This window comes from Stagnimonas sp. FW305-C-60 (assembly GCF_058782965.1).
This window is the reverse complement of sequence record NZ_JBYSYF010000002.1, coordinates 961,153-1,073,161: the sequence shown is the minus strand read 5'-3', so window position 1 is coordinate 1,073,161 and position 112,009 is coordinate 961,153. Positions and strand designations below refer to the sequence as shown.

General features: G+C 68.6%; 95 protein-coding genes and 1 pseudogene (2 of these 96 running past the window's edge). 56 read left to right on the top strand and 40 right to left on the bottom strand.

The window, feature by feature from the left end; all coding sequences use genetic code 11:
• Positions 1–728, top strand: partial view of a heme o synthase gene (gene cyoE / locus AC3WT6_RS11755; RefSeq protein ID WP_492653760.1) — the 3' portion only. The gene continues 166 nt to the left of window position 1, outside the view; only the last 728 of its 894 coding nucleotides appear in the window; its start codon lies beyond the left edge, outside the window; the stop codon is at positions 726–728.
• A 10-nt stretch (positions 729–738) separates the two neighbouring features.
• Here the strand turns inward: cyoE and AC3WT6_RS11750 are convergent.
• Positions 739–1,211 (bottom strand): annotated as a pseudogene (locus AC3WT6_RS11750) (GDP-mannose mannosyl hydrolase).
• Positions 1,208–2,179 (bottom strand): lipoyl synthase, encoded by a 972-nt coding sequence (lipA, locus tag AC3WT6_RS11745; RefSeq protein ID WP_492653759.1) that lies wholly within the window; start codon positions 2,177–2,179, stop codon positions 1,208–1,210. The pseudogene AC3WT6_RS11750 and the gene lipA overlap by 4 nt, the downstream one beginning before the upstream one ends.
• 1,166 nt (positions 2,180–3,345) lie before the next feature.
• Between lipA and AC3WT6_RS11740 the strand changes: the two genes are divergently transcribed.
• The gene (locus AC3WT6_RS11740; protein WP_492653758.1) at positions 3,346–4,395 is read left to right on the top strand and encodes a Glu/Leu/Phe/Val dehydrogenase dimerization domain-containing protein; all 1,050 of its coding nucleotides are present in this window, start codon (positions 3,346–3,348) and stop codon (positions 4,393–4,395) included.
• Positions 4,392–4,865, top strand: coding sequence for a CinA family protein (locus AC3WT6_RS11735; RefSeq protein WP_492653757.1), 474 nt, complete (start codon positions 4,392–4,394; stop codon positions 4,863–4,865). Before AC3WT6_RS11740 ends, AC3WT6_RS11735 begins: the two co-directional genes overlap by 4 nt.
• A gap of 16 nt (positions 4,866–4,881) precedes the next feature.
• On the opposite strand, the gene AC3WT6_RS11730 is transcribed toward AC3WT6_RS11735, so the two are convergent.
• Entirely contained in the window at positions 4,882–5,385 is a 504-nt protein-coding gene (locus tag AC3WT6_RS11730; protein ID WP_492653756.1) for a hypothetical protein, read from the bottom strand.
• Between the two features lie 118 nt (positions 5,386–5,503).
• Between AC3WT6_RS11730 and AC3WT6_RS11725 the strand changes: the two genes are divergently transcribed.
• From AC3WT6_RS11725 to glmU, 19 genes are all read left to right on the top strand, one after another.
• Positions 5,504–10,321: an NAD-glutamate dehydrogenase gene (locus AC3WT6_RS11725; RefSeq protein ID WP_492653755.1), complete on the top strand. Its 4,818-nt coding sequence runs from the start codon at positions 5,504–5,506 to the stop codon at positions 10,319–10,321.
• Positions 10,322–10,409: 88 nt separating this feature from the next.
• Positions 10,410–11,222, top strand: coding sequence for a MipA/OmpV family protein (locus AC3WT6_RS11720; protein WP_492653754.1), 813 nt, complete (start codon positions 10,410–10,412; stop codon positions 11,220–11,222).
• A 77-nt stretch (positions 11,223–11,299) separates the two neighbouring features.
• Positions 11,300–12,004, top strand: coding sequence for a Bax inhibitor-1/YccA family protein (locus tag AC3WT6_RS11715; protein WP_492653753.1), 705 nt, complete (start codon positions 11,300–11,302; stop codon positions 12,002–12,004).
• Positions 12,005–12,107: 103 nt separating this feature from the next.
• A complete protein-coding gene (gene rsmG, locus AC3WT6_RS11710) occupies positions 12,108–12,785 on the top strand; it encodes a 16S rRNA (guanine(527)-N(7))-methyltransferase RsmG (protein WP_492653752.1) in 678 nt (225 codons plus the stop codon).
• Entirely contained in the window at positions 12,782–13,570 is a 789-nt protein-coding gene (locus tag AC3WT6_RS11705) for a ParA family protein (RefSeq protein ID WP_492653751.1), read from the top strand. Before rsmG ends, AC3WT6_RS11705 begins: the two co-directional genes overlap by 4 nt.
• A gap of 62 nt (positions 13,571–13,632) precedes the next feature.
• Positions 13,633–14,493 (top strand): ParB/RepB/Spo0J family partition protein, encoded by an 861-nt coding sequence (locus AC3WT6_RS11700; protein ID WP_492653750.1) that lies wholly within the window; start codon positions 13,633–13,635, stop codon positions 14,491–14,493.
• Between the two features lie 21 nt (positions 14,494–14,514).
• Positions 14,515–15,294, top strand: a complete 780-nt coding sequence (locus tag AC3WT6_RS11695) for an SDR family NAD(P)-dependent oxidoreductase (protein ID WP_492653749.1) — start codon at positions 14,515–14,517, stop codon at positions 15,292–15,294.
• 157 nt (positions 15,295–15,451) lie between these two features.
• A complete protein-coding gene (locus AC3WT6_RS11690; RefSeq protein ID WP_492653748.1) occupies positions 15,452–15,805 on the top strand; it encodes an ATP synthase subunit I in 354 nt (117 codons plus the stop codon).
• Positions 15,798–16,610, top strand: coding sequence for a F0F1 ATP synthase subunit A (gene atpB, locus AC3WT6_RS11685; protein ID WP_492653747.1), 813 nt, complete (start codon positions 15,798–15,800; stop codon positions 16,608–16,610). The genes AC3WT6_RS11690 and atpB overlap by 8 nt, the downstream gene beginning before the upstream one ends.
• An 84-nt stretch (positions 16,611–16,694) precedes the next feature.
• Positions 16,695–16,958, top strand: a complete 264-nt coding sequence (gene atpE / locus AC3WT6_RS11680) for a F0F1 ATP synthase subunit C (protein ID WP_123212379.1) — start codon at positions 16,695–16,697, stop codon at positions 16,956–16,958.
• Between the two features lie 27 nt (positions 16,959–16,985).
• The gene (locus AC3WT6_RS11675) at positions 16,986–17,459 is read left to right on the top strand and encodes a F0F1 ATP synthase subunit B (RefSeq protein WP_492653746.1); all 474 of its coding nucleotides are present in this window, start codon (positions 16,986–16,988) and stop codon (positions 17,457–17,459) included.
• Positions 17,460–17,474: 15 nt separating this feature from the next.
• On the top strand, positions 17,475–18,014 hold the full coding sequence (locus tag AC3WT6_RS11670; RefSeq protein WP_492653745.1) for a F0F1 ATP synthase subunit delta: 540 nt from the start codon (positions 17,475–17,477) through the stop codon (positions 18,012–18,014).
• Between the two features lie 49 nt (positions 18,015–18,063).
• Entirely contained in the window at positions 18,064–19,602 is a 1,539-nt protein-coding gene (atpA, locus tag AC3WT6_RS11665; RefSeq protein ID WP_492653744.1) for a F0F1 ATP synthase subunit alpha, read from the top strand.
• Positions 19,603–19,624: 22 nt separating this feature from the next.
• Positions 19,625–20,485: a F0F1 ATP synthase subunit gamma gene (atpG, locus tag AC3WT6_RS11660; RefSeq protein WP_492653743.1), complete on the top strand. Its 861-nt coding sequence runs from the start codon at positions 19,625–19,627 to the stop codon at positions 20,483–20,485.
• A gap of 32 nt (positions 20,486–20,517) precedes the next feature.
• On the top strand, positions 20,518–21,915 hold the full coding sequence (atpD, locus tag AC3WT6_RS11655; protein WP_492653742.1) for a F0F1 ATP synthase subunit beta: 1,398 nt from the start codon (positions 20,518–20,520) through the stop codon (positions 21,913–21,915).
• A gap of 21 nt (positions 21,916–21,936) precedes the next feature.
• Positions 21,937–22,353 carry a F0F1 ATP synthase subunit epsilon gene (locus AC3WT6_RS11650; protein ID WP_492653741.1) on the top strand — a complete coding sequence of 139 codons (417 nt, stop codon included), beginning with the start codon at positions 21,937–21,939 and terminating at the stop codon, positions 22,351–22,353.
• A 155-nt stretch (positions 22,354–22,508) separates the two neighbouring features.
• Positions 22,509–24,131: a DUF1800 domain-containing protein gene (locus AC3WT6_RS11645; protein ID WP_492653740.1), complete on the top strand. Its 1,623-nt coding sequence runs from the start codon at positions 22,509–22,511 to the stop codon at positions 24,129–24,131.
• A 17-nt stretch (positions 24,132–24,148) separates the two neighbouring features.
• The gene (locus tag AC3WT6_RS11640) at positions 24,149–25,522 is read left to right on the top strand and encodes a DUF1501 domain-containing protein (protein ID WP_492653739.1); all 1,374 of its coding nucleotides are present in this window, start codon (positions 24,149–24,151) and stop codon (positions 25,520–25,522) included.
• Positions 25,523–25,664: 142 nt separating this feature from the next.
• Positions 25,665–27,053 carry a bifunctional UDP-N-acetylglucosamine diphosphorylase/glucosamine-1-phosphate N-acetyltransferase GlmU gene (gene glmU, locus AC3WT6_RS11635; protein ID WP_492653738.1) on the top strand — a complete coding sequence of 463 codons (1,389 nt, stop codon included), beginning with the start codon at positions 25,665–25,667 and terminating at the stop codon, positions 27,051–27,053.
• A gap of 180 nt (positions 27,054–27,233) precedes the next feature.
• Here glmU and AC3WT6_RS11630 read toward each other — a convergent pair whose 3' ends face one another.
• Both AC3WT6_RS11630 and AC3WT6_RS11625 read right to left on the bottom strand, forming a co-directional pair.
• Positions 27,234–27,788, bottom strand: a complete 555-nt coding sequence (locus AC3WT6_RS11630) for a hypothetical protein (protein ID WP_492653737.1) — start codon at positions 27,786–27,788, stop codon at positions 27,234–27,236.
• Positions 27,778–28,116 (bottom strand): hypothetical protein, encoded by a 339-nt coding sequence (locus AC3WT6_RS11625; protein WP_492653736.1) that lies wholly within the window; start codon positions 28,114–28,116, stop codon positions 27,778–27,780. Before AC3WT6_RS11625 ends, AC3WT6_RS11630 begins: the two co-directional genes overlap by 11 nt.
• An 82-nt stretch (positions 28,117–28,198) precedes the next feature.
• Here AC3WT6_RS11625 and glmS point away from each other — a divergent pair, with 82 nt between their 5' ends.
• Both glmS and AC3WT6_RS11615 read left to right on the top strand, forming a co-directional pair.
• Positions 28,199–30,025, top strand: coding sequence for a glutamine--fructose-6-phosphate transaminase (isomerizing) (gene glmS / locus AC3WT6_RS11620; RefSeq protein WP_492653735.1), 1,827 nt, complete (start codon positions 28,199–28,201; stop codon positions 30,023–30,025).
• Between the two features lie 29 nt (positions 30,026–30,054).
• Positions 30,055–30,417 (top strand): DUF167 domain-containing protein, encoded by a 363-nt coding sequence (locus AC3WT6_RS11615; RefSeq protein WP_492653734.1) that lies wholly within the window; start codon positions 30,055–30,057, stop codon positions 30,415–30,417.
• A gap of 161 nt (positions 30,418–30,578) precedes the next feature.
• Here AC3WT6_RS11615 and AC3WT6_RS11610 read toward each other — a convergent pair whose 3' ends face one another.
• The 3 genes from AC3WT6_RS11610 to AC3WT6_RS11600 all read right to left on the bottom strand — a co-directional run bounded on the left by AC3WT6_RS11610 (position 30,579) and on the right by AC3WT6_RS11600 (position 34,079).
• Positions 30,579–30,947, bottom strand: coding sequence for a hypothetical protein (locus AC3WT6_RS11610; RefSeq protein WP_492653733.1), 369 nt, complete (start codon positions 30,945–30,947; stop codon positions 30,579–30,581).
• 107 nt (positions 30,948–31,054) lie between these two features.
• Positions 31,055–33,334, bottom strand: a complete 2,280-nt coding sequence (locus AC3WT6_RS11605) for a heavy metal translocating P-type ATPase (RefSeq protein WP_492653732.1) — start codon at positions 33,332–33,334, stop codon at positions 31,055–31,057.
• Entirely contained in the window at positions 33,312–34,079 is a 768-nt protein-coding gene (locus AC3WT6_RS11600; RefSeq protein ID WP_492653731.1) for an SDR family NAD(P)-dependent oxidoreductase, read from the bottom strand. Before AC3WT6_RS11600 ends, AC3WT6_RS11605 begins: the two co-directional genes overlap by 23 nt.
• Positions 34,080–34,246: 167 nt before the next feature.
• Between AC3WT6_RS11600 and AC3WT6_RS11595 the strand changes: the two genes are divergently transcribed.
• The gene (locus AC3WT6_RS11595) at positions 34,247–35,719 is read left to right on the top strand and encodes a WS/DGAT domain-containing protein (protein WP_492653730.1); all 1,473 of its coding nucleotides are present in this window, start codon (positions 34,247–34,249) and stop codon (positions 35,717–35,719) included.
• Here the strand turns inward: AC3WT6_RS11595 and AC3WT6_RS11590 are convergent.
• From AC3WT6_RS11590 to AC3WT6_RS11575, 4 genes are read right to left on the bottom strand one after another with little or no spacing between them, the layout of a single operon-like run.
• Entirely contained in the window at positions 35,670–36,545 is an 876-nt protein-coding gene (locus AC3WT6_RS11590; RefSeq protein WP_492653729.1) for a CHAD domain-containing protein, read from the bottom strand. The genes AC3WT6_RS11595 and AC3WT6_RS11590 overlap by 50 nt on opposite strands.
• Positions 36,532–37,629, bottom strand: coding sequence for an AI-2E family transporter (locus tag AC3WT6_RS11585; protein ID WP_492653728.1), 1,098 nt, complete (start codon positions 37,627–37,629; stop codon positions 36,532–36,534). The genes AC3WT6_RS11590 and AC3WT6_RS11585 overlap by 14 nt, the downstream gene beginning before the upstream one ends.
• A 55-nt stretch (positions 37,630–37,684) precedes the next feature.
• Entirely contained in the window at positions 37,685–38,635 is a 951-nt protein-coding gene (locus tag AC3WT6_RS11580) for a L,D-transpeptidase (protein WP_492653727.1), read from the bottom strand.
• 21 nt (positions 38,636–38,656) lie between these two features.
• Positions 38,657–39,124 carry a host attachment protein gene (locus tag AC3WT6_RS11575; RefSeq protein ID WP_492653726.1) on the bottom strand — a complete coding sequence of 156 codons (468 nt, stop codon included), beginning with the start codon at positions 39,122–39,124 and terminating at the stop codon, positions 38,657–38,659.
• 152 nt (positions 39,125–39,276) lie between these two features.
• Here AC3WT6_RS11575 and AC3WT6_RS11570 point away from each other — a divergent pair, with 152 nt between their 5' ends.
• Positions 39,277–42,045, top strand: a complete 2,769-nt coding sequence (locus tag AC3WT6_RS11570) for a cation-translocating P-type ATPase (protein ID WP_492653725.1) — start codon at positions 39,277–39,279, stop codon at positions 42,043–42,045.
• Positions 42,042–43,028 (top strand): sodium:calcium antiporter, encoded by a 987-nt coding sequence (locus tag AC3WT6_RS11565; RefSeq protein WP_492653724.1) that lies wholly within the window; start codon positions 42,042–42,044, stop codon positions 43,026–43,028. The genes AC3WT6_RS11570 and AC3WT6_RS11565 overlap by 4 nt, the downstream gene beginning before the upstream one ends.
• 11 nt (positions 43,029–43,039) lie before the next feature.
• On the opposite strand, the gene AC3WT6_RS11560 is transcribed toward AC3WT6_RS11565, so the two are convergent.
• Positions 43,040–44,047 (bottom strand): zinc-dependent alcohol dehydrogenase family protein, encoded by a 1,008-nt coding sequence (locus AC3WT6_RS11560; protein ID WP_492653723.1) that lies wholly within the window; start codon positions 44,045–44,047, stop codon positions 43,040–43,042.
• A gap of 13 nt (positions 44,048–44,060) precedes the next feature.
• Positions 44,061–45,497 carry a phospholipase D-like domain-containing protein gene (locus AC3WT6_RS11555; protein WP_492653722.1) on the bottom strand — a complete coding sequence of 479 codons (1,437 nt, stop codon included), beginning with the start codon at positions 45,495–45,497 and terminating at the stop codon, positions 44,061–44,063.
• 141 nt (positions 45,498–45,638) lie between these two features.
• On the opposite strand from AC3WT6_RS11555, the gene AC3WT6_RS11550 reads away from it, so the two are divergent.
• Together AC3WT6_RS11550 and AC3WT6_RS11545 are read left to right on the top strand one after the other, a co-directional pair.
• The gene (locus AC3WT6_RS11550) at positions 45,639–48,197 is read left to right on the top strand and encodes a cation-translocating P-type ATPase (protein WP_492653721.1); all 2,559 of its coding nucleotides are present in this window, start codon (positions 45,639–45,641) and stop codon (positions 48,195–48,197) included.
• 65 nt (positions 48,198–48,262) lie between these two features.
• Positions 48,263–48,826 carry an NAD(P)H-dependent oxidoreductase gene (locus AC3WT6_RS11545; RefSeq protein ID WP_492653720.1) on the top strand — a complete coding sequence of 188 codons (564 nt, stop codon included), beginning with the start codon at positions 48,263–48,265 and terminating at the stop codon, positions 48,824–48,826.
• On the opposite strand, the gene AC3WT6_RS11540 is transcribed toward AC3WT6_RS11545, so the two are convergent.
• The 10 genes from AC3WT6_RS11540 to AC3WT6_RS11495 all read right to left on the bottom strand — a co-directional run bounded on the left by AC3WT6_RS11540 (position 48,823) and on the right by AC3WT6_RS11495 (position 65,380).
• Entirely contained in the window at positions 48,823–49,755 is a 933-nt protein-coding gene (locus AC3WT6_RS11540; RefSeq protein ID WP_492653719.1) for a universal stress protein, read from the bottom strand. The genes AC3WT6_RS11545 and AC3WT6_RS11540 overlap by 4 nt on opposite strands.
• A 69-nt stretch (positions 49,756–49,824) precedes the next feature.
• Positions 49,825–51,162: a tetratricopeptide repeat protein gene (locus tag AC3WT6_RS11535; protein ID WP_492653718.1), complete on the bottom strand. Its 1,338-nt coding sequence runs from the start codon at positions 51,160–51,162 to the stop codon at positions 49,825–49,827.
• On the bottom strand, positions 51,159–51,797 hold the full coding sequence (locus tag AC3WT6_RS11530; protein WP_492653717.1) for a hypothetical protein: 639 nt from the start codon (positions 51,795–51,797) through the stop codon (positions 51,159–51,161). The genes AC3WT6_RS11535 and AC3WT6_RS11530 overlap by 4 nt, the downstream gene beginning before the upstream one ends.
• Positions 51,794–52,465 (bottom strand): hypothetical protein, encoded by a 672-nt coding sequence (locus AC3WT6_RS11525; protein WP_492653716.1) that lies wholly within the window; start codon positions 52,463–52,465, stop codon positions 51,794–51,796. The genes AC3WT6_RS11530 and AC3WT6_RS11525 overlap by 4 nt, the downstream gene beginning before the upstream one ends.
• A 32-nt stretch (positions 52,466–52,497) precedes the next feature.
• Positions 52,498–56,541, bottom strand: coding sequence for an LVIVD repeat-containing protein (locus tag AC3WT6_RS11520; RefSeq protein WP_492653715.1), 4,044 nt, complete (start codon positions 56,539–56,541; stop codon positions 52,498–52,500).
• Between the two features lie 14 nt (positions 56,542–56,555).
• Entirely contained in the window at positions 56,556–58,391 is a 1,836-nt protein-coding gene (locus AC3WT6_RS11515) for a hypothetical protein (RefSeq protein WP_492653714.1), read from the bottom strand.
• On the bottom strand, positions 58,376–60,325 hold the full coding sequence (locus AC3WT6_RS11510; protein WP_492653713.1) for a heme-binding protein: 1,950 nt from the start codon (positions 60,323–60,325) through the stop codon (positions 58,376–58,378). Before AC3WT6_RS11510 ends, AC3WT6_RS11515 begins: the two co-directional genes overlap by 16 nt.
• On the bottom strand, positions 60,322–62,028 hold the full coding sequence (locus AC3WT6_RS11505; protein ID WP_492653712.1) for a cytochrome c3 family protein: 1,707 nt from the start codon (positions 62,026–62,028) through the stop codon (positions 60,322–60,324). The genes AC3WT6_RS11510 and AC3WT6_RS11505 overlap by 4 nt, the downstream gene beginning before the upstream one ends.
• 8 nt (positions 62,029–62,036) lie before the next feature.
• Positions 62,037–62,984 (bottom strand): hypothetical protein, encoded by a 948-nt coding sequence (locus AC3WT6_RS11500; protein ID WP_492653711.1) that lies wholly within the window; start codon positions 62,982–62,984, stop codon positions 62,037–62,039.
• Positions 62,984–65,380 (bottom strand): cyclic nucleotide-binding domain-containing protein, encoded by a 2,397-nt coding sequence (locus tag AC3WT6_RS11495; protein WP_492653710.1) that lies wholly within the window; start codon positions 65,378–65,380, stop codon positions 62,984–62,986. Before AC3WT6_RS11495 ends, AC3WT6_RS11500 begins: the two co-directional genes overlap by 1 nt.
• A gap of 212 nt (positions 65,381–65,592) precedes the next feature.
• Between AC3WT6_RS11495 and AC3WT6_RS11490 the strand changes: the two genes are divergently transcribed.
• A complete protein-coding gene (locus AC3WT6_RS11490; protein ID WP_492653709.1) occupies positions 65,593–66,900 on the top strand; it encodes a multiheme c-type cytochrome in 1,308 nt (435 codons plus the stop codon).
• Positions 66,901–66,922: 22 nt separating this feature from the next.
• On the opposite strand, the gene AC3WT6_RS11485 is transcribed toward AC3WT6_RS11490, so the two are convergent.
• Together AC3WT6_RS11485 and AC3WT6_RS11480 are read right to left on the bottom strand one after the other, a co-directional pair.
• Complete coding sequence (locus tag AC3WT6_RS11485) at positions 66,923–67,126, bottom strand: hypothetical protein (RefSeq protein ID WP_492653708.1); 204 nt, start codon at positions 67,124–67,126, stop codon at positions 66,923–66,925.
• Positions 67,127–67,182: 56 nt separating this feature from the next.
• On the bottom strand, positions 67,183–67,848 hold the full coding sequence (locus AC3WT6_RS11480; RefSeq protein ID WP_492653707.1) for a TolB family protein: 666 nt from the start codon (positions 67,846–67,848) through the stop codon (positions 67,183–67,185).
• Positions 67,849–68,509: 661 nt separating this feature from the next.
• Here AC3WT6_RS11480 and thiD point away from each other — a divergent pair.
• The 8 genes from thiD to rpoH all read left to right on the top strand — a co-directional run bounded on the left by thiD (position 68,510) and on the right by rpoH (position 76,939).
• Positions 68,510–69,283, top strand: a complete 774-nt coding sequence (gene thiD, locus AC3WT6_RS11475; RefSeq protein ID WP_492653706.1) for a bifunctional hydroxymethylpyrimidine kinase/phosphomethylpyrimidine kinase — start codon at positions 68,510–68,512, stop codon at positions 69,281–69,283.
• Entirely contained in the window at positions 69,280–69,918 is a 639-nt protein-coding gene (gene thiE, locus AC3WT6_RS11470; protein WP_492653705.1) for a thiamine phosphate synthase, read from the top strand. The genes thiD and thiE overlap by 4 nt, the downstream gene beginning before the upstream one ends.
• A gap of 81 nt (positions 69,919–69,999) precedes the next feature.
• The gene (hemL, locus tag AC3WT6_RS11465) at positions 70,000–71,283 is read left to right on the top strand and encodes a glutamate-1-semialdehyde 2,1-aminomutase (RefSeq protein WP_492653704.1); all 1,284 of its coding nucleotides are present in this window, start codon (positions 70,000–70,002) and stop codon (positions 71,281–71,283) included.
• The gene (locus tag AC3WT6_RS11460; protein ID WP_492653703.1) at positions 71,280–73,283 is read left to right on the top strand and encodes a VTT domain-containing protein; all 2,004 of its coding nucleotides are present in this window, start codon (positions 71,280–71,282) and stop codon (positions 73,281–73,283) included. Before hemL ends, AC3WT6_RS11460 begins: the two co-directional genes overlap by 4 nt.
• A gap of 3 nt (positions 73,284–73,286) precedes the next feature.
• Positions 73,287–74,231, top strand: coding sequence for a signal recognition particle-docking protein FtsY (gene ftsY / locus AC3WT6_RS11455; protein ID WP_492653702.1), 945 nt, complete (start codon positions 73,287–73,289; stop codon positions 74,229–74,231).
• A gap of 76 nt (positions 74,232–74,307) precedes the next feature.
• Positions 74,308–75,003 (top strand): cell division ATP-binding protein FtsE, encoded by a 696-nt coding sequence (gene ftsE, locus AC3WT6_RS11450; RefSeq protein ID WP_492653839.1) that lies wholly within the window; start codon positions 74,308–74,310, stop codon positions 75,001–75,003.
• Positions 74,990–75,949 (top strand): permease-like cell division protein FtsX, encoded by a 960-nt coding sequence (gene ftsX, locus AC3WT6_RS11445; protein WP_492653701.1) that lies wholly within the window; start codon positions 74,990–74,992, stop codon positions 75,947–75,949. The genes ftsE and ftsX overlap by 14 nt, the downstream gene beginning before the upstream one ends.
• Before the next feature lie 129 nt (positions 75,950–76,078).
• Positions 76,079–76,939 (top strand): RNA polymerase sigma factor RpoH, encoded by an 861-nt coding sequence (rpoH, locus tag AC3WT6_RS11440; RefSeq protein WP_492653700.1) that lies wholly within the window; start codon positions 76,079–76,081, stop codon positions 76,937–76,939.
• Between the two features lie 190 nt (positions 76,940–77,129).
• Here rpoH and AC3WT6_RS11435 read toward each other — a convergent pair whose 3' ends face one another.
• On the bottom strand, positions 77,130–77,609 hold the full coding sequence (locus AC3WT6_RS11435; RefSeq protein WP_492653699.1) for a biopolymer transporter ExbD: 480 nt from the start codon (positions 77,607–77,609) through the stop codon (positions 77,130–77,132).
• A 197-nt stretch (positions 77,610–77,806) separates the two neighbouring features.
• On the opposite strand from AC3WT6_RS11435, the gene AC3WT6_RS11430 reads away from it, so the two are divergent.
• The 6 genes from AC3WT6_RS11430 to AC3WT6_RS11405 all read left to right on the top strand — a co-directional run bounded on the left by AC3WT6_RS11430 (position 77,807) and on the right by AC3WT6_RS11405 (position 84,973).
• Positions 77,807–78,184: a hypothetical protein gene (locus AC3WT6_RS11430; RefSeq protein WP_492653698.1), complete on the top strand. Its 378-nt coding sequence runs from the start codon at positions 77,807–77,809 to the stop codon at positions 78,182–78,184.
• A gap of 67 nt (positions 78,185–78,251) precedes the next feature.
• Positions 78,252–78,707: a copper chaperone PCu(A)C gene (locus AC3WT6_RS11425; protein WP_492653697.1), complete on the top strand. Its 456-nt coding sequence runs from the start codon at positions 78,252–78,254 to the stop codon at positions 78,705–78,707.
• Between the two features lie 22 nt (positions 78,708–78,729).
• Entirely contained in the window at positions 78,730–79,116 is a 387-nt protein-coding gene (locus tag AC3WT6_RS11420; protein WP_492653696.1) for a DUF2946 family protein, read from the top strand.
• A gap of 70 nt (positions 79,117–79,186) precedes the next feature.
• Positions 79,187–81,265, top strand: coding sequence for a TonB-dependent receptor family protein (locus AC3WT6_RS11415; protein WP_492653695.1), 2,079 nt, complete (start codon positions 79,187–79,189; stop codon positions 81,263–81,265).
• Positions 81,266–81,316: 51 nt separating this feature from the next.
• A complete protein-coding gene (locus AC3WT6_RS11410; protein ID WP_492653694.1) occupies positions 81,317–82,768 on the top strand; it encodes a hypothetical protein in 1,452 nt (483 codons plus the stop codon).
• A gap of 159 nt (positions 82,769–82,927) precedes the next feature.
• Positions 82,928–84,973 (top strand): TonB-dependent receptor, encoded by a 2,046-nt coding sequence (locus AC3WT6_RS11405; RefSeq protein WP_492653693.1) that lies wholly within the window; start codon positions 82,928–82,930, stop codon positions 84,971–84,973.
• Positions 84,974–85,038: 65 nt separating this feature from the next.
• On the opposite strand, the gene AC3WT6_RS11400 is transcribed toward AC3WT6_RS11405, so the two are convergent.
• Positions 85,039–86,238 (bottom strand): acyl-CoA dehydrogenase family protein, encoded by a 1,200-nt coding sequence (locus AC3WT6_RS11400; protein WP_492653692.1) that lies wholly within the window; start codon positions 86,236–86,238, stop codon positions 85,039–85,041.
• A 123-nt stretch (positions 86,239–86,361) separates the two neighbouring features.
• The gene (locus AC3WT6_RS11395; RefSeq protein WP_492653691.1) at positions 86,362–87,168 is read right to left on the bottom strand and encodes a glutaminyl-peptide cyclotransferase; all 807 of its coding nucleotides are present in this window, start codon (positions 87,166–87,168) and stop codon (positions 86,362–86,364) included.
• 46 nt (positions 87,169–87,214) lie between these two features.
• Between AC3WT6_RS11395 and AC3WT6_RS11390 the strand changes: the two genes are divergently transcribed.
• A complete protein-coding gene (locus tag AC3WT6_RS11390) occupies positions 87,215–88,069 on the top strand; it encodes a YicC/YloC family endoribonuclease (protein ID WP_492653690.1) in 855 nt (284 codons plus the stop codon).
• Between the two features lie 18 nt (positions 88,070–88,087).
• On the opposite strand, the gene AC3WT6_RS11385 is transcribed toward AC3WT6_RS11390, so the two are convergent.
• Complete coding sequence (locus AC3WT6_RS11385; protein ID WP_492653689.1) at positions 88,088–88,240, bottom strand: hypothetical protein; 153 nt, start codon at positions 88,238–88,240, stop codon at positions 88,088–88,090.
• A gap of 156 nt (positions 88,241–88,396) precedes the next feature.
• Here AC3WT6_RS11385 and AC3WT6_RS11380 point away from each other — a divergent pair, with 156 nt between their 5' ends.
• From AC3WT6_RS11380 to fghA, 3 genes are read left to right on the top strand one after another with little or no spacing between them, the layout of a single operon-like run.
• Positions 88,397–89,506 (top strand): S-(hydroxymethyl)glutathione dehydrogenase/class III alcohol dehydrogenase, encoded by a 1,110-nt coding sequence (locus AC3WT6_RS11380; protein ID WP_492653688.1) that lies wholly within the window; start codon positions 88,397–88,399, stop codon positions 89,504–89,506.
• 10 nt (positions 89,507–89,516) lie between these two features.
• Complete coding sequence (locus tag AC3WT6_RS11375) at positions 89,517–90,269, top strand: SDR family NAD(P)-dependent oxidoreductase (RefSeq protein WP_492653687.1); 753 nt, start codon at positions 89,517–89,519, stop codon at positions 90,267–90,269.
• A 34-nt stretch (positions 90,270–90,303) separates the two neighbouring features.
• Complete coding sequence (gene fghA, locus AC3WT6_RS11370; RefSeq protein ID WP_492653686.1) at positions 90,304–91,152, top strand: S-formylglutathione hydrolase; 849 nt, start codon at positions 90,304–90,306, stop codon at positions 91,150–91,152.
• A 20-nt stretch (positions 91,153–91,172) separates the two neighbouring features.
• On the opposite strand, the gene AC3WT6_RS11365 is transcribed toward fghA, so the two are convergent.
• Complete coding sequence (locus tag AC3WT6_RS11365) at positions 91,173–93,815, bottom strand: phosphocholine-specific phospholipase C (protein WP_492653685.1); 2,643 nt, start codon at positions 93,813–93,815, stop codon at positions 91,173–91,175.
• Between the two features lie 103 nt (positions 93,816–93,918).
• Between AC3WT6_RS11365 and gmk the strand changes: the two genes are divergently transcribed.
• Positions 93,919–94,557: a guanylate kinase gene (gmk, locus tag AC3WT6_RS11360; protein ID WP_492653684.1), complete on the top strand. Its 639-nt coding sequence runs from the start codon at positions 93,919–93,921 to the stop codon at positions 94,555–94,557.
• Between the two features lie 81 nt (positions 94,558–94,638).
• A complete protein-coding gene (gene rpoZ / locus AC3WT6_RS11355; RefSeq protein ID WP_123210744.1) occupies positions 94,639–94,902 on the top strand; it encodes a DNA-directed RNA polymerase subunit omega in 264 nt (87 codons plus the stop codon).
• A 59-nt stretch (positions 94,903–94,961) separates the two neighbouring features.
• Here rpoZ and AC3WT6_RS11350 read toward each other — a convergent pair whose 3' ends face one another.
• Genes AC3WT6_RS11350 through AC3WT6_RS11340 form a run of 3 tightly spaced genes read right to left on the bottom strand, consistent with a single transcriptional unit; the run spans position 94,962 to position 97,876 of the window.
• Positions 94,962–95,303 carry a zinc ribbon domain-containing protein YjdM gene (locus tag AC3WT6_RS11350; protein WP_492653683.1) on the bottom strand — a complete coding sequence of 114 codons (342 nt, stop codon included), beginning with the start codon at positions 95,301–95,303 and terminating at the stop codon, positions 94,962–94,964.
• Between the two features lie 57 nt (positions 95,304–95,360).
• The gene (gene recG, locus AC3WT6_RS11345) at positions 95,361–97,472 is read right to left on the bottom strand and encodes an ATP-dependent DNA helicase RecG (RefSeq protein ID WP_492653682.1); all 2,112 of its coding nucleotides are present in this window, start codon (positions 97,470–97,472) and stop codon (positions 95,361–95,363) included.
• Between the two features lie 20 nt (positions 97,473–97,492).
• Positions 97,493–97,876, bottom strand: coding sequence for a RidA family protein (locus AC3WT6_RS11340; protein ID WP_492653681.1), 384 nt, complete (start codon positions 97,874–97,876; stop codon positions 97,493–97,495).
• A gap of 142 nt (positions 97,877–98,018) precedes the next feature.
• Here AC3WT6_RS11340 and AC3WT6_RS11335 point away from each other — a divergent pair, with 142 nt between their 5' ends.
• Positions 98,019–100,760, top strand: coding sequence for a M4 family metallopeptidase (locus AC3WT6_RS11335; protein WP_492653680.1), 2,742 nt, complete (start codon positions 98,019–98,021; stop codon positions 100,758–100,760).
• 88 nt (positions 100,761–100,848) lie between these two features.
• Here AC3WT6_RS11335 and AC3WT6_RS11330 read toward each other — a convergent pair whose 3' ends face one another.
• Entirely contained in the window at positions 100,849–101,742 is an 894-nt protein-coding gene (locus tag AC3WT6_RS11330; RefSeq protein ID WP_492653679.1) for a spermine/spermidine synthase domain-containing protein, read from the bottom strand.
• A 172-nt stretch (positions 101,743–101,914) separates the two neighbouring features.
• Here AC3WT6_RS11330 and AC3WT6_RS11325 point away from each other — a divergent pair, with 172 nt between their 5' ends.
• Entirely contained in the window at positions 101,915–102,091 is a 177-nt protein-coding gene (locus tag AC3WT6_RS11325) for a ribbon-helix-helix protein, CopG family (protein WP_492653678.1), read from the top strand.
• 47 nt (positions 102,092–102,138) lie between these two features.
• A complete protein-coding gene (locus AC3WT6_RS11320; protein ID WP_492653677.1) occupies positions 102,139–102,579 on the top strand; it encodes a GNAT family N-acetyltransferase in 441 nt (146 codons plus the stop codon).
• Here AC3WT6_RS11320 and AC3WT6_RS11315 read toward each other — a convergent pair.
• The gene (locus tag AC3WT6_RS11315) at positions 102,576–104,768 is read right to left on the bottom strand and encodes a RelA/SpoT family protein (RefSeq protein ID WP_492653676.1); all 2,193 of its coding nucleotides are present in this window, start codon (positions 104,766–104,768) and stop codon (positions 102,576–102,578) included. The genes AC3WT6_RS11320 and AC3WT6_RS11315 overlap by 4 nt on opposite strands.
• Positions 104,769–104,921: 153 nt before the next feature.
• Here AC3WT6_RS11315 and AC3WT6_RS11310 point away from each other — a divergent pair, with 153 nt between their 5' ends.
• The 3 genes from AC3WT6_RS11310 to AC3WT6_RS11300 are packed head-to-tail and all read left to right on the top strand — an operon-like array spanning position 104,922 to position 106,819.
• Entirely contained in the window at positions 104,922–105,575 is a 654-nt protein-coding gene (locus AC3WT6_RS11310) for a hypothetical protein (RefSeq protein ID WP_492653675.1), read from the top strand.
• Positions 105,572–106,621: a hypothetical protein gene (locus AC3WT6_RS11305; protein ID WP_492653674.1), complete on the top strand. Its 1,050-nt coding sequence runs from the start codon at positions 105,572–105,574 to the stop codon at positions 106,619–106,621. The genes AC3WT6_RS11310 and AC3WT6_RS11305 overlap by 4 nt, the downstream gene beginning before the upstream one ends.
• 15 nt (positions 106,622–106,636) lie before the next feature.
• Positions 106,637–106,819 carry a hypothetical protein gene (locus AC3WT6_RS11300; protein WP_492653673.1) on the top strand — a complete coding sequence of 61 codons (183 nt, stop codon included), beginning with the start codon at positions 106,637–106,639 and terminating at the stop codon, positions 106,817–106,819.
• Positions 106,820–106,840: 21 nt separating this feature from the next.
• Here the strand turns inward: AC3WT6_RS11300 and AC3WT6_RS11295 are convergent, their stop codons facing one another.
• From AC3WT6_RS11295 to AC3WT6_RS11280, 4 genes are all read right to left on the bottom strand, one after another.
• Positions 106,841–107,344: a cupin domain-containing protein gene (locus AC3WT6_RS11295; protein ID WP_492653672.1), complete on the bottom strand. Its 504-nt coding sequence runs from the start codon at positions 107,342–107,344 to the stop codon at positions 106,841–106,843.
• Between the two features lie 30 nt (positions 107,345–107,374).
• Entirely contained in the window at positions 107,375–109,258 is a 1,884-nt protein-coding gene (gene recQ, locus AC3WT6_RS11290) for a DNA helicase RecQ (RefSeq protein WP_492653671.1), read from the bottom strand.
• Between the two features lie 131 nt (positions 109,259–109,389).
• Complete coding sequence (gene acs / locus AC3WT6_RS11285) at positions 109,390–111,447, bottom strand: acetate--CoA ligase (RefSeq protein WP_492653670.1); 2,058 nt, start codon at positions 111,445–111,447, stop codon at positions 109,390–109,392.
• Between the two features lie 51 nt (positions 111,448–111,498).
• Positions 111,499–112,009 carry the final stretch of a cation acetate symporter gene (locus AC3WT6_RS11280; RefSeq protein ID WP_492653669.1) on the bottom strand. 1,136 nt of this gene lie beyond the right edge of the window, so only the last 511 of its 1,647 coding nucleotides appear in the window; the start codon falls outside the window, past its right edge; the stop codon is at positions 111,499–111,501.

Sequence of the window (112,009 nt, the reverse complement as noted above, 5' to 3'; positions counted from 1 at the left end):
TGGGCATCACCCTGCAGCAGTCGGCTGCCGCCGCGATCAACCAGATCATCGACCGCGAGGTCGATGCCCGCATGGCCCGCACCTGCGGCCGGCCGCTGGTCACTGGCCGCATCGGCGTCACCGCCGGCATCGCCTTCGCCACCGCGCTGGGCCTGGCCGGCTTCGTGATCCTCTGGTTCCTGGTCAATCCGCTGACCGCCCTGCTGACCCAGTTGGGCCTGGTTGGCTATGCCGGTATCTACACCCTGTATCTGAAGCGGGCGACACCGCAGAACATCGTCATCGGCGGTGCCGCCGGCGCCATCCCACCGGTGATCGGCTGGGCGGCGATGACCGGCGAGGTGCATCCGTACAGCCTGATCCTGTTCGCGATCATCTTCGCCTGGACTCCGCCGCACTACTGGCCGCTGGCCATCGCCCGCAAGGACGAATACGCCGAGGCCGGCATCCCGATGCTGCCGGTGACCCATGGCGTCGAGTACACCCGCACCCAGGTGCTGCTCTACACGCTGATCCTGTTCGCCATCACCCTGCTGCCCTTCGCCAGCGGCATGAGCGGCTTCCTGTATCTGTTTGGCGCGGTGGCGCTGGGGCTGATCTTCATCGGCTATGCCTGGCGGCTGAAGTTCCGGCCGGTGCCGGGGCTGGAGATGCGCACCTTCGGCTATTCCATCGTCTATCTGATGGGCCTGTTCATGCTGCTGCTGGCCGACCACTACCTGCGCTAGGCAGAAGCCTTCAGGGGAAGTAGGCCTTCACGTTGGCGTGCACGGCGGGGCTGGCCATCAGCTCCGCCAGCGGCCACCAGCGCAGTTCGCGGTGCTGACGGTCGGCGGGAGCGTATTCCCCGTCCAGTTCCAGGCTGTGCCCGAGCACCACGTAGTGGGTGCTGACGCCCGGCTCCAGCGCGAAATTGGTCGTGTAGTGATGCTCGTAGACGCCCAGCAGGCTCGCCAGGCGGCGCTCCAGGGCCACGCCCAGTTCGCTGCGGGCGATGCGGCTAAAGGCGGCGTCCAGGGTCTCATCCTTGCGGATCACGCCACCCGGCACGAACCACAACCCGCGCGCCGGCTCGTTCTCGCGTGCCCCAGCAGCACGCGGCCCTGGGCATCGCGCAGGATCAGGTCAATGGACACCAGCGGCGCGTGGCGCACCACCTGCAACCAGTCGGCGCGCGGCAGCAGCGGCGCCTCCAGCGGCGGCAAGCTCATGCCAGAACGCCATGCGCCTGCTGGTCAGCGTGATAGCTGCTGCGCACCATCGGCCCGCTGGCGACATGGGCAAAGCCCATCTCTTCTCCGAGCACCCGCAGGCGCTCGAACTCGTCGGGGTGCACGAAGCGGGCGACCGGTAGGTGGTGCTTGCTCGGTTGCAGGTACTGGCCCAGGGTGAGCATGTTGACGCCGTGGGCGCGCAGGTCGCGCATCACCTGCTCGATCTCCTCGATCTCCTCGCCCAGGCCCAGCATCAGGCCGGACTTGGTTGGCACCTCCGGGTGCAGGCCCTTGAAGCGCTCCAGCAGGTCCAGCGACCACTCGTAGTCCGAGCCCGGGCGCGCCTGCTTGTAGAGGCGCGGCACGGTCTCCAGGTTGTGGTTGAAGACATCCGGTGGCGCGTCCTTGAAGATCGCCAGCGCCGGGTCCATGCGACCACGGAAGTCCGGCACCAGCACCTCGATCTGCAACTTCGGCGAAGCCGCGCGGGCCTCGCGGATGCAGGCGGCGAAATGCGCCGCACCGCCGTCGAGCAGATCGTCGCGATCGACGCTGGTGATCACCACATAGCGCAGCCGCATCTGGGCGATGGTGCGCGCCAGCTTCGCCGGCTCCTCGGTGTCGAGCGGCTTCGGGCGGCCGTGGGCGACGTCGCAGAAGGGGCAGCGACGGGTGCAGATGTCGCCCATGATCATGAAGGTGGCGGTGCCCTTGCCGAAGCACTCGCCGAGATTCGGGCAGCTGGCCTCCTCGCAGACCGTGTGCAGATCGTTGCCGCGCAGGATCTCCTTGATGCGTTCCACTTCCGGGCTGGTGCCGAGCTTGGCGCGGATCCACTGCGGCTTGCGCAGCGGCGCGGTGGTGGCCTCGATCTTCACCGGAATGCGCGCCATCTTGTCGGCGGCGCGCAGTTTCACTCCTGGGACCAGGGGGGCGGGCTTGGGCGGCAGGGTGGGAGTGGACACGAAGGGCTTTCCAGACGCGAGCAGGCGGGCATTTTACGGCCAACGGCCGGGGCATACCTGTTCCTTTCCTCCTTGCGGGCGTGAGGCAGGAATTGGCGAAGCCTGACTTCGCCTTGCCGAGCGCCATTGCCCATGCATTCCCCTCCCCCTTGCGGGGGTGAGGCGGAAATGGGCGAAGCATGGCTTCGTCCCGCCGAGCGCCATCGGCCATGCATGGGCCGATGGCCGGCCAGGTTAGGGGAGGGGGAATGCCGTGGCGGAGTGCGGTGCTTTCGCTTGAGCTTTCTGGTGTGCGGCGGTTTGCGTTCGCGCGTTCGCGCTCTGCTGAGTCTGCTGTTGGTGCGAGCATTTTTTCGCCTCTTGGCGACTCACTTTTCTTTGCTTGTGCAAAGAAAAGTAAGCAAAAGAAAGCACACCCCTGCGTCGCGCCCCTACGGGGTGCCCTGCGATGCTCGTGGCCGGGGGGACGCGCCCGAACTCGGCGCCCTATAGGCGCCTCGAACATGCGGGCGCTTCCATACCCCCCGACCACTGCGCTTCTCGGCGCTTACGAAGGGGAGGGCAAGTCAAATGCCACATCAACGGCACTCAGGCTCGTCGGCTGCGCCGACGTCGCGCGAGCGAAGCAAGCGCCTGCGGTTGCTTCTGTCTTTGCGGCGGGCGAAGACCGCCGTGCTGTAGATGTTCCGGTCCCCTTCGTAGCGCCGAGAAGCGGAGGTCTCCGGGGGTATGGAAGCCGGCGCATGTCTGAGGCGCCTATAGGGCGCCGAGTTCGGGCGCGTCCCCCCGGCCGCGAGCATCGCAGGGCACCCCGCAGGGGCGCGACGCAGGGGTGTGCTTTCTTTTGCTTACTTTTCTTTGCACAAGCAAAGAAAAGTGAGTAGCCAGGGGGCGAAAAAAAGACATCAAACCCTGCACAGCCAAAAAAGCGCGAACGCGCGAACCACACACACGCAGACCAAGGCGAAACACAGTACTCCGCCACGGCTTTCCCCCTCTCCCTAGCCCCTCCCCGCAAGGGGGGGGGGAACTCTGTCCATGAAGGTTGTCCTGCAACAAAGGAGCAAGCGCCCCGCGGCGCGCATCCGTTGGCACTGAAGGCTAGGCCGGAGCCCCGGAACGCCGGCGCGTAAAATAGCCAGCAATCCCGATTTCCAAAGCCCTCCATGTCCGTTTTCTCCCACCCCGAGTACGACGCCCACGAACACGTCGCGTTCCATCAGGACCCGGTCACCGGCCTGAAAGCCATCATCGCCGTGCATTCCACCCGCCTCGGCCCCGGCCTCGGCGGCTGCCGCATGTGGCCCTATGGCAGCGATGCCGAGGCACTTACCGACGTGCTGCGGCTGTCTCGCGGCATGACCTACAAGGCGGCCCTCGCGGGTCTGCCGCAGGGTGGCGGCAAGAGCGTGATCCTCGGCGATCCGCGCAGGCACAAGACGCCGGAGCTGATGCGCGCCATGGGCCGCTTCGTCAACAACCTGGGCGGCGCCTACATCGCCGCCGAGGATTCCGGCACCAGCGTCGCCGACGTGCGGCTGATGGCGGAAACCACCGCCCATGTCGGCGGTCTCGCCGACGCCCAGGCGCAGGCCCAGGGCCGCAGCGGCGATCCCTCGCCGGCGACGGCTTACGGAACCTTCGTCGGCCTGAAGGCGGCAGTGAAGTTCCAGCTCGGCCGCGAAGACTTAAAAGGCCTCAAGGTCGCCATCCAGGGCCTGGGCAATGTCGGCTATCGGCTTGCCAAGTACCTGCACGAGGCTGGCGCGCAGCTCTGGGTGACCGACATCCACTACCCGGCGGTGGAGCGCTGCGTGCAGGAGTTCGGCGCCACGGCGGTGAGCATGGAGCGCATCTTCGGCCTCGAGGTCGATGTCTTCGCACCCTGCGCGCTAGGGGCGATCCTCAATGACCTCACCATCCCCGAACTCAAGGCAACGGTGATCGCCGGTGCCGCCAACAACCAGCTGCTGCAGGCCCGACATGGCGAGGAGCTGCTGGAGCGCGGCATCCTCTATGCGCCGGACTACGCGATCAACGCCGGCGGCATCATCGAAATCTTCCACGAGACCCACGGCTACGACGAGGCCAAGGCGAAGGCGCATCTCGACCGCATCGGCGACACGCTGACCGCGATCTTTCAGCGCGCGCGCGACGAGCACCGTCCCACCGGGGCGATCGCCGACCGCATGGCCGAGGAAATCTTCCGCCGGTGAGCGACAGCCGCCTGGTTGAGCAGATCGCCGAGTGCCTGCTGGCGCGCGGCGAGTGGCTGGCGACCGCCGAGTCCTGTACCGGCGGGCTGCTCGCCAAGCGCTGCACCGATCTCGCCGGCAGTTCCGGCTGGTTCGAGCGTGGTCTGGTGAGCTACAGCAACCGCGCCAAGCAGGAGCTGCTGGGGGTGCCGGCGGCCGTGCTGGATGCCTACGGCGCGGTTAGCCGGGAGACGGTGCTGGCGATGGCGGGCGGACTGATCGCCAGGGCGCCGGTGCAGCACGCCATTGCGGTTTCCGGTATCGCCGGGCCGGGTGGCGGTAGCGCCGACAAGCCGGTAGGCCTGGTGTGGATCGCCTGGGCCAGCACGGCCGGCAACGATGCCCGCGTGTTCCAATTCGCCGGCCCTCGCGAGGCAGTGCGCGAGCAGGCGGCCGAGGCGGCGCTGGCCGGCCTGCTGGCGCGGCTGTAAGCCCTGCTGAAAATCGCTAGTTGATACGCGGCTTGGCGCCGGAAATGGCGCGGCCGCTGGCGCGCAGGATCGGCCACAGCAATACCGGAATCAGGAACAGCGTCACCGAGACCACTTTGGGGCCGTCACCCAGCACTGCCCAGGAGCGGCAGGGCAGCTCGAAGTCCAGGCGAGGCAGTTCACGGCGCACGCCAGCGGCGCAGAACTCATTGGTCTGCGACAGCTGTTCGCCGGTGACCAGCACGCAATCCAGGCAAGAGTCCTTGTACTCCGGCGGCGCCAGCTCGGGAAAAATCTCCCGCGCGCGGCCGTCGCCGTTGACGTGATAGAGCACGCCCTCGGTATCGCGCATCACCATGCCGGCACCGGGAATCTGCGAGAGGTCGTTGACCCGGAACTTCATGTTTGCCGACAGCCGCTCGCCGAGTACCACCGAGGCAAAACCCCAGACCAGCACGCACAGCCAGTAGATGCGACTTGAGGTCAGACGGCTGGGCGGGGTGCTGCGGCGTTCGGTCATGTCGGGGGTGGCTGGGTGGGCAGGCGGATTATAGCCAGAGGGGGACGGCGCCTCCGGGCGGCGCTGGCATACTGGCCGCATCGATAAGAATGCCCAGCATGGGCACCTGGAGTGAGAAATGACCAGCACCGCGGAAGGCGTGCGCCAGACCACTGCGTCGGAGCCGCTGACCACCCCCGAACTGATCCAGTCACTGGAATCCCTGGCGGCCAAAGCCGGCGCCGAAGCGCCACCGCTGAGCTTCCTGCGCCGCTACTTCGACACCGCCTCCGGCGATGCCCTGCGCGCACGCACGCCCGAGGCCCTGTACGCCCTGGCCAGCAGCCACTGGCGACTGGCCGAGCAGCGCGCCCCCGGCGAGATCGACGTGCGGGTGCAGCCCCCCAGCGAGGGCCGTGGCCTGGCCTGGGTGCAGACGGTGATCGAGGACATGCCCTTCCTGGTCGACAGCGTGATGCTCTGCGTGCGCGAGGCCGGCGGCGTCATCGACTGGGCGGTGCATCCCATCCTGTATCTGGTGCGCGACGCCGAGGGGCGGCTCGATGTCCCCGCCTCGCTGGCGGCGCACCAGGGGCCGGCGGAATCCTTGATCCATATCGAGTTCGAGCCGCTGGCCGACGCCGCTGCCTACGCGCGCCTGGAGGCCAGCCTGCGCAGCACGCTGGCCGAGGTGCGCACCGCGGTCGCCGACTATCCGGCAATGCGTCAGCGGCTGGCGTGCTTGCAAGCCGAACTGGACCGGCCGCCTACCGCCGCCAATGCCGCTGAGTTCGAGGAGGCGCGCGCCTTTCTCGACTGGCTGGACGAGCGCCATTTCACCTTCCTCGGTGTCGCCGAGAGTCGCAGCGAGGCTGGCGCCGACGGTCGCCCCAGCCTGCGCACCCTGCACGAGGCCGGCCTCGGCCTGCTGCGCGCCGGCGCCCGGCTGGCCACTTCCGACGAGCTGATCGCGCCGCAGGAGGAACTCGACAAGTACGCCGGCTCGGCGCGCCTGCTGGTCATCACCAAGGCCAATGTCCGCTCCAGCGTGCACCACGCCGAATATCTCGACGTGATTTCGGTGAAGCAGTTCGCCGCCGATGGCAGCGTCGCCGGCACCGTGCGGTTGATCGGCCTGTTCACCGGCGATGCCTATGCCGAGCGGCCCAGCGAGATCCCGGTGGTGCGCCGCAAGGTCGCCCAGGTGATGGCGCGCGCCCAGTTGCCGGCCGAATCGCACTCGGCCAAGAACCTGCACGAGATCCTGCAGGCCTGGCCGCGCGACGAGCTGTTCCAGAGTGGCGAAGACGAGCTGTTTGCCGCGGCGATGAGCGTGCGCGCGCTACGTGACCGGCACCAGCTGCGCTTCCTGATGCGTCGCGACCGCTACGGCCGCTTCTATTCCTGCTTGGTGTTCGTGCCGCGCGAGCGCTACTCGCGGGAGCTGCGCGAACAGTTGGCGCGCGAACTGCTGGGCCTGTTTGGCGGCTATGCGGTGGAGCGCAATGTGGACTTTTTGCGCGGTGGCTTCACCCGTCTGCACTTCATCGTCCGCACGCCGCCGGGCACCCGCAGCGGCCACAGTGCCGACGACATCGAGGCGCGCCTGGTGGCAGTGACCCGCTCCTGGCGCGATCAGCTGCGCGAGATCCTGCAGGCGGCCGGCGACCCCGAAGGCCGACTGAGCGCGCGCTTTCTCGACGCCTATCCGCTGTCGGCTCAGGAGGCGACCACGCCGCAAGAGGCGGCCGCCGACATCGCTCTGCTGGCGGGCTTGAGCGCCAGCCAGCCGCTGGGCGTGCGCCTGCTGCTGGATGCCCATCAGCAGGTCGCGGGCCTGAAGCTCTACCGCGAAGCCGGTCCGGTGGCGCTCTCCGATGCGCTGCCGGTGCTGGAGAACTTCGGCCTGCGGGTACTCAATCAGGATCCGGTGGAGCTGAAACCGGCAACCGGCGACAGCCTCTGGGTGCAGAGCTTCGTGCTGCAGGCGCAGGTCAGCGGCGAGCTGACGCCGGAGGCCTTGCGGCGGTTGTTCGAACAGGCCTTCCTCGCCACCTGGCGCGGCGAGGCCGAGAACGACGGTCTCAACCGTCTGGTGCTGGCCGCTGGCCTCTCCGCCCGGCAGGTGACGGCGCTGCGCACGCTCGCCACCTATCTGGTGCAGACCGCGCTGCCGTATGGACCGGTCTACATCCAGACCACCCTGGCCGCGCATCCGGCGATCTGCGCGCAGATCGTGCGCCTGTTCGAGGCACGCTTCGATCCGCAGCTGAGCGAGAGCCAGCGCCGCGACCAGCAGCTGGAGATCGGCCAGTCGCTCGACGACGCGCTCGACAAGGTCGCCAGCCTCGATGCCGACCGCATCCTGCGCGCCGCGGTCAACGTGGTGCGCGCCGGCCTGCGCAGCAATTACTTCCAGACCCTGCCGGACGGCGGCTACAAGCACTACGTCAGCCTCAAGCTCGACCCGGCCAAGGTGCCGGACCTGCCGCTGCCCAGGCCGATGTTCGAGATCTGGGTCTACGCGCCGGAAGTGGAAGGCGTGCACCTGCGCGGCGGCAAGGTGGCGCGCGGCGGTCTGCGCTGGTCGGATCGCCGCCAGGATTTCCGCACCGAGGTGCTGGGCCTGATGAAGGCGCAGATGGTGAAGAACACGGTGATCGTTCCGGTTGGCGCCAAGGGCGGCTTCGTGCTGAAGACCGGCAACCCGGCCGAGCGCGAGAGCTGGGCGAAGCTGGGCGTGGAAGGCTACAAGACTTTCCTGCGCGGTCTGCTAGACATCACCGACAACCGCCAGGGAGCCCAGGTCATTCCGCCCAAGGACGTGGTGCGCTACGACGAGGACGATCCCTATCTGGTGGTCGCCGCCGACAAGGGCACCGCCACCTTCAGCGACATCGCCAACGGCATCTCCGCCGACTACGGCCACTGGCTGGGCGATGCCTTTGCCTCCGGCGGCTCGGTGGGCTACGACCACAAGAAGATGGGCATCACCGCCAAGGGCGCCTGGGAGAGCGTCAAGCGCCACTTCCGTGAGCTTGGCAAGGACATCCAGAACGAAGCCTTCACCGTGGTCGGTATCGGCGACATGTCCGGCGACGTGTTCGGCAACGGCATGCTGCTGTCGCCGCACATCCATCTGCTGGCGGCTTTCGATCACCGCCACATCTTCCTTGACCCGCAGCCGGATGCCGCCGCCAGCTTCGCCGAGCGCGCGCGGCTGTTTGCGCTGCCGCGTTCGTCCTGGGACGACTACGACAAAACGCTGATCTCCAAGGGCGGCGGCGTGTATCCGCGTAGCGCCAAGTCCATCGAGCTGTCGGAGGAGCTGCGCCAGGCGCTGGCCATCGAGGCGCGGCGGCTGACGCCCAACGAGCTGATGAACGCGATCCTGAAGGCACCGGTGGACCTGCTTTGGAACGGCGGCATCGGCACCTATGTGAAGGCCTCGACCCAGGCCCACCCGGAAGTCGGGGACCGCGCCAATGACGGCCTGCGTGTCAATGGCCGCGAGCTGCGCTGCAAGGTGGTGGGCGAGGGCGGCAACCTGGGCTTTACCCAGCTGGGTCGCATCGAGGCGGCGCTCAAGGGCGTCAAGCTCAACACCGACGCCATCGACAACGCCGGCGGCGTGCACAGCTCCGACCGCGAGGTCAACATCAAGATCCCGCTCAACCAGTTGATGGCCGAGGGCAAGCTCGACCGCGCCAGTCGCGATCCGCTGCTGATGTCGATGACCGAGGATCTCGCCCGCGCGGTGCTGCGCGACAACACCGTGCAGTCGGGCGCGGTCTCGCTGCTGGAGGCGCAGTCGGCCGCGCGTCTGGACGAACACCGCGAGCTGATCCGCACGCTGGAGCGCGAGGGCCTGCTCAACCGCGCGGTGGAGTTCCTGCCCGACGACGAGGCACTCAAGGAGCGCCAGCGCCAGGGCCTGGGCCTGACCCGGCCGGAACTGTCGGTGCTGCTGGCCTACGCCAAGATGTCGCTCTACACCGCGACGCTGGCCAGCGAAATGCCGGACGATCCCTTCTTCGTCCGCGATCTGTTGGCCTACTTCCCGCCGGCCCTGGTCGAGCGCCACGGCGAGGCGCTGCGCAAGCACCAGCTGCGTCGCGAGATCATTGCCACCATCCTGAGCAATGCGGTGGCCAACCGCATGGGGGTGAGCTTTGCGCACCGGCTTGCCGACGATCACGGTCATGCCCGTGGCGAGGTGCTCAAGGCCTACGCCATCGCCCACGAGGTCTACGAGGCCGACCGCTACTGGAGTGCCATCGAAGCGCTCGACAACCGGGTGCCGGCGGCCCTGCAGACGCGGCTGATGACCCAGGCCAGCGGCCTGCTCAAGCACGCCACGTCCTGGTTGGTGATGGCGGGCTATGCGCGGCGGCCGGTCTTGCAGGCGGTGGACCGCTTCAGTGCCGCCATCCGTGAAATCGAAGCCCTGCTGCCGGAGGCTCTGCCGCCCGGTTATCGCGAGGATTGGCAGCGCACCCTGAGCCAGCTGCAAGCCGAGGGCGTGCCGGATGCGCTGGCGGCGCGGCTGGCGGCCACCCGGGTGCTCGGCAATGCGCCGGACATCACCGAGCTGGCGCTGGAGGCGAATGTCACCCTGCACGAGGCCGCTGCCGCCTATTTCGCGGTGGGCGAGCGCTTCCGCCTGCTGAGCCTGTATGCGGCGATCAATGGCTTGCAGGTACACGGCAAATGGCATGCGCTGGCGCGCAGCAATCTGCGCGACGACCTCTACCGCATCCATCGGCTGCTCACCGGCCGGGTGCTGCGCATGGCCGGCAAGAGCGCCGACGAGCGACTGGAGCACTGGGCGGAGCGACATCGCGACAAGCTGGGCTTCGCCGAAGCCCGCATCGCCGAGCTGCGCGCCGCCGGGGTCAGCGACTTCGAGGGCTTGGTGGTGGCGGTACGCGAGTTGCGGCGTCTTCGCAGTTTGTAGCCATCTTCATCCGCGCTTCAGTCGTGGCGCTCAGACTGAAGCCCGGATGAAGAACCGTGAATCATGCGAAGACAGCCAGGAGATACGGATGCGCTTGGCCTGCCTGTTGATGCTGCTGGGCCTAGTTTTTTCGGGGCCGGCGCGAGCCGACATGCCGATTGCCGAGTGGCAGTACTCGGCCGGCCAGGTGTTGCAGGGCTATTTCCAGCAGCCGGTGCCGAAGTGGCAGCGTCTGGTCAGCGCCGGCCCGGCGCTGTTGCCGCGCTACGAGGGTGCCAGCGCCTACCGGGCGATGCCGGGGCTCACTCTGGAAATGCGCTATCGCGACCTGGCGTTCGCTTCCACCGCCGAGGGCCTGGGCCTGAACCTGCTGCGCGGCAAGCGCTACCGGGCCGGCGTCGCGGCCGGATTCGATCTCGGGCGCGACGAGGACGATGACCCGCGCCTGCGCGGCCTGGGCGATCTCGACCCCGCCGCGGAGCTGAAGCTGTTCGGCGAGTACGTGTTGTTTCCGGTGGTACTGCGCGCCGATTTGCGGCGCAATCTGGGTTCCGGCGGCGGCTGGAGCGCCGACCTGGCTGCCTATCTGCCGGTGGTCGGCAGCGAGCGCTACTTCGTGTTCCTGGGCCCGTCGATGACGCTTTCCGATGGTGAGGCGATGCGTCGCGGCTTCGGGATCAGTCCACAGCAGGCGGCGCGGTCGCAGTTTCCGGCCTACCAGGCGGGTGGCGGCTTGCGCAGCGCCGGCCTTGGGGTGAGCGCAACCTGGTTCCTCGACGAGCGCTGGTTCCTCAATGGGACCGGTGGCCTGCAATACCTCCTGGGCGCCGCCGCAGACAGCCCGCTGAGCCGCAACGACCAGCAGTACGCGCTGAGTCTGATGCTCGGATACCGCTGGTGAGCAAGGGTCGGGGAACTTGAGCAAGTCCGCGGTGGTCGTTATGGTGCCTCTCACCAATCTATTGATGGAAACTCGACATGGCTTTCGAACCCTCCCCGGTCCGCGTTGGCGGTTATGCCGCCAATCAAGGCTCGCTGCTGGCCACCCACAAAGTTCTGCGCAATACCTATCTGCTGCTGTCCATGACGCTGCTGTTCAGCGCCGTCATGGCGGGTGTTTCGATGGCGGTGCAGGCGCCCTACGGGCTTAGTCTGGTTGCCTCGCTGGTTTCCATGGGCCTGATCTGGTTCGTGCTGCCGCGCACTGCCAACACCGAGAAGGGCATCTATGTGGTGTTCGCGGTCACCGGCCTCCTGGGTTTTGGCCTGGGGCCGGTGCTCAATCATTACCTCAAGGCCTTCCCCAACGGCGGCCAGCTGATCATGACCGCGCTCGGTGGCACCGGCGTGATCTTCGCGGCGCTGTCCGGCTATGTGCTGACCACCAAGAAGGACTTCTCCTTCATGGGCGGCTTCCTGATGGCGGGCGTCATGGTGCTGCTGATCTGCAGCCTGGGCGCACTGGCGGCCAGCTTCTTCGGCGTTGCGGTCAGCGGGGTATTCGTGGCGCTGTCGGCGGTGTCGATGCTGCTGTTCTCCGGCCTCCTGCTGTACGACACCAGCCGCATCATCCACGGTGGCGAGACCAACTACATCATGGCCACCATCGCCCTGTATCTGGACATCTACAACATCTTCACCAGCCTGCTGCACCTGCTGGGTTTCGCCAGCAACGACGACTAAGGCCGCAGGGCCTGTGGAATAGAGCCCCGCCCCGGCGGGGCTTTTTCTTGCCTGCGGCCGGTGGCCCGGCATCGCCTCGCCCGGCCCCTATAATCCCGCTCCCATGGCCCAGACCCACACCCAGCCCCCGCCGATCCAACGTCTGACCGACGGCATCGCCCGCCTGGGTCTGCGCCTGCCGCCGGAAGCGCCGACCCGGCTGCTGGCCTACCAGGCCGAGCTGCAGAAGTGGAACCTGGCCTACAACCTCACGGCGGTGCGCGACCCCGACGAGATGCTGATCCGGCATCTTTTGGATTCGCTGTCGCTGCTACCTCTGCTGGACGAGCTGGCCGCGGCCCGCCAGGGCGCCAGTCTGCGCATCCTCGACGTCGGCGCCGGCGCCGGCCTGCCCTGCATTCCGCTCGCCATCGCCCGCCCGGCCTGGTCGCTGACCGGGCTGGACAGCAATGGCAAGAAGGCGCGCTTCATGCGCCACGCCCAGCGCAGCCTGGGCCTGGACAATTTCTCGGTGATCGAGGGGCGGGTCGAGGCGGCGTCGGTGGGCGAGGGCTATGACTGCATCACCAGCCGGGCTTTCGCCAGCCTGAGCGATTTCTTCCGGCTGACCGCCGGCCTGCTGGCGGCCGATGGCATCTGGCTTGCGATGAAAGGCAAACTAGAAAGCGACGAGCTGGCGGCGCTGCCGGCCGGCGTCGACATCCTCGAGACGCGCCGCCTGCGCGTGCCCGGCCTAAATGAAGAGCGACACGCGGTGATCGCGAAACCGAAGAAGAAATGACTCGAATTATTGCGGTTGCCAATCAGAAGGGCGGGGTGGGCAAGACCACCACCTCGGTCAATCTCGCCGCCAGCCTGGCCGCCGCCAAGCGCCGGGTGCTGCTGGTCGATCTCGACTCCCAGGGCAATGCCACCATGGGCGTGGGCATCGACAAGAACAACACCGAGCTGACCGCCCGCGACGTGCTGCTCGACGCCGCCAAGCCTGCCGAGGCGATCCAGTACCTGCCCGCGCTCAATCTCTGGGTGCTGCCGGCCAACCTCGATATGACCGAAGCCGAGATCAAGTTGCGCGAGCAGCCGGTGGGCGATTTCGCGCTCAAGGGCGCGCTCGCCGAGATCGCCGACCAGTACGACTACATCCTGCTCGACTGCCCGCCGGCCCTGTCCAAGCTCACCGTCAACGCGCTGGTCGCGGCCGACGGCGTGCTGATTCCCATGCAGTGCGAGTACTACGCGCTGGAAGGCCTGGCCGCGCTCACCGACACGGTGGGCAAGATCCGCAAGGTGATCAATCCCAAGCTGGACATCGACGGCCTGCTGCGGACCATGTTCGACCCGCGCAACAACCTCGCCAACGACGTCTCGGCGCAGCTCACCCAGCACTACGGCGACAAGGTCTATCGCACGGTGATTCCGCGCAATGTGCGGCTGGCGGAAGCGCCCAGCCACGGCCTGCCGATCATCGCCTACGACCCGCAGTCGGCGGGCGCGAAGGCCTACTTGGCGCTGGCGGGCGAAGTGTTGCGCCGCCACGACGGCGGCCAGCTGCGGCTGCCGGCCTAGAAAAGCCTTCGAAGCGGCCGCGCGGCATACTGGCGGCCTTCGCAACCGGGAAATTGCAACCGATGTCGGTCAAGAAACGCGGATTGGGTCGCGGCCTCGACGCCCTGCTGGGCACCATGAATACCGCTGGCGTGGCGGTCGCACCGGAGCAGTCCGAGGGCGAGGCCCTGCGCGAACTGCCGCTCAAGCAGCTCGCTCCCGGCAAGCACCAGCCACGCCGGCATTTCGACGAGGCGGCGCTCTCCGAGCTCACCGAGTCGATCCGCGCCCAGGGCGTGGTGCAGCCCATCGTGGTGCGGCCACTGGGGCCGGACAGCTACGAGATCGTCGCCGGCGAGCGCCGCTGGCGGGCGGCGCAGCGCGCCGGCTTGAGCCTGATTCCGGTGGTGGTGCGGGTGCTCGATGAGCGCGCGGCGATGGCCATCGCGCTGGTCGAGAACATCCAGCGTGCCGACCTCAACGCCCTGGAAGAGGCCGAAGCCCTGCACCGGCTGATCCAGGAATGCGGACTCACCCACGAGGCCTGCGCGGAGGCGGTGGGCAAGTCGCGCGCCGCGGTCAGCAACCTGCTGCGGCTGATGGAGCTGGAGCCGGAGGTGCAGGCCTTGCTGCGCGCCGGCAATCTCAGCTTTGGCCATGCCAAGGTGTTGCTGGCGCTGTCCGGCGGCCGCCAGACCCAGCTTGCCAAGCAGGTGGTGGAAAAGCAGCTTTCGGTGCGCCAGACCGAGGCGCTGGTGCATGACGAGCCCAAGCCCGCCGCCGCGCGCAAGGCCGCGCCTGCCGCCTTGCCGCTGGAAGCCGAGCTGAGCAAGAAGTGGGGTTCCGGCGTGAAGCTGCAGCAGAGCGCCAAGGGGCGCGGCAAGCTCACCATCGCCTTCAAGTCGGCGGCGGAGCTCGACCGCCTGCTCGCCGTGCTGCGCTAACCAGCGGGGAAGCAAATCGCGATGGCCCAGACTGCTCTCATCACCGGTGCCTCCTCGGGCATCGGCGCCGCGTTTGCCCGCGCCCTGGCGAAAGCCGGTAGGCAGCTGATTCTGGTGGCTCGCTCCGAGGACAAGCTGGAGGCGCTGGCCGCCAGCCTGCGCGCCGAGCAGGGCGCGACGGTGACTGTGATCGTCGCCGATCTCAGCCTGCCCGAATGCGGACGTCGTCTGGCCGCCGAAGTGGCGCGGCAGGGCTTGGTCGTGGATCTGCTCATCAACAACGCCGGCTTCGGCGCGGCGGGCGCCTTCGCCACGCAAAATCCGGCACGCGACGCCGAGATGATCCAGCTCAACGTCTTGGCGGTGGCCGATCTCGCTCACGCCTTCCTGCCGGCGATGCTGGAGCGCGGGCGCGGCGGCATCCTCAATGTTGCCTCGGTGGCCGGTTTCCAGCCCTTGCCGCAGATGGCGATCTACGCCGCCACCAAGGCCTTCGTGCTGTCGTTCAGCGAGGCCTTGTGGGCGGAGACGCGTGGGCGCGGCGTGCAGGTGACCGCGCTCTGTCCGGGGCCGGTCGATACGCCATTCTTCGAGGCCACCGGCACACCCGAGTTGCGCAAGGCGGTACCCAAGGGGCTCATGATGACGGCCGAGAAAGTCGCCGCCGAAGCGCTGGCGGCCCTGGCCGCCGGACGCCCCGTGGTGGTGCCTGGGGCTGGCAACAAGCTGCTCAGCACAGTGCCGCGTCTACTGCCGCGGCGCTGGATGACCTTGGCCTCGGGCCTGGCGATGGCGCGTTGATTTCCTTAAAAGATCAAGTCGAAAGCCTTTGTCAACAGCGACTTGCCGACAAAATTTCAGTCTTCACCGAAAGTTTACGTTGCTGGCAGGCAGACGAACCCGCTATACTTTTTTGGCTTGATGCAGTGCACCAAGATGTGCCGCGCAGGACGCTGAAATGAAAACGGCTACGCACATCGCTCTGTATCAGCTGGCAATCGCTCTGGTCTTCGCCCTGGTTTGGGGCGCGGTCGAGAATGTCGAGTCGGGCCTTGCGGCTCTGGCGGGTGGTGGCATCAGTGCACTGCTGACGTTCTACGCGGGCATCGTCAACTTCGGACGCGTCTCGGACGATCCGAAACAGCAGGTGATGAATTTCTATCGGGCCGAAGCCCGCAAGTGGGCACTTGCGGTGGTGTTGTTCGGATTCTCGGCGAAGTTCATGGCAGAAAATTTCGCGCCGTTGATCGTTACGTTTTCGGCGACTTTGACGGTTTACTGGTTCGCGTTGCTCTGGAAGGACAATGGCTGAAGGTCACTCCCCGGCGGAATACGTCACGCACCATCTGAAGCACTGGGCCTCGTCCGAGGACGCCGGCTTCATCACGATGGATGCCTGGCACATCGACACGCTGATCTTTTCCACCGTGCTGGGTCTGATCTTCCTGACCCTGTTCCGCATCGCCGCAGTGCGCGCCACCTCCGGCGTGCCGGGCAAGCTGCAGAACTTCGTCGAGATCATGGTCGACTTCGTCGACAACTCGGTGAAAGACAGCTTCGACGGCGCCCGCACCTTCATTGGCCCGCTCGCGCTCACCATTTTCTGCTGGGTGTTCCTCTGGAACTGCATGGACCTGCTGCCGGTCGACCTGATCCCGCAGATTTGGGCGCAGATCTACGGCGCCATGGGTCACGACCCCGCCCATGCCTATATCCGCGTGGTGCCATCCGCCGACATGAGCGCCACCTTCGCGCTGTCGCTGTCGGTGTTCATCCTGATCTTCGTGTACAGCTTCAAGGGCAAGGGTGTTGGTGGCTTCGCCCGCGAATTCCTGTTCCACCCCTTCGGGGCGAAGCTGCTGCCGTTCAACATCATCCTCAACACCGTCGAGTACCTGGCCAAGCCGCTGTCGCTGGCGCTGCGACTGTTCGGCAACCTCTACGCCGGTGAGCTGATCTTCATCCTGATCGCGCTGCTGCCCTGGTGGGCGCAGATCATCCCCGGCCTGGGCTGGGCGATCTTCCACATCCTGGTCGTGACTCTGCAGGCCTTCATCATGATGACGCTGACCATCGTCTATCTGAGCATGGCCCACGCCCACGAAGAGCATCACTGATTTAGCGGCACCGCTGTCCTAAAGCTGCACCCTCATTCTTCACCGCTGTTTTCAACCCCAACCTAAGACGCACCGGAGCTACAAATGGAATTCGTCGCCGCCATCCAGGCCAACACCGCGCTGACCATCGGCATCATCTTCGGCCTCGCCGCCCTCGGCACCGCCATCGGCTTCGGCCTGCTCGGCGGCAAGTTCCTGGAAGGCGCTGCCCGCCAGCCGGAACTCGCCAACCAGCTGCAGACCAAGATGTTCATCATCGCCGGCCTGCTGGACGCCGTGTCCATCATCGGCGTGGCCATGGGTCTGCTGATGATGTTCGCGAACCCGCTGCTGTCGGTCGTCAAGTAAGCCTCTTAGCCTCTCGGAGCCCACGCCATGCAGGCGAGCATTCCGTCCATCGTCGGCCAGATGATCGTGTTCGCGATCTTCGTCTGGTTCACGATGAAGTTCGTATGGCCGCCGATCACCAAGGCGATGGAAGAACGCCGCGCCAAGATCGCCGACGGCCTCGCCGCCGCCGAGAAAGGTGCGCAGGCCCTCAAGGCCGCGTCCTCCAAGGCCGATGACGAGCTGAAGGTCGCGCGTACCCAGGCTCAGGACATCCTGAGCACGGCGAACAAGCAGGCCACCCAGCTGATCGAGCAGGCCAAGGCCGCGGCCACCGCCGAAGCGGACCGCATCAAGGCCAACGCCGCTGCCGATGTCGAGCGTCAGGTGAGCCAGGCCAAGGACGCGCTGCGCAAGCAGGTCGGCGAACTGGCCGTGCTCGGCGCCGCCAAGATCCTCAAGCGCGAGATCGACGCCAAGGCGCACGCCGAAGTGCTCGGCGACCTCGCCGCCCGCGTTTAAGGACAGGCTAAAGCCATGGCTGAACTCAGCACGCTGGCCCGCCCTTACGCCAAGGCCGTGTTCGAGATGGCGCGCGACGGCAATGCCTTCGCCGCCTGGTCCCGGCAGCTTGCCGCGCTGGCCGAAGCGGTGGCCCAGCCGCAGGTCGCCGCAGTGCTCGGCCATCCGGCGCTGACGCGCGCCGCGCTGGCTGGTCTGGTGACCTCGGTTGCTGGCAGTGCTCTCGACGCCCAGGGCGTGGCCCTGGTTCGTCTGCTTGCCGACAACGGCAAGCTGGCGGCGGTGCCGGAACTGCGTCAGCAGTTCGAGCAGCTGCGCGCCGAGTGCGAGAGCCGCGCCGCGGTGGCGATCACCACCGCCGTGCCGGTCGCCGATGCCCAGCAGCAGGCCTTGTCGCAGGCGGTGGCCAAGCGCTTGCAGCGCGCGGTCGAGATCACCTGGGACATCGACGAAACCCTGATTGCCGGCGCCCTGATCCGCGCCGGCGATCTGGTCATCGACGGTTCCGCACGCGGCGAACTTGAGCGTCTGTCCATCCAGCTGTCGCGCCCCTGACTAATTCCTGTCTGATCCGTCGTGTTGTCTTGTTGACGAGAAGAATCCCATGCAACTGAACCCCTCCGAAATCAGCGACCTCATCAAGGCCCGCATCCAGAATTACGATGCGAACGCCGAGGCCCGCAACACCGGCACGATCGTCTCGCTGCAGGACGGCATCGTGCGCGTGCACGGCCTGTCCGACGCCATGCAGGGCGAAATGCTGGAGTTCCCCGGCAACACCTTCGGCCTCGCGCTGAACCTCGAGCGTGACTCGGTGGGCGCGGTGATCCTGGGTGACTACAAGCACCTCGCCGAAGGCGATACCGTCAAGACCACCGGCCGCATCCTCGAAGTGCCGGTCGGCAAGGCGCTGCTCGGTCGCGTCGTCGACGCGCTCGGCAACCCGATCGACGGCAAGGGCCCGATTGCCGCCACCGAGACCTCGCCGGTCGAGAAGGTCGCGCCGGGCGTGATCTGGCGCAAGTCGGTGGACCAGCCGGTGCAGACCGGCCTGAAGTCGATCGACTCGATGATCCCGGTCGGCCGTGGCCAGCGCGAGCTGATCATCGGCGACCGCCAGACCGGCAAGACCGCCGTCGCCATCGACGCCATCATCAACCAGAAGGGCACCGGCGTTTACTGCGTCTACGTCGCCATCGGCCAGAAGGCCAGCTCGATCGCCAACGTGGTGCGCAAGCTCGAAGAGTACGGTGCCATGGACCACACCATCGTGGTCGCCGCCTCCGCCTCCGAAGCCGCCGCGCTGCAGTTCATCGCCCCGTACTCCGGCTGCGCGATGGGCGAGTACTTCCGCGACAACGGCATGGACGCGCTGATCGTCTATGACGATCTGTCCAAGCAGGCCGTTGCCTACCGCCAGGTGTCGCTGCTGCTGAAGCGCCCTCCGGGCCGCGAAGCCTACCCCGGCGACGTGTTCTATCTCCACAGCCGTCTGCTGGAGCGCGCCGCGCGCGTCAACGCCGAGTACGTCGAGAAGTACACCAACGGCGCGGTCAAGGGTAAGACCGGCTCGCTCACCGCGCTGCCGATCATCGAAACCCAGGGCGGTGACGTTTCCGCCTTCGTGCCGACCAACGTGATCTCGATCACCGACGGCCAGATCTTCCTGGAAACCGATCTGTTCAACGCCGGTGTCCGCCCCGCCATCAACGCCGGTATCTCGGTGTCGCGCGTCGGTGGTGCCGCCCAGACCAAGATCATCAAGAAGCTCGGCGGCGGTGTCCGTCTGGCGCTGGCGCAGTACCGTGAACTCGCGGCCTTCGCCCAGTTTGCCTCCGACCTCGACGAAGCCACCCGCAAGCAGCTCGAACGCGGCACCCGCGTGATGGAGCTGATGAAGCAGAAGCAGTACTCGCCGCTGTCGGTGGCCGAGATGGGCTTCTCGCTGTACGCGGCGGAAAAGGGCTTCCTCGACGATGTGCCGGTGGCCAAGATCGGTGCCTTCGAGTCCGGTCTGCACCAGTACGCGGCGGCCAACCACAAGGCGCTGCTCGACAAGATCAACGAGAAGGGCGACTTCAGCGACGAGATCGAGGCCGGCATCAAGGCGGCGATCATCGCGTTCAAGAAGACCTTCGCCTAAGGCCTACCAGGACTAAGACCCCGTGGCCGGCCTAAAAGAAATCCGCACCAAGATCAAAAGCGTTAAGAGCACGCAGAAGATCACGCGGGCGATGGAAAAGGTGGCGACCAGCAAGATGCGCAAAGCGCAGAACCGCATGGCCGCGGCCCGCCCCTACGCCGAAAAGCTGCGTCGCACCATCGGTCACTTAGCGCTCGCCAACACGGACTACAAGCATCCGTTCATGGTCGAGCGCCCGGTGAAGAAGGTCGCGATCCTGGTGGTGTCGACCGACCGCGGCCTTTGCGGCGGCCTCAACATCAACCTGTTCCGCGCCGTCGTCCGCGCCACCAAGGAGTGGAAGGACAAGGGTGCGACGGTCAGCTACGCGGTGGTTGGCGCCAAGGGCATCGGCTTCTTCAAGCGGGTCGGCGGCGAAGTGCTGGCGGAAACCAGCAAGCTCGGCGAAACCCCGCATCTGGAGCAGCTGATCGGCACCATCAAGGTGCTGCTCGACGCCTACCAGGCCGGTGAGGTGGATCGCGTGATCCTCGCCACCAACCTGTTCGTCAACACGATGAGCCAAAAGCCGACGCTGAGCCAGCTGCTGCCGCTGGAAGCGCACAAGAGCGAAGGCCTGCTGGACAGCTGGGACTACATCTACGAGCCCAGTGCCGAAGGTCTGATGGAATACGTGCTGACCCGCTATGTCGAGTCGCAGGTGTACCAGGGCGTGATCGAGAACTGCGCATCCGAGCAGGCCTCGCGCATGGTGGCCATGAAGGCGGCCACCGACAACGCCGGCAAGATCATCAACAGCCTGCAGCTGGCCTACAACAAGGCGCGGCAGGCGGCGATCACCAAAGAAATCTCCGAAATCGTCGGCGGCGCCGCGGCGGTCTAAACAGACAGTATCTGAGCATCAAGGAATACAAGATGAGCACCGGCAAAATCGTCCAAATCATCGGCTCGGTCGTCGACGTGGAGTTCCCGCGCGACTCGATCCCGAAAATCTATGACGCGCTCACCATCGACGGTGTGGCGCTGGTGCTGGAAGTGCAGCAGCAGCTGGGCGACGGCGTGGTCCGCACCATCGCCATGGGCGCCTCCGAAGGCCTGCGCCGCGGCACCGCCGTGAACAACACCGGCGCGCCGCTGTCGGTGCCGGTCGGCAAGGGCACCCTGGGCCGCATCATGAACGTGCTCGGCGAGCCGATCGACGAGGCCGGCCCGGTTAAGTCCGACGTGCAGTGGCCGATCCACCGCAAGGCCCCGAGCTACGAAGACCAGTCAGGCTCCACCGAGCTCTTGGAAACCGGCATCAAGGTTATCGACCTGCTCTGCCCGTTCGCCAAGGGCGGCAAGGTCGGCCTGTTCGGCGGTGCCGGCGTCGGCAAGACCGTCAACATGCTCGAGCTGATCAACAACATCGCCAAGGAGCACTCGGGTTTGTCGGTGTTCGCCGGCGTCGGTGAGCGTACCCGCGAAGGCAACGACTTCTACCACGAAATGGCCGATTCCAAGGTCATCGACCTGGAGAACCTGCCGGAGTCGAAGGTGGCCCTGGTGTATGGCCAGATGAACGAACCGCCGGGCAACCGTCTGCGCGTCGCGCTGACCGGCCTGACCATGGCCGAGTACTTCCGTGACGAAGGCCGCGACGTGCTGTTCTTCGTCGACAACATCTACCGCTACACCCTTGCCGGTACCGAGGTGTCCGCGCTGCTCGGCCGTATGCCGTCGGCGGTGGGCTACCAGCCGACCCTGGCTGAGGAAATGGGCGTGCTGCAGGAGCGCATCACCTCCACCAAGGCCGGCTCGATCACCTCCGTGCAGGCCGTCTACGTGCCCGCGGACGACCTCACCGACCCCTCGCCGGCCACCACCTTCGCGCACTTGGACGCGACTGTCGTGCTCTCGCGTGACATCGCCTCGCTCGGTATCTACCCGGCCGTCGACCCGCTCGACTCCACCAGCCGCCAGCTCGATCCCAACGTGATCGGTGCCGAGCACTACCAGACCGCCCGCGATGTGCAGGGCGTGCTGCAGCGCTACAAGGAGCTGAAGGACATCATCGCCATCCTCGGCATGGACGAGCTCTCGGAAGAAGACAAGAAGGTCGTCTACCGCGCCCGCAAGATCCAGCGCTTCCTGTCGCAGCCCTTCCACGTTGCCGAAGTGTTCACCGGCTCGCCCGGCAAGTACGTCTCGCTCAAGGAGACCATCCGCGGCTTCCGCGGCATCGTCGCCGGCGAGTACGACCACCTGCCCGAGCAGGCCTTCTACATGGTTGGCTCCATCGACGAAGCCGTCGAAAAAGCCAAGAAGATCTAAGGCCCAAGCCGCACTCCCGCCATGTCCAACATCCACGTCGACATCGTCTCTGCCGAAGGCAACATCTACTCCGGCGAAGCGACCATGGTGTTCGCGCCGGCGGAGATGGGCGAGGTGGGCATCGCCCCCCGCCACGCTCCGCTGATCACCCGCATCAAGCCCGGCACCGTGCGGGTGAAGACTGCTGACGAGGAGCTACCGTTCTTCGTTGGCGGCGGCATCCTGGAAGTGCAGCCGCATCTGGTGACGGTGATGGCCGACACCGCGCTGCGTGCCAAGGACGCCGACGAGGCCGCGGCGCTGGCTGCCAAGACCTCCGCCGAGGAGCGTCTGGCCGGTGCCAAGACCGACATCGACATCGCCCGCGTGCAGGCGGAGCTGATCGAGGCGGCGGCGCGTCTGAAGTTTGTGCAGGACCTCAAGAAGACCTCCCGCTAAACCGGAGTTGGTCCCTGAAAGCCGCGCTCAGCGCGGCTTTTTTGTGCCCGGCCGTTGGCGCCGTCCACTGCCGCCGCCGGTCGCAGGCGCGCGGGACGGCATGAGGCCTGCGGTAGCGTTCAGTGCATTGACGGCGGTGCGGAATCGGGGGGCAAATGTTTGCAGCAGCTAGCAGGTGGATTTCCGGCGCGGCCGCGGTCCCCGCCGTGGGAGCGGAAGCCGCCGGCCTCATCGGAACCGGCCTTTTGGATCGCGGTGAGTCAGCGCGCTTTCTGACCCAGACCACCTTTGGCCCCACCCGGGCCGAGATTGACCGGGTAGCACTGATCGGTCGTGACCTCTGGCTACTGGAACAGCTCGGCAAGACGCCGACCCTGCATCTGCCTCGATTCCAGGCACTGCAGGCGAGTTTTAGTGATGACCGGGATGCCCGTCACGCTGCTTGGTGGGAAATATCCCTCACCGCACCGGACCAACTGCGGCAGCGCATCGCCTTCGCGCTCTCGGAGATTCTGGTGGTGTCCGAGGATGATGGTCAGCTGACCAACCGACCGATGCAGTTGGCAGCCTACTATGACCTGCTGCTGCGCAATGCCTTTGGAAACTATCGCAGCTTGATGGAAGAGGTCGCGCTATCGCCGGCCATGGGGCTGTTCCTCAGTCACCTTGGCAACGACAAATCGGATTCGGTCTCTGGCCGTCGACCCGACGAGAACTTTGCCCGCGAAATGATGCAGCTGTTTTGCCTGGGCCTCTGGCAACTCAATCGTGATGGCAGTGCCAAACTCGACGCCCGCGGCGAGCAGATTCCCACCTATGACCAGGCGCTGATCGAGGAGTACGCCCGGGTCTACACCGGCTGGACCTGGGCACATCGAGCGCAGTTCGGTCGCAGCTCGCGGCAGGAAGATGAAACCGACGCGCCAATGAAGGCGTTCGCAGAGCATCATGACTCCGGCACCAAGACCCTGATCAATGGCACCGTGCTGCCCGCTGGGCAGACTCCCGAGCAGGACTTGAAGATGGCGCTGGACAGCCTATTCCAGCACGCCAATCTGCCGCCCTTCATCGCCCGTCAGTTGATCATCAAGCTGGTCACCAGCAACCCCTCGCCAGCTTTCATCGATCGGATTGCCCGGGTGTTCGAGAACAACGGCTTGGGTGTGCGCGGCGACCTCGGCAGCGTGGTTGCCGCCATCTTCCTGGATCCAGAGGCAAGGCTGGGCTTCCTTTCCGACGCAACGGTCTATGGCAAGCTCAAAGAGCCTCTGCTGCGTCTGTCGCAGTTGCTGCGCGCCTTCGACGCGCGCAGTCGCAGCGGCCTCTATGGGGTTGGGCGCACTCAGGCCGCGCTGGGCCAGCAGCCCTTGGCCGCGCCTAGCGTATTCAATTTCTTCAGCCCAAATTTTCAGCAGCCTGGGGCGATTCATGATGGTGGCTACTACTCGCCCGAGTTCCAGCTGCAGACCGAAACTCAGGGCATCCTCATCATCGATTTCCTGGCCAAGAGAATCCAGTTGTCGTCCGGCAACGCGACCGACAACGCCCCGGTGCTGGACCTGAGCTCATTGGTTGCTCTGGCCGCCGATGCCGATGCCCTGCTCGATGACCTCAATGTGCTGTTGCTGGGTGGTCGCATGAGTACAGGGCTGCGCGAACTGGCACGCACAGCCATCGAGCTGACGCCGGATGGCGGCGATGAAAGCTCGCGTCTGCGGCGTGCCCGGAGTGGCCTGACCTTCATTGTGGTTTCACCCGAATACGCGGTGCAGCGTTAAGGCCGCCCGGAGCCACCATGAGCAAACAAACGCGCAGGGATTTCCTCACCATTACCTTACCCGCCGCAGCAACGCTGGCCGGTGGGCTCGCCGCCTGTGGCGGCGATTCTGGTGGCGCCGAGGTTGTGGTGCCACCGGCGACCCCACCTGACCCGGTCCCGCCAACCCCCGAGGACTACAAGGCCTTGGTCGCAATATTTCTGCTTGGCGGCAACGATGCCTACAACACCTTTGTGCCTTCCGAGGGCAGCCCCTACAACGAATACTCCAAGGTTCGCCAGGAACTGGCGCTGCCGCAGACTCAGTTGCTGGAGTTGGGGCTTGCCAACAATGGTGTGCGCTTCGGTGCGCATCCGGCACTGACCGAGATACAGGCCCTGTATCGCCGGAACCGAGTGGCCATGCTGGCCAATACTGGTCCGCTGGTGGCACCGCTGGCCGATGCCCAGGTCCATACCGGGCTCGTCCCGCCACGGCTGTTTTCCCACAATGACCAAAGGGACCAATGGCAGAAGACAGCCGCCGGATCGCTTGAATCCTTGGGCTGGGCTGGCCGCGCTGCCGACCTGTTGGCGCAAACCCTGCCGGGGCAGCAGCTGCCAATCGGCATAAGCTACAACGGCGCCAATCTGCTGCAGGTTGGTCGCAGCCAAGTGGGATTTTCACTCAACACCGGTGGCCCGGTTGAGGCTGACTTCCTGCGCGCCAGCCTTGCTACTCGCTCGCTCTATGACCAACTGCTCGCGGCGCCGCAGGCGCATCTGTTTGCCCGCGAGTACGCCAGCGGCCAACAGCGTGGCCAAATCTACAACGCCCGCATGGCTGGCGCGCTCGCCGGTGCACCCGTCAGCACGGTGAGCTTCGCCAACGACCGCCTGGGGCAGCAGTTAGCTGCGGTTGCCAAGCTGATCTCGGTACGCGCCAACCTGGGTGTTAAGCGGCAGATTTTCTACGTCGGCATGGGGGGCTTCGACACCCATGCCGACCAGCTTGATCGACACCACGGCCTACTGCGCTCGCTCAGCCAGAACCTCGACAGTTTCTATCGCGCCACTGAGGCTCTGGGCTTGGCCGGCAACGTCACAACTTTCACCGTATCCGACTTTGGGCGCAGCCTGACAATCAACGGCGACGGCACTGATCATGGCTGGGGCAGCCACCACCTGATTATGGGGGGCGCGGTGCGCGGTGGCCGCTTCTACGGCCAGATGCCGGATCTGGCGCTGGGCGCCAGCCGCGACTATGCCGGCGGCCGCTTCGCGCCCACGACCTCGGTCGATGAGTACGGCTCCACGCTGCTGCGCTGGTTCGGCATCCCGGCCAGCGAGATGGCGGCGGTGTTCCCCAATATCGGTCGCTTCGCCACCCCCGATCTCGGCTTTTTAAGCTGAGTTTCCATGAGTACGGGGCGAAGGATGCGAAAAGCCCGGTGCTATCCTTGCGCGCCCGTCGGTTGGGAGTGCGCTATGTGAAGGTCACGCGCGCCGCGTCCGGTCGCCGGGGACATCCGCAAACCCGATCTGGAGCCTTCCGATGAGCGCAGCACTGCATTGCATCGTCCTTGCCGCAGGGCAGGGCACGCGAATGAAAAGTGCGCTGCCCAAGGTGCTGCATCCGGTCGGCGGCAAGCCCATGCTTGCCCATGTGCTGGACGCGGTGCATGGCGCCGGTGCCGTGGGCTGCCATGTCGTCTACGGTCACGGCGGCGAGCAGGTGCAGGCCTGGTGCGCCAAGACCTATCCGCGTGACCGCAGCCTGCACTGGGCGCTGCAAGCGCAGCAGCTGGGCACCGGGCACGCGGTTTCACAGGCCATCCCGCAGGTGCCGGACACCGCGACCGTGCTGATCGCCTATGGCGACGTGCCGCTGATCCGCAGCGAGACCCTGGCGAGGCTGGCCGCCGCTGGCGCCGAAGGTCTCGCCATCGCCACGGTCGAACTGGCCGAGCCCAGAGGTTATGGTCGCATCCTGCGCGACGCCCAGGGCCAGGTGAGCGGTATCGTCGAAGAGAACGACGCCAGTGAGGCGCAGCGCGCCATCCGCGAGGTCAACACCGGCCTGATGGCGGCGCCAGCGCGGCTGCTCAAGCCTTGGTTGGCGGCGCTGCGCAACGACAACGCCAAGGGCGAGTACTACCTCACCGACGTGGTCGGCTTCGCGGTCGCCGCTGGCCTGCCGGTACGGGTGGTGGGTGTCGCCGATGCCGAGGAGGTGGAAGGCGTCAACGACCGCCTGCAGCTGGCCCGCCAGGAGCGCGTCTACCAGCGTCGCCAGGCCGAGGCCTTGATGCGCGAGGGTGTCGCCTTCGCCGACCCCGCGCGCTTCGACCTGCGCGGCTCGCTGCGGGTGGGTCGCGATGTGCACATCGACGTCGGGGTGGTGATCGAGGGCGACTGCCAGTTCGCCGATGGCGTCAGCATCGGCCCCTACTGCGTGCTCAAGAACGTGCGGCTCGGCGCCGGCAGCCAGGTGCTCGCGCACTCGGTGCTGGAAGGCCTCGACGCCGGCCAGCATTGCCGCATCGGCCCGTTCTCGCGGGTGCGGCCCGAGACGCGCTTCGCCGACGAGGTGCACATCGGCAATTTCGTCGAGGTGAAGAAGGGCGAGCTGGGGTCCGGCACCAAGGCCGGGCATCTCGCCTACATCGGCGACGCCATGGTCGGCGCGCGGGTCAACATCTCGGCCGGCGTCATCACCTGCAACTACGACGGCACCAACAAGCACACCACGGTGATCGGCGACGACGCCTTCATCGGCACCGACAGCCAGCTGGTGGCGCCGGTCACCATCGAGCGCGGCGCCTATGTCGCCGCCGGCTCCACCATCACCAAGACCGCGCCGGCCGACAGCCTCACCATCTGCCGCGCGCGCGAGCAGAAGAGCATTGCCGGGTGGAAGAAGCCGGTGAAGAGCAAGAAGTAGGTAGCTGCGTTCTGGTTGCGCGACGGACGGCCTTGCAGGCGATTCGGCGGGGCCGCGGCGCGCGCTTCTACAGGCGGCCGGGAATCAGAGTGGTTGATCGGCCGCGCAGTTGATTCCGAGGGGCTGCGTCGGGGGCGCTGCTGCGCGGCGCTCGCATCGATCTCGCTGCCGCAGGCGGCCTTACCCCCAGTTCTTCCAAGGCTTGTCCGGTAGCGGCTTGTCTTCTGGTTCGGGCTCCGGTGCCACCGTCGGCTCGTCGGGAGGCAGAGGAGTGGAGGTTTCGGACTTGGGCTCGGCGCCCGATACGGGCGGGCTGCCCGCAGCCGGCGCTTGCAGGCCCTTGCGCAGCTCGCGGCCCACCGCCTTGTTGAGGCCGGCGATGGCGCCGTAGATGCCCTCACTGATCGCGTCGTGCAAGCCACGCACCGCCTTGACCGGCTGGCGCGCGCCGGGGATGGCCTCCAGCACACTGAACGGAATGTCGGCGATGCCCTTGTGGACTTCGCGGACCAAGGCGGTGCCGGTGGCCACCGCATGCTCGGTGAGCTGCTGGCTTTCGCGCAATTGCTCCAGTCCGGCGATGCGCGCCGCCTGTTCCTGGCCGGCGGCCTCGGCGCGGTGCAGGGCGGCTTTCAGGCTGAGCAGGGTCTTGCGCAACTGCCAGGCGTAATAGGCGGTGGCGACCAGCAGCAGGGCCAGCACCGCCAGCAGCGACAGCAGGCCTTCAATCGACATAGTGGGTCACCTGCGCGCGCACGCCCTGCTCTTCGAGTTGCCGAGCCACTTCCTCGGCGGCCTTCGCGTAGACGATGCGCTCGATCATCTTCGGCGCCAGCTTCGCCACCGCGCCGGCCCAGGGCGACTCCCTGGCCGCCAGCTCATAGGTGTTGAGGATCTCGATGGCGATGCGCGCGCCCGAGGCGGCTTCCGCCACGGTCACCGGCTCGCCGTCCAGTTCCGCGCGCAGCGCCAGCAGCTGGCGGTTGAGCCGTACCAGGGCAAACAGCAGCAGCGCCGCCAGCAGCAAGGCGGCGGAGAGGACGATCCCTACCCAAAGTGACATACCTACTCCCGGCGAGCCTGGCGTTGGCTGCCTATAAAATAGCGCCTTGAGCCTGCAGGCAGGCGCCCTAAAGGATTACCCCATGTGCGGCATCGTCGGCGCGGTTGCGCAGCGCAATGTCACTCCAGTTCTCATCGAGGGCCTAAAGCGCCTGGAATACCGTGGCTACGACTCCGCCGGCGTGGCAGTGATCGCCGACGGCCGCCTGCAGCTGGCGCGTGCGGTGGGCAAGGTAGCGGAACTCGAAGCGATGCTGGCGAGAGCGCCCAAGCCGGGAACCACCGGCATCTGCCACACCCGCTGGGCCACCCACGGCGTGCCGGCCGAGCGCAACTCGCATCCGCATGTCTCCACCGACGTCGCGGTGGTGCACAACGGCATCATCGAAAACCACGAGGAACTGCGCGAGGAGTTGGCCGCGCTCGGTTACCAGTTCCAGTCCGAGACCGACACCGAGGTGGTCGCGCACCTGGTGCAACACTACATCGACGGCGGCATGAGCCTGCGCGAGGCCATGCTCGCTACCGTCAGGCGCATCACCGGCGCCTACGCGCTGGCGGTGATTTCGGCCAAGGAGCCGGGCCGCATGCTGCTGGCGCGGCGCGGCAGTCCGCTGTGCATCGGCATCGGTGTGGGCGAGAACTTCGCCGCCTCCGATGCCACCGCCCTGGTGTCGGTGACCAGCCGCATCGTCTACCTCGACGAAGGCGACCTCGGCGAGATCACCACCGAGGGCTACGCGGTGTTCGACCGCGAGGGCCGCGCGGTGATCCGCAAGGAGCATCTCTCCAACCTGAGTGCCGGCGCCGTCGACAAGGGCGAGTACCGGCACTTCATGGCCAAGGAGATCTTCGAGCAGCCCACCGCGCTCGCCAACACGCTGGAAGGCCGCATCAGCGGCGGCCGCGTGCTCGAAGCCTGCCTGGGACCGCGCGCCGGCGAGCTGCTGGCGCGGGTCAAGCGCGTGCGCCTGGTTGCCTGCGGCACTTCCGCGCACGCCGGCCTGGTAGCCCAGTACTGGATCGAGCAGATCGCCAAGCTGCCCTGCCGCGTCGAGCTGGCCAGCGAGTTCCGCTACCGCGATCCGGTGATCGAGCCGGATACCCTGTTCATCAGCATCAGCCAGTCCGGCGAGACCGCCGACACCCTGGAGGCGCTGCGCCACGCCAAAACCAAGCAGCTCGCCGCCAGCCTGGTGATCTGCAACGCGCCGGAATCCAGCCTGGTGCGCGAGAGCGACATCGCGCTGATGACCCACGCCGGGCCTGAGCGCAGCGTCGCCAGCACCAAGGCCTTCACCACCCAGTTGATGGCGCTGGCGCTGGTGATGCTGCTGCTGGCGCGCCGCAACGGCCTCTCCGAAGAGCAGGAACGCCGCTACGTGAAGAGCCTGGAAGCCGCCGCCCGCCAGGTCGGCGAGGTGCTCAAGGAAGACGCCGTGCTGCAGAAGCTCGCCGAGCGCCTGATGCACCAGCAGAACGCCTTGTTCCTCGGCCGCGGCCCGATGTGCGCGGTGGCGATGGAAGGCGCGCTCAAGCTCAAGGAAATCTCCTACATCCACGCCGAGGCCTACGCCGCCGGCGAACTCAAGCACGGCCCGCTGGCGCTGGTTGACGAGCACATGCCGGTGATCGCCGTCGCACCTGACGGCCACCTGCTGGAAAAGGTGAAGAGCAATCTGCAGGAAGTGAAGGCGCGCGGCGGCGAGCTCTACGTGTTCGCCGACCGCGAGGCCGGCTTCAAGAGCGAGCCCGGCGTCACTGTCATCGGCATGCCGCACGCCGACGAGCTGACCGACCCCATCGTCTACACCGTGCCGCTACAGCTCTTGGCCTACCACGTTGCCGTGCTCAAGGGCACCGACGTCGATCAGCCACGCAACCTCGCCAAGTCGGTGACGGTGGAATAGGGCGGGGCTGCACGCCGCCGCTGCATCCCATGAAGAAGGCAAGAGCAGCGAAGCCCAAGTCCGCTTCCGGCCGCGGGCTGGACCTGCCCCTGTTCTGCGGCTGGGACGGGGAAACTCTGGTCGTGAACATACTCGGGACGCCGAGCGCCAAGCAGGATGCCATCGGCAAGGTGAAGGGGAATCAGCTCCGGGTGAGCGTCACCGCCGCACCGGTCGCCGGCAAGGCGACCGACCACATGGTCAAATTCCTCGCCGAGGAGTTCGAAACCCAGGCTGCCGACATCACCGTGGTGTTCGGTCGCTACAACGTCAACAAGCAATTGCGGATCAGAGCGCCGCGGAGATTGCCGCCGGTGGTGGCAAACGCGCTTTCAGAGCCCAAGAAAGCCTGAGAGCTAGCGCCAAGGGGGCGGTGGCTCTCAAGAGCCGCGAAATGCGCGCAGGCGTCGCGCGTTCTGGCGTTGCCCCAAAGGCGAGGCGCAGGGCGTTGACGGCGATCCAAGCTGAGGATCGCCGTGGGCTTGCAGCTGGCCGGATGCCGGGCCTCGCGAACTTACTCGCCGCCCGGGGTGGGCTCGGTCGGAGCGGGGTCGCTGTTGGCGCCCATACCCATACCCATGCCCTTACCTCTGCCCATGCCTTGGCACTTCATGTCCATCATCTTCATCATCATGCCCATGTGCTGATCCATCTGCTCCATGTGCTCCTGCATCAGCCGCAGACGCTCCTTGTCGGTTTTCGCGGCCTTCATCTTCCGCATGTGTTCCTGCATCTGCGATTGATGCTCCTTCATCATCGGCATGTTCATCATGCCCATCTCGTCTTGCCCCATTTCGCCCTTGCCCATGTCGGCAGCTTGTGCGGAAAGGGATAGCAGCAGGCCCGTAGTCAGGGCCAGGCACAGCTTCTGGGTGGTTTTCATCTTTGGGTCCTCCGTTGTGTACTGGGTTCTGCAGGCGCGTGTGGCTACTGCTTGCGAGCGATCGGCTCTAGCTGTCGACGCGCAAACGCCAGCCGGAGCCATGGTCTTCATCGTTGCCGCGTCAGCCTCAGGCCGTTGACCACCACCAGCAGGCTGGCGCCCATGTCGGCGAACACCGCCATCCACATCGAGGCGTTGTCGAACAGGGCGAGCAGCAGAAACAGCAGCTTGATGCCCAGCGCCAGGCCGATGTTCTGCCAGAGCACGGTATGTGTGCGTTGCGACAGCCGGATGGTCTCGGGCAGACGGCGCAGATCGTCGTTCATCACCAAGACGTCGGCCGCTTCCATCGCGGCATGGGTGCCGGCGGCGCCCATGGCAAAGCCGATATCGGCCTTGGCCAGGGCCGGCGCATCGTTGATGCCGTCGCCAGCCATGGCGGTCATGCCGTAGCGCTGTTGCAGCTCGGCGATGGCGTCGAGCTTGTCTTCGGGCAGCAGATTGGCGCGCAGCTCGGTGATGCCGGCCTGCGCTGCCACCGTGCGCGCGGTGGCGAGGTTGTCGCCGGTCAGCATCACCGGCGTCACCCGCAGCGACTGGAGTTCGGTCACCGCCAGCTGCGAGGAGGGCTTGATGGTGTCGGCCACCGCGCAGATCGCGAGCACCTGCTGGCCATCGGCAAGCAGGCTGACCGTGCGGCCCGCCTCCTCGTGGATTTTCAGCCGGGCTTCCAGCGCAGTGGAGCATTGCCCGCGATCCTCGATCCAGCGGTGGTTGGCGAGCGCGTAGTCATGGCCGGCGATACGCCCGGCGACGCCGCGTCCGGCCAGCGCCTGAAAGCCGTCGACCGCGAGGGTTGGCTCCGGCAGGCCGGCGGCGATGGCAGCGGACACCGGATGATCGGAACGCGCCGCCAGGCTCTTGGCCAGCTGCCGCAAGGCGGTGGCGTCGGCCCCGGTGGCGAAGACTTCAAACGCCACCAGACGCGGCTTGCCCTCGGTGATGGTGCCGGTCTTGTCGAGCGCGACCGCCCGGATGTTGCGTGCGTTTTCCAGATACACGCCGCCCTTGATGAGTATGCCGCGGCGCGCCGCCGTCGCCAGGCCGCTGACCACCGTGACCGGAGTGGAGATCACCAGCGCGCAAGGACAGGCGATCACCAGCAGCACCAGCGCCTTGTACAGCGCCTGCGGCCAGCTCCAGCCGATCAGCCAGGGCGCGAGCAGCGCCACCGCCAGGGCCAGCGCGAACACCGTCGGCGTATAGACCGTCGCGAAGCGATCGACGAAACGCTGCGTCGGTGCTCTCATCGCCTGCGCCTCTTCGACGGCGTGGATGATGCGTGCCAGGCTGCTCTCCGAAGCCGTCGCCGTCACCCGGATTTCCAGGGCGGCGGTCTGGTTGATGCTGCCGGCGTAGACGGCGTCGCCCGGTGATTTTTCCACCGACAGGCTCTCGCCGGTGACCGGCGACTGGTCGACCGCGCTCTGGCCCCGGAGCACCGCGCCGTCCAGCGGCAGCCGCTCACCGGGCCTGACCCGCACCACGCCACCCACCGTCACCGCATGCACCGGCAGCCGCAGCCAGCTGCCGTCCGCCTGTGCCAGCTCGGCGACTTCCGGCGCCAGCGCCATGAGGCTCTTGATGGCATTGCGCGCCCGGTCGACGGCGCGCGCTTCTATGGTCTCGGCAAGGGCGTAGAGCGCCATCACCATGGCCGCCTCCGGCCACTGGCCGATCAGGAAGGCGCCGGTGACGGCAACGGTCATCAGCGCATTGATGTTCAACCGACCATGGCGCAAGGCCGCCAGGCCCTTGCCGTAGACCGAGTGGCCGGCGAGCACGATGGCCAGCGCGGCGAGCGCCATGCCGGGCAGTTGCAGCAGTAGTTCGCTGGCCGGATTCAGCACCGACAGCAGTTCGGCGACGGCCGCCAAGGCCAGGGCGGCGAGCAATCGGCCCCAGTGCTCCCAATGGCTGGCCGCGGTCGCTGTCGGCGCCTCGGCGGGCAGCACCTCCGGCTGGAAGCCGGCCTTGCGGATCGCCGCCAACGCCGCCACCCGCGTCGGCTCGTCGGCCTCGATGCTCAGCTGCCGGGCGCGCAGGTCAAAGTCCAGATGGCGGACGCCGGGCAGCTTATCCAGAGCCAGACGTATCTCGGCCACCTCGGCGGCGCAGTCCAGGTTGGCGATGCGGTAGCGCACGGCGCCCGGCGCTATCGCTACAGGCGGTGCCGGCGGTTCGGCGTCGTCGGCGCAGGCGCAGCCGGGTGCCAAGGCGGTGAGCTGCGCGCCAGTGAGTAGCGTCGTCGTCAGGCGCGGCTGATCCAGGGCGGCCCGTGCGGGTCGCCGCGTCGCAAGGCAGTCAGCGGGCGGTATAGCCGCCATCGATCACCAACTCGGTGCCGGTGACGAACTTCGCCTCGTCGCTCGCCAGGTACACCGCGCCCCAGGCGATGTCGTCGGGCTCGCCCATATGGCCCAGCGGGTGCAGGGCGGCGGTGGCCTGGCGCGCGGCCTCGGCGTCTTCGGCGCCTTTCAGAAGGCCCTCCACCATCGGCGTCCAGATGAAGCCGGGGTGGATGGAGTTCACCCGGATGCGGTCGGGCGCATAGAGCAGGGCGTCGGTCTTGGTCATCATCCGCACCGCGCCCTTGGAGGCGTGGTAGGGCGGCACATCGGGCGCGCTGATCAGCCCGTAGATCGACGACAGATTGATGATGCTGCCGCCGCCGGCCTTCTGCAGATGCGGGATGGCGTGTTTGGTGCAGAAGAACACGCCCTTCACGTTGATGCCCATCACCCGGTCCCACTCCGCCTCGCTGATCTCGTGCGTGGGTTTGTTGATGCCGGCGATGCCGGCATTGTTGACCAGCACGTCGAGCCGGCCGAAGTGCTTGGTCGCCTGGTGGATGACCTTCTGCACCTCGGCCTCGCTGGCGACATCGCAATGCCAGTAGCGGGCGCGCAGGCCACGCGCCACCAGTTCCGCGACGAACTGCCGGCCGGGCTTGTCGAGCACATCGAGCACCGCCACCGAGGCGCCTTCCTCGCACATGCGCAGCACCGTGGCGCGGCCCAGGCCAACGGCGCCGCCGGTGACCACCGCCACCTTGTTGCTCAATCGGCCCATCGCGGTTCTCCGTTTTGTCTGACTCAAGGGGGCGGGCAGGGCGCCGGTGCCTGTGGGCAGACTGCGGGCCAGCGCTCGGGTGGGCATTGACCTGGGTCAAGACCGCCGGCGCCGGTGCGTGCGCTACTGTCCCGGCCAGCCAGCAGCGCCGTGGGAGACGGATCGACATGGACCACCAGCAGCAGATCGAGGTGATGAGCGGCGTGGATCGCGCCTGGCTGGAGATGGACTCGCCGAACAATCCCATGGTGGTCAACGCCCTGATCGACTTCGCGCCGCCGCTCAACCCGGAGGCGCTGCGCGCCGAGCTGCTCACCCGGCTGCTGCGCTACCCGCGCTTTCGCCAGCGCGCCGACGATCAGCATTCGCCGCCGCGCTGGGTGGAAGACCCCGAGCTGCTCAGCGACTACCACGCCCATGTCGAGCCGCCCGAGCGCTGGCGGCCGGACGGCGATCTGGCGGCGGCGGTGGCGCAGCAGATCAACCAGCCGCTGGACCGCGCCCTGCCGCTGTGGCGGCTGTTCCTCTACCCGCGCGCCGATGGCGGCCTCACCGTACTGGTGCGTGTGCATCACGCCATCGCCGACGGCATCGCCCTGGTGCAGATGCTGATAGCGCTCACCGACTCCGGCCAGCGCGCCGCCGCCAAGACGCCGCTGGTGCAGCTGGAGCACGGCCGGCACGGACCGCTGGCCGGGCTGATCGCGCGTCTGGATGCGCTCAACCGCACCGCCGAAAAGCTGATCGACTTCGGCCGCGAGGATCTGCACCACCCCGGCCGCATCCCCGCCCAGTTGCGCGAACTGCGCGGACTCGTCACCAGCACCGGCCGGGTGCTGATGCTGCCGCAGGACAATCCCCAAGCCCTGCGCCGGCCGCTCAGCGGCCGGCGGGCGGTTGCCTGGACCAGCGCCATCGCCCTGGCACCGGTGCGCCGTTACGCGCGCGCCCAGGGAGTGAAAGTCAACGACGTGTTCCTGGCCGCAGTGACCACTGCGTTCGCGCGGTACCTGGACGAAGCGGGCGCGCCGCCGAGGGCGCGGCAGAACCTGCGGGTGTCGGTGCCGGTGAACCTGCGGCCGGCCACGGCCGGTGATCTCGGCAACTGCTTCGGCCTGGTGCTGGTCGATCTGCCGCTGGGCCAGAGCGACCGCCGCAAGCGTCTGGCCCTGGTCGCCGAGCGCATGGCCGAACTCAAGCATTCCCCCACCGCGCGCAGCGTGCTGCTGGCGCTGGCGGCGGCCGGGCATCTGCCGGTGCCGCTGGAGAAGCGTCTGGTTGCCAGCGTCGCCGGCAAGTCGGTGGCGGTGGTGTCGAACCTGCGCGGGCCGGAGCAGCCGCTGCGGATCGCCGGGGTGCCGCTGCGCGAGCTGGTGTTCTGGCCGCCGCAGGCAGGCGGCATCGGCGTCGGTGTGAGCCTGTTCAGCTACCGGCGGCGGGTCAGCGTCGGCATTTCCGCCGACCAGGCCTTGCTGGCGCAGCCGGCGCGCTGGCTGGAGCTGTTCCAGGACGAACTGGCGGCGATGCTGTCGCCACTGCCGCGCAAGCCGGTAGCGGCCAAGGCCAAGCCGCGTCGCGCCGCCGCCGGAGTCAGTCCCAGAACCGCCGCAAGCCGGCGCCGTGCAGGCGCAGGCCCTTGATCTCCGCCAGCTGCTGCTCGGCGGCGGCGGCACAGCGCCGGCCCAGTTGCAGGCGCAGGGTCCGTGTCGCCGGCGCGGTCGGCCGCAGCGCACGCAGGCGCTGTTCGGCGACGTGCAGATCGTGCAGCCGCCCGAGTTGATCCTGTAGCTGCTTGAGCCGCGCCAGATAGCGCGCCGCCGCCTTGCCCGAGTAGTAGGGCGCCAGCAGCTCCACCCGGTAGCGCTGCGCCTTGAGCCGCAGCCGCAGCTGGTGCAGGGCTTCCGGATCATCGCGCTCCAGCCGGCGGGCGCGGCGCCGCAGCCGCCGGTGCTGACGGCCCAACACCGCAGCCGCCGCCGGCCGCAGATCGCTGTCCTCGGCCGCCGCGCAGGCCAGCAGGTAGCGCTCCAGCGCCAGCAGCAGCGGCAGATGGCCGTGGCCGCGCAGCGCGTCGGCGCCGTGGCGGCGGGCGACGGCCTCCTGCTGGCGGGCTTCGGCCAGCAGCGCCTGGCAGGCCGCATCTTCGCTGCCGACGAGCAGCGTCGGCAGGGTCTCGGCGAGCAGCACCTGCCAGTCACGCGCCGGCCCGGTGGCGCGCAGCAGGGCGCGCAGGGCGCGCTGCAGCGGCCGCCATTCCGGCTCCGGCAGGCGCTCGTGGCCGAGCGAGATCAGCGCGCGCAGCCGCCGGCAGGCGATCCGCAGGCGGTGCAGACCCTTGGCGGCGTCAGCCGCGTCTGGCGCGCGCGCCGCCTGCGTCGCCGCCAGCAGTTCTTCCGCTGCGCTGGCGGCCAGCGCCGACAGCTTCGGCACCACCGACTGCGAGTGTTCCGGCTTACTTTTGCTCATCGCTAGCGACTCCCTCGGGGCGTATCAGCACCAGCCAATGCGAGCTCAGGTTGATCGCCAGGGCCAGGATCGCCGGCCCCAGGAACAGGCCGATCAAACCGAATGCCGCCAGCCCGCCGAGCACCCCCAGCAGGGTGACCACGAAGGGCAGGTGCGAGCCGCGGCTGATCAGGAACGGCTTCACCACGTTGTCGACGGTGCTGATACAGAGCATGCCGTAGATCACCATGAACACCGCCCAGCCGGTGTCGCCCTGGCGGAACAGCCAGAGCGAGGCACCGCCCCAGATCAGCGGCGGGCCGATCGGCACCATCGACAGCAGGAAGGTGGCCGCGCCCAGCAGCAGCGGCGCCGGCACCCCGGCGATGCTGAAGCCGAGCACCGCCACCATCGCCTGCGCCATGGCGGTGCCGGCGATGGCGACCATCACGCTGACCACGGTGTTGCGGGCGGTGGCGAGCAGCTCCGGCCCCAGGCTGCCGCCGATGCGGCTGGACAGCCGGTACAGGCGCTCGGCCAGGCGATCGCCCTCGACGTAGAGGTAGTACAGCACCAGAAGCGCCAGGGCGATCTGCAAGAGGCCGTTGCCGGCGGCGCGGCCGGAATTCAGCGCCAGACCGCGCAGGGTCTCGGCGAGATAGCCGGCGGTGCCGCTGGCGAGCAGCTCGCCGCGCCCGAACTGCTGCCAGGTGTCGAGTAGCCAGGGGCCGAGCAGGGGGGTGGTTGCCAGCCAGTCCGGCAGTGGCGGCAGGCCGCCGCTGCTCCAGTCATCGTAGAGCGCCAGGAGCCAGGCCAGGGCGTCGCCGATAGAGGCGGCGATCAGGGCCGCCGGCACCATCACCAGGGCGGTCACCACCACGCAGGCGAGCAGGGCGCTGCTGCGCTCGCGGCCAGCCAGGCGTCGGCGCAGCCAGTGGTACTGCGGCCGGGTGGAGACCGCGATCACCGCCGCGAACAGGATCGCCGAGAAGAACGGCCGCAGCACCAGCCAGCAGCCGACCGCCAGCAGCAGCGCCACCGCCAGCCGCAGCAGCGATTCAAACTGCAATAGCGGCGGCGCGGACGGCGGTTCGGCAGCGGACATGCACACTCCCTGATGACGAGCGGGGCCGGCGGCGTGCCGCGACGGCTGCGTTGGACTATGGGCGCGAACCCGGTGGCCTACATTGACCGGGCGCGGAAGCCGGAGCAAGCCGGGCCGCCGGTGGCGGGCAGGGCGGATGCGCGTCGGCTGCCGCCGGTTCCGCCGCCGCCTTGCTGGCGGTGCGGGCCGTGCCATTGCCGGCCGGCTTAGGCGACCAGGCGGGTCGCTCTGGCAAGCCGGAATCGATCACCACCAGCAGCCGCCCCGGCCAGGGCGTGGGTTCGCGGTCGGGGCGCAGCAGCCAGCGCGGCTTGGGCTCCTCGGCGCGCGGCTCGTAGTCGGCGTCGAGCAGGCCGTAGTGGTCGAGAAAGCGGTTGAGCGTGGCGGGGATGCGCACGCAGCCCTTGGACTGCGCCGTGCCCAGCCGCGGCTCCAGATAGCGCGGGTCGGTGGCGTGCAGAACCAGCCGCATGAGGCTGCTGCCGCCGGCGCCCCAGCCGCGTTGCGCCAGCTGCCAGCCAAAGTCGTAGACGCGCAGCCCCTGCTCGCCATAGCCCAAGATGCCGAGCTTGTTCTCGGTGCCCTCGGAGCGGTGGTCGAAATTGGCGGGGCTGTGCACGAACACGCCGGTGGGGGTGAGGAAGTGCTCGTACTCGCCGGGCTTGCCGGTGGACACCGGCGCGGCGCCGATCAGTGCCGGCTCGCCCAGTTCGGAGAGCCACCACAGCATTGCCGCCTGCACCTCTGGATCGCGGTCCACCAGCAGCAGGTACTGCGCGCGCAAATCTGCGTAGCCGGCCTGATCCAGGGCCGCGCGCAGGCTCAGCGCGTAGCGCGCCTGTGCCTCGGCCGGCAGTTCCAGCCGGCGATCCACCTCGGCCTGGTAGCGCTCGCGCAACCACAGGCCGGAGTCGCCCTGCGGCTCGGCGGCGTGGCTGGCAGCGTTACCGGCGAGCAGCGCGGCGAGCCCGGCCCAGCGCAGGCCGCGCCGCAGTCTGCCGCCCATATGCCGGACCGGGCTTGAGGTTCAGAGCGCGTCGGGCAGCAGGCTGCGCAGTTCCTCCACTGTGTGTTCGGTGACGTCCTTGTCGACGCTGCCGGCGATCAGCGCGCTGGTGGCTTCGTCCAGGTGCTGGCGCAGCAGGCCGAGAAAGCCGGGTTCGGCGATCAGATACAGCTTGTTGAGCGCGCCGCCCTGACGGGCCTGGCGCAGCCGCTGGCTGATCACTTCGGCGAAGCGCTCGGCGGCGTGCTCCTTGGGGGTCTCGTGCTGGCCCAACGCACGCGAAGAGCCGCCGCGGCCCTTGACCACGCGGCCGGGGCGGTCGCTGGCCAGGGCCTGCTCGGGCTGGCGCGCGGCCGGGTTGAGAAAGGCCTGCACCTCCTGCAACGGCGCGCCGGGTACCGGGGCGCAGAACAGGCGGGCACGGCCGTGATCGGCGGCCACCACCCAGGTGGCGCCACGGTTCAGGGGATGGGCGGTGGGGCGGGTCATGGCGGTTTACTCCGTAGGGCCTAGCAACCAGCCTCGCAGCCCCGGCCGCGCCCGACACTGACCCTGGTCAATCCGCCCGCCGCCGCGACCACGGCCGGCCCGGCGATACTCTTGCCCCGGACCCGCTCCCCACCGTCACCCCAAAAGCCGTCATGCGCCCAGGCCAGACCCGCAAGCAGACGCCGCCCTCGGCCACCGACGGGCAGCGGCACTGGCATGCGCTGCCGGCCCACGAGGCGCTGGACGCGGTGCAGTCCGACGCCGATGGCGGCCTGAGCCCCGAAGCGGTGCGTGAGCGCTTGCAGCGCTACGGCGCCAACGCCCTGCCGGAGACCGCGCCACGCTCGCTGCTGGCGGTGTTCTTCGGGCAGTTCCGCAATCCGCTGATCTATCTGCTGCTGGCGGCGGCGGCGCTGGCCCTGGGGCTGGGGCATGGCAGCGATGCGGCGGTGATCGTCGCCGTGGTGCTGCTCAATGCCCTGATCGGCGCTTTTCAGGAAGGCCGCGCCGCCCGCGCGCTGGCGGCCCTGCGCAAGCTCGCCGGGCGCCAGGCGCGGGTTCTGCGTGGCGGCGTCGAGCAGCGCATCGCCGCGCAGGAGCTGGTGCCCGGCGACATCCTGGTGCTGGATGCCGGCGACGCGGTTGCCGCCGACGCCCGCCTGCTCGACGGCGCCGCCATCCAGATCGCCGAGGCGGCGCTCACCGGCGAGTCGCTGCCGGTGGCCAAGCACCTGCTGCCGCTGGCGCCCGACACCCCGCTCGCCGACCGCCGCAACATGGTCTACGCCGGCACCCATGTCACCGCCGGCCGGGCGCGCGCGGTGGTGGTCGCCACCGGCGGCGCTACCGAGATCGGCCACATCGCCGCGCTGGCCGAGGCCGCGGTGCGGCCGAAGACGCCGCTGGAGCAGCGCATCGCCGAATTCGGCCGCGCGCTGATCGGCGTCGCGGTGCTGCTGTTCCTGGTCATCAACCTGATCGGCTACTGGCAGGGCCTGCCGTTCGACCAGATCCTGATGATCGCCATCAGCCAGGTGGTGGGCATGATCCCCGAGGGTCTGCCGGTGGCGATGACCATCGCCCTGGCGGTGGGCGTGCAGCGCATGGCGCGCCGCCAGGTGGTGGTGCGGCGGCTGGCGGCGGTGGAATCGCTGGGCTCGACCACGGTGATCTGCAGCGACAAGACCGGCACCCTCACCCGCAACGAGATGACGGTCACCGCCATCCTGCTCGCCGATGGCCGCGCGCTGAGCGTGAGCGGCGCCGGCTATGCCCCGGAGGGCGCGTTCAGCAACGGCGAGGGCCTGCTCGACCCCGCCAGCCACGCCGACCTCCAGCGGCTGCTGGAAGCCGGCCTGCTCTGCAACGACGCCAATCTGCAGGGGCCGGCCGATGGCGAGACCCGCTGGCTGCCGGTCGGCGATCCCACCGAGGTGGCGCTGGTCACGCTCGCCATCAAGGGCGGCCTGGTGCCTGCGGAGCTGCGTCGGCAGCGGCCAAGGCGTGCGGAGATTCCCTTCGACGCCGCCGTGCAGATGATGGCCACCCAGCACCAGACTCCGAGCGGCAGCCAGGTGCTGCTCAAGGGCGCGCCGGAAGTGCTGCTCGCGCTCTGCGCCAGCATCCAGTGCGAGGGCCACGAAACTGCGCTCGACGCGGCGCACCGTCAGGCCCTGCTCGACGCCGCGCAAGGCCTGGCCGCGCGCGGCCTGCGCCTGCTTGCCTTCGGGGTGGTCGAGGGCGGCGAGATCGAGGGCGGCCGGGGCTACGGCGCGTTCGCGGGTCGCGTCCGCCTGCTCGGCCTCACCGGCCAGACCGACCCGCCGCGGCCGGAGGTGAAAGAGGCGGTGGCGCTATGCCGCGCGGCCGGCATCCGGCCGGTGATGGTTACCGGCGATCACCGCGCCACCGCGCTGGCGGTGGCGCAAGAGCTGGGCATCGCCAGGCCCAGCGACGCGGTGATCGAGGGCCGCGAGCTGGAGCAGTGGAGCGAGGCCGAGCTGGCCGAGCGCATCGATGGCGTGGCGGTGTTCGCGCGCGTGCATCCGGCGCAGAAGCTGCGCATCGTCGGCGCCTACCAGCGCCGCCAGGAGGTGGTGGCGATGACCGGCGACGGCGTCAACGACGCGCCGGCCCTGGTGCAGGCCGATGTCGGCGTGGCCATGGGCATCACCGGCACCGAGGTCGCCAAGGAGGCGGCGAAGATCGTCATCAGCGACGACAACTTCGCCAGCATCGTCGCCGCGGTGGAAGAAGGCCGCGTCGTCTACCGCAACATCAAGAAGGTGGTGCTGCACCAGTTCTCCACCTCGGTGGCGGAGGTGCTGATCCTGCTGCTGGCGACCCTGCTCGGGTATCCGCCGCCGTTCGTGGCGGTGCAGATCCTCTGGAACAACCTGGTGACCGAGGGCATCGTCACCATCAATCTGATCATGGAACCGGCCGAGGGCGACGAGATGCGCCAACGGCCGATCGCGCGCGACGAGCCCTTGCTGTCGCGCCTGCTGCTGACCCGCATCGCCTTCATGGTGCCGGCGATGGTGCTGTCCACCCTGGGCTGGTTCATCTGGCGGACGGCGGCGGGCATCCCGGCCGAGCAGGTGCGCACCGAGGCTTTCACCCTGCTGGTGATCTGCGAGTGGTTCAACGTGCTCAACTGCCGCTCGGAGACGCGCTCGGCGCTGCACTTCGACCGGCTGCGCAATCCCTGGCTGCTTGGCGGCCTGCTCGCCGGCGCGGCGCTACAGGGCCTGGTGGTGTACTGGCCGCCGCTGGGCCAGTTTTTCTACACCGTGCCCTTCGGCCTCGCCGACCTGGCGATGCTGGTCGCGGTCGGCAGCCTGGTGCTGTGGGTGGAGGAGCTGCGCAAGCTGGTGCTGCGCTCTCGCGAGCGCCGCCGTGACGGCGGAGTAAGGGCGTGATCTATCTGCTGGTGTTTCTGCTCAGCGGCGCGGTGGTGGTGGCCGCCGGCACCGCGCTGGCCCGGCACGCCGATGCCATCGCCGAGGCGACCCGCATCGGCCGGCTGTGGGTGGGCTCGGTGCTTCTCGCCGGCGCGACCTCCTTGCCGGAGCTGACCACCGACCTCGCCGCCGTGCGGCTGGGCGCGCCCGATCTCGCGGTTGGCGATCTGTTCGGCTCCAGCCTCGCCAACATGCTGATCCTGGCGCTGCTCGACTTGATGCCGCCGCGTGGTCAGGTGCTGCGCAATGCCGGTGCCGGCCACGTGCTCGCCGCCAGCCTGGCGATCAGCCTCAACGCGCTGGCGGCGGTACTGGTGCTGGTGGGGCTGGAATCCTCGTTCCTGTGGATAGGCCCTGGCTCGCTGCTGCTGTTCTGCGCCTACCTGGCGGGCACCCGTGCGACTTATCTGCAAGCCGTCAACGGTCATGGCGTGGTCGCGGCCGAGACCGCTGCTCCACGGTCGAGACTGCGGCCGGCCTTGTACGGTTTTGCCGCCGCGGCGTTGTGGGTGCTGCTGGCGGCGCCGGCCTTCGCCTGGTCGGCCAAGGGCATCGCCGAGATCAGCGGGCTGGGCAATACCTTTGTCGGCACCTGGCTGGTCGGTCTGGCCACTTCGCTGCCGGAACTCGCCGCCTCGCTGGCAGCGGTGCGACTCGGCGCGCTGGATCTTGCGGTGGGCAATCTGTTTGGCTCCAACGCCTTCAACATGGCGATCTTCCTGCCGCTGGATCTGGCGCAGCCGGGCAATCTGTTCGCGGCGATCGACCGTGGTCATGCGCTGACCGGGCTGTTCGCGGTGCTGCTGACCAGCCTGGGCCTCGCCGCCATCGTCTATCGCGTCAAGGGGCGCTACCAGATGCTGGAGCCGGGCAGTGTGCTGATGGTGCTGGCCTATTTCGGCGCGCTCTGGACGCTCTACCGGCACACCGCCGGCGGTTGATCGTCAGGCGCTCAGCCGGGGCGCTTGCAGTCCAGCACCGCCGCGCCCAGCAGGCGGCCAGCGCGCAGGTCGGCGAGCGCCTGGTTGGCCGCCTCCAGCGGATAGACCTGCACCTGGGTGCGCACCGGCACCTGCGGCGCCAGCGCCAGGAACTCGCGGGCGTCGTCGCGGGTGAGATTGGCGACGCTCATAAGCTGCCGCTCGCCCCACAGCCAGGCGTAGGGAAAGGCCGGAATCTCGCTCATGTGGATGCCGCCGCAGACCACGCGGCCACCCTTGCGCACCGCCTGCAACGCGATGGGCACCAGGGCGCCGTCGGCGGCAAAGATGATCGCCGCGTCCAGCGCCACCGGCGCGCGCTCATCGGAGCCGCCGGCCCAGACCGCGCCCAGCTCGCGGGCGAAGTCCTGCGCGGCGACATCGCCGGGGCGGGTGTAGGCGTAGACCTCGCGACCCTGCCAGCGCGCCAGCTGGGCGATCACATGCGCGGCGGCGCCGAAGCCGTACAGGCCCAGGCGCTTGGGCTCGCCGCAGAGGCGCAGCGCGCGGTAGCCGATCAGGCCGCCGCAGAGCAGCGGGGCGACTTCCAGATCGCCATAGCCCTCGGGCAGCGGGAACACGTAGTCGGCCTCGGCCAGGCAGTGCGTGGCATAGCCGCCGTCGAGCTGGTAACCGGTGAACAGCGCGGCGTCGCAGAGGTTCTCGCGGCCTTCCAGGCAATAGCCGCAGTGGCCGCAGGTGTGGCCCAGCCAGGGCAGACCGACGCGGCTGCCGGCGACCAGGCCCTGCACCGCGCGGCCCGAGGCCAGCACCCGGCCGACCACCTGGTGGCCGGGGATGCGCGGGTAGCGGATCTCCGGCAGCTCGCCGTCGAGCAGGTGCAGGTCGGTGCGGCAGACGCCGCAGGCGGCGACCTCGATCAGTACCTGGTTGGCGGCCGGCGTGGGCAGCGGCAACTCGCGCCTGTGTAGTGGGCCGCCCGGCTGCTCCAGCACCATCGCGATTACCGTCTGCGTCATCGGCGGTTCCCTCTTAGAGATACGGCGACATCAGCCAGAACAGCGCGTCGCGCAGGCGCTGCGGCAGCGGGCGGGCGTCGAGTTCGGCACGGCTGATCGGCCGCGAGACCGCCTGCAACTCCTCGAAGTGCGCCGCCGCCCAGGCGGCGAGTTCGCGGTCGTAGCTTTCCACCACCAGCTCGAAGTTGAGGCGCAGGCTGCGCTGGTCGAGATTGGCGGAGCCGAACTGCAGGTAGTAGTCGTCCACCAGCATCAGCTTGCTGTGCGCGAAGGGGCCGGGCCGTTCCAGCACCCGCACCTGGCAGTCGAGCAGCTGCCAGAGCACGTTGCGGGTGGCCCAGTTCATCCAGGGCTGGTCGCTCTTCTTCGGCAGCAGCAGGCAGACGTCGACGCCGCGCAGCGCCGCCGATTGCAGGGCGCCGATCAGCGGCGGCGTCGGCAGAAAGTACGGAGTCATGATCCACACCCGCTGGTGGGCATTGGCGAGCGCGCCCAGCAGCAGCATCAGCAGACGGTCCAGCTCTTCGTTGGGGCCGTCGGTGACGGTGCGCGCCAGGGCCTGGCCGTCGGCGACGGGGGCAGGCACCGGCGCCGCCGGCGCGGTTTCGCCGGTGGCGAAGTGCCAGTCGGCGAGGAACACTTCTTCCAGCTGCGCCACCAGCGGGCCGGTGACGCGGAACTGCAGATCGGTGACCTCCGCGGGCTGCCCGGCCTTGCCACGGTGATAGCCGGCGATGTTCATGCCGCCGGTGAAAGCGATCTCGCCGTCGGCGATCAAGAGCTTGCGGTGGTTGCGCAGGTTCAGGTGCAGCAGCGGCGGAAACCAGCGCGGCGGCAAAAACAGCGCCGCCGCCACGCCATGGCGCGCCAACAGGCGGCTGGCGCGCGGCCGATACCAGGCATCGGCGGCGCCATCGAGCAACACCCGCAGGCGCACGCCGCGCGCCTGGGCGGCGGCCAGAGCGCGGGCGAACTCCTCGCCACAGGCATCGTCGAGATAGATATAGCTGGCCAGATGCAGCGTGTGCCTGGCCTCGGCGATGGCGCGCAGCATCGCCGGATAGGCCTCGTCGCCATCGCGCAGCGGGCTGATGTGGTTGCCGGCGGTGAGCGGCCGGCCGGTGAGCGCGCTGCCCAGCCGCACCAGCTCGCGCAGCTCCAGGCTCTCGGCGGCCGGCAACGCGCCGAACAGATGACTCTGCGCCTGGGTCTGGGCGTGGACGATCGCCTCGGCACCGAGCAGCCGCCGCGCCCGCTGCTCGATGCGGTTGACGCCGAACAGCCAGTACAGCGCCGGCCCGGCCAGCGGGAATAGCGCGCAGACCGCGATCCAGCCCCAGGCCGAGCGCGGATCGCGCTTGTGCAGCAGCACATGCGCCACCGTCGGCAGCACCAGCAAGAGGTCCAGCGCCAGCAGCCAATGGCTGCCCGCGGGCAGGGCCAGGTTCATCGGCGTGGTTTGGTGGGCAGGTTCACCCCGCCAGTATGTACAAGATCAGCGCCGGTTCGTGCCGGCGCTTGATCGCGGTCAAGCCGGGCCACCGCCTGGCCGTCTAAGCTGACTGCCATCACCCCTGCCGGATTTCTTTTCGTGGACGCAGAACAGAACGGCGGTCTCAGCTGTGCCGAAGCCGCCGAGCGCCTGGCGCGCTTGGGACCCAACGAGCAGGCCCGCGACCGCCCGCGCAGTTGGACCTGGGTTGCCTACGAGATGCTGCGCGAGCCGATGTTCCTGCTGCTGAGTGCCTGCGGCGCGGTGTATCTGCTGCTGGGCGAGCCGGGCGAGACGGCGCTGCTGCTGGTGGCGCTGGCCTTCATCATCGGCATCACCTTCGTGCAGAAGCAGCGCACCCAGCGGGCGCTGGAGGCCTTGCGCGAACTCAGCAGCCCGCGCGCCCTGGTGATCCGCGACGGTCAGCGCCAGCGCATCGCCGGCCGCGAGGTGGTGCCCGGTGATCTGCTGGTGCTCGCCGAGGGCGACCGGGTGGCGGCCGACGCGTTGCTGCTGGATGCCCGCAACCTGCGCGTCGACGAGTCCCTGCTCACCGGCGAGGCGCTGGCGGTGCTCAAGCGCGCCGACCCCGCCGCGTCGCTGTGCGCGCCGGGCGGCGAGGGCTCGGCCTCGGTCTACAGCGGCAGCCTGGTGGTCAGCGGCACCGGCGTGGCACGGGTGGTCGCCACCGGTGCCAAGACCGCGCTGGGCGGTATCGGCCAGGCCCTGCGCGGCATCGAGGAGCAGCCCACCCGCCTGCAGCAGGAGACCAATGGCGTGGTGCGCCGGCTGGCGCCGCTGGCGCTGCTGCTGAGCCTGGGGGTGGCGCTGGTGCTGGGCTATAGCCGCGGCACCTGGCTGCAAGGCCTGCTCGCCGGTCTGGCGCTGGCGATGTCGCTGCTGCCGGAGGAATTCCCGGTGGTGCTGACGGTGTTTCTGGCGCTGGGCGCCTGGCGGATGTCGCGGCGGCAGGTGCTGACCCGCCGCACCGCCGCCATCGAGGCCCTGGGTGCCGCCACCGTGCTCTGTGTCGACAAGACCGGCACGCTCACCGAAAACCGCATGACCGTGCGCGCCCTGGTGCCGGCCGGTGGCGCGCAGTTCGCGGTCGGCAGCGAGCCCCTGCCGGAGGCGGCGCATGCCCTGGTCGAGTTCGCGATACTCGCCACCCGCCGCGATCCTTTCGACCCCATGGAGCGCGCCATCCATGCCCTGGGCCTGGGCGGGCTGGTGGAGGCCGAGCATCTGCACGCCGACTGGCAGCTGGCGCGCGAATACCCGCTGGCGGCGGCGCTACCGGCGATGTCGCAGGTCTGGGAAGCGCGGCGCGGCGGCGAGCGCACGGTGGCGGCCAAGGGTGCGCCGGAGGCCATCGTCGAACTCTGCCACCTCGACGCCGCGCAGGCCGAGTCGGTGTACGCGCAGGCGCGGACGCTGGCGGCCTCGGGGCTAAGGGTCCTGGCGGTGGCCCGCGCCCGGCTCACCCATGGCGAGCAGGATGTGTCGCTGGCGGCCACGCCGCTGCCGCCCAGCCTGCACGACTTCGCCTTCGAGTTTCTCGGCCTGCTGGGACTGAGCGATCCGCTACGCGCTGGCGTGCCGACCTCGGTGGCGGCCTTTCGCGAGGCCGGCATCCGGGTGCTGATGGTCACCGGCGACTACGCCGAGACCGCCAGCCACATCGCCGCCGAAGCCGGCCTCGCCGACCCGAGCAGGGTGCTGGGCGGCGCCGAGATCGAAACCCTGGACGAGGCCGGCCTGGCCGCCGCGCTGGCGCGTTGCAGCGTCATCGCCCGCGCCCGCCCCGAGCACAAGCTGCGTATCGTGCGCGCCCTGCAACAGGCCGGCGAAGTGGTGGCGATGACCGGCGACGGCGTCAACGATGCCCCGGCGCTAAGGGCCGCCGACATCGGCATCGCCATGGGCGGGCGCGGCACCGATGTCGCCCGCGAGGCCGCACATCTGGTCCTGGCCGACGACGACTTCAGCTCCATCGTCCACGCCGTGCGCCTGGGCCGGCGCATCTTCGACAATCTGCGCCGGGCGGTGGCCTACATCATCGCCGTGCACATTCCCATCGCCGGTCTGTCGCTGCTGCCGATCCTGCTTGGCTGGCCCCTGTTGCTGCTGCCGGCGCACATCGCCTTTCTGCAGCTGATCATCGACCCCGCCTGCTCGCTGGCCTTCGAGGCCGAGCCCGGTGACCCGGCGGCGATGCGCCGGCCACCGCGCCGGCGCGACACCCGGCTGTTCGATGTCCGCACCCTCTGGACCAGCCTGTTGCGCGGCTCTCTGGTGCTGCTGCTGGTCTGGCTGACGGTGCTCGCGGTGCGCGCGCAGGGCGGCTCCATCGAGCTGTTGCGCAGCGCCGGCTTCATCGTGCTGGTGCTGGGCAATCTCGCCCTGCTCGGTGGCAACCGCGCCGCGCTCGGCGGCTTGCGGGCGCGGCTGCGGCAGCCCAACTGGCTGCTGGCCGGCATCAGCCTGGGTGCGCTGCTGGCGCTGGCGGTGGTGCTGTATGTGCCGGTGGCAAGGCAGCTATTCCGCCTCGAGGCGCCGAGCCTGCCGGTTTTGCTGGCCTGCCTGGCCAGCGCCGCACTGATCCCGCTGCTGCTGGCCTTGGCGAGGCGCTGGCGCCGCTCTGATCCAGATCAATGAGGCCCCGGCGGCGGGCGGTGAAGCTCGAAGCCACTCAACAGCCGCGCGGGAGGTCGTAGCGACCAATGGGCAAGCGCATCCTCATTCTTCAGGGCCATCCCGACGCCAGCCGGCACCACTACGGCCATGCGCTCGCCGAGGCCTATGCCGCCGGTGCCCGCGAGGCCGGCCACGAGCTGCGGCAGATCGAGGTGGCGCAGCTGGACTTCCCGCTACTGCGTACGCAAGAAGATTGGCAGCACGGCGAGCCGGTGCCGGCGATCCGCGAGGCGCAGCAGGCGCTGGCCTGGGCCGAGCATGTGCTGATCATCTACCCGCTCTGGCTGGGCGCCATGCCGGCCCTGCTCAAGGGCTTTCTCGAACAGCTGGCGCGGCCGGGCTTTGCGGTGGCCGCGCCCGGCGAGGCGCAGGGCTGGCAGAAGAAGCTGAAAGGCCGCTCGGCGCGGCTGGTGGTGACCATGGGCATGCCGGCGCTGATGTACCGCTGGTACTACCGCGCCCATAGCCTGAAGAACCTGGAACGCAACATCCTCGGCTTTGTCGGCATCAGCCCGGTGCGCGCCAGCCTGATCGGCCTGGTCGAGGGCAATGCCGGCCGCAGCGATCCCGCAATTGGTGACAGGCCCTAGACCGGACCCGCGGCCGGCTCCGGCTGCACCGCCAGCACATCGCAGCCGGCGGCGGCCAGGATGCGCTCGGCGGTGCTGCCGAACAGGCTGTGTTCCAGGCTTTCGCGGCGGGCGGTGCCGAGCACCAGGAGGTCGGTCCGGGTGTTGTTGGCGAGGCCGGCCAGCGCCTCGGCCGGCGCGCCCTGCAAGAGATGGCAATGGTCTTCGGCGATGCCCTGTTCCCGGGCAAAGGCTTGAAAACGGGCGACGGCGTCTACACGCAGCTCGGTGTAGAGCTGCGCGATGGTTTCCTGCGCCAGGCTGGCCTGGCCGAGCTGGCCGGGCCGCAGACCTTCGTAGACATAGGCGAGATGCAGGCTGGCGCCGCTCTGCTCGGAGAGCTGGCGCGCCGCCTGCACCACCCGCTGGTTGAGCTGGCCGGCGCGGTGCTCGGGCGCCACCGGCTCCACTGCCGCGATCACCCGCCGCAGCTCGGGGCTGGCGGCGTGATTGACCAGCATCAGCGGCACCGGGCAGAGCCGCAGCAGTTTCCAGTCCAGAGGGTCGGGCAGCAGGCGTTGCAGCAGCGGCTCGTAGTGCACGTCCTTGATGACCAGCAGCGGCTGCAATTTCTCGATCTGGTTGAGTATCTGCCGGTGCAGGGGCTCGCCCCAGACCAGCTGGGTGCCGATTTGCAGCGGCGCCTGATTGAGGCTGGCGACCGCCGCCTGCAGCCATTGCTCACCCTGATGCCGGTAGTGCTCCAGCGCCGTGTGTTCCAGCGCCGCGCTGACCCGCCCCAGTGCGGTGACTGCGGCGTGGTAGTCGAAGAGCTGCACCTGCAGGCTGACGCCGCCGTGTCGCGCCAGCAGTGCCGCCCGCTGCAAGGCCGGCGAGGGCTGGGGCAGGCTGCGGTCGGCGATGACCAGAATGAGGGGGGTGGACGACATGGGCTGCACTCCGGGTTCAAGACCGCGGGCCAGTCTCGGTGACGGCCAGCGGCTGGGCATTGATCGGGATCATTCGCCGCCTCGTTGCGTGGCGAGGGCTGCCGTGGACGCCGGCGCCGGCAGCTCCGGTAGCCCGTACTGACGCCCTGACTTGGGGTTGAGCGCCTTGGCCAGACGCGCCTGCTCGCGGGCCTCGGCCAACTCGCCGTTGGCGGCGGCGGCGCGGGCGGCGGTGGCGTGCAGCTCGGCGCTGCGCCAGCCGCTGTCCAGCGTCTGCCGCAGCCAGCGCAGCGCCTCGGCCGGCTGCCCGGCGTTCAGCAGGGCGGCGGCGAGCTTGATGCTGGCCTCGCCGTTGGGGCGCAGCGCCTGGTTGCGGCGCGCCAGCGCCAGCGCCTCAGCCGGGCTGCCGAATTGCAGATAGTGGTCGAGGCCGTGGCCGTAAGTGGCCTCCGGCAGCTGCGCCAGCCTCTCCTCGTACAAGGCCCGGGCGCGGGCGATCCAGGGAGCGGCGGCGGCCGCGTCGCCGCGCTCGCGCAGCAGCCGGGCGCTGGCGTCCATGAACTCGGGGCTGCCGGTGTCGCCGATCACCGCCGCGTATTCCTGCAAGGCGAGCTCGGTCTGGCCCTGGAGCGCGTGGATCTCGGCGACATGCTCGCGCGCCAGCCACCAGCCGGGCAGCAGGCGCAGGGCGTGCTGGTAATGCGCCAGCGCCAGATCCCAGCGGCCACGGTGCAGCGCCAGCAGGCCGCGTTGCAGCGCCAGCCAGGCACGCGGATGCGGGGAGTCGCCATGGTCGATGCGTTCGGCGCGATCCATCAGCGCCAGGGCCTCGCTGAGATGCCCCATATGGCCCTGCCAGAGCGCCAGCCGCACCAGGCCCTGGACGTCTTCGCGCAACTCCAGCGCGGCGCGATAGCCGGTGAGCGCCGCCGGGTAGTCACCGCGCTGGAAGGCGAGATCGGCGCGCAGGCCGAGGATCGCGGCGCGGTCGGGATTGCTCTCGCGCTCGGCGGCATCGAGATCGGCGGCGACCCGGTCCAGCCGGTGCACGGTGTAGTTGTAGCGGGCGCGCGCCAGGAAGGGGCCGCTGCCGGCGCCGGCCAGATCGAAGGCCTGATGCAGCGACTGCTCCGCGGCGGTGTAGAGCCGGTAGTCGCCGCTGAGCTGCGCCAGCGCCAGTTGCGCGCGTGCCAGGGTTTCCCACTGCGGCCAGGCGACCGGCCCGCGCGCTAGGGAGGCGCGCGCCTCGCTGACCGCGGCCTCGCTGCGCCGCCGCTCGTCGTCATAACTCCAGGCCGGCGCCGGCTCGCTTGCGGCGCCGGCCACGGGGGCGATCGGTGCCGATGGCTGGCAGCCGGACAAGCCCAGCGCCAGAGCGGCGCCGAGCAGTAGCTGGGCCGGACTCACGGTGGCGGATGCGGCGCCGCCAGATACGGGAACTGCGCCAGGAACGGCGACTCGTTGCGGGTCGGGTTGTTGGGCAGGTTCTCGAAGGCACGGACATCGCAGGGATGGCCGTAGCAATCACCCGGCGTGGTGGTGTCGGCCAGCGCCATCGACAGGATGCGGTCGACGGTGACGTCCTCGAAGCGGCGGCCGTTGGGGAAGCCGTCGGGCTGCGCGAGGTCGAGCTGCAAGGTGTCGGGGATGATCTTGTTCACCACCTGGCGCGCGCAGACATCCAGCGCGCAAGGGGTGATGCCCTTGGCGATCAGCGCGTCGTCGAGGCCGATGTGCAGCTCTTCCAGGCGCTCCAGCATCAGCGAGGAAAAGTCGCCGTCCTCGGAGGGATCAGTGCCATTGAAGTGGTCCTTGTCCTCGGTGTGCAGCAGCACCGTGGCGACTACCGGCTGACCCATGCGATCGACCCGGGCGTAGGCGGAGCGGGGCTGGGTCGAGAAGCTGAAATCGCCACTGCTGCCGCCACCGCTGCTGGCGCCGCCGGAGCTGCCGCCGGTGCCGCCATCGCCGCCGCCACCACCGCAGGCGGCGAGCAGGCAGGCGGCCAGCAGGCCGCCGGTGAATCCGGGCTGGATCTTCATGGGCTGCTCCCGACCAGACGATTGGCAGTGGCCCAGACTCGCACCAGCTTGCCCGGCTCCGGCACCACCAGGGTCGGGTCCATCTCGAAGACGATGGCGGTGAGATTGCGGAAAGCGAAGGAGTCGCGGGCGTTGTCGAACATCAGCGTGCCCTTGGGCTTGTCGTTGGAGTTGAAGCTGGCGAGCGTGGCGGTGAAGCCGACGAAATCGAAGAAGAAGGGGTCGTCGCGCAGGCCGGTGTAGACGCGCAGGCCGCTGGGCGCGCTGATGACTTTCTCCACCGGCCCGGAGACGAACTTGGCCCCGGCGCCCGGCAGGTTCTCAAACTGCACGCCGGCCTCGCCCTTGGCGTTGCGGCCGTAGCGGATCAGGATCTCGTGCTCGGGCTGGGTGTCGCCGTTGAGGTCGATCTCGTAGCTGAACAGCACGTTCGGGTCGTAGCGGCCGGTGGGGCCGTCCACCCGCGCGCGTGGCACCGGCGCGCCGCCGAAGCAGATCGCGCCGACCAGGCGCCCGCCCTCGCGGAACACGAAGACATCGGTGATGTCGGCCGAGGGATCGAGCGCCGAGCTGGGGGCGTCGGCATGATCCGCGGCCCAGCTCCAACAGGGAGCGAGTGACAGTGCCAGCACTGCCGTGATGCGTCGTCGAGACTGCTGCTTGCTCATGCTGTCCCCCATTGCGGCGGATGCGCCGCGTTCTAGTGCCCCGCTTCGTCGCTGACGAACCAGGGTTTGCCATCGCCATCCAAGAATAGGCGCTCCATCTCGGCACGGTTGAAGGGTCGCGAGCCGATTCGGCCGAAAACCGCGATCTGGTTCCCGGTTTCATCGACGGCGCGGTCGCGATCCAGGCCCTTGCTCAGCGCCAGCAGCGGCTGCTCGCTGGGCCAGGTGGCGATCCACTGCGGCTTGGGCTCGGGCGAAAAGCCGTAGAACTTCGGCTGTGTGTCCGGCGCGGTCAGTTGCAGCACTTGCAGGCCGCTGACGTCGGCGACGTAGGCGAACAGGCTGGCATTGGTGGTGCCGATCACCACGTCGTTGGCGCCGCGCAGGCGGCCCTCGGCGGTGGTGCGCTGCTCGATGCGCGGCTGCTCGGGGTTCTGCACGTCGGCGATCACCAGGCCCTCGGCGCCGGCGGCGATGTAGGCATAGGTGCGGGCGAGGTAGACGCGGCGCGCGTCGGCGAGCGGCAGCAGCGCCACCGGCACCGGCTGCGCCGGCCGGCTGAGGTCGAACACTTCCAGTCCGCGCGCGCTGGTGACAAAGGCGTAGCGGAACTGCACGGCCACACCGCGGCCGTCTTCCAGCGGCAGCACGCTCTCCAGCTTCGGCTGCAAGGGCTGATCGAGATCGAGCGTGACCAGGCCGGCGTCGGCGATCAGGTAGACGCGCGAGCCGGCGATGGCCAGATGCCGCGCGCCCTTGAGCACGCCGTTGGCGTTCCAGGTCAGCGCGCGTTTCAAGAAGTTGTTGCGCGGCTCGCCGTCCTGCAGGGTATCGACGTCGACCAGGATCAGGCCCTCGACCGCGTCCGCCACCAGCGCGTAGTGGTAGATCGGGTGCATGGGCTGTTCGAGATTGTCCTCGCGTGCCTGGGCGGTAGCGTTGCGCCAGGGCGCGATCGGCTGGTTGGTGGGCAGGGCCACGCAGCGGGCGTCGGCGCTTTCGACGCGGATGTCCTGGCCCAAGGGCGAGAACGGCGCCGAGATCAGCTTCTGCGAAAAGCCCTTGTTGGCGATGCTCGCCGCGTCATAGGCGCGCAGGCCCTTGCGGCCCTCGGCGGCGTAGAGGTATTCGCCGCGCAGCTGCAGGCAGCGCACCGGCTCGCCGTTGCCGTTGCGCTGCGCGTTGCCGAGCTTGCCGCCGCGCTCCTGGTGGGCGCGGTACCAGTCCGGGTAGGCGTAGCGGTGCAGATAGCTGCCGATCACCGCCTGCGGCTCGTCCCATTCGGTGACCTGCACGGCGGCGATGCCGGCGCTGCTGCCGGCCCAGGCATTGAAGCCGACGAAGTTGACGAAGTTGGTTCCCAGGCCCAGCAGCGAGGCCATCCAGGCGTTGTTGTCCCTGGCCTCGGAGAGATGGCAGTCGCTGCAAGTCTTGGTTTCGGTGGTGCGCTCGGTGTGCGGGTAGTGGGGCGCGAAAGCCTGGCTGGAATAGCCGCCGGCCGATACCGGCGGCTGCTGGATGTAGATGCGCTCGCGGTTGCTGTTGGTGGACGACAGCACCAGCGCCGAGGAGGAGCGCACCGGCGCGATGCGGTTGCCCTTCACCTCGCCGTGCTTGCCGAGCATGAAGAAATCGTCGCGCGCCACCTGCGGGTTGTAGGTGGCGTAGTTGCGCGACTCGCCGCCCTCGAAGTGCTGGCGCTCGCTCTTCCAGTTGGCCTGGATCGGCAGATGGCAGCCGAAGCAGGAGGTGGTCCAGGAGCTGTGGCAGCTGATGCACATCAGCTCGTCGTCCTGGTGCGCTCGCTCGCCTTCCTTGACGTCGGTACCCCAGCTGAACTTCTGGGTGTCTCGCGCCATCAGCTTGGCGCGCGCCGCCTTGGCGTTGTAGCGCGGATGGCCGGGAGTGACCGTGTCCTTCACCAGATGGATTTCCCATTCCAGGCCGGGGGTGACGCTGCTGCGCTGGATCAGGCGCTTGCGCTCGCCATTCTCGCAGCCGTCCTTGGCGAGACCCTTTTCTCCGCGACGAGCCCCGGCCCGGCCATCCATGGCCGGGCGTTCGGAGTCGTTGCGAGCCGTGCTTGCAAAGCACGACTCCTTCACCCATTCGAACCTTCGCCGCCCATCCTGCACGCGCGTCAGCGAGAGATCGCTGCCGCCCGCCGGTGCCGCCGGGCCGGAAGTGCGCAGCAGCGGATAGCGGTCGGCGGTGCCGTGGCAGTCCTGGCATTCGATCTCGATGGCCTGCGCGACTTCGCCCTGGATGTGGCCGGTGCCGTGCACGTCCTGCGAGAAGTGGCAGTCCACGCACTGCATGCCCTTGTCGACATGGATGCTGGAGAGATGCACCGCCTTCTTGAATTTCTGCGGATCATCGTCGGCCACCTGGCCGCCCTTGGCGTCGAGCAGGTTGCCCTTCTTGTCGCGCTTGTAGACGGCGCGAAAGTTCCAGCCGTGGCCGTGGTAGTCGGCAAACTGGGTGTCCTGCATCTCCGGGTTTTTGTCCCAGACGCCCTTGAGAAAGTCAGGGTCGCTCCACAGCCCGCGGGTCGCGGCTTCTTCTGGGTTGCGCTGGTTGATGGCGCGGATCTCGGCATCGCTGGGGTAGCGCTGCTGCTCCGGCCACATGCGCGGCGCGTCGGCCTCGTAGTCCCACATGGTGTAGCCGAGCATGGAGTTCATGAACATGTTCGGCTGGTGCATGTGGCAGACCATGCACTGCGCGGTGGGGATCGCGCGGGTGAAGGCGTGCTGCAGGGGATGCCCCGGCTCATTGCGGGGAATCGTCGGGTCCTTGCTCTGGCTGGTGCCGGAGTGTCCGAACTTGGCGTAGGGGCCGGAGTGGCGCGGGTCGCGGTCGTTGGCGTAGACCACATGGCAGGCGGTGCAGCCGGAGCTGCGGTAGTCGCCCGGCTGATCGTTGGTGCCCAGGAACCACAGCAGCGGATCGTTGAGGCGGGTCTTGTGCAGGTTGAGCAGCGGCACCGCGATGCGGTTGCCGGTGCCAGGCCCGCGATTGGACTGCTTGAGGTCGGGGCGGCCGGGTTCTTCCAGGCGCTGGATCAGGCCCAGGGCATTGGGCAGGCCGGTTTCCGGGAAGATCGAATTGATGTTGCGGCCGCCGCGCTCGAACACCCGGAACACGTCGGCGGGCGGCGTCACCTCCCAGGCTGGTAGCGGGTAGAGCGTTTCGATCACGCCCTTGCGGCGCATGTTCTCGTCCACCGGCACCGGGTTGTGGATGGCGGCGGGCAGGTGGCTCAGCAAAGCATCGGGCGCCGGTCCGCCGGCGGCCCTGAAGGCACGCTCCAGCAGCTCGGACTTCAGCGGCAGCGGCGCCTCGTCGGGGAAGGCGCGCGGCGCTGTTGCCGGCGCATAGCTCTCACCGGTGACCGAGCGCTTGAACGGCAGGATGCCGTTGTTGTACGCCGCGCCCTCCCAGAACATCGCCGCCGTCGCCATCAGGCTGCGGCGGCTGGCCTCGATGAGCGGCTGGTGGCAGGCGCCGCAGGCGAGATCGGCGACCCGGTAGTCGCCGGGATTGACGAAGCGGATGAACTCCGGCGATTCGCGGTTGAGCAGGGTGTAGCTGGACTGCGGGTTGGCGCTGCTGGTCCAGGACGCCGGCCACAGCGGCAGCACATGCGCGGCATTGAGGGCGTCGGCATAGGCGAGTTCCGCGCGGCTGCTGCCGGCTGGCGGCCGGATGCTGGCATCGCCGCCGTGACAGTCGGTGCAGCCCAGCACCACCGCCGGGTTGGCGTGCATGGACAGCCGGTCGGTGTCGCTATGGCAGCTGCGGCAGCCGGCGGATTTGGCTTCGGCTTCGGCGGGACTTTGGCTGCTGGGAGAGGCGAGGGTGGTGGTGTAGTTGCCGGGCTCAGGATGGGGGCTGGTTGCGGCGAGGCTGGGGGCGGGGGAGAGCAGGGCGAGGATGACAGCCAAGCTGCCAGCCAGGATGTTCCCCTCCCCCTTGCGGGGAGGGGGAAATGAAACGCAGGCCACCGCAGCCCGGCGTGCCAAGACCAAGGCCAGCAAGCCAAGCAAGAAAATCAACGGCAGCCCCAGACTCATTCCGATCCTCTCCATCAATAGGTGAACACCACATTCGCCAGCAGCGAATAGGCGTCGTGATCGGGAAACAGCGCCTTGAAACCCGCGCCCGGCAATAGCTCTGCGTAAGACAAGCGCAGCACCGCGTTCTGGCTCATGAACGGCCGCCAGATCAGCGCCGCCGACAGATCCCAGCCGATGTCGCTGGCGATGCCGCCTTGGTTGCGCGCCACCTCCAGCACCGTGGTGTCGGCGAACCAGAGATGGTTGAAGTTGGTGGATAGCCGCAGCGTCGGCAGCAGATCGAAGTCGGCGCCGAGCCCTATCAGGCCGGTGCCGGGGTTGGTGAAATTGCTCTGGCCGTGCTCCTTGCTGCTGCGCAGGTTGTTGAGCACTCCGTTGCGGGTGGACAGCGTCACGCCGCCACCGCCGATCAGCGGCACCGCCTGACGGATCCAGAAGCTGGTGTCGGCGCCGGCGAAGATTGGGTTCTCGAACACCGCGTCGAAGCCGTTGGCGCTGTCGTCGTAGGGATCGTCGTCGCCGCTGGCCCAGAGTGCGGAGACGCGCGCGCGGATCCAGTCGTAGTCGCGCGACCACTCGGCGGCGACGAAGCCGGCGAGGATGTCGCGGGCGGCATCGCGGAACACCCCGCGGTCCTCGCGGCCGGTCGCCAGATAGGCGGAGACCGTGAGGTTGTCGCGGCCGAAGTGGCCATCACCGTTGTAGCCCAGATAGCCGACCTGGTAGTTGCGGCCGCGCTCGCTGCCCAGCGAGGCCGGGCGGGCGAGAAAGCCGTTGCGGTCGAAGTAGTAGTCGCCGGCCTCGCTGTTCTGGTTGTAGGCCAAGAGCGCCTGGCTGGTGTAGCCGAGTACCGGCCAGTCCTGGTGGTAGAGGTTGACCGCGAACAGGTCGTCGTCGCGCGGCGTGCTGTTGACGGCATTGAGGCCGGAGTTGGTGTCCTTCTCCAGCCGCCGCGCCCACAGCAGGTTGTACTGCCAGCGGTTGTTGTCGCGGGTGCCGAACAGGCGCAGGGCGATGGGCTGGTCCTGGAACAAGAAGCCACGGAAGTCCAGCGAGATCGGCTGGATGCCGAAGCGGACCGAGTCGAAGTCGTAGCGCTCGCTGACATTGCGCAGGTGATAGTCTGCGAACAGCTCCTGCACGCCGATGAAGGTCTCCCGGCGGGTGCGCGACTCGCGCGGATCGACGCGCAGCGCGCGGTTCTCCTCGACCTGCGCGTGGTTGAAGTTGAACACCGGGGTGAAGTGCAGCTCGACATCCGGCGGCCGGAACGTGGTGTCGCCCTTCAGGTACACCAGGCTCAGGATCACACTGCTGGCGTAGACGTTCTGGGTATCGCCACCGAAGATGCCGCTGGCGCCGCCGTGGTCGGGCGCCTGCGGCGCCACCGGCGTCGGCAGCCGGCGTGGCTCCCAGAAGGTATCGGAGATCGCCGAGACCACCAGGAACTCGTCATGGCCGCGGATCGGCTTGTCGCCCTTGAGCGTGTTCTGGGTGTAGGGGTTGCGCAGCTGATCCTTGATCAGGCCGAGGCTGCTGAGCAGCCGCCAGCGGTCCGGCACCGGCGCGCCCTGGCTGGCCTGCCAGTTCTCCACCGGCCGCAGGGGTTTAAGGCCGGAGCGGGCATTGAGATCGCGCGGGGCTTCCGGCGGCTTCGGCGCTGCGGGCGCATCACGGTCGGGGCGGCGGCGCGCGCTCAGGCGCTCGTCCAATTGCAATTTAAGTTCCGGCAGCGCCGGCTGGACCGGTTCCGCAGGCGCGTCGTCACCGGCCTGCAGCGCGCTGCTCGCAAGCGCGGGCAGCAGCAGGGCCAGGCCGCGCGCGGCGCGCTTCACTTGCCCTCGCATACCCGCTGCTCGTCGCTGCCCAGGAACGGCGCCTGCGGGCATTGCACATAGCGCAGCGCGCTGCCGCCGTGGGCGAGCACATCGGCGCGCATCGCCGCCGGCGCGTTGCCGAGTGCGCCGCCCAGGCGCAGGCCGGCGTTGTGCAGGCCCAGGAAGGCGACCATGTCGTCCTGGTCGATGCCGTCGCCGGAAACACCGATGGCGCCGATCAGGACGTTGCCACGATAGATCGGCATGCCGCCCGCGAAGATCTGCAGGCCATTGCCCAGGCGCGACTGGCTTGCACCCGGCGCGTTGGGCAGCTCGGTGCAGGCGCCTAGCGCGATGTCGCTGCCGCCGCCGAGCACGAACACCGCGTGCTTGATGACTGCCGAGTTCACCAGGTCCAGTTGCAGGCCGGTGGAAAACACACTCCAGCCGGCGATCGGCTTCGACAGCGGCCCGGCCTCGCTGCTGTCGGCGACGCCGTCGGGGAAGTAGGGCCGCGCCAGATTGCCCAGGCTGCGCGCCGCGTAGGCGTAGGCGCCGTCGGCCAGCGCGGTGGGCTGGCCGATGAAGCTGCGGTAGGCCGGCAGATAGTCGGCGATGCTGGCGCTGCCGCCGGCGGCGAGGTACTGCGTATCGGGCGTCGCGGCGAGATCGGCGGCGGCGGCCGGATTGCTGAAGAAGGCGACGCTGCGCGCCTTTTGCAGCGCCACATCGGTGCCGAACAGCGGCGCATCACGGCTGCGCACCAGGCCCAGCAGCGCGCCATGGCTGTCGGTGACCGCGATGCTCACCCGCGCCTGCGACGACAGCGGCCGGCGGATCTGGGCACGGGCACGGTTGGCGATCTTCAGCGCCTCCTCCAGCAGCAGCTGCACCTCGTTGGTGGCGAGCGGCGCGGTCCCGCCCAGGCTGGCGGCATCGCTGCCACTGCGCGGCGGATAGCGCTCGACATCGGCGGCATCGACCAGCACGAAACCATCCAGCGCCGCCAGCGCGGCATTGCTGGCGCGGCGCACGCCGGATTCGGCGCGGCCGAAGGCGGTACCGGCGCGCAGGGCGCTGTCGCCGGCGGCGGTGTAGCCGCGCACCGCCAGGCGGTTGCCGGCGCTGCCGTCGAGGCTGGCGAAGGCGGGGGCTGGCGTCGCCGCGCTGCGCAGCTCGGCGCTGACCGCATCGCTGTAGCGCAGGGTCTTGCCGTCCACCGTGATGCGGTCGGCGCGGCGGTCTTCCGGCGGTTCGTAACCGCGCTGGGCGGCCAGCGCGATCAGTTCGTCGAGATCGCTGTCCACGTCACGGATGTCGAGATCGACGCCATAGCGGGAGTCGGCGATCACCCCGACGCCGCCCACCGGCACGCCCTGGCGATAGAGCGGGAAGCCGCCGGGGTCGGCGGACAGGCCCAGTGGGCTGCGCTGCGGGCCGACGCCGGGGCGGACCGCGCCGACCCGGCGCAGCAGGTCGGAGCAGGGCAGGGAGGAGAACTGCACGCCGAACAGCGGCCCGCCCGGCTGGCCGGTTTCACCGGGGTTGAAGAACTGCTGCACGATCTGGCCGGCGGTGCGGCTGCTGAAGGCATTGCCCTCGGTGGAGAGATAGGCGCCGGTGATCGCCTTGCTGATCGCCGCCAGCGAATCAGGGATGACGCTCACGCCTTCCAGGCCGCCGACCACGCCACGGCCGGAGTCGATGTCGACGCTGACATCGGCGCCGTTCATGCGGAACACGCCCAGCACATTGCCGACCCGGTCGACCACCGCCAGCGTCGCCGGCGCGCTGCGCGCCTGCGCTTCGGCGATGCCCTGCGCCAGCACCTTCTCGACATCGGCGAGTTCCAGCCGCAGGGCCACCGGCTCGGCGCAGCCGCCGGTGCAGGGCGTGCCTTCCAGGCCACCGCCGCCGCAGGCGCTCAGCAGCAGGGCCGCCAGCGCGAGACCCTTGCGGTTCATCGCGCGGCCTCCGGCTTGGCGGCGCCGGCAGCCGTCACCGGCGGATGCTGGTGATAGCCATGGCAGGACTGGCAGGGCGAGGGTGTCTGGGTCATCGCGCCGGTGTCGGCGTGGCAGTCGCGGCAGTGCGCGATGTCGGGTAGCAGTACGTCCTCGGCCTGCTTCGAGGTCTGCGCCGCATGGCAGCTCGCGCAGGTTTCGGAAGCGTGGCGGGAATGCGGGAACAGCGAAGCCCGCAAGGCCGGCTGCTGTGCCGCCACCGGAGCGATCTGCCAGGGACTCTCGGCCGGGCCGTCCTTGCTGACCGTGTGGCAGTAGAAGCAGGTGCGGCGCTCGAAGACGTCGCGCAGCGCCGTCTGCGCGCGCGCCTCGGCCCAGGCCGGGCTGCGCCCGGTCGGTGCGTCGGCTGCCGCTCCGGGCAGGCGCCGCTCGCCGCCGGCGCTGGCGAGCGGCGGCGGGCTCGGGCGGCCGGTCAGAGCCAGCGCCGCGTAGTGGTCGCGGACGATGCGCACCACCTCGGCCGGCTTGCCGTGCGGCAGCTCGCGCTCCGGTGCCGCCGGGTCGAAGTCCAGGCGGTGGCAGTCGGCGCAGTGTTTCTCCATGGTCACCGGCAGAAAGCCGCTGCGGTCGGCATTGGGCTGATGGCAGTCGCCGCAGTCCAGGTGTTTGATGCCGCCCGGCGCGTCTATGCCCTTCTTCGCCAGATGCAGGTCGTGCGGGAACTTGAGTCCGCTGTCCTGGTGCTTGGCCGCCAGCAGCTCCTGGGAAAACTCCTTCCAGACAAAGCGCTCGCCCTCGCGGCGCGCCAGGCTGAGACTGAACGGCGGATGGCTGTGGCTGAAATCCTTCACCAGCAGCGCGTCGCGACCCTGTGGCAGTTGGCCCGGGGCGGCATGGCAGCTGGTGCAGGCGCGGTTGTCGCGCAGGCTTAAGCTCATCAGGCCGTTGTGCTCGCGGTGGCAGTCGGTGCATTGCTGATTGGCGAACGGCGCCTGCAGCAGGGCGCTGGCCTCGGCCGGGTGCTCGCCCAGCGGGCTGTGGCAGTCGCGGCAGGCGGCATCGCTGACCGGCTCGAAAGGCTTGCGATGGCAGGCCACGCAGTCGTTGCGCAGGACATGGTGGCTGGTGCTGATTGGCCCGGAGTTCCAGACGATATCGGCGCCCGGCTGCGCCGAGGGCAGCAGCTCGCGGTTGGCCATCACCTCTTGCTTGGCGCCGCTGAGCCAGGGCAGCAGCGGCAGCAGCAGGCCGCCGGCCAGCACCAGCAGGAACAGCCCCCAGGCCCAGCGCCGCCGCGACCAGCCGGCCTCGGCCAGGCTCAGCTTCATGTCCTCGCGGCGCACGCCGCGCTCCTCACGGCCGCTGTAGCGGTCTTCCACCAGCAGCGCGAGATCGGCGTGGTCGTCGGCAACGACCGTGAGCCGATAACGGCCCAGCTCCACCACATCGCCGCGGCCCAGCACCTCGCTATGGCTGGGGCCGCCATTGACCAGCAGACTGAGCTTGGCCTTGGTCTCGATGCGGTAGCGCCGGCCCAGCAGGCCCTGCTGCGGGCTGATCTCGGCATGGGCGAGCGCGACGCGCGGGTCGCTGAGCACCAGATCCTGGTCGGCGCCGCGGCCGATGCGCAGGCTGGCGACCTCCAGCCGCCGCTCGCTGGCCGGCGCTCCGGGCTGGGTGCTGAGCTTGAGCAGGACTTTCATGCCCGGGCCTACCAGTAGAAGAACACGCTGAAGACGTGGGCGATCAGTGCCGCCAGCAGTGCCAGGCTCAGCGGCACATGCAGCAGCAGCCAGAGTTGCAGGCGGGCGTGCAGGGCGATGTCCTTGTTGATGCGCGTCACCAGCTCGTTGCGGCGAGCTAGGAGCTTGAGCAGCTTCTGGATGCGCGCCGCCTCCTGCTCGCCGCCACTGGTCTGCTGGAGCTGGCCGGCCATGAACATCACCGTGTTCTGCTTGCTCGGGTCTAGCGCGCCCGGCCGGCTGGCGTCGCCGCGCAGCTCGGCGATGCGCTGCTCCAGACTCTCGCGCAGGCTGTCGCCGCCGCTGGGCCGGCTGGCTCCGAACAACTGCTCGCGCAGGCTGCCGCCCAGTTGCAGCTTTTCCGCCGAGGCGACGATGCGGCGGTGAACTTCCGGCGACAGCTCGTTGGCCAGCCAGATCGCCTGCTCGTTGAGGTCGAAGACTTCCTCGATCCAGGCCTCGCGATCACTGCCGCCGTGCAGCTGGGTGATACGACCGGGTACGCGGTCGTAGGCGATCAGCCCCCAGATGCCGCTGGCGATCACCAGCACCATCAGCGCATAGGCGAGAGTGTGGACGTTGAGGCCAAACTGGAAGCCGCAGTGCAGGCTGACGATCAGCAGCAGCGACAAGCCCAGGTAGACATGCGCCGAGGTCCAGCCCTTGACCGTGCCCAGGCGCGAACGGTAGCGGCGCTTGCGCACGCCCAGCCAGAGCAGGCAGAGGATCAGCAGGGCGCCGACGCTGCCCAGGGTGTAGCCCAGCCAGCTGCCGCCATTGGCGCCGTCCACCGGCTGGTGCCAGACATAGGCGATGAGGCTCAGCAGGCAGAGCAGCAGCGCCAGCTTGGCCCAGCGGAAGTTCGCGTGGCGCAGAAAGCCCTGGTGTACCGGATCGGCGGCGGGCGTCGTGGCCATCAGTCGGCGCCCTGGCTGATCTGCAGGAACTGCTCCGGCGACACCCGCACCGCCGCTCCGGTCGGGCAGGCGCGCACGCAGGCCGGACCGCCGCCGAGGTCCTTGCACATGTCGCACTTCACCGCCTTCTTGGCCGTGCCCTTGTCCACCGCCATCGGAGTATTGCCGGGCTCCTTGCCGCCCAGCAGCAGCCAGCGCCAGAGGCTGGGCTGCTCCGGGCTGGTGACGCCCATCTGGATCACGCCGTAGGGACAGTTGCGCTCGCAGTTGCCGCAGCCGATGCAGGCCTCGGTGATGTAGACCTCGCCGCCGGGCGAACGGTGGATGGCGTCCGGCGGGCAGTCCTTCATGCAGTGCGGGTGCTCGCAGTGCCGGCAGGAGGTGGGCACATGCAGCTGCTCGTAGGTGGGGCCGGTCTCGCGGTCCAGGCGCGAGACGCCGCCGTGGGTATCGGCGCAGGCCTTCTCGCAGTGATCGCAGCGCACGCACAGGCTCTCGTCGATCAGCAGCACGTCGGTGGCCTCGCCCAGGCCCTGGTTCATCAGAAACTGCACGATGCTGCCGCTGCCCTGGCTGCTGGTGGCGGCATTCGCCACCAGCCGCTGCGCCATGGTTTCGTTGATGCGCTGGCGCAGCGCCGGATGCCGGGTGAGCAGGGCCTTGAAGGCCGAGGCCTCCAGGCGGATGGTTTCGGTGGCGACGGCCGCTTTCACGGTGGCGGCGCGCGGTAGCTCGGTGAGCAGGGCCATCTCGCCGACGTACTGACCGGCCGGCACATAGGCGAGCACCGCCTCGCGGCCACCCAGCTCGCGCGCCACCGTCACCGAGCCCTTGCGGATCAGGTGCAGGCAGTCGCCGGGCTCGCCCTCGCGGAATAGGATCTCGCCGGCCGAATAGCGGGCCAGGCTGGCGCTCGCCACCAGTTCGCGCAGTTCGGCGGCATCCAGGCCGGGCGCCAGCTTGGCCTGGATGGCGCGCAGCAGAAAGGTTTCGTCGAGCACCCGTTTCACCGCCGCGACGCTGGCGATCAGCTTGTTCATCGAGCCGCGCGGCGTCTCGATCAGCACCGCGCCAGCCGGCCCGGCCAGCACGCTGGCGTTGCGGCGGCGGCCGGAGATCAGGCTCATTTCGCCAAAGAACTGCCCGGCCTGAAGCCCGACGCGCTGGGTCGGGTCGTTCTCGTCGATCTGGATCTGCACGCCGCCGTCGAGCACCGAATAGAAGCTGTCGCTGTAGTCGTTGCGGCGGAAGATCGGCTCGCCGGGCTTCATGATCCGCAGTTCGGAGTCGAGCAGGAACTCGCGCAGCTGCAGCGGTGTGAGTGGTGCCAGCACCGGCACCCGTTCGCGGATGCGGGCGATGCTGGCGTCCACCGACTGGTAGCCGGGCATGGCCCGGAACTTCGCCGCCAGCAGCGGTGCATCGGCGGGTTCCGGCGAGCGGCCCTCGATGTACTCGACCACCTCGTAGCCCTGGTTCATCGCCTGCTTGATCAGCGGATAGCCGGCCAGCGCACCGATGATGTAGAGGCCGGGCACGTTGCTTTCGTAGTGCGCCGACACCGCTGGCACCGCGTTGGCGTCGCGGCTGGGAAACTGCACGCCGCAGCTTTCCACGAACTGGCGCGGCGGTGTGGCGCCGAGGCGGGCGATGACGCGGTTGCAGACGATCTCGGCACGGCCTTCGGCGGTGTCCAGGCACAGCCGGCCCTGGCCGGGGGCGTCCTGCCGCAGCCAGCTCACCGCGGCATTGCTGAGGTGGCGGATGTGGCCCTCGGCGATGGCCTGCAGGATGGCCTCGCGATTGCCCTTCTTGGCGCGGTCGAACTCGTCGCGGCGGTTGACGATGCTGACCTGGTTGTTGTCGGCCAGCGCCAGCGCGTTCTCGATGGCAGCATCGCCGGCGCCGACGATGACGATGGCCTCGTTGCGATAGGCGTCGGGGTCGTCGAGCTGGTACTGCACCAGCTCCAGATCCTCGCCCTCGCAGCCCAGCTTGCGCAGATTGCCCTGCAGGCCGATCGCCAGCACCACCCGCTCGGCGGCGATGGTCTCGCCGCTGGCGGTATCGAGCAGAAAGCCATCCGGCGTGGCGCCGATGCGGATGACCGCGGCGCCGTAGCGGATCTGGATGCCCAGCCGCTGGGCGCTCTCGTTCCAGGCCTGGAGCACGGCCTCGCGCTTGCCAGCGGCGAACGGGGCTACCGAGCGCAGCGGCAATACCGTCGGCTCGGCCATTACCTGCTTGCCCTTCTGGTAGCGGTAAATGGTGTGGGAAAGATGCGCCTCGGCTTCCAGCAGCAGATGCGGGATGCGCAGTTCGGCGGCACGCGCAGCCGCTGAAAGCCCGGCCGGCCCCGAGCCCACAATCGCAATCTTCACCCTTGGGATGCTCATGATTGCTGCCCCGGCTGCCTCTATGTTGAGGTGGCTCCACTCCGCGCTGGAGACTAGGGGGTGGAGAGCGTAAGAAGCAACCACCCGGTCGGGTGAACCGTGCGCTGAGACACGTGCGACGGCGGCGGCTTACTGTACGCAGACGGTGGTGATGAGGCAGGGTAGTTCCAGGCGGCCGCTCCGGCCGGCCGAATACAGGGAAGGGTGCAGCTATGCGCGTATCGAAGACCTGGGAGGTTCTGCGGTGGCTGCCGATGGCGGTGCTGCTATGTGTGGTCTCCTTGTCGTCGGCGCGCGCCGCGGACATCCACCAGGGTGTGGCCAGCTGCGCCGGCGGCATCTGCCATGCCTCCACCCATTCGCTGGGCAACAGCGGTATCCGCCGCGACGAATACTTCATCTGGCAGCAGCGCGACCCGCATGCCGGCGCTGCTGCCACCCTGGCTGGCGAGCGCTCGCGGCGCATCGGCGCGGCGCTGGGGCTGGACCCGCAAAGCGCGCCGCAATGCCTGGCCTGCCATGCCGATGCCATCGCTCCGGCGCAGCGTGGCGAGCGCTGGCTGGCGGCCGACGGTATCGGCTGCGAGGTCTGCCATGGTGGCTCCGAACGCTGGCTGGCCGAGCACAGCCGGCCGGGTCTGAGCCTCGCGCAGAAAACCGCGCTGGGCATGACTGCCACCTGGCAGCCGGAGGTGCGCGCGGCACTGTGCCTGGACTGCCACCAGGGCGACGCCGCGCATCCGATCAGCCACGCGATGATGGCGGCCGGGCATCCGCCGCTGCTGTTCGAACTCGATACCTTCAGTGCCCTGCAGCCGCCGCATTACGACCGCGACGCCGACTACGCCCAGCGCAAGGGCGCCGCCGATGCCGCTCGCGACTGGGCCCTCGGCCAGGCGCTGGCCGCCGACCGCCTGCTCGCCAGCCTCGCCCAGGGGCAACTGGGCCAGGGCCTGATGCCGGAGCTCATGTACTTCGACTGCGAGGCCTGCCACCACCCGCTCACCGCCGGCCGCTGGCAGCCCGGCCGCAATGCCGGCACCGCGCCCGGCACGCCACCGCTGGCCGATGCCGCGCTGTACTGGCTGGGCCTGTGGTTGCAGGTGGCGGCCCCGGAGGCGGCAGGCGAATGGCATCGCCAGCTGGTCGCCTTGCAGACCAGCACCGGTCAGGGACAGCCGGCCTTGCAGGCGGCGGCGCGTGCCGCCCGCGGCCAGTTGCAGGAGCGCTGGCTGCCGCTGCTGCGCGAACGGCAACTGAACGCGGCCCAGCTCAAGAACCTGCTGCGCGCCGTCGCCGGCACCGGCGAGTCGGTGCGCGGCCGCGACTTTCTCGCCGCCCAGCAGGCGGCGATGGCGAGTCTGGTGATCGCCGATGCGCTCCGCCAGCGCGGCGGCGCGCTGACGCCCGCGCAAGGCCAGGCCACCGAGGCGCTGTACGCGGCGGTGCGCGAGCGCGAGCGTTTCAGCCCCGGCGACTACCAGGCGGCGCTGCGGCGGCTGCGTGACAGCCTGCGCTGAGGGTGGCCAAGCCGGTGGCTAGCTAGCCGGCGCGTTCCAGGATCAGCTCCTGGCCTTCGCGGCGCGCCCGCAGGCCGTAGAGCTCGCGCAGCGAGAACAGCACGCTGTCGATGTCGCCGGTGCGGAACACGCCGGTGATGCTCAGCGCGCGCAGCTGCGGGTCGGCCAGCACCAGGCGGGTGCTGGTGTAGCGGCCGACTTCGTCCAGCGCCGCGTTCTCCAGCACGATGCGGCCCTCGCGCCAGGCGGTCTTCTGCGTTACCTGCTCTAGGCTTTGTGCTCTTAGCTGAGTGGATTCAGGCTCAGGGCCAGCACATCGGTCTTCGGGTGCTCGCCGAGCAGGCGCGAGGCACCGGTCCTCAGGTCGAATTCCACTCCCGCGGCGGTGTCGCGGCCACGGCTGTCGAGGCCGTAGGCGATCCAGGGATCCCGGCCGATGGCCAGCGGCAGGGTGCTCATCACCTCGTCCTTGCCGATGCTGAACAACGGCCGCCAGGCGCCGTCCTCGGCGACCAGCAGCTCGCGGCCGCCGTCGGCGCTGTTGCGGAAGGCCAGGCGCAGCTCCAGTTCCTCGTCGGCCAGGAACTGCGCGTAGCCGGGGTTTTCCAGCACCAGCTGCGCGGCGCCGCTGCGCAGGTCGATGCGGTAGACGTCGTGCCAGCGGCGGTCGCGCTGGTTGAGGCCGACCAGGGCCAGACGCGGATGCTGGTGGCTCAAGCCGATCAGGCGCGCCTGCACGCCGGGCTGTGGCGTGAGGTCCAGCGGCGGGCTGCCGTCCAGGGCCAGGCTGTAGAGGTGGAAGTTCTCGTTGCCGCCCTCGTCCTGCAAGTACCAGAGGCGGCTGCCATCGTGCAGCCAGCCGTGCTGGCGGATGCCGGCGCCACGGTCGCGGGTCAGCGGCCGTGCGGCTTCGGGAGCGTCCACCGGCGCCAGCCAGAGATTGAGCACGCCATCCAGGGGGGGCGACGAAGCTGAGCTGTAGGCCGTCCGGGCTGAGCTGGGGGGCGCCGCGCTCGGGGTTGCCGAGCAGCAGGTTACGGGGGATCAGGCTGGGGTTGGGCGACGGGCTGGGCATGGGCGGTCTGGCGAGGTGGCTCCCAGCGGCTACGCAGGGCCGAGGCAAAAGCCGACAGCGCCGAGCTTGATGAATCTTGACCTTCAGTGGCGAAAATCGCCGGTCCGGTTGCTGCCGGGCCTATGCCAGACTGCGGTTTCGGATGGCACGAAGGCAGTGCGGATGGCGGTTGCCGCGCAAATCGCGGTGGTGCTCAGCACTTACCTGAACTAGTCTCTGTAACTTATTGTTTATAAAGATGTCTGACATTCAACTCACAGGCTCTGTGGATAACTTTGTGGATAAGGCCTGCGCGAGAGGCCGCGAGCCCAGCAACGACGGGCATTTCAAGACTTGCGATGATTTTCTAGTCATTGCCGATTTTCAAATAAAATCAATGGACTGCACGAATGTTGCTGCATTCTGACGGAAAAATGACGCAACTACGGGCCTTTCCGGGCGGCTGCACAATGCTTGTGCATAAGCGCATTTCCAGCTTGGCGTTTGTCAAGTGCCAGCCTCAGCCGCCGCGCCGGGTCGCCGACCGGGGCCGGCATGGCTGAAGCCAGCGTGCTGGTCATCGCCGGCCATGACCCTAGCGGCGGCGCCGGCATCCAGGCCGACATTGAGGCGATTGCTGCCCAGGGCGCGCATGCCCTGAGCCTGATCAGCTGTCTGACCGCGCAGGACACCAACAACGTCCGCCGGGTCCAGGCGGTGGCACCGCTGCTGCTCGCCGAGCAGGCCGAGCTGTTGCTCGCCGACTGCCCGGTGGCGGCGGTGAAGATCGGCCTGATCGGCGATCTCTCGCAGCTACCCTGGCTGGCCGACCTGCTGCGCCGGCTGGCGGTGCCGGTGGTGCTGGACCCGATCCTGCGCGCCGGCGGCGGCGCCGAGCTGGTCGGCCGCGGTCTGGCGGCCGGCCTGCGCGAGCAGCTGCTGCCGCTGACCACGGTGCTGCTGCCGAATGCCGCCGAGGCGCGGCGGCTGAGCGGCTGCGAGAGTCTCGATGCGGCTGGCGCCGGCCTGCTGGCGCTGGGGGCGGCCAATGTGCTGATCACCGGCGGCGACGAGCCGGAAGCCGAGGCGGTCAACCGCTGGTATCAGTCCGATGCGCCCATGCGGGAGTTCCGCTGGCCTCGGCTCCCCGGCCGCTACCACGGCGCCGGCTGCACCCTGGCCTCGGCGCTGGCGGCGCGGCTGGCGCTGGGCGAGCCGCTGTCGCAGGCGCTGGAGAGCGCCCAGGCCTATACCCACCGCTGCCTGCGGGCGGCGCGGGCGGTGGGGCAGGGGCGGTTGATTCCGCGCCGGATCGGGGGTGAGGCATGAGCGCGCCCTGGCCGGTGCCGCGCGGCCTCTACGGCATCACTGCCGAGGCCGATTGCGCCGACGCCGAGCGCCTGCTGGCCGCCGCCGCGGCGGCGCTGGCGGGCGGGATGCGCCTGCTGCAATACCGCGACAAGTGCAATCCGCCCGCGCGCCGCGCCGAGCTGGGCGCGGCGCTGCTGACGCTGTGCCGGGCCGCCGGCGTGCCGCTGATCGTCAATGACGACATCGAGCTCGCCGCCAGTCTGGGCGCCGACGGCGTGCACCTGGGCTTGAGCGACGGCAGCCTCGCCGAAGCGCGGGCGCGGCTGGGGCCGCAGGCGATCGTCGGCATCACCTGCGCCGACTCGCTGGAGCGTGCCCGCGCGGCGGCGGCCGGCGGCGCCAGCTATGTCGCTTTCGGGGCCTTCTTCCCCTCCCGTACCAAACCCAAGGCGCCGCCGATGACGCTGGAGCGCCTGCGTCTGGCGCGCGCCGAACTGCGCCTGCCGATCTGCGCCATCGGCGGCATCAGCCCAGAACGGGCGCCGGCGCTGGTGGCGGCGGGCGCCGACTATGTCGCCGCCATCGAGGGGCTGTTCGGCGCCGCTGACATCAGCGCCGCTGCGCGTGCCTACGCTGCCGCCTTCGGCGACTAGAAACCCGAGCCCCGCCGCCGCAAGCCTGGCCCCTGCGCCATCGCCTACACTTTGCGCCCGCTGACCAGTCCCACGTTCGCAATGAGCCAATCCGAAATCCTGTTCGAGCGCGCCCGGCGCAGTATCCCGGGCGGAGTCAATTCACCGGTACGCGCGTTCAAGGCGGTGGGCGGCTCGCCGCGCTTCATCGCCGCCGCTGATGGCGCCTGGATCACCGACGCCGACGGACAGCGCTATGTCGACTACATCGGCTCCTGGGGGCCGATGATTCTCGGCCACCAGTACCCGGCGGTGGTGGAGGCGGTGCGGGCGCAGGCGCTGGTCGGCTTCTCCTACGGCGCGCCGACCGAGGCCGAGATCGAGATGGCCGAGCTGCTCTGCGCGCGGGTGCCGCAGCTGGAGATGGTGCGCATGTGCTCCAGCGGCACCGAGGCGACCATGAGCGCCCTGCGCCTGGCGCGCGGCGCCACCGGCCGCAGCCGCATCCTCAAGTTCGAGGGCTGCTACCACGGCCACGGCGACTCCCTGCTGGTGAAGGCCGGCTCTGGCCTCTTGACCTTCGGCGTGCCGACCTCGCCGGGCGTGCCGGCGGCGCTGGCCGAGCTGACGCTCACCGCCACCTTCAACGAGCTGGACTCGGTGGAAGCCCTGTTCGGCCGCTACCCGGACGACATCGCTGCGGTGATCGTCGAGCCGGTGGCCGGCAACATGAACTGCGTGCCGCCGGCGCCGGGTTTCCTCGTCGGCCTGCGCGCGCTCTGCGACCGCTACGGCGCGCTGCTGATCTTCGACGAGGTGATGACCGGCTTTCGCGTGCATCCGCGCTCGGCCGCCGGACTCTACGGCGTGCGTCCCGACCTCATCACCCTGGGCAAGATCATCGGCGGCGGCCTGCCGGTGGGGGCCTTCGGCGGCCGTCGCGAGCTGATGGAGCAGCTGGCGCCGCTGGGGCCGGTCTACCAGGCCGGCACGCTGTCGGGCAATCCGCTGGCGATGGCCGCCGGTCTGGCGCTGCTGCGGGCCCTGGCCGACGAGTCCATCTACCAGCGCCTGGAGGCGCGCACCGCGCAGCTCCTGGCCGGCCTGCAGGCCGCCGCCGATGAGGCCGGGGTGCCGTTCACCACCACCCAGGTCGGCAGCATGTTCGGGCTCTACTTCAGCGCCGGCCCGATCCGCGGCTACGCCGATGTCGCCGCCTGCGATCTCGCCGCCTTCAACCGCTACTTCCACGCCATGCTCGATCGCGGCGTCTATCTGGCGCCCTCGGCCTACGAGGCGGGTTTTGTCTCCGCCGCGCACGGCGAGGCCGAGATCGAGCACACGCTCAAGGCTGCCCGCGAAAGCTTCGCGCTATTGCGCGGATGACCGAACTCGCGCACCAGTTCCTCGACTGGATCAGCGCCAACCCCGGGGCGGCGCTGGCGCTGCTGTTCTTCGGCTCGGCGCTGGACGCGATCTTCATCGTCGGCGCCTTCGTGCCGGCCGGCGTGCTGCTGTTCGGCGTCGGCGCCCTGATCGGTCTGGACCGCCTGACGCTCTGGCCCTCGGTGCTGCTTGCCGCCAGCGGCGCGGTGCTCGGCGACGCGCTGTCGTTCTGGCTCGGCCGCCATTACGGCGAGCGCCTGTTCGAGCACCGCTGGCTGGCGCGCTATCCCGACACCCTGGCGCGCAGCCGGCGCTTCTTCGCCGAGCACGGTGGCAAGGGGGTGATGGCGGCGCGCTTCCTGGGGCCGGTGCGGGCGATCACTCCGGCTCTGGCCGGCGCCTCGCGGATGCCGGCCTGGCTGTTCCTGCTCACCGACTCGCTTGCCGCCGTGGCCTGGGCGTTTGCCTACCTGGGGCCGGGCATCGCCTTTGGCGCCTCGCTGGAGCTGGCGGCCGAGGTGGCTGGCCGGCTGGCGCTGCTGCTGCTGGGCCTGTTCCTGCTCGCGCTGCTCGCCTTTGCCTTGGCGCGCGGCCTGGTCGCCAGCCTCGCCAAGCACGCCGAGCACTGGCTGGGGCGGCTGCTCGACTACTCGCGCCGGCACCGGCGGCTGGGCCGCTTCGGCGCGGCGCTGGCCGACCCCTATCAGCCGGAAACCCCGGTGCTGGCCGGTCTGGCGGTGCTGCTGAGCCTGCTCGGTGCGCTGCTGCTGATCCTCTGCCTGGGCAGCGCCCTGCATGCCGGACCCCTGTGGCTGGACGCGGCCACCTACCAGAGCCTGCGCGAGCTGCGCACGCCCTGGGGCGTGAGCCTGGCGGCCTTGCTGGTGCAGCTCGGCGACTGGCGGGTTTATGGCGCCGTCGGCCTGGCGGTGCTGCTGGGCCTGGGCGTGGAGCGCCAGCCGCGGGCGATGGCGCACTGGCTGGCGGCGGCCGGCTTCGGCACCCTGCTGTCGTTCGGCATGGGCCTGGTGCCGCTGCTGGCGCCGCCGCATGTGTACTTCCAGCATCCGCCGACGGTGCCCGGCGCCGGCCGCGACCTGCCGCTGGCGATCACGCTCTACGGCTTTCTGGCGGTGGTGCTCACCACCGGCCGGGCGCCGCTGCTGCGCGCCCTGATCTATGGCCTGGCGATCACCCTGGTGGTGCTGCTGACCCTGACCCAGCTCTATCTGGGCATGCTCTGGCTCAGCCAGGCAGTGGCGGTGACCCTGGTCGGGGTGATCTGGGTGGCCCTGCTCGGTCTGGGGTATCGCCGCCATCGTGCGCGGCCGGTGCCCGGCGGCTACTTTCTGCTGCTGGTGCCGGTGGCGATCGGGTTTGCCTTACTGATGCCCAGGTCGGCGCCCGAGGGCGCCATCCCGCCCGACGTCGGCCTGATCGAACAGCGGCTGAGCGAGACCGACTGGTGGCGGGACGGCTGGCAGCAGCTGCCGACGCAGCGGGTGGATCTCGCCGGCCGGATCCGCCAGCCGTTCCGGCTGCAATGGGCGGGCGATGCGGCGGCGATCCGCAGCAGCCTGGAGCACAGCGGCTGGACCGCGCCGCCGAGCCTGGCCGGCAGCCGGGTTCTGAGCTGGCTGTCGCCGGCGACGCCGATGGCCGAGCTGCCGTTGCTGCCCAAGGCGCACGCCGGGCGCCACCAGGCGCTGCTGATGCGGCGCGACTACGACGGCAACCGCCAGCTCACGCTGCGACTCTGGCCTTCCGGCTTCGGCACCGACCGCGACGAGCCGATCTGGCTGGGCATGATCGACATCCAGCAGCGGCGGCGCCTGCTGTTTCTGCTCAATGTGCCGCTGACCCTGGCCGAAAGGCCCGACATCCAGAGCCTGCTGCTGCCGCTGCCGGGCATGGACAAGCGCCTCGCCAGCGACGATCTCTGGTTGCTGCGGCAGACCGACGCCGCAGACCTTCCTCCCCCGAACCCGATGGCTCCCTAGACCATGTCTGACTCCCTGCTCGGAAAATTCCGCAGCCGCCTCAACAGCGTCGGCGGCGACAGCTGGCTGACGCGCGATCTCGGCAGCCTGTTCAGCGCCGACGCGCTCAAGGACGACGCGCTGGAGGAGCTGGAAACCCGGCTGCTGATGGCCGACGCCGGCATCGAGGCCACCGACTGGCTGATCGGCCGCCTGCGCAGCGCCGTCAACGCCGGCAAGATCAAGACCGAGGCGCAGTTGCGCAAGGCCCTGCGCGAGGCGCTGCTGGAGCTGCTCAAGCCGATCGCCAAGCCGCTGGTGCTGCCGCCCTTCATCAAGCCCTACATCCTGTTCGTGGCCGGAGTGAACGGCGTCGGCAAGACCACCACCATCGGCAAGCTCGCCGCCCGCTACAAGCGCGAGGGTCGCAAGGTACTGCTGGCGGCTGGCGATACCTTCCGCGCCGCCGCCGTGCAGCAGCTGACCATGTGGAGCGAGCGCGCCGGCGTGCCGATCCTGTCGCAGGGCGAGGGTGCCGATTCCGCCAGCGTGATCTTCGACGCCGTGCAGGCCGCCAAGGCGCGCGACCTCGACCTGGTGATCGCCGACACCGCCGGCCGCCTGCACACCCAGACGCATCTGATGGACGAGCTGCGCAAGGTCAAGCGGGTGCTGCAGAAGCACGACCCCTACGCGCCGCACGAGGTGCTGCTGGTGGTGGATGCCACCACCGGCCAGAACGCGCTCAATCAGGCGGTGCAATTCCACGAGGCGATCGGCCTCACCGGCATCGCCATCACCAAGTTGGATGGCACTGCGAAAGCTGGCATATTGCTGGCCATCGCGCGCCGCCTGGCGCTGCCGGTCCGCTTCGTCGGGCTGGGCGAGGGAATCGACGATCTGGAGCCCTTCGACGCAGAGACCTATGTCGATGCGCTGATCGGCGAACCGCAGGGAGCCAAGGTTTGAGCATGTGCACAGCGCGGCGCGAGCAGCCGCAACCTCAGCCGGGCGCGTCGGCGGCCGACTGCTAGCCATGGCCGACATCATCCATTTCCACCGCGTCAGCCACCGCTACGAAGGCAGCGGCGATGTGCTCTCGGACGTTACCTTCACGCTCGCCAAGGGCGAGATGGCCTTCCTCACCGGCCCTTCCGGCGCCGGCAAGTCCACCCTGCTGAAGCTGGTGGCGCTCTTGGAGCGGCCCAGCCGCGGCCAGATCGTGGTCAACGGCCAGAACCTGGCCGGCGTGCGGCGTGGCCAGATTCCGGCCTTCCGCCAGCAGATCGGCGTGGTGTTCCAGAACTTCAACCTGCTCTACGACCGCAGCGTGTTCGACAACGTCGCGCTGCCGCTGGTGATCCGCGGCATCGGCCACGACGACATCGGTCGCCGGGTGCGCGCCGCGCTCGACGCGGTGGGCCTGCTGGGCAAGGAGAAGGTCTCGCCGATCACGCTCTCCGGCGGCGAGCAGCAGCGCGTCGGCATCGCCCGCGCCATCGTCGCCAAGCCGCAGCTGCTGCTGGCCGACGAGCCCACCGGCAACCTCGACCCGGAGATGGCGCGCGAGGTGATGCAGCTGTTCCAGCGCTTCAACGAGGTGGGAGTTTCGGTGCTGGTCGCCACCCACGCGGTGGGCCTGATCAAGAAAATGCCCTACCGGGTGATCCACCTGGAACGCGGCCAGCTGACCACGCGGCAGTCGCCGGAACTGATGGAGAAGACCGTTGACTTCGGCTAGCGCGCGGCCGGGCGCCGAGCTGCGCCCCAACTTCCTGAGCCGCTACCTGCAGGCGCATGTGCGCGAGGTGGTGTTCACCGTCGGGCGCTTCTACCGCAACCTTTCGGGCGCGCTGCTGACCTGCTTCGTCATCGGCATCACCCTGGCGCTGCCGGCCGGCCTGCACTGCCTGGTGCGCAATGTCGATGCCCTGGGCTATTCCTGGGAAACCACCCTGCAGGCCTCGCTGTTCCTGAAGGATTCCACCACGCCCGAGCAGGGCCGCGAGCTGGCGCGGCGGATCAAGGGCCGCCCTGGTGTGGCTGACACCGCCTATCTTTCGCGCGAGCAGTCGCTGGAGGAGTTCAAGGCGCTGTCCGGCCTCGGCCAGGCGCTGGACCTGCTGGACAGCAATCCGCTGCCGGCGGTGATCACCGTGACGCCGGTGAAGGGCATCGAGCGCAACGCCCTGGACGCCCTGGTGGTGGCCCTAGGCCAGCAGCCGGAGGTGGAGGTCGCCAAGCTCGACCGCCGCTGGCTGGAGCGCCTCTATGGCGCCCTGGCCCTGGTCGAGCGTCTGGTGCTGGTGATCGCCGGGGTGCTGTCGCTGGCGGTGATCGTCATCGTCGGCAATACCATCCGCCTGGACATCGAGGCCAAGCGCGCCGAGATCGAGGTGATGAAGCTGATCGGCGCCACCGACGCCTTCATCCGCCGGCCCTTCCTCTATACCGGCCTCTGGTATGGCCTGGTCGGCGGCGGCATCGCCTGGCTGCTGGTGCAGGGGATGGTGCTGGCCTTGAACGGCCCGGCCAGCTCCCTGGCCGGGCTCTATGGCTCCGCCTTCCGGCTGCAGGGTCTGCCGCTGGATGCCACCGCCGTCATGTTCGGCGCCGGGGTGCTGCTGGGCTGGCTGGGCGCCTGGTGGACGGTGTCGCGCCGGCTCAAGGAGATCGAGCCCCGCTGATAGGGGGCTTGCATCGGCGCCATCCGCACAAATGATTTCCCCTCGGAGTCGGCCGGGCGCAACTTATCCGGCACTTAGCAGTCCAATCGGGCGAGTGCTAAGCTCACTTCCATTGAGGGGGAATTTTCGATGACTACTGCTCTTGCCTTGCGCGCCAACAGCCTGCCCGCCCTGCATGCCGGCAGCTTCGAGGCCTATGCGTCGCAGGTGGCCAAGTTCCCGGTGCTGGAAGCGGCCGAGGAACACGAGCTGGCCCTGCGGCTGAAGCGTGACAACGAGCTGGCCGCGGCCCAGAAGCTGATCCTGTCCAACCTGCGCTTCGTGGTGCATATCGCCCGCGGCTACCAGGGCTACGGCCTGAACATCGCCGACCTGGTGCAGGAGGGCAATATCGGCCTGATGAAGGCGGTCAAGCGCTTTGACCCCGACAAGGGCGTGCGCCTGATCTCCTTTGCCGTGCACTGGATCAAGGCCGAAATCCACGAGTACATCCTGAAGAACTGGCGCATCGTCAAGATCGCCACCACCAAGGCCCAGCGCAAGCTGTTCTTCAACCTGCGCGGCGCCAAGAAGCGCCTGGGCTGGATGAACGCGGCCGAGGTGGCGGCGGTGGCCAAGGATCTCAACGTCAAGCCGGAAGAAGTGCTGCAGATGGAGGCCCGTCTCGGCAATGCCGACATGAGCTTCTCGATGACCAGCGCCGACGACGAGAACAGCTATGTGCCCGAGGACTACCTCGCCGACGAGCGCAACGACTTCGCCGCCATCGAGGAGGCCGAGTGGCAGGAGGCGCGCGAGGAGCGCATGCGTGCCGCCCTGGTGCAGCTCAACCCGCGCGAGCGCGACATCCTCGCCCGCCGCTGGCTGGCTGGCGACAGCGACAAGGCGGGCTTGCAGGAACTGGGCGACGAGTACGGTGTCTCGGCCGAGCGCATCCGCCAGATCGAGTCGGCGGCGATGAAGAAGCTGCGCAAGGCCATCGAAGCCTGATTTGCGGCGATCCGCCTGCTGCGCGGCACTAGGCCGCAGCTGCGGTGCTCACCGTACTTAAGTACGGCTCCGCTCCTCGCTACGGCCTAGTGCCTGCTCACAACGGCGGCTCGCTCGCAAATTCCCAGGCATTGACCACAACAAAAAGCCCGCCGATTGGCGGGCTTTTTTTGTTGCGGCGGGGCGGCGACTAGCCGGCCGGCACCGGTTCGGCCGGGGCGTCCAGCGGCATGGCGTTCTCGTTCTTGTCGAGTGCGACCTTGTTGTAGCCGGTCTTGCCCATGGTTTCGATCAGGGTCACCACGCGGCCGTAGTCGATGCGCGGCGCGGCCTTCACGTAGACCAGCTCCTTGCTGTATTCGTCGGCCTTCTCGATCAGCTTGGCCGGCAGTTCCTCGAAGGCCACCGGCATCGGCACGCCGTCGCCGCCGAACTGGAAGTAGTAGGCGCCGACGTCATCGACCAGCACGTACATGGTGGGCTTCGGCTTGACGTCCGGCGGCGGCGGGGTCAGCGACTTCTTCGGGATCTCGATCTGCAGCTGGCTCATCATCGCCGGCATCGACACCATGAAGATGATCAGCAGCACCAGCATCACGTCGACCAGCGGGGTGACGTTGATCTCAGCCACCGGCGCGGCTTCGCTGCCGCTGTCCTGTTTCACATTCATGCCCATAGGGCAGTACTCCGTATCGGTAGGTTGCTACGGACGGCGAGGCCGGCCGTGGAATCGGCAGGCCCTGGTGAGGGCTGCCCGTGTAGGCGACGATGATACCGTGCCCCGAAACGGGGCGGGTGCCGGCGGCGCGAAAGCTCTACCGCAAACAAGAACCGTGCCGCGGACTCCGCTGCTATCCTAAACACCGCATGAACAGGCACCCACAATTCAACTCGTTCCGCGGCTGGCGCAGCCAGGCCTGGAGCTTGGTGCTGTTCGTGGCGCTGCTGCGTGGCCTGGTGCCACATGCGGCCCTGGCCGCCCTGCTGGACGATGGCCGTCCCCAGCTTGCCTATTGCGCACCGGGCAAGGCGGTGCCGAAAGCGGCCGCCGAGGCGATGGCCGCCCATGGGCACTGCGTCTGCGCCCCGGCCGGCGAGGCGCTGAGCCCCACCGCCGCGTCGGCTGCCGCGTCGTTGCCGCTGCCGGCTACTGCGCCGCTGGCCTGGCCGGCCACCTGGTTGGTTAAACAAGCGCCGCCAATCGCCCTGGCGCGCGGCCCTCCAGGCCACACCCCCAGTCTTTGAGTCTGGTTTCCGCCGCCTGGGCGGGAAATCTGGCCGCGAGCGCGGCCGTACTGTGGGAGTGCTAGTCATGCGGAAATTCCGCCAACTGTTTCTGGTCCTGCTGCTGTCGCCGATGCTGGCGCTGGCGGCTCCGTCCCTGCGCGTCGAGCAGGCCTATAGCTATGCCACCCCGGCACCGGGCATCACCGCCGGCGGCTTCCTCACCATCGTCAATGCCGGGGCCGCCGACCGTCTGCTCGGCGGCGAATCGCCGGCCGTGGGCCGGGTCGAGATCCACGAGATGAGCATGGCCGGTGGCGTCATGCGCATGCGTGCGCTCAGCGAGGGCCTGGCGGTGCCGGCCCAGGGCCGTCTGCAACTGGCACCGGGCGGCTATCACCTGATGCTGATCGAGCCCAAGCAGGCGCTGACCCCGGGCGCCAAGCTACCGCTGGTGCTGCGCTTCGAGAAGGCCGGCCGGGTCGAGGTCGAGCTGGAAGTCCGCAGCCGCGACGCCGACGCCCATTCCCACGCCGGGCACTGATCGCGCGTCACTGGGCTAGAGGGTGAACCTGATCGCCGCCAGCCGGCGCCGGCTGGCGCTGCTGCTGTTCTGGCTGTTGCTGGCGGCCTTGCCGCGGGCGCTGCTGCCGGCCGGCCTGATGCCGGAATTCGGCGACGGCGGCCTGCGCCTCAGCTACTGCCTCAGCGAGGGCAGCAGCCTGCTGTCGCAGCTGGACGAGACGGCCCCCAAGGCGGACTCGCACCCGAGCTGTCCCTATGCCCTGGCGCAGGCGCTGGCCTTGCCCAGCGCCGACCAGACCCCGGTCTTGCCGGGTCTGTTCGCGCCGGTGGCCCCGCCGGCGATTTCGCTGCCGGCGGCGCGCGTGCAGCGGCCACCACGGCCGCCGTCCCAGGCACCGCCGTTCGAGTCTGGATTGTCCTTCTGCTGAGCGGCCGCCTTGCGCGGCCCGCCCGGGCGTGCGTCACCGACGCCGCCGACTTTCCGACCGAATTCGAGCCATGAAACCGATCAAGACCTACCCCCGCCTCTCTCCCTACAGCCTGGCCCTGCTGGCCCTGGCCAGCACCGCTGCCCAGGCCGATCACACGCCGGTGCATCAGTTGGATCGGGTGACGGTCACCGCCACCACCCCCTCCACCCAGAACAGCCTGCAGGATGCCCGCGAGGAAGTCGCCCGCAGCGCCGGCGGCGCCGGCGTGGTGGACGCCGCCGATCTACGCGACCAGCGCGCCGGCACGCTCGCCGACGCGCTCTCGCAGGCCACTGGCGTATTCGCCCAGAGCCGCTTCGGCAGCCAGGAGATGCGGCTGTCGATCCGTGGCTCCGGCCTGGCGCGCACCTTCCACACCCGCGGCATCAGCGTGTTGCAGGACGGCGTGCCGCTCAACCTCGCAGACGGCAGCGGCGACTTCCAGTCCATCGACACCCTGGCCGCCGATCACATCGAGGTGTTCCGCGGCGCCAATGCCCTGCAGTTCGGTGGCAGCAATCTCGGCGGCTCGGTCAACTTCGTCACCGCCACCGGCTACACCGCCGGCACCGAGGCGCGGGTCGAAGTCGGCAGCTTTGGCTACCGCCGCGCTTATCTGCAGACCGGCGCGGTCGCCGGCAAGCTCGACGGCTTTGCCTCGCTGGGCTATTACGGCACCGACGGCTTCCGCGAGCACTCCGAGCAGCGCGAGTTCCGCTTCACCTCCAACCTCGGCCTGCGCCTGGACAGCGGCATCGAAAACCGCAGCTTCCTGACCGTCACCCGTTCGGACTCCGAGCTGCCCGGCAATCTCACCAAGGCGCAGCTGGAAGCCGACCCGCGTCAGGCCAACAACAACAACCGCGACAGTCAGCTCGACCAGCGTCGCGATACCAAGGTGCTGCGCCTGGCCAACAAGTCGGTGGCGCGGACCAGCGAGACCACGCTCACCGAGCTGGCGGTCTACGCCGCCCGCAAGGATCTCGACCACCCGATCTTCCAGCAGCTCCTGCAGGAGAACTACGACTACGGCGTCTCGCTGCGGCTGATCGAGACCGCGCCGCTGTTCGGGCACGCCAACCGTCTGGTGTTGGGTCTCAACCCGCAGTACGGCTACACGCGTGGCGACAGCTACGAGAACCTGCCCGGCACCCGCAGGCGGGGCGCGCGTACCGATCGCTACCGCCAAGAGGCCGCCAACCTCATCGCCTACGCCGAGAACCAGTTCGGTCTGAGCCCTGACCTCACGCTGGTCGCCGGCGCGCAGGCGGTGAGCGCCCGCCGCAGCAACGACGACCAGTTCATCGCCACCGGCACGCTCGACGGCAGCTACGACCGCACTTATCGCGGCTTCTCGCCGAAGATCGGCGCGCTCTACCAGCTCGCGCCCAAGACCCAGCTGTACGGCAATGTCGCCGGCAGCTTCGAGCCGCCGAGCTTCAGCGAGACCACGGTGACCTTGCCCGGTGATTCCACTCCGAACGACAACGAACCGCAGCGGGCGCTGACCTACGAGCTGGGCAGCCGTAGCCGGGGCCAGGTCTGGGGCTGGGATCTGTCGATCTACCACGCTCGTATCCGCAGCGAGCTGCTGATCGTGCAGGTGGAGACCACGACCCCCGGCGTCTTCACCGGCGTCACCACCAATGCCGATCACACCATCCACCAGGGCGTCGAGGCGGGCTTGAGAGTGCGGCCGCTGTCCTGGCTGACGCTGCGCCTGAACGGCCTCTACAACGATTTCCGCTACGACGGCGATGCCCAGTACGGTGACCAGCGGTTGCCGGGTGTGCCGCAGGTGCAGGTAAAGAGCGAGCTGCGCGGCGACTTCGGCAAGCAGTTTGTCGCCCTCACCACCGAGTCCAGCGGCGAGTCACTGGTGGATCTGCAGGGCGCGCTCAAGGCAGGCAGCTACAACCTCTTCGGACTCAAGGCCGGCGGCGAGCTGCTGCCGCGGCTAGGCTGGTTTCTGGAAGGCCGCAATCTTGCCGACGAGAAGTACGCCGCCACCACCGGCGTGATCGACACCGCGCGGGCCGGAAATACGGCGCAGTTCCTGCCTGGTGAAGGCCGCAGCATCTACGCCGGTTTGGAATGGCGTCCCTGAAGGACTTTGCGTCCGCCGGCCGCGGCCGGCGGATGTACACGGAATTATTCGATGCAAGCCAACACTCCCAAGACCGCCGGCCTGCGCCGCTGGCATCGCCGCATCGCCTGGCTGGCGCTGCTGGCGGCCCTCTGCTTCGCGTTGACCGGCGCGCTGCACCCGCTGATGACGCGCTTCCAGCCCAAGCCGGAGAAGTTCGCACCGCCACCGACGGCGGCGCTGAGCGAGGCGCTGCCCGCGCCGGGCGCGGCGCTGGCGGCGGCCGGCATCGCCGAGCTGGCGGCACTGCGGCTGGTCGATGACGGCGCGCGCTGGCTCTGGCGGGCACGGCTGCCAGACGGCGGGGTGCGCTATCTCGACGCGCTGAGTGGCCAGCCGCTGCCCGCCGACACCGAGCGCGCGCAGGCCGAGCGTCTGGCCCGCTGGTACAGCGGCGAGGCGCAGGCGGCGCTGCTGCAGGCCGAGCCGGTGACCGCCTTCGATACCGACTACGCCTACGTCAACCGCCTGCTGCCGGTCTGGCGCCTGCGCTTCGACCGGCCCGACGGCCTGGTCGCCTATGTCTCCACCGAGGAGGATCGGCTGGCGGGGCTGTCCGATCGCCGCAAGCGCGGCTTCCAGGCGCTGTTCCAGGCGCTGCACACCTGGGCCTGGCTGCCGGCGCCAGCGCGCAATGGCTGGATCAACCTGCTGCTGGCCGGCGTCGCCCTCACCGTGCTGGCCGGTCTGACACTCGTGGTACGCAGCCCGGGTGGACGCCGCTGGAATCTGCGCCGCCTGCATCGCTGGGGCGGCATGACCGCTGCCGTGGCGGCGCTGGCCTGGGTGCTCAGCGGCTATGTGCAGGCGCGCGGCAACGCCGAGCGTGAGCAGGGGCAGGCGCCGCAGCGGCCGCTGGCGCTGAACGCGGCGACGCTCACCGCGCCGGTGCTCGCGCCTGCGCGTGCCAAGGCCGGCGCCACGCTGGTCCGCCTCGACGGTGAGCCGCTCTGGCGCTGGAGCCTGCGGCCGCCGGAGCCCACCACCGGCCGCGGACTGGCGATGGGCGAGCACCAGCATCACCAGCAAGCGCCAGCGGCGGCGCCTGGCGCCTCGGCGGCGCTCTACGTTTCGGCGCGGGACGGTCGCGAACGGGCCGAGGGCGAACAGGTGCATCTTGCCGAACTGGCCGGCTACTTCGGCATCGCCGCCGCGCCCGAGGCCGCCGTGCCGGTCACCGCGTTCTCGCCGGAGTACGGCTTCCTGTTCAAGCGCCTGCCGGTCTGGAAGCTGGAGCAGGGCGACGCCGAACACAGCGCCTACTTCATCGACACCGGCAGCGAGCGACTGGCCGCGCGCATCACCGACGGCGACCGCGACGCCGACGCGCTGTTCGCCTACGCCCACAAGTGGGAGTGGCTCACGCCCCTGGCCGGCAAGGACTGGCGCGACGGCATCAGCGCCGGCTTCGCGCTGCTGCTGATCGGCGTGGCGCTGGGCGGTACCTGGCTGCGTCGGAGGTGACCGCCGCCATGCGCGAGATGTACGCCGATGGCATCGCCACCCTGCGCATGGCCGCCGCTTCATCCAGCAAGGGGTGAGGCGCGTAAGCCAGGGCAGGCGTCGAACGAGATGGCAGCCCGATAACAACGAGCCCCGGGCAATTGAGGAGAGAGGAGTCGCATGAGCAAGCAATGGAGGGCCGCCGCCACCGCGCTGGCCTTGAGCCTGGTCGGGCCGGCCCTGGCCGGCGGCGTGCCGGTGGAGCTGGACCCGGTGACCGTGCGTGGCAGTCAGACCCTGCAGTCGGCCGCACGCTCCGCCACCGAGGGCTATGTCACCGAGGAGCAGCTGGCCGAGCGGCCGATCTCGCGCGCCGGTGAGTTGCTGGAGTTCGTGCCCGGCCTGATGGTCACCCAGCACAGCGGCGAGGGCAAAGCCAACCAGTACTTCCTGCGTGGCCTCAATCTCGATCACGGCACCGACTTCTACGCCGACGTCGATGGCCTGCCAGTGAACATGCGCAGCCACGCGCACGGGCAGGGCTATGCCGACATCAACTTCATCATTCCCGAGCTGATTGGCTCGCTGTCCTATCGCAAGGGGCCGTACTACGCCGATGTCGGCGACTTCGGTGCCGCCGGTTCCGCCAATCTGCGCTACCTCGACGAATTGCCGCGCAGGCGCGCAGAAGTCAGCGTCGGCGAGTACGGCTACTACAGCAGCCTGCTCGCGGGTTCGCCCAGCGTGCCGGGCGGCAAGCTGCTGCTGGGTCTGCAGGCCACCCGCTACGACGGTCCGTTCGAGCTTGAAGAGGACATGAAGAAGTTCGCCGGCATCGCCCGCTACAACCGCGGCAGCGAAGCCGAGGGCTTCACCGCTTCGCTGATGGGCTATCACATCGCCTACACCGCGCCGGACCAGATTCCGCAGCGCGCCGTCGATGCCGGTCAGCTCGACCGCCTGGGCTTCATTGATCCCAGCGACGGCGGCACGGTGGGCCGCTACAGCGGTTCGCTGGAATGGCGCGGCCTGGCCGAGCGCGGCAACTGGCGCGCCCAGGTTTATGCGCTCAAGTACCGCATGCAGCTCTACTCCAACTTCACCTACTTCCTCGACAACCCGGACGAGGGTGACCAGTTCAACCAGTTCGACGACCGCATGGTCTACGGTCTCAATGCACGCCGTTACTGGGCGCTGCCGACCGCCATCCCGGCCGATCTGAGCCTGGGCCTGCAAGCCCGCTACGACGACATCGCGCCGGTCGGGCTCTACAAGACCCGCGCCCGCGAGCGGCTGTCGACGGTGCGTGAGGACCAGGTGCAGGAAGGCAGCGCCGGGCTCTACCTCAGCAGCAGCCAGAAGTGGACGCCCTGGTTCCGCTCGCAGCTGGGCCTGCGCGCCGATGTCTATTCCTTCGACGTCGACAGCAACCTGGCCGCCAACTCCGGCCGCGCCGACGACAGCATCCTGAGCCCGAAACTGGCGCTGGTCTTCTGCCCCTGGTCGCGGACCCAGTTCTACCTGAACTACGGCGAGGGCTTTCACAGCAACGACGCGCGCGGGGTCACCACCACGGTTGATCCGGTGGACCAGAGCACTCCGCAGAACGCGGTCGATGCGCTGGTGAAGGCGCGCGGCGGCGAGATCGGCGTTTCCAGCGCCATCGTCCCCAATCTGACCGTCGCCGCCTCCCTGTGGCAGCTCAACTTCGACTCCGAGCTGGTCTATGTCGGCGACGCCGGCGCCAACGAGCCCAGCGGCGCCAGCAAGCGCCGGGGCGTGGAGCTATCGCTGTACTACGTCTTGAGCGACTGGCTGAGCCTGGATGCCGACTACGCCTACGCGCATTCCCGGCTCGATTCCGAGGACGGCGACCGCATCCCCAACTCGATTGGCAGCGTCTACGGGCTGGGCCTGACGGTGCCGGAAATCCGCGGCTGGAGCGGTGGGCTGCGGCTGCGCCATCTCGGCGGCGGACCGCTGATCGAGGACAACAGCGCGCGCTCCAAGGCCACCAACGTGGTCAACGCCCAGATCGGCTACCGTCACCAGCAGCGCTACTCGGCCAAGCTGCAAGTGCTCAACCTGTTCGACAGCCGCGACCACGACATCACTTACTACTACGAGTCCCGCCTGCCGGGAGAGCCGGTGGAAGGTGTGGCCGACTATCACTTCCATCCGGTCGAGCCGCGCTCGCTGCGGCTGACGCTGGCACTGGAGTTCTGAGGGCTGAAACGAAAACGCCCCGCCGGTTGGCGGGGCGTTTCCACGCACTGGTCGTCGGACGAGTCTCAGGCGGCCTGGGCGGCCTTCTTCGCCTCGTGCGCCTTCTTGCTGGGCAGAATGCCCATGCACTTGGCGATGATGCCGAGCATGATCTCGTCGGCGCCGCCGCCGATGGAAACCAGCCGGGTGTCACGGTAGGCGCGGGCAACGTTGTTGTCCCACATGAAGCCCTGGCCGCCCCAGAACTGCAGGCAGGAGTCGGTGACCTCGCGGCCGAGGCGGCCGACCTTGAGCTTGCACATGCTGGCGAGCATGGCGAGGTCTTCCATCTTTTCCTTGCCACCGATGTAGCGCTCGGTGGTGTCGTAGATCAGGGCACGCAGCGCCTCGACCTCGGTCTTCAGTTCGGCCAGCCGAAAATGCACGTACTGGTTGTCGAGAATCGAGCCGCCGAAGGCCTGGCGCTGGCGGGTGTAGTCGATGGTCTCGTTGATGATGTTGGTGAGGCCGTCGATGGACGAGGCGGCGCCGTACAGGCGCTCTTCCTGGAACTGCATCATCTGGTACATGAAGCCCATGCCCTCGACGCCGATCAGGTTGCGTCGCGGCACCCGGACGTTGTCGAAGAAGATCATTGCGGTGTCACTCGAGCGCATGCCGAGCTTGTCGAGCTTGGTCTTGCGGTCCACGCCCTTGGCATCGAGCGGCACCACGATCAGGCTCTTGTTCTGGTGCACCTTGCCTTCGCTGGTATTGGCCAGCACGCAGGCCCAATCGGCCTGGGTGCCGTTGGTGATCCACATCTTGCTGCCGTTGATCACATAGTCGTCGCCGTCCTTCACCGCCGTGGTCTTCACGCCCGCCACGTCGGAGCCGGCGCCGGCCTCGGAGACGGCGATCGAGCAGACCATGTCGCCGGCCACCACCGGCGCCAGAAATTCCTGCTGCAAGGCCTTGGAGCCGAAGCGGGCGAGGGCGGGTGTCGCCATGTCGGTGATCACGCCGATCGCCATCGGCAGACTGCCGCAGATGCAGTTGCCGATCGCCTGCGCGAACATCACCTCGTAGCTGTAGTCCAGCCCCAGGCCGCCGACCGACTCCGGCTTGTTGATGCCCAGGTAGCCGAGGCTGCCCATCTTCTTGAGCACTTCCCGCGCCGGCCAGATTCCGTCTTTCTCCCATTGCGGGATGTGCGGATTGAGTTCGTCCTGCACGAACTTCTTGACGTTGCGGTACAGCTCCTGGTGCTCGTGGGTAATGAGCATTTCTGGTTCTCCTCCAGAAAATCCTGCGAATTCGAGGCTCGCTTTATAGAGGGAGAATGGCGTCCTGGTCAATTGGCTGCGTGGCCGTGCCGCGGTTCAAGACGGTCAGATAGGTAACAATGGTTACTTTTCTGCGTCCTGCACGTCCAGCTTCAGCTCGAACAGCTTGGGCCACCACTTGCCGGTGACCAGCAGGCGGCGCTGATCGGCGCGCCAGGCCAGGCCGTTGAGCACCGCCCCCTGCGCCTCGCGCTCCGGGGTGACGCCGGCGGCGCGCTTGAGCGGTGCTAAATCCAGCCAGCCGGTGACTTGGCCGCTGGCGGAGTCGATGCGCGCCACCCGGTCGCTCATCCAGACATTGGCGTAGATCGCGCCTTCGACCCATTCCAGCTCATTGAGCATGGTTACCGGCCGCTCGCCGTCGCGTACCTCGATGCTGCGCAGCAGGCGGAAGCCCTCGGGATCGACGAAGTGCAGTCTGGCCGAGCCATCGCTGATGACCAGCTGGCGACCGTCGCTGGCGATGCCCCAGCCTTCGCCGCCGTAGCGCAGGCGCTGCTGCGGTCGCAGGGTGAGGTCGTAGACATGGGCAACGCCCTCGCGCCAGGTCAGCTGCCAGAGCTGGCCGCGCAGCAGGGCCAGGCCCTCGCCGAACTCGTTGCCGGGCAGGCTGGTGCTGCGCAGGGTCTTGCCGCTGCTCAAGTCCTTTTCGGCGATGCGCGAGGCGCCGTACTGGCCGGCGCTCTCGAACAGCCGGCCCTGATGCCAGACCAGCCCCTGGGTGAAGTCGCTGGCCTCGTGCGGGTGGCTGGCGACCAGTTGCCAGCGCAGTGTCGGCGCTGTCGCCTGCGCGGTCCCCACGGCGAGCAGCAGACCCAGGGCTACAATGCGCGCCACCAACCGGTGGTATTTCGAGCGAGTGTCAGGCATGGCGGGCAGCGTGAGCAGCAGTGCGAGCAGCAGTTTGGTCCGCAGTATGACGGGCTTCGCCCGCGTCGAGGCGCAGGTGCCGGGCGCGCGACTGGTCTGGGAGGTGCGCTCGGTCAACAGCCGCTATCTCGATCTGACGCTGAAGCTGCCGGAGGAATTCCGCGCGCTGGAAAGCGAGCTGCGTCAGCTCACCGCCGCCAAGGTGGCGCGTGGCAAGGTGGAGGTGGCGCTGCGCTATGCCATGGACGCCAGCGCCCAGAGCGCGCTGAGCCTGGATCAGGACCGCCTGCTGGCGGTGCGCTCGGCGCTGGACGCGGTCACCGAGGCCCTGGGTGCGACCACGGTGCCGGACCCGATGCGGGTACTGGGCTTCCCCGGCGTGCTGCGTCAGGAAGCCCCCGATTTCGCGCCGCTGCAGGCCGAGGCGCTGAAGCTGTTCGGCCGTGCGCTGGTGGAATTCAGCGCCGCCCGCGAGCGTGAGGGCGCGCGCACCGCGGGCTTTCTGCACGAGCGTGCCAACGAGCTGGAAAACTATGTCGCCAAGGTGCGCGAGCGCGCGCCGCTGGTGCGTGACGCCTGGCTGGAGCGGCTGCGCGCCAAGGTCGCCGACTTGGGCGTCGAGATCGAGCCGCAGCGCCTGGCGCAGGAGGCGGTGATGGCGGCGCAGCGGCTGGACGTGGACGAGGAGCTATCGCGCCTGGGCAGCCATCTGGTCGAGCTGCGCGCCGCGCTGGCCGGCAAAGAAGCGGTCGGCCGGCGGCTGGACTTCCTGATGCAGGAGTTCAACCGCGAGGTGAACACCACCGGCTCCAAGTCGCAGGACGCCGAGATGACCAAGTACGTGGTGGAGATGAAAGTGCTGGTCGAGCAGATGCGCGAGCAGGTGCAAAACCTGGAGTAGCGGTTTGCCGGCTGCGCCTCAGCGCGCCGAGCGCGCCGGGCGCAGGATCACGCCGTAGCGCCGACCGATGTCGGTGGGCTGCAGGCCGCGGCACTCGCGGACGATCTGGCGCAGGGCCAGGCCGGTGTCGTGATGAATGCGGTAGATGGTCTGGCGGCGCTGGATGGTCATGACGCGGCTCCTAGGCGGATTGTGTATGTACGCAACTTACGGCCGTGCTGCGCGAATCCGAGTAGCCCCCGGGGCCAGCGGTAGTGGCGCGGCGATGGGTGGAGGCCGGGGCATCTAGTACCCTCTGCTGCATCCTCTTTTCACCCGGAGTCAAACATGGATGTTCGTGCCGCCGTCGCCTTCGAGGCCGGCAAGCCGCTGTCGATCGAAACCGTGCAGCTGGCCGGGCCGCGCGAGGGCGAGGTGCTGGTCGAGATCAAGGCCACCGGCCTCTGCCACACCGACAAGTTCACGCTCAGCGGTGCCGATCCCGAAGGACTGTTCCCGGCCATCCTCGGTCACGAGGGCGCGGGCGTGGTGGTGGAGGTGGGGCCGGGCGTGAAGTCCTTGAAGAAGGGCGATCACGTCATCCCGCTGTACACGCCGGAATGCCGCGAGTGCGACTACTGCACCTCGCAGAAGACCAACCTCTGCCAGAAGATCCGCAGCACCCAGGGCCTTGGCCTGATGCCGGATGGCAGCTCGCGCTTCAGCTTTCAGGGCAAGCCGGTGCTGCACTACATGGGCTGCTCGACCTTCGCCAACTACACGGTGCTGCCGGAGATCGCGCTGGCGAAGATCCGCGAGGACGCGCCCTTCGACAAAGTCTGTTACATCGGCTGTGGCGTCACCACCGGCATCGGTGCGGTGATCTTCACCGCCAAGGTCGAGGCCGGCGCCAATGCGGTGGTGTTCGGCCTGGGCGGCATCGGCCTCAATGTGATCCAGGGGCTGAAGATGGTCGGCGCCAACCGGATCATCGGCGTCGATACCAATCCGGCGCGCGAGGCGATGGCGCGGCGCTTCGGCATGACCCACTTCGTCAACCCCAAGGAGGTGCCGGGCGATCTGGTCGCGCATCTGGTGGAACTCACCGGCGGCGGCGCCGACTACAGCTTCGAGTGCGTCGGCAATGTGCAGCTGATGCGCCAGGCGCTGGAGTGCTGCCACAAGGGCTGGGGTGTTTCCACCATCATCGGCGTCGCGCCAGCGGGCGCGGAGATCAGCACCCGGCCGTTCCAGCTGGTCACCGGCCGGCGCTGGATCGGCTCCGCCTTCGGTGGCGCGCGTGGCCGTACCGACGTGCCGAAGATCGTCGACTGGTACATGGACCGCAAGATCAACATCGACGACCTCATCACCCACAAGCTGAAGCTGGAGCAGATCAATGAGGGCTTTGAGCTGATGGCGCGCGGCGAGTCGATCCGCAGCGTGGTGCTGTACTAAGCGCACTGCGATGTCGACGGTGGGCGAACTGGCCCTGGTCACCGGCGCCGGGCGCGCCGAGGGCCTGGGCTACGGACTCTGCGCGGCGCTGGCGGCGCGTGGCTACCGGGTGCTGCTGGCGGCGCGCGATGGCGAGGCGGCGCGCGAGCTGGCCGCGCGACTGAGTGCGCAGGGCGGGGCGGTCGTCCCGCTACCGCTCGACATCGCCGACGCCGCCTCGGTGGCCGCTGCCGCCGAACACATCCGCAGCCAGTACGGTCGCCTGCGCTTGCTGATCAACAACGCCGGCACCGGCAACATCGCCAGCGGCGCGCCGCGCGGTACCCGTCCCGCCAGCGCCGATCTCGCCGCGGCGCGGCGGATGATGGAGGTGAATCTGTTCGGCAGCTGGCAGCTCACTCAGGCCTTGCTGCCGCTGCTGCGCGCCCACGGCCAGGGCCGCATCGTCAATGTCAGCAGCGGCGCCGGCAGCTATGGCGATGCGCGCTTCGGGCTTTCGGCCGGCAATGCCATGGGGCCGGGCTATGGCCTCTCCAAGCTGGGCTTGAACGGCCTCACCGCGCTGCTGGCGGAGGAGCTGGCCGGCAGCGGCGTGCTGGTCAATGCCGTCTGCCCCGGCTTCACCGCCACCTTCGAGGGCGCGCTGGCCATGGGCGCGCGGCCGGTGACCGAGGCCGTAGCTGGCATCCTCTGGGCCGCCGAGCTGCCGGACGACGGCCCCAGCGGTGGTTTCTATCGCGACCGCGAGCGCCTGCCCTGGTAGCGCTCTCCTCACTCACCGCTTTCCGAGTTCCGCCATGTCCGAGATCAGCACCCGCTCCCAGCACGCCTGCTTCGGCGGCCTTCAGGGTTTCTACAGCCACGCCTCCAGCAGCACCGGCACCGGCATGAACTTCGCGGTCTATCAGCCGCCGCAGGCGCTGGCTGGGGCGAAGGTGCCGACGCTGTACTACCTGGCCGGGCTCACCTGCACCGAGGAGACCTTCGTCATCAAGGCCGGCGCGCAGCGCCTCGCCGCCGAGCTGGGGCTGATGCTGGTGACCTGCGACACCTCGCCGCGCGGCATCAACCTGCCGGGCGAGGCGGAAAGCTGGGACTTCGGCCTCGCTGCCGGCTTCTACCTCGACGCCACAGTCACGCCCTGGGCGCCGCACTACCGCATGGGCAGCTACGTGAACGCCGAGCTGCCGGCCCTGATCGAGGCACACTTCCCGGCACTGCCCGGCCGGCGTGGCCTGTTCGGGCACAGCATGGGCGGCCACGGGGCGCTGGTCAGCGCGCTGCGCCACCCCGGAGTTTGGCAATCGCTGTCGGCGCTGGCGCCGATCGGCAATCCCAGCGCCGTGCCCTGGGGGCAGAAGGCCTTCCGCGGCTATCTCGGCGACGATCCGGCGGCCTGGGCGCGCTACGACGCCTGCGCGCTGCTGAAGGCTGGCGCGCGCTTCCCCGGCCCGGTGCTGGTCGATCAGGGGCTGAGCGACCAGTTCCTGGCCCAGCTACAGCCGGACGCGCTGGAAGCCGTCGCCCGCGACGCGGGCCAGCCGCTGACGCTGCGTCGCCATGCCGGCTACGACCACGGCTATTACTTCATCCAGACCTTTGTCCACGACCACCTCGCGCACCACGCCCGGTTGCTCAAGGACTGAGCGGCCGGGGCCGGCGACGCTCAGCCGTCCTCGGACGACGGCGCCTCTTCGCAAGACGACTCATTCAGGGCGCGACGCGCCAGCGCCGCGGTAGCCAGCGCGGTCAGTGCGGCCTCGCCGAGGGCGCCGCCATAGCGGCCCTCGTGGCCTTGCGTCGGCGTCGGTTCGGGCGAGGGCAGTTGGGCGACGGTCTTGGAGCGGAAGCCGACTTCCAGCGCGCCGACGCTGATCCGGCTGAGGGTGTCGGTCGCTAGCGTGCTGGCGGCGGTGTGCCGCAGCCGCAGCGACTGGCCGGCGCAGACCGGCGGCGCATCGGCGACCCAGGGGCCGCCGTCGAGGCTGAACTCGGTGCCCGGCTGGGCGCGGATCGGCAGATAGCCGCTGTAGCCACCCAGCACGGCCGGCTCGGATTCCACCGGGCGGCCGGGCAGCACGTCCAGTCGGTCGGCAAAGCCGAAGGCGGCCACCGCCTGCGGCGCGCCCATCTCCGGGTCGCTGACGCTGGCGCTGCCGTTCTCCAAGTGGCCGGCGAGCCGCCGTAGCAGGCCGCCGGGGCCACGCACGGTGAAGTCGTACCAGCCCTCGCTGGCGTCCAGTGCGAAGACTTTTTCCTCGCTCGCACCGGGCGCCAGGCGCAGTGGCCAGGGGCCGTCGTCGCGATGGGCGGCGGCGGTGATGACGCAGTCGGCCGGTATGCTGCCGCTGTTGCGCAGCGACAGCCGCAGTGTCCGCGTCGCCGGCTCGAACTGGGTATGGATCTCCACCGCCGCGGCCTCGGCGCTGCCACGGAACAGCCGGTGAAAGCCATTGGCGCCGAGCACCCAGAGATCGTAGAGGCTGGTCGCGGTGTCGGCGGCGGTCCAGTGGTCGGCTAGCGTCTTGCCGGCCTCGACCGTGTAGCGGCGCGGGATGTCGGCGAGCCGGTAGCGGTCGTAGACGTGGAACACCGCGCCGGCCTCGCCGCTGTTCTCGAATTGCAGTTCCAGTCCGTCGGCCACCGCCTGCGCCCGCACCTCCAGGTGATAGGGCAGGGCGCGCGCCGGACGGTTGCCGGGGGGCTGCACCGGCAGGCTCTGTGCATCTTCGGCGGGCGGTTCTACGTAGGCCTGGCCGGATTGCTGGGCGTACTCCAGGACCGCGGTGAGCAGGTTGGTGCTGGGCAGCGTGGTGATGAAGCCCTGGTCGTCGTTGGGGTTGGCGAAGTCGAAGGCGCTGCTGAGATCGCCCATCACCGCGCGCCGCCAGGGGCTGATATTGGGTTCCATCACCCCGAAGCGCTGTTCCAGGAAGCGGATCACCGAGGTGTGATCGTGCACCTGCGAGTTGACGTAGCCGCCGCGACTGAAGGGCGAGATCACCAGCATCGGCACCCGCGGCCCCGGCCCGTAGGGCTGGCCGTCGCCGGGCTCCAGATTGGTGGCGTTGGGCACGTTCATGTAGTCGCGGCTGGTATCGACCGTGCTCTTGCCGGCGTAGCCGCCGCCCGGCAGCGGCGAGGGTGGGCAGGGCGGCACCAGGTGGTCGAAGTTGCCGTCGTTCTCGTCGTAATTGATGAGGAACACCGTCTTCGCCCAGGTGTCGGGATTGGCGGTGAGGGCATCCAGCACCTGGCTGATGTAGCAGGCGCCCAGCGAGGGCGGGCCACCGCCCGGGTGCTCTGTGTAGTTCTTCGGCGGCACCAGCCAGCTCACCTGCGGCAGGGTGCCGGTCAGCGCCGCCAGGCGGAAGTTGATGAGGGGATCGACCAGATAGCCGGGCTCGGTCTTGCCGATGCCCTTGTAGAGCGGCTCGTAGAGCGGCGAGTCGGGGTTGTCGTGCAGGGCTTCGAGATAGTCCACCGGCGGCAGGGTCGCGGCGTCGCTGTAGCTGGCGAGGTTGCCGTTGTTGATGCGGCTGTAGGCATCCCGGTAGGCCTTGAAGCCGGACAGCGGGTTGTCGGTGAAGTTGTCGGGCAGGAACTGGTACACCTTCCAGCTCACGCCGGCGGCCTGCAGGCGCTCGGGGTAGGTGGTCCAGGTCAGGCTGTTTTCCAGCGGCGTGCCGTTGAGCGTGTCCCAGCCGTCGTTGTTGACCACGCACATCTCGGCGCCCTCGCTGCGGGCGGTGGTGCCGCGGTTGGTGCCGGTCCACAGGTGGATGCGGTTGGAGTTGGTGCCGCCGGGCAGCGCGCAGTGGTAGTGGTCGCAGAGCGTGAAGGTATTGGCCAGCGCCGTGTGGTAGTCGAGGTCTTCGGCCTTCAGATAACCCATCGACACGTCGTTCTTGGCCAGCGGCCAGTGCGTCATCCGGCCGTGGTCCCAGGCGTCGTGGGCGTCGCCCCAGGAATGTGGCGTGCCCACCACCAGGCCGTTGCCCTCGCGGCTGTCGAGGTAGTAGGGCAGCACGGTGCGGCTGGCGTTGCGCTGTACCAGCATCGACTCGCCGTTGTAGCGCGGCAGCATGAAGCGATCGCCGAAGCCACGCACGCCCTGCAGCAGGCCGAAGTAGTGGTCGAAGCTGCGGTTTTCCTGCATCAGGATCACCACATGCTGCACGTCGCTGATGTCGCGGTTGACGACCTTGGCCGGGATGCTGAGGGCCCGGGCGATGGAAGGTGGCAGCAGGCCGAGGCCGGCGCCATAGAGGCCGGCGCGGAGGAAATCGCGACGATCGAGCGTGCTCATGTGGAGGCTGCGGTGGACGAACAGTCGGCGAGCATCCCAGCCGCTGATGAAATCCGCGTGTCAGTGACTGCCGCCGCCGGCGGCACTCCGCGATAATCGCCGCATGAATGCACCCACTCCCGGCAACCTCTGGATCGTTTCCGCCCCCTCCGGCGGCGGCAAGACCAGCCTCACCCGCGCCCTGCTGCCCCGGCTCAAGGCCCTGGGCGTGGAGGCCGCGATCTCGGTCAGCTACACCACCCGCGCGCCGCGGCCGGGCGAGCAGGAAGGCGTGCACTACCACTATGTCGACGAGGCGCGCTTCGTCGAGATGATCGCGGCGGGGGACTTTCTCGAACACGCCCAGGTGTTTGGTCGCCGCTACGGCACCGGTCGCGAGCGCACCGAGGCGCTGCTGGCGGCGGGTGTCGATCTGGTTCTCGACATCGACTGGCAGGGAGCGCGTCTGGTGCGGGCCGCCATGCCCGAGGCGCGCAGCCTGTTCATCCTGCCGCCCTCGCGCGGCGAGCTGGAACGGCGCCTGCGCGGCCGAGGCACCGACAGCGACGCGGTGATCGCCGCACGCATGGCCGAGGCCACCGCCGAGATGAGCCACTACGCCGAGTACGAGCATCTGCTGGTGAATGCCGACTTCGAGACCGCCTGCACCGAGCTGACTGCCTTGTTCCTGGCGCCGCGCCTGGCCCGTGAGGCGCAGCAGCGGCGCCACGCCGGGCTGATCGCCGACCTGTTGCGGAGCTAGCCGGGAAAGCGCGCTGCTGGAAAAACCAGCAGTACTCGGCTATCCTTCGCGACCTTGTCTGCACCACTTAAAGAGGTTTTCATGGCCCGCGTAACTGTCGAAGACTGCCTGGCCCAGATCCCCAACCAGTTCCAGCTGAGCCTGGTGGCCGCCAAGCGCGCGCGCCAGCTCGCCCGCGGCGCCGAAGCCCATCTGCCCTGGGGAAACCACAAGTCCACGGTGCTGTCGCTGCGCGAGATCGCCGAGGGCTATGTCACCGAGAGCGTGCTCGACGAGCAGGAGCTGCCGGTGATCCAGGCCCCGAAGATGGAGCTGGAAGCGCTGGACCCCTCGTTCGACCTCTAACTCGTCGAGCGAATCAAAAAAGCCCGCAGCTGCGGGCTTTTTTGTTGCCTGGAAAGTTCTCAGGCCTTCTTCAGGAACTGCGACTTCAGCATCATCGGCGTGCCGTCGACCTTGCAGTCGACATCGTGGTCGCCGGACACCAGGCGGATGTTCTTGATCTTGGTGCCCTGCTTGATGACCAGCGACGAGCCCTTCACCTTCAGATCCTTGATCAGGGTCACCGTGTCGCCATCGGCCAGCACATTGCCGACTGCGTCCTTCACGACCTTTTCACCTTCGGCTTCCTCGGCGGGTGCCGCCACCGGCCATTCATGGGCGCAGTCCGGGCAGATGTAGAGCTCGCCGTCCTGATAGGTGTTTTCCAGGCCGCAGACGGGGCAGGGAGGGGGAGTCGTGGGCATGGGCGCGTCCTGGGCAGTGTGTGAGGCGCGCGAGTTTAACGGCTGGGCGGCTGTCTTTCAGACCTGCGCGTATTTCTCGACATCGCCGACCCAGCGGCGGATCAGCAGCCGCGCCAGCTCAGGCTGACGATCCAGCCAGTCGTCGGCCAGCCGCTGCAGCTCCGGGATCAGCTGGGCGTCGCGCTGCGGGTCGGCCAGCTTGAGGCCGATGACGCCGGTCTGGCGGCGGCCCAGCAGCTCGCCGGGGCCGCGCAGCTCCAGGTCTTTTTGGGCGATCTCGAAGCCGTCGGTGGAGCGCCGCAGCGTGTCGAGGCGGGCGCGGCCCAGCGGCCCCAGCGGCGGTTGGTAGAGCAGCACGCACTGGCTTTCCACCGCGCCGCGACCGACCCGGCCGCGCAACTGGTGCAGCTGCGCCAGGCCCAGGCGCTCGGCATTCTCGATCACCATGATGCTGGCATTGGGCACGTCGACGCCGACCTCGATCACCGTGGTGGCGACCAGCAGCTGGGTCTTGCCGTCCTTGAAGGCGGCCATCTGCGCCTCCTTCTCGGCCGGCTTCATGCGGCCGTGCACCAGGCCGATGTGCAGGCCTGGCAGGGCTGCGCGCAGTTGCGCGGCGGTGGTTTCGGCGGCCTGGGCTTCCAGCTCGTCGCTGTCCTCGATGAGGGTGCAGACCCAGTAGGCCTGCTTGCCCTGGCGGCAGGCCTCGCCGATGCGGGCGGTCAGCTCGGGCCGGCGCTCGTTGACCAGGGCGACGGTGGTGATCGGCGTGCGCCCGGGCGGCAGTTCGTCGATGACGCTGACATCGAGATCGGCATACAGCGTCTGCGCCAGGGTGCGCGGGATCGGGGTGGCGGACATGATCAGCTGGTGCGGGCTCAGGCCCGCCGGCCCCTTGTCGCGCAGCGCCAGGCGCTGCTGCACGCCGAAGCGGTGCTGCTCGTCGACCACCACCAGGGCCAGCTTCGCGAAGGCAACGCTTTGCTGGAACATCGCATGGGTGCCGACCACCAGGCTGACCTCGCCGGCGGCGATGGCGGCCAGGGCGACGTCCTTCTGCGATTTCTTCAGCTTGCCGGCGAGAAAGGCCACCGACAGGCCCAGCGGTGCCAGCCAGCGGCCGAGGTTGACCGCGTGCTGCTCGGCGAGCAGCTCGGTGGGGGCCATCAGCGCCGCCTGGTAGCCGGCGCGGGCGGCGGCGAGCAGGGCGACGGCGGCGACCACGGTCTTGCCGGAGCCGACATCGCCCTGCACCAGCCGCAGCATGGGCCTTTGCAGCAGCAGGTCCTCGGCGACCTCGGCCAGCACCCGTCGCTGGGCGCCGGTGAGCGTAAACGGCAGCACCGCCTGCAAGGCCGTCTGGGCGGCGGCGAGATTCGGCAGGCGCGGCGCCGGGCGGGTCTTCACCTGGCGGCGCAGCAGGCGCATGCACAGCTGATGCGCCAGCAGCTCCTCGCGCAGCAGGCGGCCCTGCGCCGGGTGTTGCTGGGCCATCAGCAGACGGGCGTCGCTGTCGGCCTCCGGCTGGTGGATCAGCTTCAGCGCGCTCAAGCTGTCCGGCAGCGGCAGGCCGGGCAGGCCCGGCAGCAGGGAGCGATCACGGGCGGCGAGTTCCAGCGCCTGCTGGATCAGGCTACGCAGCTTGGCCTGCGAGAGGCCGGCGGTGAGCGGGTAGATCGGCGTCAGCCGCGCTTCGGTGGGCAGATCCTCGGCGCGCTCGGCGACCCGGTATTCCGGGTGCACCATCTCCATGCCACCGATACCGCCGCGCACGGCACCGTAGGCGCGCAGCCAGCGCCCGGGCTGCAGCGCCGTGCGCTGGGCCTCGTTGAAGTGGAAGAAACGCAGCAGCAGGCTGCCGCTGGCGTCTTCGATGGAAACCCGCAGGGTGCGGCGCTTGCCGGTAAAGCCGACCGCCGCCGCGCCGATGCGGCCCAGCACCAGCGCGTCCTCCCCGCCCTTGAGCTGGCCGATGGGGGTGGCCTGACGGCGGTCCTCGTAGCGCAGCGGCAGGTGGAACAGCAGGTCCTGGATGGTCTCGACGCCCAGTCCGTGCAGCACGCCGCCCAGGTAGGGGCCGGCGCCGCGCAGGTATTGCACGGCGCTGTGCAGGCCGACCGGAGCGGCGAGCGGCTTGCCGGTGCTGCCCTGGTTGCGGCTGGTGGCCACGCGCGCTGGCGCGGCCCCGGCTAGTCGAGCACCAGGACGCCGTCGGCCTCGATCCGCGAGCCGCGCGGCAGGCTGGCGATGCCGATGGCAGCGCGGGCCGGGTAGGGCTGCTGGAAGTACTGGCCCATGATCTCGTTGACCTTGGCGAAGTGGCCGAGATCGGTGAGGTAGATGTTGAGCTTGACCAGGTTTTGCAGGCCACCGCCGCTGGCCTTGGCCACCGCCGCCAGGTTCTTGAACACCTGGTGGATCTCGTCCTCGATGCTGGCATTGGTCAGGGCCATGCTGACCGGATCGAGCGGAATCTGGCCCGAGAGATAGACCGTCCTCCCGACCTTGACGGCCTGGGAGTAGGTGCCGATGGCGGCGGGGGCGTCGGCGGTGTGAACGATTTCGCGGCTCATGCGTTTATGAATCTGTTTTGTCAATTAAAGGTTTAGGTGTCTGCGGCATCCATCGGGGGGGCTGGTGGTGGCAGAGAACTTGCTTCAGGCTAGCCCCAACACGACAGCTACGTCAGTTGTCGATAACTTCATTCGGACGACTATGAAGAACGTATTTACTTTACGCGGTATCAGCCGTTTCAGCGCCGTGGCGCTGATGACTTTTGCCGGCGCCAGCCAGGCTATTCCCGAGCGTCCTGCCAGTGGCACGGTGGAGCTGGTCGCCCGACTCAAGGGCAACACTCAGGGGGCGTTGCTGAACCGTTCGCTGCCCGACAGCCTTTACAACACCGTGCACGCCACCGGTAAGACCCCGCTGTTGCTCGACAATCCGGCGGCCAACCCGATTGAGCGCGCGCAGTTCTTCCTCTCCTTGTACGGCAGCCTAGTGGGTGCGGAAAACCCGCTGAACCAGTTGCGCTCGCGGCGTGTTTCGAAAGACCGCACCGGTGTAACCCATGTGCACATGGACCAGTTGGTGCAGGGCCTGCCCGTTTTTGGTGCACGTCTGGTAGTGCACATGGACGAGCGCGGCATCCTGGGCGTCAACGGCGTGTTCGTGCCCGGTTTGGATCAGTTGTCCACCACCCCGAAGATGTCGATCGGCGAGCTGCGCCAGCGCGCCGTGGCCGCGGGCGCCAAGATGTACCCTGGCAAGGCGCTGAAGCTGGAGTCCAGCCGCCTGATGTTCTACCGCACCGGCCTGCTCAAGGGGGTTCCGGGTGAGAGCCATCTGGCCTACGAGGTGATGCTCACCGGCGGCACGCCTGCTTACCCGATCAAAGATCGGCTGATCTTGGACGCTGATCGTGGCACGGTGCTCAACCGCATCGATGAGATCCAAACTGTTCTCAATCGCGAGATTTACTTCGCCAACCAGGATGTGCCGCCGTTCTACACCGAGGGCAGCTTAGGCGCTCCTAGCGACATTCCTTTGGCTGGTGATGTCGATAGCGATCCCACTTCGCGAGTTCCGCGGCTGCCGGTCGACAACCTCTACATCTTCGCCGGCGGCACCTACGCGCTGTACAAGAACCTGTTCGGTCGCGAGGGTTACGACGACGGCTTCATCGACCCTGCCACCGGCGAGCTGCGCGCCCAGGTGCAGAAGAGCGTTTACCTGATCAACGAGCAGTGCCCGAACGCCTACTGGAACGGCGATTCCACCAACTACTGCCCGGCCTTCGATGCCGACGACGTGGTCAGCCACGAATGGAGCCATGCCTACACCGAATATACCCATGGTTTGGTTTACCAGTATCAGTCGGGCGCGCTGAACGAGGCCTATTCGGACATCTTCGGTGAGACCTACGACCTGGTGAACGGCATCGAAGGTCCCCTGGGCGTGACACTGACCGAGGGCGAGTACTTTGAGAACGGTGGCAGCCGCTGGGTGCTTGGCGAGGATCTCTCTGAAGTGGCGGCCGGGTTCCTGCTGCGCGACATGTGGGATCCGGACAACTTCGGCATCAACGTGCCGCTGCTGGGAATTCCGATTCTCGCCACGCCTTCGCCGGGTAGCGTGATCACTTCTGAGAACTACTACTGCGATACCGGCGACAACGGCGGCGTGCACACCAACTCGGGCGTGCCCAACCATATGTACGCCATGCTGGTGGACGGCAAGACCTTCAACAACGTGACGATCCCCAAGATCGGCATGACCAAGGCCGCGCACATCTACTTCCAGGCGGAAACCCAGTACCAGACGCCGACCACCAACTTCGCGCAGCACGCCGACGCCCTGGCGATGGCTTGCCATGATCTGATCGGGCAGCCTCTCAACGACGTGCTCGGCAACGTGTCCGCCGACGTCATCAGCCAGGCCGACTGCGACGCCGTGGAACTGGCCAGCCAGGCCGTGGAGCTGCGTCAGAACCCGAAGGAGAAGTGCGGTTACACCACCGTGCTGAAGCCGGAGGCCTCGACGCCCGCGCTGTGCCCGACCGGCAAGTTCGTCACGCCGAGCTTCAAGGAAACCTGGGAAGCCGGCGCGATCCCCAGTGGCTGGACGATCAGCAAGAACATCACCGGTGACTACGATTCGCCCAGCTTCACCTACACGGTGGTTTCCGATCTGCCGGCGCCGCACAGCGGCAAGGCCTTGTTCGCCAGCAACGACGGCGACGGTACCTGCGCCGCTGGCGGCGATGCGTCGGGTTCGATTCGCGCCGATTCGCCGGAGTTCACGGTGCCGGACAGCGCCAGCTTCCTGTCGTTCACCCACTTCATGCAGTCCGAGCAGGGCTTTGACGGCGGCAACCTGAAGTACAGCAGCGATGGTGGCAGCACCTACACCATCGTTCCTCAGGATGCCTTCACCTACAACGAGCACACCGGCGTGTTCGGTGACTCGCCGATCCTGCCGATCCCCGACCCGATCGGTCTTCCCGGCAATGGCAACAACACCAGCCCGCTCGCGGGCGAGGCGGCCTGGACCGGCGCCGACCAGGGCGAGGCCACCGGCAGCTGGGGCACCACCATCGTCGATCTGTCCAAGCTGGGTCTGGCCAAGGGTGCCAAGGTCAAGTTCCGCTGGGAGTTTGGCCAGGACGGCTGCGGTGGCAACCTCGGCTGGTTCATCGACGATACCCAGGTGTACTACTGCGGCCTGACCGATCCGGGCACCGGCAGCAGCTCCGGCGGCACCAGCTCGGGTGGTACTAGCTCGGGTGGCACTAGCTCCGGTGGTACCAGTTCCGGCGGCACCAGCTCGGGTGGCACCAGCTCCAGCGGTGGCTCCTCCGGCAACACCGGTAGCTTTGGCGGTGGCGCCTTCGGTTGGCTGGCGCTGTTGCCGCTGTTCGGCGCCGCCTTGCGTCGCCGTCGCGCACAGGTGGCCTGATGGGCGGGCGCCGCCGGAATTTCCGGCGGCGCTCTGGCGCTATCAAAGTGGTTTTGGTCAATCCCGGGGCAGACGCCCCGGGATTTTTTTATGCCTGCGACTCGGCGTCGCGCAGCATCCGCAGCAGCTGATGAAAATCCAGCCGGCAGGTCTTGGTCAGCGAGACCGCTCTTTCTTCGGCGCCGATCCAGTCCAGCCGCGCGCAGGAGCGGCGGAAGGCGAACACCAGGCGGTTGTCGTTGGCGTGGGCATTGAGCACCAGGACCTGGTCGTCGAAGGCATCGCAGATGTCTTCCAGCAGATGGCTGGCGCGGCTGGGCACGCCGATGAGATTGATGACGGCGACCCCTTCGGGGCTCAGCTTGTCCCGCAACTCCTCGAAGAACTCCGCGCTGCAAAAGCGGCGCGCGGTGCCCTGGGCGTCACAGCCGTCGAGCAGCACTACGTCCAGCGGCGTGCTGACGCTGGACAGATAGTCGGCGGCGTCGGCGAGGACGATCCGGTGCCGCGCGTCTTCCGCCGGCAGATGGAACAGCTGGCTGAACTCGATGACCTGGGGATTGATCTCCACCGTGGTGATGCGGGTCTGCGGCAGATGCCGGTAGCAGAACTTGGTCAGCGAGCCGCCGCCGAGGCCGACGATCATCAGCTCCTTGGGCTCGGGCAGCAGCGGCAGGAAGGCCATCATCTGCCGGGTATAGGTGAGCGTCAGCGCGTCCGGGTAGTCCATCAGCATCTCGCTCTGCACGTAGCGCAGGCCGAAATGCAGGCGCCGCGAGCGGATGCTGTCGAGCGCGAACGGTTGCCGGTAGCGGCCGGTGCGGATCTGCTTCAGCGCCTGCTTTAAGTCGGCGTCGGCGGGCTCGCGCAGCCAGAGAACCTCGCCGCTGAAGATGCCCTCGGCCGGCAGACGGTGCCAACGGCGGCCGTCGGCGCCCGGCGGCAGGGCCTGAGGGCTAAGCGAGGGCCTGGGTGGATTCATGGCGGCGATGCGGAATGGCTGTGGGCGGAAACAATCGGGACTCGACTTTGATTGGAATAGTTTGTGCTTTCAATGCACATATTATGATAATGCTTGAGTTGCTGCGGCGGTCTGCCGGTGTTGCGTATCCGGCGGCCGGCTTCTCGTCCCTGCCGGTGCTACCACTTTGAACATGGAATCAAAAACCGCCCGCCTCACCGTGCTGATCGACCCCGATAAAAAGGAGGCGTTCGAACTGCTCTGTGCCCGGCAGGACCAGACCGCCTCGCAGGTGGTCCGGCAGTTGATTCGCGACTATCTGGCCAAACATGGCGTCGCCTACGGCAAGGATGTCGCCGCGCGCGACTGATCCTGGGTCCGCCGCCACTTGCTCCCGGCCTGGCCTGGGTAGACGCGATGACGCTAAGCCTACGTCCGCTGCATTCCTCCGATATCGAAGGCTGCCTGGCTCTCTGGCAACAGGCGGAGGGGGTGGTGCTGCGCGAGGCCTCCGACCAGCCCGCCAGCATCGCCGCGTTTCTGGAGCGCAATCCCGGCCTCAGCTGGGTGGCGGAAAGTCCCGAGGGCGCTCTGGTCGGTGCTCTGCTCTGCGGCCAGGACGGCCGGCGCGCCTATCTCTACCACCTCGCCGTGCAGCCGGCCTGGCGGCGCACGGGCTGCGGACGGGCCCTGGTGGCTGCGGCGCTGGAGCGCCTGGACGCGGCCGGAATCAGCCGCTGCCACGCCTTCGTGCGGGCCGATAACCAGGATGCGATGCGGTTCTGGGCGCGCGTGGGCGCCGACCGGCGTCTGGATGTCGCGCTGTTTACCCTGCGCCTGGCCGCAGACGCCGTTTAGGCGCGACTCACCCGCTCCACCGCCGAAAGCCGCCGCACCCGCTTGATGACGCGGGCCAGATGCACGCGGTCTTTCACGGTGATCAGGAAGCGCATTTCCACCGCTTCTTCCGAGCCCGAGCGGTCTGGCATCTGCACGTTTTCGATCGAGCTGCCGGCCTCGGAAATCTCGCCGGCGACGCTGGCCAACAGGCCGCGGCGGTTGTGTGCCTTGAGCTTCAACTCGGCCAGGAAGTCGCCTTGCACCTTCTCCGCCCACACCAGCGCAATGCGCTCGCCCGGGCCGCCCTTGCGCGCCTGCACATGCTCGCAGTCGAGGCGATGGATGATGATGCCGCGGCTGGCGGAGACGTAGCCGATGATCGCATCGCCGGGGATCGGCCGGCAGCAGCGGGCGTAGTCGATCACCAGACCTTCGGTGCCTTCCACCGCCAGCGGCATGGAGTCGCTGGAGCGGGTGCCGATGGCCGACTCCGGCAGGAAGTGGCGCGCCACCAGCGGCGCCAAGCGCTCGCCGGTGCCGATGGAGATGAAGAGATCCTCCAGCTCCTCCAGCTTGTAGCTGGCCAAGACCGGCGCGGCGGCCTTGGGATTGAGCACGGTGGGCGGCAGCTTGAGCTCACGCAGGGCGATTTCCAGGAGGCGGCGACCGAGCCGGATCGCCTCGTCCTCGCGCTGCTCCTTCAAGAAGGCGCGGATGCGCGAGCGCGCCTTGGCGGTCTTCACATAGTTGAGCCAGGCGGCGTTCGGTCGTGCGTGGCGGGAAGTGATGATCTCGATCGTCTGGCCGTTCTTGAGCGGCGTGTTGAGCGGCTCCAGATGACCTTCGATACGGGCGGCGACGCAGTGGTCACCCAGCTCGCTGTGCACGGTGTAGGCGAAATCCACCGGCGTCGCCCCCTTGGGCAGACGGCGGATCTGGCCCTTGGGCGTGAACACGTAGACCTCGTCCGGGAACAGGTCGACCTTGACGTTCTCCACCAGCTCCTGCGCGCCATCGCTGCCTTGAGATTCAAGCAGCATCTGCAGCCACTCGCGGGCGCGCGCCTGCGGCGCGGAGCTGGCGGCGTCGCGGCCGCCGAGCTTGTACTGCCAGTGCGCGGCGATGCCGCTCTCGGCGATGTGGTGCATCTCGCGGGTGCGGATCTGGATCTCGATCTTCTTGCCTTCCGGCCCCACGCAGGTGGTGTGCAGGCTCTGGTAGCCATTGCCGCGGGCATTGGCGATGTAGTCGTCGAACAGGCCCGGCACCGGCTTGTAGACATGGTGGACGATGCCCAGTGCGCGGTAGCACTCGTCGAGCTTGGCGACCACGATGCGAAAGCCCAGCAAGTCCATCACGTCGAGAAACTTCAGCCGCTTCTTCTGCATCTTGCGGTAGATGCTGTAGTAGCTCTTCTGGCGGCCGATCACGGTGGCGCCGATGCCTTCCTCGGCCAGCGCCCGGGAAAGGCGCTGCTCGATCTCGCGGATCAGGCTCTTCACATCGCCCAGGCGCTCGCCCACCGCCTTGACGAACACCTCGTAGCGCTGCGGGTGCAGGTTGGCGAAGGCCAGATCCTCTAGCTCGCGGCGCAGGGTGTTGATGCCCAGGCGCTGGGCGATAGGCGCGTAGATCTCCAGGGTTTCCTGGGCGATGCGGCGCTTCTTTTCCGGCGCCATCGCCCCGAGGGTGCGCATGTTGTGCAGGCGGTCGGCGAGCTTGACCAGGATCACCCGCAAGTCGTCGGTCATCGCCAGCAACAGCTTGCGGAAGCTCTCCGCCTGCCGCTCGATGCGGCTCATGCCCTCGATCTTCTCGATCTTGGAAACGCCGTCGACCAGCTTCGCCACCTCGGGTCCGAACTGGCGGGCGATCTCGTCCTTGGAGACCGCGGTGTCCTCGATCACGTCGTGCAGGATCGCGGCGATCAGGGTGACGTGATCCAGCCGCATCTCGGCGAGGATGCGCGCCACCGCCAGCGGGTGGTAGATGTAGGGCTCGCCGCTGCTGCGGTTCTGCCCGGCGTGCATCTCGGCGCCGAAGCTGTAGGCGCGGCGCACCTCGGCGACCTGCTCTTCCGGCAGGTATTCGTTGAGCAGCCGCACCAGGGTTTCGATGCCGAACTCCCGCGCCACCCGCTGCGTGCGCAGCGCGGTGCCGATCTTCTGGATCAGCGGGCGCGGCGAGAAGGGGCTGGGAGTGTCCATGTCCTGGGGAGTATATGGGCGCGCCCGGGGTTTGCCCCAGGCACCTCTGGCGAATTGCTCGCCAGGAAGAGCTGAACTAGCATCGCCGCAAAGATGGCTCTGGCCAAAAGCGACCAGACGCCACCGTGACTAGGGAATGCACGGGAGGGGAACATGGGCATACGACTTTGCTGCCTGCTGGCGCTGCTATCGCTCGCCGGCTGCGCCTCGCGCTTCGGCGAGCGCCACTACTTCAAGTCCGAGGATGGCCAGGGCGCGCCGGTGAACTACTACCGGGTGACGGTCAAGGGCGGCACCTTTCTGAACAGCTCGCGCTACCTCTCCGGCTATTTCGACGAGGAGGCGGTCGATGCCTATTTCAGCCAGACCAGCGCCGGCCAGGGCTTTCAGCCGGCCAGCAAGGGCAAGGTTCAGTCGCTCGATGCCGGGCTGCGGGACCGCAAGCTGGTGCTGCTCCTGTCGGCCAATTCCGACGCGATGGCCGGAGAAATTGGCCAGATCGCCGACAACACCGCGCTGATGGGCAGCCTGACCCAACTGGTGGCCGGTGCCGGCCTGCTTGCTCCGGCGCAACAGACGCTGCGGCGCCAGCAGGAGCGGGCACAAAGCCTGGCCCGCGCCGGGCTCGGCCTCCTGGGTGATCTGCCGGCCCAGCCCAGCCCGGCCCTGGCCCAGAGCCGGGCGCTGGGCCTGGCCAACCGACTGGCTGCCGAGCTGGGGCGCGAGCAGCCGTTCCGGAATCTCGCCGAGGCCCAGACCTGGCTCAATGCCAATCGCGCCCGGCTGCTGAAGGAGGAGCTGCCATGACTGCCCTCAAAACCCTGGCGCTGCTGTTGCTGTTGAGCCTGGCCGGCTGCGCGCGGATGAGCGTGCAGGTAGACGTCTTCGACCGCCGCGGCCTGGCACCCGAGGATGCGCTGGAAGCGACGGTGGGCCTGGCCGCCAGCCAGCACACCATCGTCGCTGCGCAGGATGGGTATGCGCGGCGCCAGGTGATCATCGTCAGGGCCATCGGCGACTACTACCAAAAGCTGGTTGGAGCCCTGGTGATCGCTCCCGATGATCTGCCTGGCTTTGTGAGCAAGATACGGACCCGGGTCTCGACCGAGCTGGCCAAACTGGCGGCGGCTCGCGATGCCGCCGGCCAGCGCGCGCAGCGCGCGCGGTTGCAGACCGGTGAGGCGCGGCGCCGGGAGTTCCGTGCCGCCATGGACGAGTTCACCGGCGCCGACCTGCGCTGGGAACAGTCCTATGCCCAGGTTCTGGCCGAGCTTGATGGCGAGGTGCAGCCCGAGACGGAATTGGCCGCCGATCTACGCCTGTTGGAAGTCCGCCGGAATCTGGTCGAGTCCGGCAGGCTGCGTCTGGATCTGCTGACCGCCGGCCTGGGGCTGTTCGACGATCCCTATGCCGCCTATCTGGTCAACGCGCCTGAACGGTACTGGCAGGGCGTCTACAACCGCGCCCACGGCAGTGGCGTGTTCGGCAACACCGACCTGGCGATCAAGATGGAAGGTCCGGGCATGTTCACCGTCAAGGGCGTCAAGCAGGGCGCCAGCAAGCTCACCCAGGCCTCGCTGCAGGTGCTCAAGCAGGGGGTACAGATGGTCGGTGCCGCCTATGGCCTGCCGCTGGCCGGACTGAGCAGCAAGCCGGTGGCCGCCGTCGGTGATCTGGCTGGGCAGGCTGGAGAGCTGGTCGAGGCGGCCACGGTGCCGGCGCTGAGCCGACGCGCCACCGTGGACCTGCTGGACGCGCTGCTGGCCGAGCGCGGTGCCCTGGCGGCGGCCGACGCTGGCGAACGGCGCAAGGCGCTGAACCGCATCGCCGCCCAGTTGCCACAACAGCCCTGACCCGGGAGAAACGAAATGCGCTACCAAGTGGGAAGTCGCGTAAGGCTGCGGGTGGACAAGGTCTATGCCGATGGCAGTCGGATTCCGGCCGGTACCCGTGGCACGGTGCAGAAGGTCTATCCGATCAGCGAGAGCTACCTGGTCCTCTTCGACGGGTTCGCTCCGGCGCGAAAAGTGCCGGACCGCGACCTCGAATAGGGCTGGATTCCGGCCAGAAACTCAGTACGGCCTGCCGTCCTTGTGCAAGGGCAGCATTTCTCGCCGGGAGCTGCCGTCGGGCTGTTGCACCTGCCGGTAGCGCAGCAGCAAGTCGTCGTCGGGATAGTGAGCCTCGTCATCGTCGTCGCGGGTGCCGACCTCCAGATAGACCGCGACCGAGTCGCCACGATTCACCAGTTGATGGCCGTCGCCACTGCCGGCCGGATAGCCGGCGCAGTCCCCTGCCCGGAGGATTTGTTCGCCCGCATCGGTGCGCAGCACCAGCTCGCCTTCCAAGAGGTAGACGAACTCCTCCTCGCGGCTATGCCAGTGGCGCAGCGCCGACTGGCCGCCTGGCCCGAGCCGGACCAGGTTCACGCCGAACTGGGTCAGGCCCAGCGCCGGCCCCAGCCGCCGCTTCACGCGGTCGCCCATACGCGACTTGTAGGGTTCCGGGTAGCCGCTGCCACGCAGCTCCGGCAGGCTGGCGGGATCAAGCGCGGGCAGTCGCAGAGGGGTGGACATGGCGGGCTCCGATGGCGGGATGCAGGCAGTTTAGGTCTGGGCCAAGGCCTCGCGGATTGCGCCGGTGAAAGCCTCGCCGTAATGCTTGAGCTTGGCTTCGCCGACACCGGGAATCTCCGCGAAGGCGGTCAGGGTGCTTGGCTGGCGCTCGGCCATGGCGCGCAGGGCGGCGTCGGCGAACACCACATAGGGCGGCACGTTCTGCTCGTCGGCCAGCCGCTTGCGCAGGGCGCGCAGCGCTTGGAACAGGGCCTCCTCGGCGCTGCTCAGCGGCGCGGCTTCGGGGCCCGCGCCACGACCGCTGCGCAGCTTGCGCTCGCGCGGCAGCTTTTCGGCCTTGGGCGGCGCCGCCAGTTCGACGCGGCGCTCGCCCTTGAGCACGGTCCAGCTGCCGGCGTTGAGCGCCAGCACCGGGTAGCCGTCCTCGGTCTCGGCCAGCAGGCCCTCGTGCTTGAGCACCCGCACCAGATGCCGCCAGTCCTCCACCGGCCGGTCCTTGCCCATCCCGTAGGTGCTGATCGCCTCGTGGTTCATGCGCAGCAGCTTCTCGGTCTTCGCCCCGCGCAGGATGTCGATGACATGGCCGGCGCCGAAGCGCTGGTTCAGCTTCGCCAGCCGGGCGACGGTGGATAGCAGCTGCTGTGCCGGCACCGTCCAGTCCTCGGTGGCGCGCGGCGTGGTGCAGTTGTCGCAGGCGCCGCAGTTGCCCGGTGGATAGTCCTCGCCGAAGTAGCGCAGCTGCACGCTGCGCCGGCAGGCGCTGGTCTCGGCGTAGTCCAGTACCTGACGCAGCTGCTGGCGCGCCTGGCGCTGCTCCTCCAGCAAGGGCTCGCTGGTGACCGGGTCGAGCTTCTGGGCGATCAGGAACTCCGCGGTGTGGATGTCGCCGGCGCCGAAGTACAGGGTGCAGCGCGCCGGCTCGCCGTCGCGGCCGGCGCGGCCGGCCTCCTGGTAGTAGCCCTCCAGCGACTTCGGCAGGTCGTAGTGCAGCACCCAGCGCACGTCGGGCTTGTTGATGCCCATGCCGAAGGCGACGGTGGCGACCATCACCGAGACGTCGTCGCGGATGAAACGCTCCTGGTTCTGGCTGCGGGTCTCGGCATCGAGGCCGGCGTGATAGGGAAGGGCGGCGATGCCGTCGGCCTGCAACTTATGGCTCAGCTCGTCCACCCGCTTGCGCGACAGGCAGTAGACGATGCCGGCACCGCCGGCGCGGGCCTGTGCCAGCAGCTCGCCATAGGTGCGCGAGCTCTTCGGTTTGACTGCATAGAACAGGTTGTGGCGGTCGAAGCTGGCGACGTGTACCGCCGGCTCCGTCAACGCCAGTTGGCGGATGATGTCGGAGCGCACCCGCGGCGTCGCGGTGGCGGTGAAGGCATAGACCGGCACCTGCGGAAAACGCTCGCGCAGCCGCGACAGCTGGCGGTACTCGGGGCGGAAGTCATGCCCCCATTCGCTGACGCAATGCGCCTCGTCGAGGGTGAAGGCGGAGATGCCCTGGGCCTCGGCCAGGCGCGGCAGGAAGCCGTCGAGGAACTCGCTGCTCAGCAGGCGCTCCGGCGCCAGATACAAGAGCTTGATCTCGCCGCGCAGCAAGGCGCTCATGCGCTCGCCGCCTTCGCCGGCCTTGAGACTGGAATTGAGGAAGGTGGCGGCGATGCCGTTGTCGGCCAGCAGCCGCACCTGGTCCTGCATCAGCGCGATCAGTGGCGAGACCACCACCATCACCCCCGGCATCAGCAGTGCCGGCAACTGGAAGCACAGACTCTTGCCGCCGCCGGTGGGCATCACCGCCAGCAGGTCGCGATGCGCCAGCGCGTCGCGGACCACGGATTCCTGGCCGGGGCGGAAGTGATCGAAACCGAAGTGTTGTTTCAGTGCCGCGTGCAGCGACATGCCCTGCGAATCATCCATGCGCGCAGTTTCCGCCTTCGTAGCCGGAATGCCAATGGCGCTTGCTCACGGAGCGAGCAAGTGGCTGGCGGCGGCAACAAAAAAAGGGACCTTTCGTCTCGGTCCCTTTTGGTTGCGGCCAGCTTGCCGGTTTAGTCGCGGCCGGCCAGCTGCGCGACGATGGCCGGGTTCTCCAGGGTGGAGATGTCCTGGGTGATGTCCTCGCCCTTGGCGATCGAGCGCAGCAGGCGGCGCATGATCTTGCCGCTGCGGGTCTTGGGCAGGCCGTCGGCCAGGCGGATGTCGTCCGGCTTGGCGATGGCGCCGATCTGCTTGGCGACGTGCTCGCGCAGCTCCTTGACCAGAGCATCGGCCTCGGCGCCGGTGGGGCGCTGACCCTTGAGGATCACGAAGGCGAACACCGCCTCGCCCTTGACCTCGTGCGGCCGGCCGACCACTGCCGCCTCGGCGACGCGCGGATGGCTGACCAGGGCGCTTTCGACCTCCATGGTGCCCAGGCGGTGGCCGGAGACGTTCAGCACATCGTCGACGCGGCCCATGATCCAGTGATAGCCGTCGGCGTCGATATGGGCGCCGTCGCCGGCCACGTAGAGCATGGTCTTGATGCCGGACTGGACGCTGGCCCGGTCTTTGAACTGCCCCCAATAGGCGCTGACGTAGCGGTTGTTGTCGCCCCAGATGGTGCGCAGCATCGACGGCCAGGGCTTGGTGATGACTAGATAGCCGCCCTGACCGGGCGCGGTCACCGGCTCGCCGGTTTCATCGACGATGGCGGTGAAGATGCCGGGCAGGGGCAGGGTGCAGGAGCCGGGCTTGGTCGGCACCGCGCCCGGCACCGGCGCGATCATGATGGCGCCGGTCTCGGTCTGCCACCAGGTATCGACGATCGGCAGCTTCTCTTTGCCGATGACGCGGTGGTACCACATCCAGGCTTCCGGATTGATCGGCTCGCCGACGCTGCCGAGCAGGCGCAGCTTGCTGAGGTCGTACTTGTTCGGCCATTCCTCGCCCAGCTTCATCAGCGCGCGGATCGCGGTCGGCGCGGTGTAGAAGATGGTGACGCCGTGCTCCTGGGCGATCTTCCAGAAGCGGCCAGCATCGGGCACGGTGGGCGCGCCCTCGTAGATCATCACCGTCGCGCCGGCGCTCAGGGGGCCGTAGGCGACATAGCTGTGGCCGGTGATCCAGCCGACGTCGGCAGTGCACCAGAACACGTCGTCCGGTTTCAGGTCGAACACCCATTGCGCGCTCAGCTGCGCACCGAGCAGATAGCCGCCGGTGGAATGCTGGATGCCCTTGGGCTTGCCGGTGGAGCCGGAGGTGTAGAGCAGGAACAGCGGGTGCTCGGCATCCACCCATTCCGGCTCGCAGCGCTCGGACTGCGTGGCCAGCAACTCGTGCCACCAGAGGTCACGGCCCGCCACCATGGGCACACCGTGGTCGGTGCGCTTCAAGACGATGACATTGGTGATGCTGGGGCCGCCGGCAGCCAGCGCCTCGTCCACCGCCTTCTTCAGCTCGACGATGTTGCCGCCGCGCCAGCCGCCATCGGCGGTGATGACCAGCTTGGCGCCGGCATCCTCGATGCGATCCTTCAGCGAGCTGGCCGAGAAGCCGCCGAACACCACCGAATGGGTGGCGCCGATGCGCGCGCAGGCCTGCATGGCGATCACCGCCTCGGCGCTGTGCGGCAGGTAGATCACCACCCGGTCGCCCAGCTTCACGCCCAGGTTCTTGATGGCATTGGCGAGCTTGCAGACTTCTGCGTGCAGCTGCTTGTAGGTGTAGGTGCGGACGTCGCCCTTCTCACCCTCGAAGCGGATGGCGAGCTTGTCGCCCTTGCTGCCCAGGTGGCGGTCCAGGCAGTTGACCGAGACATTGGTCTTGCCGTCGGCGAACCAGCGGTAGTTGGGCGCCTGGCTGTCGTCCAGCACCTGCCGGAACGGCGTCTGCCAGTGCAGGGTTTCCTTGGCCAGACGGCCCCAGAAGGCGGTGAAGTCGACTTCCGCCTCGGCCCGTAGCGCGTTGAGACGATCGGCGTTGAGGCCGGCCTTGGCGACGAACTCGGCGCTGGGTGGGAATACCCGGCTTTCCTCAAGCACGGATGCGATGGAACTCACGGTCTTGTCCTCCTGGGGTTGAGCTGCGGCGCCGCTGCGGGTGCCTTCATAGGGAGCTAGTAGTTTCATTTCGAGTATGCCTCAAGCCGCCGCGGCGTCGCCGCGGCGGGTGGGGGTGGATCAGTGGCTGGCGGCGGTGTCGGCGCCGTAGCCGGTTTCGGAGCGGATCATCTGCGCCTGGAAGCGGCCCTGCTCGCGGCGTGCGCGGGCACTGGAGTCGGTGACCGAGCCCAGCCAGCAGCCGAAGAAGGCCAGCGACATGCTGAACAGCGCCGGGTTGTCGTAGGGGAAGATCGCGGCGGCATGGCCGAAGGTCTTCACCCACACCGCCGGGCCGAGCACGGTCAGAGTCACCGCAGTGACCAGGCCCAGGCCACCGCCGAGCACGGCGCCGCGGGTGGTGAAGCCCTTCCAGAAGATCGACACCAGCAGAATCGGGAAGTTGGCCGAGGCGGCGACCGCGAAGGCGAGGCCGACCATGAAGGCGACGTTCTGCTTCTCGAACAGGATGCCCAGCACCATCGCCAAGAGGCCCAGCGCCAGGGTCGCCATCTTCGACACCCGCACCTCGTCCCGATCGTTGACCTGGCCCTTGCGGAACACGCTGGCGTAGAGGTCGTGCGAGACCGCG

What these genes read in the sequence shown, in the direction of transcription:
- AC3WT6_RS11740 (WP_492653758.1), top strand. Translation starts at nt 3,346, where the DNA reads ATGTCCGTTTTCTCCCACCCCGAGTACGACGCCCACGAACACGTCGCG.
- AC3WT6_RS11730 (WP_492653756.1), bottom strand. Translation starts at nt 5,385, where the DNA reads ATGACCGAACGCCGCAGCACCCCGCCCAGCCGTCTGACCTCAAGTCGC.
- AC3WT6_RS11725 (WP_492653755.1), top strand. Translation starts at nt 5,504, where the DNA reads ATGACCAGCACCGCGGAAGGCGTGCGCCAGACCACTGCGTCGGAGCCG.
- AC3WT6_RS11720 (WP_492653754.1), top strand. Translation starts at nt 10,410, where the DNA reads ATGCGCTTGGCCTGCCTGTTGATGCTGCTGGGCCTAGTTTTTTCGGGG.
- AC3WT6_RS11715 (WP_492653753.1), top strand. Translation starts at nt 11,300, where the DNA reads ATGGCTTTCGAACCCTCCCCGGTCCGCGTTGGCGGTTATGCCGCCAAT.
- rsmG (WP_492653752.1), top strand. Translation starts at nt 12,108, where the DNA reads ATGGCCCAGACCCACACCCAGCCCCCGCCGATCCAACGTCTGACCGAC.
- AC3WT6_RS11705 (WP_492653751.1), top strand. Translation starts at nt 12,782, where the DNA reads ATGACTCGAATTATTGCGGTTGCCAATCAGAAGGGCGGGGTGGGCAAG.
- AC3WT6_RS11700 (WP_492653750.1), top strand. Translation starts at nt 13,633, where the DNA reads ATGTCGGTCAAGAAACGCGGATTGGGTCGCGGCCTCGACGCCCTGCTG.
- AC3WT6_RS11695 (WP_492653749.1), top strand. Translation starts at nt 14,515, where the DNA reads ATGGCCCAGACTGCTCTCATCACCGGTGCCTCCTCGGGCATCGGCGCC.
- AC3WT6_RS11690 (WP_492653748.1), top strand. Translation starts at nt 15,452, where the DNA reads ATGAAAACGGCTACGCACATCGCTCTGTATCAGCTGGCAATCGCTCTG.
- atpB (WP_492653747.1), top strand. Translation starts at nt 15,798, where the DNA reads ATGGCTGAAGGTCACTCCCCGGCGGAATACGTCACGCACCATCTGAAG.
- atpE (WP_123212379.1), top strand. Translation starts at nt 16,695, where the DNA reads ATGGAATTCGTCGCCGCCATCCAGGCCAACACCGCGCTGACCATCGGC.
- AC3WT6_RS11675 (WP_492653746.1), top strand. Translation starts at nt 16,986, where the DNA reads ATGCAGGCGAGCATTCCGTCCATCGTCGGCCAGATGATCGTGTTCGCG.
- AC3WT6_RS11670 (WP_492653745.1), top strand. Translation starts at nt 17,475, where the DNA reads ATGGCTGAACTCAGCACGCTGGCCCGCCCTTACGCCAAGGCCGTGTTC.
- atpA (WP_492653744.1), top strand. Translation starts at nt 18,064, where the DNA reads ATGCAACTGAACCCCTCCGAAATCAGCGACCTCATCAAGGCCCGCATC.
- atpD (WP_492653742.1), top strand. Translation starts at nt 20,518, where the DNA reads ATGAGCACCGGCAAAATCGTCCAAATCATCGGCTCGGTCGTCGACGTG.
- AC3WT6_RS11650 (WP_492653741.1), top strand. Translation starts at nt 21,937, where the DNA reads ATGTCCAACATCCACGTCGACATCGTCTCTGCCGAAGGCAACATCTAC.
- AC3WT6_RS11645 (WP_492653740.1), top strand. Translation starts at nt 22,509, where the DNA reads ATGTTTGCAGCAGCTAGCAGGTGGATTTCCGGCGCGGCCGCGGTCCCC.
- AC3WT6_RS11640 (WP_492653739.1), top strand. Translation starts at nt 24,149, where the DNA reads ATGAGCAAACAAACGCGCAGGGATTTCCTCACCATTACCTTACCCGCC.
- glmU (WP_492653738.1), top strand. Translation starts at nt 25,665, where the DNA reads ATGAGCGCAGCACTGCATTGCATCGTCCTTGCCGCAGGGCAGGGCACG.
- AC3WT6_RS11630 (WP_492653737.1), bottom strand. Translation starts at nt 27,788, where the DNA reads ATGTCGATTGAAGGCCTGCTGTCGCTGCTGGCGGTGCTGGCCCTGCTG.
- AC3WT6_RS11625 (WP_492653736.1), bottom strand. Translation starts at nt 28,116, where the DNA reads ATGTCACTTTGGGTAGGGATCGTCCTCTCCGCCGCCTTGCTGCTGGCG.
- glmS (WP_492653735.1), top strand. Translation starts at nt 28,199, where the DNA reads ATGTGCGGCATCGTCGGCGCGGTTGCGCAGCGCAATGTCACTCCAGTT.
- AC3WT6_RS11615 (WP_492653734.1), top strand. Translation starts at nt 30,055, where the DNA reads ATGAAGAAGGCAAGAGCAGCGAAGCCCAAGTCCGCTTCCGGCCGCGGG.
- AC3WT6_RS11610 (WP_492653733.1), bottom strand. Translation starts at nt 30,947, where the DNA reads ATGAAAACCACCCAGAAGCTGTGCCTGGCCCTGACTACGGGCCTGCTG.
- AC3WT6_RS11605 (WP_492653732.1), bottom strand. Translation starts at nt 33,334, where the DNA reads ATGGCGGCTATACCGCCCGCTGACTGCCTTGCGACGCGGCGACCCGCA.
- AC3WT6_RS11600 (WP_492653731.1), bottom strand. Translation starts at nt 34,079, where the DNA reads ATGGGCCGATTGAGCAACAAGGTGGCGGTGGTCACCGGCGGCGCCGTT.
- AC3WT6_RS11595 (WP_492653730.1), top strand. Translation starts at nt 34,247, where the DNA reads ATGGACCACCAGCAGCAGATCGAGGTGATGAGCGGCGTGGATCGCGCC.
- AC3WT6_RS11590 (WP_492653729.1), bottom strand. Translation starts at nt 36,545, where the DNA reads ATGAGCAAAAGTAAGCCGGAACACTCGCAGTCGGTGGTGCCGAAGCTG.
- AC3WT6_RS11585 (WP_492653728.1), bottom strand. Translation starts at nt 37,629, where the DNA reads ATGTCCGCTGCCGAACCGCCGTCCGCGCCGCCGCTATTGCAGTTTGAA.
- AC3WT6_RS11580 (WP_492653727.1), bottom strand. Translation starts at nt 38,635, where the DNA reads ATGGGCGGCAGACTGCGGCGCGGCCTGCGCTGGGCCGGGCTCGCCGCG.
- AC3WT6_RS11575 (WP_492653726.1), bottom strand. Translation starts at nt 39,124, where the DNA reads ATGACCCGCCCCACCGCCCATCCCCTGAACCGTGGCGCCACCTGGGTG.
- AC3WT6_RS11570 (WP_492653725.1), top strand. Translation starts at nt 39,277, where the DNA reads ATGCGCCCAGGCCAGACCCGCAAGCAGACGCCGCCCTCGGCCACCGAC.
- AC3WT6_RS11560 (WP_492653723.1), bottom strand. Translation starts at nt 44,047, where the DNA reads ATGACGCAGACGGTAATCGCGATGGTGCTGGAGCAGCCGGGCGGCCCA.
- AC3WT6_RS11555 (WP_492653722.1), bottom strand. Translation starts at nt 45,497, where the DNA reads ATGAACCTGGCCCTGCCCGCGGGCAGCCATTGGCTGCTGGCGCTGGAC.
- AC3WT6_RS11545 (WP_492653720.1), top strand. Translation starts at nt 48,263, where the DNA reads ATGGGCAAGCGCATCCTCATTCTTCAGGGCCATCCCGACGCCAGCCGG.
- AC3WT6_RS11540 (WP_492653719.1), bottom strand. Translation starts at nt 49,755, where the DNA reads ATGTCGTCCACCCCCCTCATTCTGGTCATCGCCGACCGCAGCCTGCCC.
- AC3WT6_RS11530 (WP_492653717.1), bottom strand. Translation starts at nt 51,797, where the DNA reads ATGAAGATCCAGCCCGGATTCACCGGCGGCCTGCTGGCCGCCTGCCTG.
- AC3WT6_RS11525 (WP_492653716.1), bottom strand. Translation starts at nt 52,465, where the DNA reads ATGAGCAAGCAGCAGTCTCGACGACGCATCACGGCAGTGCTGGCACTG.
- AC3WT6_RS11520 (WP_492653715.1), bottom strand. Translation starts at nt 56,541, where the DNA reads ATGAGTCTGGGGCTGCCGTTGATTTTCTTGCTTGGCTTGCTGGCCTTG.
- AC3WT6_RS11515 (WP_492653714.1), bottom strand. Translation starts at nt 58,391, where the DNA reads ATGCGAGGGCAAGTGAAGCGCGCCGCGCGCGGCCTGGCCCTGCTGCTG.
- AC3WT6_RS11510 (WP_492653713.1), bottom strand. Translation starts at nt 60,325, where the DNA reads ATGAACCGCAAGGGTCTCGCGCTGGCGGCCCTGCTGCTGAGCGCCTGC.
- AC3WT6_RS11505 (WP_492653712.1), bottom strand. Translation starts at nt 62,028, where the DNA reads ATGAAAGTCCTGCTCAAGCTCAGCACCCAGCCCGGAGCGCCGGCCAGC.
- AC3WT6_RS11500 (WP_492653711.1), bottom strand. Translation starts at nt 62,984, where the DNA reads ATGGCCACGACGCCCGCCGCCGATCCGGTACACCAGGGCTTTCTGCGC.
- AC3WT6_RS11495 (WP_492653710.1), bottom strand. Translation starts at nt 65,380, where the DNA reads ATGAGCATCCCAAGGGTGAAGATTGCGATTGTGGGCTCGGGGCCGGCC.
- AC3WT6_RS11490 (WP_492653709.1), top strand. Translation starts at nt 65,593, where the DNA reads ATGCGCGTATCGAAGACCTGGGAGGTTCTGCGGTGGCTGCCGATGGCG.
- thiD (WP_492653706.1), top strand. Translation starts at nt 68,510, where the DNA reads ATGGCTGAAGCCAGCGTGCTGGTCATCGCCGGCCATGACCCTAGCGGC.
- thiE (WP_492653705.1), top strand. Translation starts at nt 69,280, where the DNA reads ATGAGCGCGCCCTGGCCGGTGCCGCGCGGCCTCTACGGCATCACTGCC.
- hemL (WP_492653704.1), top strand. Translation starts at nt 70,000, where the DNA reads ATGAGCCAATCCGAAATCCTGTTCGAGCGCGCCCGGCGCAGTATCCCG.
- AC3WT6_RS11460 (WP_492653703.1), top strand. Translation starts at nt 71,280, where the DNA reads ATGACCGAACTCGCGCACCAGTTCCTCGACTGGATCAGCGCCAACCCC.
- ftsY (WP_492653702.1), top strand. Translation starts at nt 73,287, where the DNA reads ATGTCTGACTCCCTGCTCGGAAAATTCCGCAGCCGCCTCAACAGCGTC.
- rpoH (WP_492653700.1), top strand. Translation starts at nt 76,079, where the DNA reads ATGACTACTGCTCTTGCCTTGCGCGCCAACAGCCTGCCCGCCCTGCAT.
- AC3WT6_RS11435 (WP_492653699.1), bottom strand. Translation starts at nt 77,609, where the DNA reads ATGAATGTGAAACAGGACAGCGGCAGCGAAGCCGCGCCGGTGGCTGAG.
- AC3WT6_RS11430 (WP_492653698.1), top strand. Translation starts at nt 77,807, where the DNA reads ATGAACAGGCACCCACAATTCAACTCGTTCCGCGGCTGGCGCAGCCAG.
- AC3WT6_RS11425 (WP_492653697.1), top strand. Translation starts at nt 78,252, where the DNA reads ATGCGGAAATTCCGCCAACTGTTTCTGGTCCTGCTGCTGTCGCCGATG.
- AC3WT6_RS11415 (WP_492653695.1), top strand. Translation starts at nt 79,187, where the DNA reads ATGAAACCGATCAAGACCTACCCCCGCCTCTCTCCCTACAGCCTGGCC.
- AC3WT6_RS11410 (WP_492653694.1), top strand. Translation starts at nt 81,317, where the DNA reads ATGCAAGCCAACACTCCCAAGACCGCCGGCCTGCGCCGCTGGCATCGC.
- AC3WT6_RS11405 (WP_492653693.1), top strand. Translation starts at nt 82,928, where the DNA reads ATGAGCAAGCAATGGAGGGCCGCCGCCACCGCGCTGGCCTTGAGCCTG.
- AC3WT6_RS11400 (WP_492653692.1), bottom strand. Translation starts at nt 86,238, where the DNA reads ATGCTCATTACCCACGAGCACCAGGAGCTGTACCGCAACGTCAAGAAG.
- AC3WT6_RS11395 (WP_492653691.1), bottom strand. Translation starts at nt 87,168, where the DNA reads ATGCCTGACACTCGCTCGAAATACCACCGGTTGGTGGCGCGCATTGTA.
- AC3WT6_RS11390 (WP_492653690.1), top strand. Translation starts at nt 87,215, where the DNA reads ATGACGGGCTTCGCCCGCGTCGAGGCGCAGGTGCCGGGCGCGCGACTG.
- AC3WT6_RS11385 (WP_492653689.1), bottom strand. Translation starts at nt 88,240, where the DNA reads ATGACCATCCAGCGCCGCCAGACCATCTACCGCATTCATCACGACACC.
- AC3WT6_RS11380 (WP_492653688.1), top strand. Translation starts at nt 88,397, where the DNA reads ATGGATGTTCGTGCCGCCGTCGCCTTCGAGGCCGGCAAGCCGCTGTCG.
- AC3WT6_RS11375 (WP_492653687.1), top strand. Translation starts at nt 89,517, where the DNA reads ATGTCGACGGTGGGCGAACTGGCCCTGGTCACCGGCGCCGGGCGCGCC.
- fghA (WP_492653686.1), top strand. Translation starts at nt 90,304, where the DNA reads ATGTCCGAGATCAGCACCCGCTCCCAGCACGCCTGCTTCGGCGGCCTT.
- AC3WT6_RS11365 (WP_492653685.1), bottom strand. Translation starts at nt 93,815, where the DNA reads ATGAGCACGCTCGATCGTCGCGATTTCCTCCGCGCCGGCCTCTATGGC.
- gmk (WP_492653684.1), top strand. Translation starts at nt 93,919, where the DNA reads ATGAATGCACCCACTCCCGGCAACCTCTGGATCGTTTCCGCCCCCTCC.
- rpoZ (WP_123210744.1), top strand. Translation starts at nt 94,639, where the DNA reads ATGGCCCGCGTAACTGTCGAAGACTGCCTGGCCCAGATCCCCAACCAG.
- AC3WT6_RS11350 (WP_492653683.1), bottom strand. Translation starts at nt 95,303, where the DNA reads ATGCCCACGACTCCCCCTCCCTGCCCCGTCTGCGGCCTGGAAAACACC.
- AC3WT6_RS11340 (WP_492653681.1), bottom strand. Translation starts at nt 97,876, where the DNA reads ATGAGCCGCGAAATCGTTCACACCGCCGACGCCCCCGCCGCCATCGGC.
- AC3WT6_RS11335 (WP_492653680.1), top strand. Translation starts at nt 98,019, where the DNA reads ATGAAGAACGTATTTACTTTACGCGGTATCAGCCGTTTCAGCGCCGTG.
- AC3WT6_RS11330 (WP_492653679.1), bottom strand. Translation starts at nt 101,742, where the DNA reads ATGAATCCACCCAGGCCCTCGCTTAGCCCTCAGGCCCTGCCGCCGGGC.
- AC3WT6_RS11325 (WP_492653678.1), top strand. Translation starts at nt 101,915, where the DNA reads ATGGAATCAAAAACCGCCCGCCTCACCGTGCTGATCGACCCCGATAAA.
- AC3WT6_RS11320 (WP_492653677.1), top strand. Translation starts at nt 102,139, where the DNA reads ATGACGCTAAGCCTACGTCCGCTGCATTCCTCCGATATCGAAGGCTGC.
- AC3WT6_RS11315 (WP_492653676.1), bottom strand. Translation starts at nt 104,768, where the DNA reads ATGGACACTCCCAGCCCCTTCTCGCCGCGCCCGCTGATCCAGAAGATC.
- AC3WT6_RS11310 (WP_492653675.1), top strand. Translation starts at nt 104,922, where the DNA reads ATGGGCATACGACTTTGCTGCCTGCTGGCGCTGCTATCGCTCGCCGGC.
- AC3WT6_RS11305 (WP_492653674.1), top strand. Translation starts at nt 105,572, where the DNA reads ATGACTGCCCTCAAAACCCTGGCGCTGCTGTTGCTGTTGAGCCTGGCC.
- AC3WT6_RS11300 (WP_492653673.1), top strand. Translation starts at nt 106,637, where the DNA reads ATGCGCTACCAAGTGGGAAGTCGCGTAAGGCTGCGGGTGGACAAGGTC.
- AC3WT6_RS11295 (WP_492653672.1), bottom strand. Translation starts at nt 107,344, where the DNA reads ATGTCCACCCCTCTGCGACTGCCCGCGCTTGATCCCGCCAGCCTGCCG.
- recQ (WP_492653671.1), bottom strand. Translation starts at nt 109,258, where the DNA reads ATGGATGATTCGCAGGGCATGTCGCTGCACGCGGCACTGAAACAACAC.
- acs (WP_492653670.1), bottom strand. Translation starts at nt 111,447, where the DNA reads ATGAAACTACTAGCTCCCTATGAAGGCACCCGCAGCGGCGCCGCAGCT.